Below are 115343 nucleotides of genomic sequence, written 5' to 3'. Positions count from 1 at the left end.
CAGCATCTTGTTTCTTTTGTGCTGCCAATTGTTCTTTTTTCTTTGCCTTTAGTTCATCCAGTGTTTCGACTTCTTCATCGACATCTTTGGCAAATTCATCATCAAGTTCTGGTAATTCTTTTGTTTTAATTTCATGGATTGTTACTTTAAATGTCGCATCCTTGCCAGCTAATTCCTCGGCATGATAATCTTCCGGGAAAGTTACCTTAATTTCGGTTTCCTCGCCGGACTCTTTACCGATCAGTTCATCCTCAAATCCCGGAATAAATTGTCCGGAACCGATTTCCAATGAATGATTTTCACCTTTTCCACCAGCAAATGCCTCACCATCAATAAAACCTTCAAAATCCATCACTACGGTGTCACCTTGCTCGACTTTTCCATCCTCTTTAACGATAAGCTCGGCATGGTGCTCCCTTTGATGCTCGATTTCATGGTCGACATCTTCGTCGGTAACTGTCGTATCCTGTTCTTCTACTTCAAGCCCCTTATATTCTCCGAGGGTTACTTCCGGTTTAACCGTTACGTTTGCAGTGAAAACAAGATCTTTCCCTTGTTCAATCTCTTCAATATCAATTGCCGGCTGATCAACAGGCTCAATACCCGTTTCTTCGACAGCTTTCATGTATGCATCCGGCAGCACAATGTCAACTGCATCCTGATACAAAGATTCTACACCAAAACGTTTTTCAAAGATTTTACGCGGTACCTTTCCTTTACGAAAACCAGGAATTTGTACCTTTTTTACTACTTTTTTAAACGCTTGATCCAATGCACGATCAAAATCATCTGAGCTGACGTTAAATGTCAGAACTCCTTCGTTACCTTCTTGTTTTTCCCATTTTGCTGTCATGCTATTCCCTCCAAAATCTATTAATTCCATTAAAATTAATTGTTCACAATCATTCATTTATCAGAATGCTGCACGATGTACTGCAAATTTACAACCATCTTATTATAACATAATTAACAGCCCTTTCAAGCATTTCCGGGCTTTACTCATCTATGACGGACAAATATAATGCTTCACACATTTTAATTTCTTTCTTATAATGTAAGACCTTTTCACTTTCCATTTCATTTTCAGCGGACAAATTTAAATACTCTTTTCCAACAGAAGTTAAAGCTTCAGCAATTGCCGTAACATCCTCACTTGGTGGCATGATTGGATAACGGACATATGCATATCGATAAAACACTTTTTCCAACAGCAGGTATAAGGTCGGATTTTCCTGTTCCAGATCACCAATTAATAGTTTTGTTTGTTTAACAACCCCATGTTCCGTTATTTTCGTTATTTTTGTTGGATCAGTGGTTAACCGTAAATCTAATTTATGTATAGCTACCTGTTCCGAAACATTCATCTCCTGCAGCCATTGAAAAATTGCTGTTTTTATAACTGGATGGATCAGCTCATTGTGTAAAAGCGGATCCGCAAATTTCAATGGCGGCTTGGCTTTAATCTTTCTTATTTTTTCTATCAAAAACCATTGCTTCGTATGATCCTCGGTTTCAACTGCTTTGAGTAATTCATTTATGTACTTTGTCGTCTTCTCTTCCTGCAGTTGGTCGTGCATGTTTCGGCTCATATTATACAACTGTTCAAACTGCTTCTTGTATGGACTCGGTATTTTTCCCGTTTGCAGTTCATAATCTACCTGTTCCATTAATAATTCGTATTGGCTTGTCTGGAATAGTAGCGTTAAATAAATATGTAGATATTGATAATAGTTCTGATCTTTATCAACAAGTAACGTTTCACACAAATCCTGTGCCTCGTCATGATAGCCCAATTCCATTAAGCATATTAGCTTCCCGATCATTATTTCATGATTATGAACGTGATAGCTAATTAATTTGTTTAATTTCTTCAATGCTTCTTCGTACCGTTTTTCTTTGAGAGCTGCGAGACTCTCTTCTTCGAGTACTGTTTTCCATTTAGGAAAAAGAATAATATTATGATTATCCTTCATCTCTTAACTCCTTTCATTATTTACTATGGTAATCTGTCATAAGAAATACATACCCCCAATGTAAAATAATCAAACATGTATGTAAAAAAAGAAACCTATTTCATTCGGTATAGGTTTCTTATCAGAATCTAGCGTCCCAGGCAGGATTCGAACCTGCGACCCACAGCTTAGAAGGCTGTTGCTCTATCCAGCTGAGCTACTGGGACATGCACATATATATGGAGCGGGTGAAGGGAATCGAACCCTCATCATCAGCTTGGAAGGCTGAGGTTTTACCACTAAACTACACCCGCGAGAGCAAGTCGCCATTATGTAATTCGAATATGCATTTTTTAACAGACAACAATTATTATAGTCATTAGGAATTTTTTTGTCAATACCAGAATAAAAATTATTGTACAAAGCCTGTTCTTGATGGATAAGGTCTGTACAACTTTGATCACTCAAACGGGCTGTAATACCCCCACCTCTATGTGTGAGTAAACCAAAAACTCAGAAGGTGGGGGATAAACAGCCGTAATGTCCGATTTTAGGAACAAAGACTAAAAACGCCACATCCTTATGTCATCGTCTTTGTGACACATCGTAGGGCCTCAACTAACATTAGGGAGAGGAGAAAGGGCCATCCCACTAAATGAACTTTCACTTTATAATGATGTATCGTATGTAAGTTCGTCTACCTGCTCACCATTCATCGTATAGAAAAATACATGAACATCATCTTTCGTTTTCCAGTCCATAATTGCATAAGTGCTTTCCGGCCTGTTCCTTGGCAGACGGATACTGCCAGGATTAATAAACAATAGATCGCCAATCTTCTTCGCACCCGCAATGTGTGTATGGCCAAAGCAGACAACCTGGGCATTGTTCTCCTGTGCCCGATAGGATAAAGTCATCAGATTCGCCTTCACGTTGTATAGATGACCATGCGTAATAAAGAATTTTACCCCTTCCATTTCTGCCAGCTGCTCATCAGGGAATCGGGTATCAAAATCACAATTCCCGGCTACCTTGATAAATCCCTCAAGTTCGGCTGCATCCATATCCAGCTCAGCGTCGCCACAATGGAACATGTAGTCTGTCTGGTGCTTTTCTTTAATTTGGTCCAATTCAGCTGTTAAACCATGGCTATCACTTACAATTAATACTTTAGGCAATGGAATCCCCTCTTTTGATGTTTATTCATTCATTATATCATCCGCAAAAGGGATCTCAAAAAATTAGACAACTTGACATGATAGTTTAATCTGCAAGCTGTTCCATTACATAAGGTAAATCTTTTTCCAATCGGGAAATGGCGTTTTTTCGATGGCTTATGTTATTCTTTTCAGCTGGAGCAAGTTCGGCCATTGTTTTCGTATAACCATCAGGAATAAAGACTGGATCATAACCAAAACCGTGTGTTCCTCGGGGCTGAACGACAATACTGCCTTCACAGAAACCCTTGTAATAAGTTGTTTCCTGCTCCGGTATAGCGATTGCGAGCACGCAGACAAAACGCGCATGTCGCTGTTCAGCCGGAATACCCTCCAGCTCGCCCAGCACTTTCATTATATTGGCCTCGTCACTTTTGGGTTCCCCTGCATATCGTGCGGAATAGACGCCTGGTCTTCCGTCCAATGCATCAATCATTAAACCGGAATCATCCGCTAAAACAGGTATTCTCATTCTGTTTGCGATTGTTTCAGCCTTTATCGCGGCATTTTCTTCAAAGGTTGTCCCTGTTTCTTCAATATCTGGTATCGTTTCGGATAAATCCAGTAAAGAAATGGTATTGATATGAAACTGCCCGAAAAAAACGTTGAATTCTTTTGCTTTTCCTTGGTTCTTTGTTGCAATGATCAGTTGCTTCATCCTTTTTCCTCCACAGACTTTCTGGGAATTGTTTCTCCAATCCGGTTCACTAAATCACCAAGCGATTCTTTTTGCTTGTCAATTATAGTTACGATACCTTCATTGGCAAGCTGAAGCATTGTCTGTAGCTGATTTGCTGTAAAAGTTGCCTCTTCACCGGTTCCCTGAAGTTCAACAAATTCACCGGAACCTGTCATCACAATATTCATATCAACATGTGCTTTGGAATCTTCCTCATAGTTCAAATCCAATATCTCTGTTCCATTTGGCAGGACACCAACAGATGTGGCAGCTAAAAAGTCGGTAACTGGCATTTTCGATAATACCTTTTTTTCCAAAAGTTTCCCAAAAGCGTGTACAACCGCTACAAAAGCTCCAGTTATTGATGCTGTTCTTGTCCCGCCGTCAGCTTGAATGACATCACAATCTACCCAAACGGTACGCTCGCCTATTTTGTCCAAATCAACTACGGCTCGTAATGCTCGTCCGATCAAACGCTGAATTTCCATCGTTCTTCCGCTTACTTTCCCTTTGGACGATTCACGAATATTTCGCTGCTCGGTCGCACGCGGCAACATCGCATACTCAGCTGTTATCCATCCTTTTCCCTGTCCACGCATAAATGGAGGAACTCTATCTTCAATGCTGGCATTACAAATCACTTTGGTATCCCCAACTTGAATTAACACAGATCCTTCAGGGTGTTTAACAAAATTGGGGGTAATCGTAATGGGGCGTAAACTATTTGTTGAACGTTGATCATTTCTCATTCTAAATTCCTCCTTATGTCAAACCTAATCGTAACATATTTTTCGCTATTGCAACACGTTCATACATTGAGCTCTGTATAAATCATTCTAAAAAGTCCTTCAAACAAAAAGAGGGGCTGTACAATCCAGCCGCTCTGTTTATAATTTTTCCGTGTTCGTAACCATTTCCCTAGTTACCGGTTCTGTATATTCTTTCCCATTCTCATTGAACAATTTCTCCACATTTTCTACTTTGACGTTAACAGCTTTCACATCTTTTTGTTCTGTTAATGTTCGAACCAGCGTTTCCATTACATCGTCGGAAATTGTGGTTTTATCCGCGTCTTTTAATATCTCTTTATTGAAAACTAATTCCAGCACACCACTATTTAACGTTGGTTCCGCTGCTAACGCTACATCGGAATTAAAAACTTGTTTTGCATTAACATCATATCCCGGCCCATTGACTAGCGCTTGGATAATCGAGTCATAAACTTCTTCGCCGTCGGCTTTTATGTGCTGGGTAACTGGTACAAAATAGTTTGTGTCATTGTATTCGGTTGGATAATACATTGTCACTGCTTTGCTGTCAATCAGATCTACCGTATCTGTTTCAGTTAGATTAATCCCATTCGTCCTTGAATAGCCGTTCCCGATCGGAGTGCCATTAACCGGCATTTCATCTTGTGGATACCCATTTATTTGTAATTTTATTTTGTTGACACTATCAAATTGTGTTAGTGTGTATGTCATTGCCTGCAAGATTTTCAATTCATTTTCTGCTTTGTAATTTTCAAATTCCTTTGAAACGTCCACGACCAGTGTACCATTATCTTCTAAATCAAGCCCTAAAACTTCTGTTCCAGCGGGGAGTACCGCCTGAAATCCATTTGGCAGAATATCCTGAACCGGTCCATCCTTTACTAAATATTGTAAAGCCTGGGCTGCTACTTCCATCGAGTCATCCTTTGGTATTTCTAATGTTTGCGGTGCTACCATTCCATTGGCATCAATTAAAAATAATTGCCGCTTCACCGTTTCCTCGGCCGTACCCTCTTCCTCATCAGTCTTCGCTTTTTCATTAGCAGCTTTATCCCCGGACTTTGAATTATCGAGGTTGTCTACCTCTTCCGCCCCCTGTGGTGGATCCATTTTGTCCTCTAACGATTGCTCCCCCTCAAAACACCCTGTCAATATAATGGAAATGCTCATGATCCCAGTCACAAGTAATATACCGCGCTTCTGCATGTTATTCCCTCCTACGATGGTTTGTACTACTATATATACGAGCCCATCATAAAATTAGACCAACCAATGCAGAAAAAAATATCAGGATGCTGTCATTCTGATCTAAGAGGATGTTTAAAAAATGAGCAAAAGACAAGTGGCGATTTATGAACACCTTATTAGCAAATGACTGCCTTTTCAATTGATACCGTTTGAAAATTGGCTGTAGAAGTCTTAAAAATCTCTTCGGTAATTTTACTAAATGTTGCCAGCTCGCCAGTCGCATAAAATTGATGGTTAGGTATCCGTTTTCCTTTATATAAAGCATTATGAAATTCGAGAATAGTACTCGTTTCGCGGGCAGTCTCTTCGCTTGAAGAAATCACGGTGACATGGCTGCCTATGACCTCTTGTATGGTATCTTTAATTAATGGATAATGGGTGCATCCCAGAATTAATGTGTCAAGATGATTTTTTTCTTTCATTGGCCTTAGGGTTTCTTCCACTACCTGTTTCGCCTCGTCCCCGGATAATATCCCCTGCTCCACCATTGGTACAAACATTGGACAGGCTTGGGCATTAACATGAATATCCGATCTGATATCTTTTAAAGCTTCAGGGTAGGCATTACTGCTGATCGTTCCCTCTGTTCCAATTACACCGATATGGCCATTATTCGTATTCTTTATTGCTGCCCGTGCTCCTGGCTGAATAACACCGATAACCGGAATCGTCAATTCTTCCTGTAGTTCTGTTAGCGTAAAGGCGGTAGCTGTGTTGCACGCCACAACAAGCATTTTTATCTTTTTTCGTAGTAGGTATTCCACCATTTCCCAGGTGAATTTCCTTACCTCTTCTTTTGACCGTGGTCCGTATGGGCATCTTAGTGTATCCCCAAGGTAAATCAAGTGCTCCTTTGGCAGTTGTCTAATAAGTTCATGTGCTACTGTCAGACCGCCAACCCCTGAATCAATGACCCCAATTGCTGAATCCAAAAAAATCGCCTCTTCTTTGCTGTTATTTATCATGAAAGCTCTTCATTTGCTTGTGAAGTAAAGACAATAATTCATTTAACGTACCTGTCTGCTCCAGTGAGAAGCTTTGCAATATCTCACCTAAATACTCCTGCCGTTTTGTTATTACTTCTTCAATAATACTTCGGCCTTTTTTTAATACATGGATGCGAACAACACGGCGATCGTTTACATCACGTACCCGTTCCACAAGTTTATTTTTTTCCATCCGATCGACCAAATCAGTAGTTGTACTGAATGCTAAACCATTTTTTTTGGAAAGCTCTCCGATCGTCAAATCACCTTCTTCAACTAACCACTGCAGTGCAATAAATTGTGGTGCGGTAATTGGATAATTTTCCAATATTTTACGCCCGTTTTGTTTGATTATTCCCGATATATAACGTAGTCTTTTTTCTAAATCGGCTATTGATTCTGCTGAGATTTCGTTTTCCAAGTGGGCAACCTCCCATGATATCCTCTATTCCCTCAGCTTATTTTAACACAGAATCAGTCGAGATATCTCACCTTTACTGTCAATCCTTGTCTGATTGTAACCTTTTTGTCACATTTTGCTCCTATATAGTTTCCTTTTCATAGTATATTCAGGTGTTTCTTTATTTGCCTTTGCGGTTTAGAAATGGTTTATTTCTGAACCGGCTGTCCGTAACCATATTTTTAAATGCTATGGTACTAATAGCGAACATAAAAATGACATTACAAAGTGAATCTCTGATAAATGTATTTTTTTGTAAATACAATACCAAAGTAAAATGGATATTTCATTTAAGCTTTATTGGTTATTGGCTGATCATTACTTTTGTATGCATTATTCAAATTGATCTCCTCTACTGATTTTGTACTCACCGATTTACTCTACTTTCATAAGCTATAGTGACTAAATAATTTCCCTTCGTTCTGCATCTCTATGACAGTAAGGAGGGGTTAACATTTGAAGGACAACGAGTATAAACCGAAGCAATTATTAACAAAAAGGGAAAAAGAAGTATTTGAACTCTTAGTACAAGACAAAACAACAAAAGAAATTGCCCAGGAATTGTTTATATCTGAGAAGACTGTCCGTAACCATATTTCAAATGCTATGCAAAAATTAGGAGTCAAGGGGCGATCACAAGCAGTAGTAGAGCTCCTTCGTATGGGGGAATTAAAGCTCTAACGAAAACCGACTTTCATTCCTTGAAAGTCGGTTTTCTGCTTTGTCAGACATTAACGGGCTGTAATACCTCACCTCTGAGCGCGAGTAAAAAAACGTGAAGGCCGGGAATAAACAACCATAAATTCCTGATTTTAGGAACAAAGGCGCAAGCGCCCGTTTAGCGGCGTATGTGCTGCGCCCTGCCAAGCAGGGTGGTTCGGTGTTGCTGCGCAAAGCAGCGGTTTTAACCGAACATTCCTACCGTAGGAGATAAAGGAAACATGCCCCTGCAAAAGGGGTAGACGTGAGTTGGACGCAAAGTCCGCTTTTAGTCGGCCTTCCTTCTTACCCGAGTCGATGTTGACTTATCGTACGGAGGTGAAGGAAGCACACTAGCCGCTGGGCGCTGGAGCCGGACGTGGCTTATCCGGTTATTAAGTTATCCACAGCCGCAAAATTTTATAATTTCCTAGACGAGAACAAAGACTAAAATGCCACGTCCTGTGATAACACCTGCACTAGAACTTCCTATGTGTCGGAAACCCCCACTGATGAAGTTTCACTTTATCCATTTCTGGACAATTTCTCCTTCATTGTATCCGTAAGGAGAATTGGTTTGCCAGTTGATGGATTGATATGTACTAATCTGCCACGCCCTGTTAGCGTTATGTCCCCAGCTTCATTCAAAGCCATATAATGAATGTCTACTGAAGTATTACCAACATGATTCGCCTTTACATATAATTTTAATGTATCATTAAAAAACATTTGCTTATGGTAATCACATTGCAAATCCGCAACGATTGGCATCCCATCTTCACGCTTGGCATCGGTGAATAGACCGACCGACTTCAAAAACTCGATACGTGCTTCCTCAAAGTAAATAAATGGTGAAACATTGTTTACATGGCCATACATATCCGTTTCCGAAAAACGGATTTTAATCGGGATGAAAAAGGAAAATTCCTTCTGCCATTTCTCCATATTATCGATATACGTTATTTTCTTCATGAAAATGAAATAACCTCCTTGATTAGAATAACTTAACAGAGTAAACTTCTTAAAGAGGATGTTCAAAATGTCACCAAATGATAAGCGGCGAATCGAGTCGCCCGCTTGCTTTTCCGCTCCTCATGTACCTTTTTTATGTACACTCCGGTGCTCAAAGCTACGCCGCCTCGACCTTCTTGCTTCTCATTCGGCGACTTTTTGAACACGCACTTAAAGTGAAAAATAGTCCTTGCCACAAACGGGTAAGGACCATTTATCGTTATATACAAATGTAAAAATCTATATGTGGTCACTGCCAAAGAAACTTTTAAATGCCTGTATATTTGTATCGCGATTCATTGCTGCAATTGAAGTAGTTAACGGGATTCCTTTTGGACAAACCTGAACACAGTTTTGCGCATTGCTGCATCCGGAGATTCCTCCATCCTCCATTAATGCTTCCAGACGTTCACTTTTATTCATTTCACCTGTTGGGTGCGCATTATACAACCGGGGCAGAGAAAGAGCGAATGGTCCAATGAAGTTTGACTTATCGTTTACATTTGGACATGCTTCTACACACACGCCACAAGTCATGCATTTTGACAATTCATATGCCCATTGCCGTTTTTTCTCCGGCATGCGTGGCCCAGGCCCCAGGTCATACGTACCGTCAATTGGAATCCAAGCTTTAATCCGTTTCAACGCATCAAACATTTGCTCACGATCAACAATAAGGTCGCGAACTACTGGAAAGGTACTCATTGGTGCCAGACGAATCGGCTGTTCCAGCTTATCGACCAGTGCAGCACAAGATTGCCGAGCTGTACCGTTAATCACCATCGAGCAAGCCCCGCAAACCTCTTCCAGACAGTTCATATCCCATTGCACCGGTGTTGTTTTCTCGCCTTTTGCATTAACTGGGTTTTTCCGTATTTCCATCAACCCGGATATAACGTTCATATTTGGTCTATAAGGAATAGTAAATGTTTCCTCATAAGGAGCAGAATCCGGGCTGTCTTGACGTGTTATAATAAACGTAACTGTTTTTTGTTCAGCCATTGTTATCCCCTTCTCCTCAGTGTTTTTTCGTGTAGTCACGTAATCTTGGTTTAATTAAAGAAGTATCTACCTCTTCATATGATATATCCGGTGCATCTTTCTCTGCATCAAACGTAGCAATCGTTGTTTTTAGCCATTCCTCATCATTACGATCCGGATAATCCGGTTTATAGTGGGCGCCGCGGCTTTCATTACGGTTGTATGCACCCAATGTAATGACACGGGCTAAATGCAGCATATTCTTTAATTGCCTCGTGAACATAATCCCCTGGTTACTCCAGCGTGATGTATCTTCCACATTAATATTTTCCCAGCGTTCCTGAAGCTCCTGAAGTTTCTCATCCGTTTTCTGCAACTTGTCATTGTAGCGCACGACGGTGACATTATCCGTCATCCATTCACCCAATTCCTGATGGAGCTGATAGGCATTTTCATCGCCATCCATCTTCATCATGTTCTCAAATTTTTCTTGTTCTTCTTTTTCTCTGTCATCAAACATTTTCGAGGATAAATCGGCAACATGTTTATCGAGACCATCAATATATTTAATTGCGTTTGGACCTGCTACAGAGCCACCATAAATCGCTGACAATAGCGAGTTCGCACCTAGACGGTTTCCGCCATGCTGTGTATAATCACATTCACCACATGCGAATATTCCCGGTATATTGGTCATTTGATCGTAATCAACCCACATACCGCCCATGGAATAATGTACTGCAGGGAAAATTTTCATTGGTACTTTACGCGGATCGTCGCCGACAAATTTTTCATAGATTTCAATGATACCGCCAAGCTTAACATCCAATTCTTTCGGATCTTTATGAGACAAATCAAGGTAAACCATATTTTCACCGTTGATACCAAGTTTTTGGTTCACACACACGTCAAAAATTTCACGAGTTGCGATATCTCGGGTAACCAGGTTTCCATAGGCAGGATATTTCTCCTCAAGGAAGTACCAAGGCTCACCATCTTTGTAAGTCCAAATACGGCCCCCTTCACCACGAGCGGACTCACTCATGAGACGCAGTTTATCATCCCCTGGAATTGCGGTTGGATGAATTTGGATAAACTCCCCGTTCGCATATTTTACACCTTGCTGATAAAGGATACTTGCTGCGGAACCGGTGTTAATCATGGAGTTAGTTGATTTACCAAAAATGATCCCGGGTCCACCGGTTGAGAATATGGTTGCATCAGATGGGAACGATTTGATCTCGTGTGTTTTGATATTTTGTGCAACAATACCTTTGCCTGCGCCTTCCTCATCGATAATTGCACCAACAAATTCCCAGCCTTCATATTTTGTTACTAATCCATTTACTTCAAAACGCCGAACCTGTTCATCAAGTGCATATAACAATTGTTGTCCTGTAGTTGCCCCAGCATATGCTGTACGGTGAACATCGGTACCGCCAAAGCGGCGGAAGTCAAGTAAACCTTCTGGAGTACGGTTGAACATAACCCCCATACGATCCATCAAATTTATAATACCTGGTGCTGCTTCACACATCGCTTTTACCGGCGGCTGATTAGCCAAGAAGTCACCGCCGTATACTGTATCGTCAAAGTGTTTCCAAGGTGAATCTCCTTCACCTTTCGTATTTACTGCACCATTAATACCACCTTGGGCACATACAGAGTGAGAACGTTTTACTGGCACAATTGAAAACAGGTCTACATGGACACCTGCTTCAGCTGCTTTGATTGTTGCCATCAAACCGGCAAGACCGCCGCCGACAACAATAACTTTGCGATTACTCATGATTAATGCTCACTCCCTAAATAATTATCTTAAACTCCATAAGCAAATGTAATGATTGCTCGAACTCCGATATAGCTGATTGCCAGGAACACGATTAATGTAGCATATGTAGCTATTTTCTGTGATCTTGGTGATTGTGTGAATCCCCAGGACACTAAGAAACTCCACAGGCCATTGGCAAAATGGAATGTAGTTGAAATCAGTCCTACAATATAGAACCAGAACATAAAAGGATTAGTCAGGATACCTTCCATTAGTCCAAAATCCAGCGATGCATTGCCTAACCAGATTTGAATACGAGTTTCCCATACATGCCAAGCAATAAAAACGAGCGTGATGATTCCGGATACACGCTGAAAAAAATACATCCAATTACGGAAATAACCATATTTTGTATAGTTATTTTTGGAAACAAAGACAATATACACGCCTAGAATCGCATGAAATAAAATGGGAAGATAGATGATCAATACTTCCAAAACAATCAAAAACGGCAAGCTTTCCATGAACTCTGACGCTTTATTAAAGTTCTCCTCCCCATACACAGCAAAATGATTCACTACCAAGTGTACAATTAAAAAGAGACCAATTGGAATTACCCCTAACAGCGAGTGCAGTCTGCGATACCCAAATTCGCGATGTTCCACTATGTATTACCCCCCTTAACTTATGTTGTATTATTTTGTGAGTTGCACGGGTTTCTAAACAGTAATCCATTATCCATTAGTTGTTCCCTTTACTGCCTAAAAATGTACAATTTGTGACACATTCATTGTACTTCTATCTACAATTAGCGTCAAGAAAACAAGCTAGAAATTTTTACATAGTGACACCCCTCCGTTTTTATTTCCATTATGTTAAAAGCAGAAAGGCATGGTATTTAATTTGAAATGAAATAAAAAAACCGTAAATGGGTATTGCACAACCGCTTAAGAAAATGGATAATAAAACTAACCGACTTAACCTGTCTATTAACATCCAAATGTAGTAGATTGTTTTGTTTTCTAATAGAAAGGGTGTGAATACAATGGCAAAAGAGCCGAAATTATTATCCATTTCCAAGCTGGACGAACTAAAGTCTACTGGTGCCGGTTATGATGTTCTCAGATACATAAGTTTACCTGAATTACTAGGAACAGAGGCGGACACATTATTATATTTTATCGGGAGAAATCTTGCGAGAAAACTGGATATTGCATCACTTGACGATGTATATCATACCTTTGAAAAGCTTGGATGGGGACGACTGGAATTGGTAAAGGAAAAAAGAAAGGAACTCATTTTTCACCTGATGGCTGATCCCGTAGCCAATCGAATAAATGCCCCGTTTCCAGCAGAATTCCGGATTGAAGCAGGGTTTCTGGCCGAATCCCTCCAGCTGGTAAAGGGCGTGTCCTGCGAATGTCTGGAAGAAATTCATAAAAAAATCTTCCAAGTTGAATTTTCGGTCATTTATACATAACCAGCATAAAAAGGTACTGTTCAAGAAGAGTGACAGTACCTTTTTTTAAATACGCTCAATCGGGAGATTCCCCAATTTCTTCATCTTTGTCCTCGTTTAAATAAGTAATTACCTGTTCTGCGATATTTTTAGGAATGCCCAGTTTCGTTATATCCTCAATCGATGCCTGTTTAATTTCTCCGACCGATTTAAAATGAGTCAATAACAACCTTCTCCTTTTTTGACCGACGCCAGGTATTTTATCCAATTCAGATTGAAATAGATTTTTCCCGCGTAGTTGTCTGTGGAACGATATTGCAAACCGATGCACCTCATCCTGAATGCGCTGAACAAGGTAAAATTCCTGGGATTTACGTGATAAAGGAATGATAGCTGGCGGGAATCCATAAAGCAGTTCGCTTGTTTTATGCTTGTCATCCTTTGCTAATCCGCATAAGGGAATATCCAGACCCAATTCATTTTCCAGCACATCCAATGCAGCGCTCATTTGCCCCTTTCCACCATCAACGATAATTAAGTCCGGAAGTGGCAGCTGATCCTTCAATACCCGTGAATAGCGGCGGCGGATAACTTCACGCATTGTCTCATAATCATCCGGACCTTGGACATCTTTTATTTTGTACTTTCGATATTCTTTTTTATTTGCACGCCCATCAATAAAAACAACCATTGCTGAAACTGGATCCGTTCCTTGAATATTCGAATTATCAAATGCTTCAATGCGATGCGGCGTTTCTACGTTCAATACTTCCCCTAATTGTTCAACAGCCTTAATTGTCCGTGACTCGTCCTGCTCGATAAGTGAGAACTTCTCTTTCAGTGAAATAGAAGCATTTTTCATTGCCAATTCAACCAATTCCTTTTTCCGTCCTCTTAGTGGCACATGGACATCAATTTCCAAAAGCTGATGTAATAGCTCTGCATTACTGCCGACCGGAACAAGAATTTGTTTTGGCTTCGGGTGATGTTGATGCAAATAAAACCTGCCAATATAGCTAACAAATGTTTCCTCAGGCTCATCGAAAAACGGAAAGATAGCTACATCCCGTTCAATAAGTTTTCCCTGCCTGACAAAAAAGACTTGAATACACATCCAGCCCTTGTCATAGCTGTACCCGAATATATCACGGTTCACTTGATCATTTAAGGTGATCTTCTGCTGCTCCATCACCGCTTCAATATGCTGAATCTGGTCACGCATTTCTTTCGCCCGTTCAAAATTCAGCTCTGCACTGGCATCGGCCATTTTGCGTTTGAGATCGGCTTTAATTTCTTTATGTCCCCCATTTAAAAACGAAGTAATACTCTGCACAATTTCTTTATACGTTTCTTCTGACGGGGGTGTTTCCGAGCATGCCAGGCATTGATCCATATGATAATACAGACAAAAGCGGCCTGGCGGATTATTACATTTTCTTAGTGGATATAAACGATCAAGCAGTTTTTTTGTTTCTCTCGCCGCTAATACGTTCGGATATGGACCAAAATATTTACCCTTATCCTTTTTAACTTGTCTTGTAATAAGTAAACGCGGATGTCGTTCATTCGTTATTTTTAAATACGGATAGGATTTATCATCTTTTAACAATACATTGTATTTTGGGTCATATTTTTTTATTAAATTCATTTCCAAAATAAGTGCTTCGATTTCTGAAGATGTAACAATGTACTCAAAGTTTTCAATTTCTTGAACCAAACGCTGTGTCTTACGATCATTGGCACCTGTAAAATAGGATCTGACCCTGTTTTTTAACAATTTCGATTTACCAACATAAATAACCGTATTATGTTTATCTTTCATTAAATAGCAGCCTGGCAGCGCAGGGAGTACAGCTAATTTCTCTTTAATTGTCTGATTCATATTCATTCCCCCACACTAATTATAAACCAGAAATAATCCCTTGTCACAATAGTAACAAGGGATAATCTTTGATTATAAGTGTAACCTCGCTATTCGCTAATTAAGCGTGTTTATTAATTAATTCAACCAAAGCTTCTTTAGGCTGAAAACCTATAACTTGATCAACAACATTGCCATCTTTAAACAATAACAATGTCGGAATACTCATAACACCAAATTTACCTGCTGTTTCCTGGTTTTCATCCACATCCAGTTTAACGATTTGTACTTTATCGCTCATTTCTCCATCAATTTCTTCTAAAACTGGAGCAATCATTTTGCAAGGTCCACACCATGGTGCCCAAAAATCAGCTAAAACTAAACCTTCAGCAGTCTCTTTTGCAAAGTTTTGATCTGTTACATGTGCAATCGCCATTCTATTCCCTCCTCATATCCTGCTTTTAATGAGTATACCATCGTTACGTTTTCCTAGCCAATAGTCTGCTTACAAAACATGAAGCCTATTCATTACATATTGGGAACAGCCTGATCTTTTTATTGATCAGGCTGCCCTCAGACAATTATGCTTTAGTTTGGCAACAACCAGAAAACACTTTACGCTTTAACTTCTTCTTTCATTTTTTTAATCTCTTCAATTAATAGCGGAATAACTTCAAATATATCACCAACAACTCCATAATCGGCTACATTAAATATATTTGCTTCAGGATCCTTGTTAATTGCCACAATTACTTTTGAGTTGGACATTCCTGCCAGATGCTGGATTGCACCAGAAATGCCACAAGCAATATATAAATCCGGCGTTACAACTTTACCGGTTTGACCTATCTGCAAGGAGTAATCACAATACTCTGCATCACACGCACCACGTGAAGCACCGACTGCTCCGCCTAATAGGTCTGCAAGCTCATGCAGTGGTTTAAAACCATCCGCACTTTTCACGCCACGACCACCAGAGACGATGACTTTCGCTTCAGATAAATCAACACCCTCAGATGCTTTTCGGATTACTTCTTTAATAACCGTACGAATATCTGTTACATCAACGTCCATTGCGGTAATATCTCCAGTCCTGGATTCATCACGGTCAAGCGCTGGAATATTATTTGGACGAATCGTAGCAAACGTAACATCATCCGTTACGATTTTCTTTTCAAACGCCTTCCCGGAATAAATTGGTCTTGTGAATACGACTTTATCACCGTCAGCTTCAATTTCTGTCGCGTCCGAAATCAGACCAATTTCCAATTTGCTGGCAAGCTTCGGTGTTAAATCCTTTCCAATTGCCGTATGGCCCATCACAATTCCGTCTGGGGATTCTTCATTCATCACCGCCAGTACAGCCTGGCCATAGCCTTCAGATGTATACGTTTTTAAATTGTCGTGTTTAACAGTAACAACCCGGTCAGCACCAAAGTGAATCATTTCGTTCGCTTGTGATTCCAGGTCATCGTCACCACAGATTACACCAACAATTTCTCCATCAGCATTTATTTTTTTCGCCGCAGCGATTGCTTCAAATGTCACATTACGTAATGAACCATCTCTTGTTTCACCAATAACTAATAGTTTATCACTCATCAGTATTTCCCCTTTCTTTCATTAAGATGATGTTCAAAAAGTCACCAAATGATAAGCGGCTCTTTAAACACGCACATAAACGTTTACAGTACTTTTGCTTCATTTCTAAGCAAAGAAACTAGTTCCTTCACTTGGGCATCCAGTTCACCTTCAAGCACCCTTCCCGCTTCCTTTTCCGGTGGTAAGAATATCTCAATTGTTTTTGTTTTTGGTTCTAATTCGTCTTCATCCAAGTCAAGATCATCAATCTCTAATTCTTCCAGCGGTTTTTTCTTTGCTTTCATAATACCCGGAAGTGAAGGGTAACGCGGCTCATTTAATCCTTGCTGACAAGTGACAAGCACTGGTAAGGTTGTTTCCACTTTTTCAAGGTCACCTTCTACGTCTTTATCAATGTAGACGGTATTACCATCGATTTTCAGACCGGTAATGGTCGTGACGTACGGAATGTCCAGACGCTCTGCCAGTCGCGGGCCGACCTGACCACTTGCTTCATCAATCGCAACATTTCCAGCTAAAATTAAATCAACATCCTTTTCATCAAAAAATGCTTCCAGTATTTTTGCAGTAGTAAACTGGTCACCATCTTCCAAATCATCTTCTGTATTAATCAAAACTGCCTTGTCAGCCCCCATTGCAAGTGCTGTGCGCAGCTGTTTCTCTGAATCTTCATCCCCAATCGTCACTACTGTTACTTCTCCACCATGGGCATCGCGCTGGTTGATCGCTTCTTCAACTGCATATTCATCATAGGGATTAATGATATATTCTGCACCATCATCTTCAATTTGTCCGTTTGAGACAGCAATTTTTTCTTCGGTATCAAACGTCTTTTTTAGTAATACATAGATATTCATGTAAAATCCTCCTCGTCTATTTATCTTGAAAATCAGGCTTACGCTTCTCAATAAACGCCTGTACGCCTTCCTTTGCATCCTCTGAGCCAAAAACTTCGCCAAATGCAGCTGCTTCTGCTTTCACTCCGGCTGTAAACTGATCTGTAATGGCATATGGAACTAAATTCATTACACGGGTAATCGATGGTTTACTTTTAGCAGCAATTTTTTCTGCTAGTTTAGTAGCTTCTGATAAAACGTCAGCCTCCGCGACCGCCTGATTAGCAAGCCCTAAACCGCTTGCCTCTTTTCCACTGATCGGTTCACCACTTAGTATCATCTCGTAAGCCTTTGCAGTACCGACATAACGTGGCAGGCGCTGGGTTCCTGCAAATCCTGGAATAATTCCCAGTGTTAATTCCGGCAAACCCAGTTTAGCGTTTTCAGCGACGATACGGATATGGCATGACATTGCCAGTTCCAATCCGCCGCCCAGTGCAGCACCATGGATTGCAGCAATTACCGGTATAGGAAAATGTTCAACACGCGCAAATAATTGCTGTCCTTTTTCCGAAAGCGATTGATAATCGGAAGCCTTTTGCAAGGATGTAAACTCTTTGATGTCAGCACCAGCTGAGAAGAACCTTCCCTCTCCTTTTAAAATGACAGCTTTGATTGTTTCATTCTTTTCAATCTCATCCAATTTTTCGGATAAATCTTGTAATAACGCACTGGATAGAGCATTTGCCGGCGGACTTTGAATAGTCAGAGTCGCAACATGATTTGCCGCCTCATACGATAACGTTCCCACAATTTATTACCCCCTCTATATCAATATAATAGCAGAAAATGGAACAGGTAACTAGAAAAACGTGTAAGCGCTTTTCCTATTTCATACTTAATCCATTAACTAGTAATGTGTGTACTTGTGAAGCCTGATCCAATAAATCATACTTCTGATCTTTCATTACCCAATTTGTCACAATTTCATCCAAAGTTCCGAAAATCATTTGCCGCACCAGCGGAAGATTTAAGTCCTCACGGAAGAGTTTTTCCTCAATCCCCTCTAAAATGAGGTGATCAATAACAGCTAAGTAAGGCTTAAGGACATTATTAATCTTTAAACGCAAATCCTTGTTTGACTGGCGCAATTCGAGTTGAGTCACAATTGCCAAATGATGATCATCTGCCAGTTGACGAAAGTGCATTTCAATTAATGTAAACAATTTTTCACTGGCATTTTGTTTCTTGTGAATGCTATTTGCAATTTGATCGATAAACTGTCCCATTTTCTCCTCGAATAACGAGACAAGAATATCTTCCTTATTGGTAAAATATAAGTAGATTGTTCCGTCAGCGACACCAGCTTTTTTGGCAATTTTAGAGACCTGTGAAGCATGATAGCCGTTTTCTGCAATCACTTCAACAGCTGCTTCAATAATTTGTTTGAATTTCGGTTTATTTTTGTTCATGTCTATCCCCTTAGTGCTACCCATTAATAAAATGAATGAATAATCATTCATATTTATTGTACCGGGACAAATGGATTCTGTCAATATTGTACTTGTCCACTAAGCAGGTAAAAGAGAGCGAGCTGCTCAAACGGTTTTGCTGTTATCCGTGTTTTTCTCTTTTTCTTCTTCAACTAATTTTCTTCTTAAGATTTTCCCAACTGCTGTCTTTGGCAATTCATCACGGAATTCATATATGCGTGGTACCTTATATGCCGCCAGATGTTTCCGGCAATATTTGTTTAATTCTTTTTCATCTGGCTGATAGCCGGATTTTAATACAATATAAGCCTTTACCGTTTCCCCGCGATATGCATCCGGTATGCCGGCAACAACAGCTTCTTGCACGCCTTCATGTTCATAAAGGACTTCTTCAACCTCACGAGGATAAATGTTATATCCTCCGGCAATGATCATATCCTTTTTCCGGTCAACAATATAAAAATAGCCTTGTTCATCCATATACCCCAGATCACCTGTTAGTAACCAGCCATCCTTCAGTACACTCTCCGTCTCATCCGGCTTATTCCAGTAGCCCTTCATCACTTGCGGCCCTTTAACTGCAAGTTCGCCAACCTCACCTATATCTGCTTCCTCTAAGGAATCGGGCGAGAGAATTTTAGCATCTGTATCCGGCCACGGAACTCCAATACTTCCATTCACCCGTTTTTCCCAAACGAAATTGGCATGGGTTACCGGAGATGATTCGGTTAAACCGTATCCTTCCACCAAACGGCCATTTGTTACTTTTTCAAACTGCTCTTGTACCTCAACTGGCAAAGGAGCAGAGCCGCTGATACATGCCTCAATTGAAGCTAGATCATATTTTTTTAAGTTGGGATGGTTTAATAGACCAACATAGATTGTTGGTGCTCCCGGAAATAACGTTGCTTTTTGTTTTTGAATCGTTTTTAATACCTCTTCTGCATCAAATTTTGGCAGCAGCACCATTTTTGCTCCAAACATAATGGACATATTCATGACGGTTGTCATCCCGTAAACGTGGAAAAACGGCAATACACCTAAGACAACCTCTTTGCCTCGTTCTGCTTTATACAGCCAGGCCTGAGACATTTGTACATTGGCGACAAGATTGTAATGGGTCAGCATTACGCCTTTTGGAAATCCTGTAGTGCCGCCGGTGTATTGTAATAATGCCAGATCTTCCTTGGGATTAACGTCAATTTCGGTGTAGTTATCTGACGTATTTGCCATAATCCGGGACCATATATGGGTATCATCCGTTTGTTCAGGTTTAACAACCATTTTATATTGTTTCTTTTGAATAAACGGGTAAATAAGGTTTTTGGGAAATGGCAAGTAATCTTTAATACCGGTAACAATAGTGTGTCTGACAGCTGTCGATTCCCGTACATTTGTTACTGTTGGCAAAAGAATATCCAGACAGACGATGAACGTTGCACCGGAATCATTCAGCTGATATTCCAATTCACGCTCTTTGTACAAGGGATTTGTTTGTACAACTGTCGCACCTGCCATTAGGGCACCATAATAGCTGATAACGGATTGTGGACTGTTGGGTAACATAACAGCAACACGATCCCCTTTTTTCAGCCCTAATGCTTGCATGTAGCAGGCCATTTTTTTTGCCTGCACACATACTTCTTCAAATGACAGTTCCTTCCCCATGAAGTGAAGCGCTTTCTTTTCCTTGTAACGTTTGGCACCCTCCATCAAAAAAGCATGTAATGGCTTTTCATCATAGGCTATGCTTGCAGGTATTTCTTTTGGATAATGAGCATGCCACCGTTTTTCTTCCCCCATCTAATCTCCTCCTCACTACCTTGTTACTTCCCATTATAAGGTTTATTTTTATTTTTTGAAATATTTATGATTAAATCAGGGGAGAAATTGATAATTAAATTAGATAAACAATGCCAACAATGACAAAAATGATTGCGACAACAATTAGTACTTTCGCTAGCGTTTCCACTCTTGTTCTCCCCTTATCTTATACTTGCCCCAATTACAAAAGATAATCCTACTGATATCAGCATGGAAATAAATCCAACCGCTTTATTTCCACTACCGATTTCTTTATCAATTTTTATTGTTGGTGTTAAAAACTCGAAAATAAAATAGCCTGCTAATAGCAAAACAAAACCAAACACGCCCCAGCCGATACTCTGCAGCAATGTATCATTGTGTTCGATGGAATAGCGGAAAATCGTAGCAATTCCAAAGATTTTCCCTCCTGTAGCCATTGCCACTGCAAAATTTCCCTTTTTAATCTCCTCCCAGTTTTTATACGATGTGACTAGCTCAAAAATGGCTAAGAATACGATCGTACATAAGATAACTACACTATAATGTGCGGCTGTTTCGACAAAGATATTTTCCCAAAAAGCTCCCATTTTCATGACACCCCATCTCCCAAGCTTTCAGTTCTTATGGATCTAATACAGAAAACCGGCTCTTTCGTCCAACCGCTAACCGCTCTTTTGGAAATACACGTTTGCATTTCCTTACTGCAGCTCAATTATTGTTACGCCTCTTCCACCTTCACCCATTGCACCTTGATGACTGTCTTTAATCCGCGGATGTTTCTTGACAAATTCTTTTACACCTGATCTTAACGCTCCGGTTCCTTTCCCATGAATGATCGATACTTTCGGATAACCAGCCAGTAATGCATCGTCAATATATTTTTCCAAGCAAAGTAACGCATCCTCATAACGCTCCCCGCGCAAATCAAGCTCAGGACTGACATGATAGCTTGATCCTTTGACCATTGCTAATGGCTTGTCTGTTACTTGTTTTTGCTTTTTAAGTGCCATTAGGTCACCACGCTTTACTTTCACTTTCATTATGCCAACCTGGACAAGGTATTCCTCTTCGCTTATTTTTTCTAAAACAGTTCCTTGCTGGTTTACAGTTAATAATTTTATTTCATCACCCGGATGAAGTTCTTTTTTCGCTTGTTTCGCTTCATGTGGATATTCCTTATTTTTTTTGGAAGACAGATTCGGCTTCGCCTCCTCCAGCATTTTCTTTGCCTTAATCCACTCATGTTCTTTCAGATTGTCGGCAGATTTCATTGAACGGATTTCATCAATGATTTTTTCTGCTTCATCGCGCGCTCTTTCTAATGCCTTTTCCGCCTTTTCTTCAGCCTTTTTGTATAATGTTTCCCGTTTCTCTGCAAACTGCCGCCATTCTTTTTGCAGGTCATCGCGCAACTTTTCACTTGCAAGTAAAATCTGATGCGCTTCTTCATAATCCTTTTCTGCCTGAACTTGTGATTGCTCCAAGGAGGCGATCATGTTCTCAACACTTTTAGAATCTACCCCAATGTGGTCTTTCGCATGTTCGATGATGGACTCGTTCAACCCTAGCCGTTTTGAAATCTCAAAGGCATTGCTCCGCCCTGGCACACCAATCAATAATCTGTATGTCGGCTGTAATGTTTCAACATTAAATTCGACAGAGGCGTTGATCACATTTTTCCGGTTATAGCCATATGCCTTTAATTCCGGATAGTGTGTTGTTGCAATAACCCGTGCATTTCGGGAAACAACCTCATCCAAAATCGCCATGGCCAGTGCTGCACCCTCTTGTGGATCGGTTCCTGCCCCAAGCTCGTCAAATAGTACTAATGTTTTATCATCGACGTGTTTCATAATGTTGACGATATTTGTCATATGTGATGAAAAGGTACTTAAATTTTGTTCGATCGATTGTTCATCACCAATATCGGCAAAAACCTGTTCAAAAACAGCCAGTTCACAGCCATCAAATGCTGGTATTTGCAGACCGGATTGTGCCATTAAGGTGCATAAACCAACCATCTTCAATGTCACAGTTTTGCCCCCGGTATTCGGTCCGGTGATGACGATGGATGTAAATGATTCCCCAATTTCGATATCATTCGCAACAACTTCATCTTCCGGTATTAGTGGATGGCGTGCCTGCTTCATTTTGATCAGACCTTGATCATTCATTTTTGGCATCGCTGCTTTCATTTGTTTGCCTAATTTGGCACGGGCAAACATAAAATCGATTTTTGCTAAAACGGTCGTATTTTCAAGTAAAAAGGTTTCAGCACCGGCTATTTGTGCACTTAAATCCCGTAAAATACGTTCGATTTCCTGGGTTTCACTTGCTCTTGCTTCCTGTAGCTGATTGTTGACGTCAACTACTGCTTTCGGTTCCATGAATAATGTTTGCCCTGAAGCAGATTGGTCATGAACAATTCCGCCAACTGATCCGCGATACTCCTGCTTTACTGGCAGAACGTACCGGTCATTCCGGATCGTAATAAGTGCATCGGAAAGCATATTACTTTTTGTTTTAAGGTAATCGTCCAGTTTATCACGGACTCTTGATTCACATGTACGGATCCGGGACCTGATCCCCCGCAATTTTTCAGATGCACTGTCCATCACATGTCCGTGATCATCGATACAGCTTTTAACTCGGCGTTCCAATTCACGGAGTGGTGTAATCCGCTGCACAAGTGCTCTTAGTATCGGAACATCTTCTTCCAGCTTCTCAATAAAATCTTTTACTTGTCTGCCGCCATATATAGTATTGGCAATATCAAGGCATTCACTGGTGTTTAAAACTCCGCCAATTACACTTCGCTTTACACTTGCCCTAATATCGGAAATGCCGCCGAGCGGGATGGATAAATTTAGCCGTTCTACCAGTCCCGCTTCGTCAGTCTCCTGTTGAAGTACCTTTACCGTCGCTAAATCAGTAGCTGGATTTAAGAAAGAGGCAAGCTCCTTACCCAAGGATGTTGCTGCCTGTTTCGTTAATTGTTCCACTATTTTATTGTATTCCAGTACACGAAGAATCCGTTCATTCATACCTTCTTGCTCCTTTATCATTAAATGGAACTTCTCTTATTTGCTGCAATGATTTACGAAGTTCCGGGGATATAGATGGCAGTAAACCCGTATTACTACCTTTTACGGTTGATAAACTCAATAAGTTTCGCTTTTTCCCATGTATTTAAAATCGTTTCTTTCCTTAGCCAGCCTCTTCTAGCGGTACCTACTCCATAAACCATATGTTCAAGCATTTGGAAGCTGTGGGCATCTGTATTGATGACAATGGCGACTCCTGCATCTTGTGCTTTTCGAACCCATTCTGCTGATAAATCCAGCCGGTTGGGATTCGCATTTATTTCTAAAGCTGTTCCCGTTTCACCAGCTCGCTCAATTAATTGATCAACATCGATTGCATAACCATCGCGCCGTCCGATCAACCTGCCTGTTGGATGGGCAATAAGCGTTACGTATGGACACTCCAATGCAGTGTACAATCGTTTCATTATTTTATCTTTTGACTGGCTGAAACTGGAATGAATCGCGCCAATTACAAAATCCATCTCCTGTAAAAATTCATGATTAAAATCAAGTGTTGCATCTGGTAAAATATCCATTTCCACACCAGCAAAAATATGAATATCCGAATACTTTTCATTCAATCTGGCAATTTCTTCACGCTGCTTCCTCAGTCTTGTTTCATTTAACCCGTTGGCAACACGTAAAAATTTGGAATGATCGGTAATGGCAATATACTCATACCCTTTACCCCGAGCCTGTTTTATCATCTCTTCAATGGACTGTGCCCCATCACTCCATGTTGTATGCATGTGCAAATCGCCACGGATATCCTGTAATTGCACAAGCTCGGTTGCACTTTTAAATGCCTCTACTTCACCGGTATTTTCCCTTACTTCCGGGGGAATGTAAGTTAAACCGAAATGCTTAAAAAACTTCTCCTCATTATCAAACGTTAGTGTTTCACCTGTTTCGTCGATTTCAATTCCGTATTCATTAATCTTCTCACCCTGGGTTTTGGCAAGCTGCCTCATCGCAACATTATGTTCCTTTGACCCTGTGAAATGATGTAAGGCTACAGCAAACTCCTCTGGTTTGACAATCCGGAAATCGACATTGATAGCGAAAATATCATCCAGAGTCACCGATACTTTTGTTTCTCCGCTGGCAATCACTTCTTTAATATGCTCCAGTTGTAAAAGCGCATCCCGAACTTCAACGGGGGCTTCCGTTGCGATAATAAAGTCCAAATCTTTGATTGTTTCACGCATTCGCCGTAAGCTCCCAGCACGTGAAAAGGATTTAATTGCAGGGATTTCCGCTAATGATGCCTCTATTTTTTCGGCCAACGGTAACATGGTGGCGATCGGTAATCGCTCCGGCCGTTTATTTGCGTCGTTTATGGCCTTTACTATTTTCTCAGCTGATTTTTTCCCAAAGCCAGCCAGATTTTCAACTGCCCCGCTATTACATGCAGTTTGTAACGAAGCGGCATCCGTTACACCTAGTTCCTGGTATAACTTCGCCAGTTTTTTTCCACCAAGTCCCGGAAGATTTAGTAACGGAATCAAACCTGGAGGAACTTCCTTTTCCAATTGCTTTAGTGTATCCGACTCACCATTTTGCAAAAATTCATTAATAACTGCTCCCGTGCCCTTGCCAATCCCTTTTATTTTCGTAAAATCGTCCATCTCGGATAATGAGCGGTCATCACGTTCAAGTGCTTGTGCAGCTTTACGATAAGCAGAAACTTTGAAGGGGTTTTCCCCTTTTAATTCCAAATAAACTGCAATTTTTTCCAGTAATGTTAAAACATCTTTTTTATTTATTGTCATCATCGACTCACTCGACTTTCCTTAACCTATTCAAGAACAAAGGCGTAAGCGCCCGGTTAGTGGCGTATGGACTGCGCCCTGCCATGCAGGGTGGTTCGGTGTTGCTGCGCAAAGCAGCAGTCTTAACCGAACATTCCTGCCGTAGGAGATAAAGGAAACATGCCACTAAAAAAGGGGTAGACGTGAGTTGGACGCAAAGTCTGTTCTTAGTCGGCCTTCCTCCTTCCCCGAACCGATGTTGACTTATCGTACGGAGGCGGGTGTTGCACACTAGCCGCTGGGCGCTGGAGCCGGACGTGGCCTACTCTACTGTAATTATAATAGCGCCTCAAACTTTTTACTTTACTTAATAAAAAGACTGATTCGTGCAAGCTGATACCTATTGTACACGAGATACAAGGTATACTCTACTCGTTTGAATCAGTCAGACACTACATATCAAGTAAACTTTCCGGATTTGTAAACCATAAATCTTTCAACTTGGCAGACAATATTGGTGTATGTTCAATGATCAGCTGGGCAAAGGATGAATCACCTATCCATGTCTGTACATTGCCTAAAGGTGTCAGCGCTAAAATATACAAAATCACGAACAGGAGCAGATAAACTTCAACGAACCCCAATACTGCGCCCAAAATACGATTAACTGAATGCAAAATTGGTAATTCAGCTACAAAGTCCAGCATCGATGCAATGATTTGTAAAATAATTTTCGTTGCGAAAAAGATAATCGCAAAGGCAATGGCATTATAAAAAGCCGTCTCAAGCGGAAGTGATTGCAGAAAAACGGCCCATGAGCTGTCACCTGACAAGTCCGGGTATGGGATCCAAAGTGCTAATTTTGCTGCCAGATTGTCGTAGTAAATGACAGCAACAATAAATGCTGCAATAAAACCAATTAAATGAAATACCTGCAGGATAAACCCTCTCTTTAACCCCATTAAAAAACCAAAAAGCAATAAAACAATGATAATTAAATCAACCATACGTTATTTGTCCTCTTTCTTATTTATTGAACCTAGCAATTTTGCGTAGTCTTCTTTTAATTTTAAATAATCATTCATCGAATTTACGGCTGTTAAAACCGCTAATTTTGTTGTATCCAGGTCTTTATTTGCTTCCTGGATTTCATGCATTTTCTGATCAACCAGACTTGCAACGAGACGAACGTGATGAGCTGGTTCCGTTCCAACAATTGTATAGGATTTATTATGTATTTCAACCGTTATTCGTGTTTTACCATTCTGGGTCACACGGCTACCCCCTCAAAAAATTGTTATCTAGGAAAGTATCAATATTTGAAACCTAAGGATAACTGAACATCTGCATCAGCAATGTCCAGCTCCAGCCCCCCAGTAGCTCCGCTAACCGGACGCTTCCGCTTTTGCTCTTCCCTTTATCTTAACATGAAGATGTTAATTAGGAAACTGTAATTATTAACCTTTTTAAATGGTAAATCCTTTGCTATAGTAGAAATAACGAATGATAGGAGAGATACTAATGCCACAGCGTGTTCATGTTATACCGGCTTCGATAATAAAGGAAATGCACCAATATTATGCAGATTTTACAACGCCCACCCCACAGGGCGCAATTTTTCGAGCAAAAACAGCCGATGCCGTGATAACAGCATACCGTTCGGGAAAAGTGCTATTTCAAGGAAAGTCACCTGAAAAAGAAGCAGCAAAATGGTTAAAAGAAAATACCGGTGAACAGCCCCTATTAAAAAAGAAGCCGGTCACAAATGCTAAGCACCAGTACACGCCGCCAGCCAATTTATTTAATAATTCACATCTAGGCTCGGATGAGGCGGGAACTGGAGATTACTTTGGACCGGTTACTGTCGCCTGTGCATATGTAAAAGCAGAACAAATACAAACATTGAAGCAAATAGGTGTTCAGGATTCTAAAAATCTTACAGATACTACAATCCGGCATCTATCTAAAAAAATAGCAGATTTTGATATTACCTATTCGCTATTAGTATTACGTAATGAAAAATATAATGTACTGAAAAATCAAGGCTGGTCGCAAGGGAAAATGAAGGCGATGCTGCACCATCACGCAATTAACAACGTCTTGAAAAAGCTTGATCCGAAAGCAATTGAAGGGATTATAGTGGACCAGTTTTGTGAACCAGGATTGTATAACAAATATCTGGCCAGTGAGCAGGAAAAGATCGCGGAAAAGACTTATTTCATGACAAAAGCTGAAAGCTATTCCATCGCTGTTGCTGCGGCATCTATACTTGCCCGGACAAGTTTTTTAAACGAAATGGATCTGCTTTCTGATCGGCTGGGAATAACCCTGCCAAAAGGAGCTTCCAACTTGGTTGATCAAGCAATCGCTAAAATAATCAACATGAAGGGGAAAACAATATTAAATACCTGTGCAAAAACACATTTTGTTAATACGAAGAAGGCGGAGAAATATTTATAAAGTGAAACTTCATTCAGTAGGGGGATTCCGACGCACAGGACGTGTTAGTACAGGCGAAGGCATGCGGACGTGACAGTTTTAGTCTTTATTCCTAAAATCAGGAATCTACTGGCTGTTTATTCCCCACCTGCACGCTTGTTGTTTACTCTCGCATAGAGGTGGCCCGTTAATACGTGATAAACGTTTATGGAGGCGAGCGTTTTCCGTTTCTAGACGATGCTTGCGAATTTTGGAAGATGTCTTGCTGTTCCCGCTCTAAGGTCGATGTTATTGCTCACCGGGGGATGTTTCTATTTTCGAGCCGATATTCCTCTCGCTACGGCCGATGTTCCAGCTCTCGGGCCGATGTTCCAACTCTCCGGCCGATACTCCAGCCCTCGGGGCGATGTTATCGTTCCCCGGGGGATGTTTCTATTTTCGAGCCGATATTCTTCACTCTCCGGTTGATATAATGGTTCCCGTTCTCCCTACTGGCGCGCCCGATACACTAGAACAAAGGCGCAAGCGCCCGTTTAGCGACGTATGGACTGGACTGAGCCGTAGGAGATAAAGGAAACACGGTGAGTTGGAAGCGAACCGATGTTGACTTATCGTACGGAGGCGAAGGAAGTCCACTAGTCGCTGGGCGCTGGAGCCGGACGTGGCCTACTCTGCTGAGAGCAGAATAGAGCCTAAATTTATATACTTTCTTATCTTTTAAAAAAATCCCTGTTCCAGGAAACACTCCTGGGGAACAGGGATTTCAATTATGACCTTACATATGCATGAAACGTTTCATTTACGGCTGAAATGATCGCTTGATACGACTCCTCCACCTCTTCGTCCTGTAACGTTCGCGAAGGATCCTGATAAAGCAGTCTATATGCAACTGATTTCTTTCCTTCAGGTAAATGGTCACCTATATAAACATCAAAAATTTGAATATCCTTAACAAGGTCTTCTCCAGTTTGCTGGATAACTCGCTTGACATCCCCTGCTTGCACGTGTTCATCCAGAACAAACGCGATATCACGTACAATCGATGGGTATTTCGGAATTTGCTTGTAGCTTGGAACATTTTTGTGTGCAGCAAATACTTTTTCCATGTTGATATCAAAGATATATGTCTCGTTCAAGTCAAGCTGCTTTGCAAGTAATGGGTGAACCTGTCCGGTAAACCCAATGATCTCCCCATCAATCGAAATGGTGGCACATCTGCCCGGATGCATGTCAGGTAGTACCGCTTGCTTAAATGTAACAGGAATTTCCAAAAGATCAAATAACCCTTCAACAATTCCTTTTGCAACATAAAAGTCAACAGCTTTCTTTTCCTGCTGCCATTCATGTACCAGCCAGTTTCCTGATAATACACCAGCCAAGCGTAATCGCTCATCAGGCTGCTTTGTTAATTGTTTTTCATGGGAAACGAATATGGAGCCTAGCTCATAATAAGCAATATCCTCCTGATTTCGAGCCTGGTTATACGATGCAACATGCAGCAATTCTGGAAGGATGCTTAATCGTAAATATTTATGATCTTCACTCATAGGCATAAAAAGCTTTACCGGCGACAAATTATCACACTTTACCTCTGGACTGATCAGCTTTGCAATATAAGCTTCACGCGTCAGAGAATAAGTGATCGTTTCCAAAAGTCCAGCTCCCTGCATAAAGCTTTTAACTTCACGCTTTAGTAATTGTCGCTCTGTAAGGGCACCAGCTTGCGAGGCTCCTGCTGGCAGCGTATATGGTAAATTGTCATAACCATATATTCGCGCCACTTCCTCCAGCATATCTTCAAAAATGGCAATATCGCCACGCCTCGTTGGAACTTGTACATGGAATTTATCATCCGTTTCTTCGTATTGAAAACGTAATTTTGTTAAAATATCGGCAATCTCTGCTGTTGTGATTTCCGTGCCAAGCCGTTTGTTAATCTCGTCTCGATTAACGGTAACTTCTCTTTCCGTATAATTGAGTACATCCACAACAACCGGGTTAGTTAAAACTTTTCCATTGGCATATTTCTCAAGTAGCTGACATGCTCTTTCTCCGGCATGCTTTACACGATTTGGGTCAATGCCCTTTTCAAATCGCGTGCTTGACTCGCTACGCAATCCGGTATCTTTTACCGTTCTTCTGACGGAGGACGGATCAAAATAAGCAGCTTCAAGCATAATTGTACGTGTTCCGTCATGAACTTCTGTATTGGCACCACCCATTACACCGGCAAGTGCAACCGGTTCTTCTCCATTTGTAATAACCAGATTGTGGTTTGACAATTGACGTTCCTGGCCATCCAAAGTGACAATTGTTTCGTTCTCATCAGCACGACGCGTAACAATTTCCTTTGATTGCAGGCGATCATAATCAAACGCATGTAATGGCTGACCATATTCAAGCAACACGTAATTGGTAATATCAACCACATTATTAATTGGGCGAATTCCTGCTGCCATCAAATAATTGCGCATCCACAATGGTGATGGCCCAACTTGTATATCTTTTACGATAAAAGCACCGTAAAATGGATTTAAATTCTTGTCCTCTACTTGAACAGATATATAATCAGCAGTATTTTCACTGGCTGGTGTAACCTTTTCTTCTGGTAAATTTAGTGCTTGATCAAGGATTGCTGCCACCTCGTAAGCAACTCCTAACATACTTAAACAATCAGCCCTGTTAGGTGTCAGGTCAAATTCCAAAATGGCATCATCGAGGTTCAGGAGTGGTGTCACATCCTGACCAACTTCAACATCATCCGGGAAAACGAATATTCCATCCGCTACATCTTTTGGCACATACTTATCTTGAATCCCCAATTCCTGAAGCGAACAGATCATGCCATTCGATTCGATTCCCCGTAATTTTACCTTTTTTATTTTAAAATTCCCCGGTAATACTGCACCTGGCTTGGCAACAGCTACTTTTTGCCCCTGTTTAATATTCGGTGCTCCGCAAATAATTTGCAACGTCTCATCTTCACCAATGGCCACCTGGCAAAGATTTAATTTGTCGGCATTCGGATGTTTGTCACATTCTGTAACAAGCCCGACAACGACATCCTTACTCTGTTCCGCAATATATTCAATTCCATCCACCTCAATACCGCTCTTCGTTATTTTCTCAGCAAGTGCTTCAGGTGAAATATTTCCAAGATCAACATAGTTTTTTAGCCAATTTAAAGAAACTAACACTGTTTCTATACCCCCTTAACTTAAATCGTATGAAATTGCTTCAAAAACCGCTTATCATTTGTGTAAAATTGACGAATATCATCAACACCGTATTTCAGCATCGCAATCCGTTCGGGACCCATGCCAAAAGCAAATCCCGTGTACACTTCCGGGTCGTAACCTGCCATGGACAATACATTGGGATGTACCATACCGGCACCAAGAATTTCGATCCAGCCTGTTCCCTTACATACCGAGCATCCCTTTCCATGACAAACCTTGCACGAAATATCCATTTCAACTGACGGTTCAGTAAACGGGAAAAAGCTTGGTCGCAGACGAATTTCCCGATCAATACCGAACAATTTTTTCGCAAATACGTCCAATATTCCTTTTAAATCACTCATGCGCACATCTTTATCGACATATAGACCTTCAATTTGTGTAAATTGATGGGAATGGGTTGCATCATCTGTATCACGGCGGTAAACCTTCCCTGGACAGATCATCTTTACACTCTTGTTTCCTTCATACTCTCGCATTGTTCGGGCCTGAACCGGGGATGTGTGTGTCCGTAATAACAGTTCATTTGTAATATAAAATGTGTCCTGCATATCCCGTGCAGGGTGATGTTTCGGTAAATTTAATGCCTCAAAGTTGTAATAGTCTGTTTCGACCTCTGGGCCTTCTCTTACTTCAAACCCCATGCCGATAAACAGGTCTTCAATTTCTTTCACGATCTTCGTTAATAAATGCGCTCCTCCCTTTGGAACAGGGCGTCCTGGCAATGTCACATCGATCGTTTCGTTCATGAGCTGCTGTTCCAATGCCTGTTGTTCAAGTGTTTCATTTTTTTGTTCGATTGCTTCGGTAATCGATTCTCTGACATGGTTGGCAACCTCACCTATTACTGGTCGTTCTTCCTTGGGCAGCTTTCCCATACCTTTTAAAATCCCGGTAATCGATCCTTTTTTCCCTAAATAGGCAACACGGATCGTCTGCAGCTCTTTTCTGTCATTTGTTTCGGCAATACGTGCTAACGCTTCTGCTTTTAGTGCCTCCAATTGCTTCTTCATTAATAAACCTCCTTTATGAAATACAAAAAAAGCCTTATCCCCTAAATAAGGGACGAGGCTTTCGAGTCGCGGTACCACCCTTGTTGACACAATTATTCTGTGTCCTGCTTAAACTTGATAACGGAAAAATCCGGAACACCTTTACTTGCAATAGCAGAAGAATTCAACATCATACATTTCTGTTACCCAAGGTCCAAGTGTCGGCTCCAGAGTGAAAAATTAACAATGACGTGGCAGAAATGCTTTCAGTCCAGGACATTTCCTCCCTTGACCACTTTTTATTGATAATTGTCTCTTTCATAGCATATTATAAAAAATTTACTTTCTATTATAGATAAAATCGTGACATGTTGCAATAGTTAGCCCTTCAAGAAAGAAATCAAAAAAATTCTAGCTCTATTTAACTTACACCAGGATTGGCCACGTCCGGCTCCAGCGCCCAGCGGCTAATGGACAACACCCGCCTCCGTACGATAAGTCAACATCGGTTCGGGGAAGGAGGAAGGCCGACTAAGAACAGACTTTGCGTCCAACTCACGTCTACCCCTTTTGCAGGGGCATGTTTCCTTTATCTCCTACGGCAGGAATGTTCGGTTAAGACCGCTGCTCCCGGCAGCAACACCGAACCACCCTGCATGGCAGGGCGCAGTCCATACGCCGCTAACCGGGCACTTACGCCTTTGCTTTGATATAATACATTAATATTCCGGCGGCAACACTGGCGTTTAATGATTCTGCCTTTCCATAAATCGGGATCTTTACACAATGGTCTGCTAAATGGATGATTTCTTCCGTAATACCTGCACCTTCATTCCCGATAATTAATGCTACCTTTCTGTCAGGGGTAATTGCCGTAAAAGGGACTGAATTCATTAATGCTGATGCCCAAACGGTGAATCCTTCATCCTTTAACACAGGAATTTTTGCCAATAAGCTTTCCTGAAAAACCGGAATATGAAAAAGGGATCCCTGTGTAGAACGAACTACCTTATTATTGTACATATCGACCGTATTCTCCCCAAGAATGACGGCATCAAACCCAGCAGCATCAGCCGTTCGGATCATTGTTCCCAAATTACCCGGATCCTGCACGGCATCGACAAGCAGCACTTTTTCGAATGATTCCCACACAGAAGCCTTCATACGGACAACTGCTGCAATTCCCTGTGGTGTTTTCGTTTCGGATATATGATTAAAAACGGAGGGGGAAACGATAAAAACCGGATAATCCGTTGAAAAACCAGGTGCATCGGTTCCTTCCAGCAAAATGAACTCTTCAATTTTCCAATTACTTGCGTGTGCCTCCTCAATTAAGTGAAAGCCTTCTATTAAAAAGGTTTTTGATCGTACGCGTTCTTTTTTCTTTTTTAGTTTATGCCATTGTTTTGCTTTATCATTTTGAATAGAAGTAATCATAAGCACACATCCTCGGGTTCATTTTATCTTGTTCCATCATACATATTTCCCCCTGTTCCGGTCAAACTAACGTTAATCCTACTATATACGAAGAGGTGATCTGCTTGGATTTAAATTTGCGGAAAGCTATAGTAACGAATATTGCAGCAAATGATCAGGAGCAATTGGAAGCAACGATTGTCGATGCTATTCAAAATGGCGAAGAAAAAATGCTGCCCGGGTTAGGGGTGCTTTTTGAATTAATCTGGAAACAGTCCGATGAACAGGAAAAACAGGAAATGGTCAATAGTCTGGAGCAAGGGGTAAAAAAAGCAACAACCTCACTATAACAAGCCCGAAGCATTACGAAGGATAGATGCATAAACAAGCATCTATCTTTTTTATGCAATAAAATAATTAATAAGTCCTGTATAATTCACTCACACGTTGCTTTTCTCGCTTTAAATCGAAATATACATAAACCATAAACCATTTTTTGCCTTATTTAAATGTATATATACCCATTAATCTATTTTTAATTAAGAATAAATATAGGTATATAGAATTAAATAAATTTTAAAGTTCTTATAACCATTTGACTATTTTTTCTGTGGATGATATATAATTATTCGTGACATTGTTGTTATTAAGCTTGTTTCTTAATAATACATATCTTTTAAAAAGACTTAGACTGAGAGGAGATTTGCAAGATGGATGAAACGCAAAACGGAGAGCAGACAAAAAAAGGCTTATCCAAAAAGCTTATTGCCATTATCGTAGTTGCTGTATTGCTTGTAGGTGGTGGTGTTGCAGCATACGTAACGGTAACAGGTTCCGATAAGGCGCAATATTTCAAAGCAGAGAAAAACACAATTGATTTTATGAAGGATAAAATCACAGAGCGCTATGAACCTGAGTTGGCATGGCGGGAACAAACGGAAGAGAATCCAATTGAAACTACTTTTAAATTATCGGGGGAATACAATGATCCCTATGGTGGTGGATACGGGATGATGGACCCGCAGGAAATCATCAATAACGCAACACTTACATTAACATCACAAACCGATCTGAAGGAAAAACAGCTTGTAACAGACATCCAAGCGAACTTTGGAGAAATGGAAATGAAAGATATGAAATTTTACATTGATGCTGATAAATTATTACTTGGACTTCCATTTCTGAAAGAATCCTTACAAATAAAAGATAAGGACATTGGAAAACTGTTGCATGAAGCAGATCCATCTTTTCCTGAAGGAGAAACAATTGATTTCAATACATTCTTTGAGCTTGTAAAAGGGCTGCCGGAAGAAGATCTAAACTACTTAAAAGAAGAATATGCAACGAAAATTTTCGATGAAATTCCTGGTGATGCCTTTGATTCAGCAAAAGAAACAATCAAGGTTGATAACAAAAATTTTGATACAGAAAAAATAACCATGCATCTCTCAGAGCAGGAGACGAAGGATTTATTCGTATCTATTCTGGAGAAAATGCAAGATGATAAGAAATTGCAAAAGCTTTTCAAGGAACAAATGGAACTTCGCCTATTTGGAATTAGCCCAGAAGCAATGGATCTCAATTTTAACGAAGATATCGATAAACTATTTGGAGAGGATCTTGATAAACTGATTAAGGACATAAAAGATTCGCATATTCCAAACGGTTTAACATCCATTATTTGGGTGAAAAACAACTTGATTGTACAACGCGATTTCTCGATTGGTGCAGGCGGAAGCAAAGATGAGATTAATACACTTACAATAAAGGGTACCCACCTATTGAATGACACAACTCAAAAATTCGATTACGAGATAACCGCTGATGATTCTATCAACAAAGGAACCGTGACATTCACAGGTGATTTATCATGGAAAGATAATAAAGCAAATGACTCTATTAAACTTGCAATTGAAGATGTCGAGTATTCATATGAAGGTACCGAGACATTAAAGGATGACAGACGTGATTATGAACGAGTATTTTCCGTATCGGAACCAGGTGGAGACATTAGCTTCAATTGGTCAGGCAAAGCATCCTATGACAAAGATAAAATGAATTCGGAAAATACATTTGCAATTGATGCACCTGCTCTTAATGTTACCCAAGATATGGCCAGCCTTCACGTTAAGAAAGACGCCAAAACAATTAAAAAGGTTAACACACCTGATGATTCTAACGTAAAAGATATTGGCAGCATGTCTGTAAATGAGATTATGAATTATTTTGAAACAGATGTAGCGCCCCAATATCAGCAATGGTTAATGGGCATTCTTGGAGCTGGCGGCGGTGGAGATCTGAACGGCCTATAAAGAATACGATATGATTTGGCCAATTTTCCTAGCTACAAGGAAGTGACAGCATGTCTTTTATGAAACACATCATTCTATTTATCCGAAATGATGCGAAGAAACTTTGGAGGAAGTGGCCATCACTTCCTCTTCTTTTGCTTTTTCCAATTATCATTATTGCATTAAGCGCCATACTTATGATTACATTTACAGGTCAAGATGAACACGAAGCGATTCAAGTAGGATTAGTCGATTTAGATCAATCGAAAGAAACACAGCTGGTCGTGAAATTAATTGAGGAGTCATCCCAATTGGGCAGCTATATAACGATCCATGCATTACCCGAGGACAAGGCCCTTGAGCAGCTGAAGCAGAGTAAGATTAGTGGGTATATAACCTTTCCAGCAGGATTTACCAGTGATTTATATAATGGAAATTCAGTTACATTACATATTGCCGGAAATCCGGCAAAGCAAACGGAAAGCTATCTCATCAAAGAACTATTGGACAGCATTTCCCGGCATATCCGGGCAGCACAAGCAAATATTTTAACGATTAATTACTTTGCCAAGCAATTACCGATTGCAACTGATGAAAGAAATGACCTGTTATTTGACCAATTTACCAGCTTTATCTTTTATACAATTGGCAAGGACAAAATCCTGGATGAGGAAACGATAATGAACAATGCTACAAGTTCACCGATCCACTATTATACACTTGCAGCTTGGTTTATTATCGTCACCATTTGGCTGATTGCTTTCTATTCATTATTAACAAACGATGAACATCAACGGATGGAGCAGCGGATGCGGCTTTACGGTGTTATCGAGCTCCAGCAAATCCTGGCAAAAATAATAGTGTCTCTTTCCGTTACCATGTTTCTTTCTGGATTTGCCTTGGTTCTATTTCAAAAAATTACAGCTATACCACTGTATGGGGAGGACTATGGGCGGATTGCGATCATTACGTTATTATACGGGTTTAGCTTTTTGGGAGTGTTAGCCATTATCGAAACGATTTTCCGATCGCAAAAATTGCGCTTACTTATTCAATCGCTATTTACCCTGCTCCTATTGTTGATAAGTGGAGCAATTATACCAGTATTATATTTTCCGATGTATGTGCAGGCATTTTTGCCTTACAGTTTTGCCAATCAAGCATTCCATTGGCTGCAGGAGATCATTTTAAATGAACGGTTTTATGCGGACTACCTGCCACTTATCCTGCTTTCTAGTGCTATATTTTTTATCTTTGCGGGTTTTTCATTGTGGAAGGAGCGTGCCCGATCGTGAAATATATTATAGAAACACGATTTCTCCATTGGAAAAGACACTGGCCAAGTCTCCTGTTCTGGCTGTTGATTCCATTGATCGCAACAATCGGGATTGCAAAAGCAGCCAATGCCGTTACCGATGATAGCAAAGTACCTGTTGGTATTGTTATGGAAGACGAATCAGATGCAGCAAGCGAATTGCGAAACGAGATCAAGTCAACACCATTCATTCGGGTCTACCAGCTTGAAGAGGATGTTGCTTTATATCGGTTAAAGAAGCATCAACTGGATAGTGTCTTTGTTATCCATGATGGCTATGAGGAAGAAATTCGTGAAGGCAGCCGTAACCGATTACTCACAAGTTATCGATCAGACCTTTCATTCGCGTATACACCGGTAAAAGAAATGATATTATCCTATATCCAGCAAGAAACTGGGCGGTCGAAAGCGGCATATACCGTTCAGGAGCTAATCGGCCACTACCAGTCAACTAAACAATGGACATGGGATGAAATCGTTGCAAAATCGAAGGAGATTCAATCGGAGCAAGATTTGCTGAAAACATCTTTTTCTTTCGGTGATACAGAAAATTCGTCACAGAATAATGACGCGCAATTGTTCCATATATGGGGGTTGTGGGCGATCTTCTCCCTTTTATCAACCCTGCTGCTGTTTGACTGGATAATTCATGAAAAACACGCCAGTGTCAACGTGCGATTTGCTTTTATGCGCTATTCGTTCAAACACTATCTCGTTTTTAATTTTATTATTTATACTGTTTTGTGCTTTATAGTGGATTTACTGAGTGTTAGTATATTTTCAATTATTTTCCAGGAGCAAATATCCATCTGGAGTCTAACAAGTTTTCGGCTAACCCTAAGCATAGCGGCTTTTTTAATGGCAAACCTGTTTAGAAGGCAATTTCTTTACTATACCACTGCATTCGCCATCGCCTTAATTATGGCGGTTGCCAGCGGGGCAATTATCCCAAATACTGGGATGATACAAAAATGGCCTTGGGTGGATATGCTTAATCCGCTTCAGCCATTTCTGTCAGGTGGAAGCGCAAACCTGGCCACATGCATCATTATGCTGTTTTCCATAATTTGGTATTTCAGGAAGGAGGAGATCCATGCTTAACATCAATTCTCTATCAAGACATTATGGCAAAAAAGAAATCTTAAAGGACATTTCATTTTCCGTAAAACCGGGTGAAATTGTTGGGCTCGTGGGGGAAAATGGCGCAGGTAAATCAACTATGCTGAAAATACTGGCAACCCTATTACATCCAACAGATGGATCCATTGCATTAAATAATCTGACATATAAAGAAAATCGGAAAAAGGTTCGCAAACTGGTCGGATTTGTCCCCCAGGATATCGCATTATGGGATGAATTCACCGTAGAGGAGAACATGGTCTTCTTTGAAAAGCTGGCATGGAAGAAAAAAAGCAAAGAAGAATTAAAACAGCTTTGCCTGGATATGAAATTGGAAATTTGGCAGGACTCGGTAAAAACCTTATCAGGGGGAATGAAACGAAAATTAAATTTGGCGATCACGCTTATCCATGACCCCCTGCTATTATTACTGGACGAGCCGACTGTTGGCATCGATTTAAAGTCGCGGAAAGAAATTGGTTCCTATTTATACAGGCGAGCAAAAAAAGAAGGCATGATGATTCTTTATACTTCGCATGATATGGATGAAATTATCAGTTTATGTGACCGTGTTTTCTGTATTGGTAATGACCCGTTTTATCAGGAGGTATTACAGGAATCCGGAAAAGAAGTATTCAAACTCTAGGAAGCTATTGCCATAACAGCCATTTACGGGTAAACTAATACTGGAGAGAGAAGGGGGAGATTTCCAATGGAGATAAAAGATTTACAAACGATGATCCAATATCAGGCAATGTCGATTTTAACGTCAACGGATAATTCATTTTCTGATAACTCCCCTATCGTTGATTTAGCATTCAAGCAAATGCTGCAGGAAAAAATAAATCAAGCAGCATCATTAAACAACGAGGGACAGCTATCCAGTAAGCCGGCTGGTCATCCCGCACCAGACATGCATACGAATACAGCAAACACACGTAAAAAAATGGATGAAGGTTTTACAGCAATCATCTCCAATGCTGCGGAAAAATTTGGTATTGATCCAAGGCTTATTCATTCGGTTATCAAAGCAGAATCAAATTACAATACGAATGCTAAAAGTTATGCTGGCGCACTGGGGCTGATGCAACTGATGCCAGCAACTGCCCGTGGTCTAGGAGTGACAAATCCATATGACCCACAACAAAATATTGAAGGCGGTACAAAATACTTAAGTCAAATGCTTAACCGCTATGATGGCAATTTGGAATTAGCGATTGCTGCCTATAATGCAGGACCCGGAAATGTTGATAAATATCAAGGAATCCCGCCATTTGCCGAAACAAAACAGTATGTACAGAAAGTGATGAATACATATTTAGCCTAGAAAAGTTGCATGTGGTTAATCATACAAAACAAATAAATTAAAAAGCGGCAGCAGTATTGTAACTGCTGCCGCTTTTTACTTATTCAAGCAAAAATAATCTCATTCGCTTTATCCCGATCTAATTTTTTAACTGCTTCTACAATTAATTTTACAGCGTTTTCGAAATCATCCCGGTGTAAAATAGCTGCATGGGAATGGATATACCGGGTTGCAATCGTAATGGAAAGGGATGGCACACCACTCGCGGTCAGATGAATGGAACCCGAGTCTGTCCCGCCACCTGGTATAGTAGTGAACTGATATGGAATATGGTGTTCTTCCGCTGTATCAACAATAAAATCACGAACTCCTTTATGTGAAACCATTGATGCATCATATAAAACAATTTGCGGACCATCTCCAAGCTTGCTGTCTGCTTCCTTATCCGAAATACCTGGCATATCTCCAGCAATACCAACATCCACACCGAAACCAATATCAGGCTTGATTTTATGTGCTGCTGTACGTGCACCACGCAGGCCAACCTCTTCCTGAATCGTACCGACCCCGTATACAACATTTGGATGATCGACATCTTTTAACTGCTTAAGTACTTCAATGGCAATTGCACAACCAATCCTGTTGTCCCAGGCCTTCGCTAACAGCATTTTTTCATTTTTTAATGGGGTAAATTCAAAGTAAGGTACAATCGAATTACCTGGACGAACACCAAAATCAGTCGCCTCCTCTTTGCTCTTTGCACCAATATCAATGAACATATCTTTTATTTCCACCGGCTTTTTTCGTGCTTCGGCAGATAAAATATGTGGTGGTTTTGAACCAATGATTCCGGTAACATCGCCTTTTGCCGTCATAATGGTAACACGTTGAGCAAGCATAACTTGGCTCCACCAGCCGCCAGTAGTTTGAAAATAAACATAGCCATTGTCGTCGATTCGGGTTACCATAAAGCCAACTTCATCCAAATGACCCGCAATCATGATTTTCGGTCCGTTTTCGTCCCCCGTTTTTTTCGCAATTAGACTTCCCAGATTATCTGTGAAAACCTCATCGGCAAACGGCTTAATATACCCTTCCATCACGTCTCGCACTTCTTTTTCGTTGCCTGGAATTCCCCTGGCATCAGTTAAATCTTTTAGCATTGTTAATGTTTCATCCAACTTTGCCATATGTATGAATGCCTCCTTCTATTTATCTCACTATTATTATAACTTTTTCACAAGCATGAAGGAAAGTTTTAGCCTCTAATAACACACACTGGTAATACTCCTTTTTGTTTTACTACGATTGTACCATGAAAAAATGAAATATAGTGAAACCTAAATGAATTGTAATACGTATAAGGGAATAACAAGTTTCGGGGAGACGGTTTAACATGATTGTATTATTGTTTCGTGTGCTGATTTTCATTGCGCTTGCCTGCATTCTATATACAATATTTCAATACTTTCGGAATCCGCGGCGAAAATTACAGATTGCCAAGGAACAAATGGAATTCTTCTTACTGGATGAGGAACAAAATAGTAAGAAGAATTTACAATTTGTTTATAAAGGATGTTTATTTGAAGGAGAAAAATATTTGGGAACAACTGAGCAGTCATTTGAAGTAGTTACCATTCAAATCACTGCTCCAGAGCCACTTGATTTGCGTGGATTGACACGAGATGATTTATATTTTCTGGAAAAAGAACTATTAATTCGCTACCCGTATGCGCAAATCGAATGGAAACACCCGATTAACAAGTTGTTGATAACGCCTGTTAAGTGAAAACGCTCACCTTCATTTAAGATGAGCGTCTTTTCCGTCCAATAGTGCTTTTGTTCCACGTCCAGCTCCAGCGCCCAGCAGCTAGTGGACAACACCCGCCTCCGTACGATAAGTCGGGCCTACAGGATGTAGGTCAGTTCGGCGTTGCCACAGGACGTGGCGTTCTTAGTCGAACATCCCCTCGTTCGAGGAAGGAGGAAGGCCGACTAAAAACGGACTTTGCGTCCAACTCACGTCTACCCCTATGAAGGGGCATGTTTCCTTTATCTCCTACGTAGGAATGTTCGGTTAAAACCGCTGCTTTGCGCAGCAACACCGAACCACCCTGCTTGGCAGGGCGAGAGTCCTCTAGCCGCTAACCGGGCACTTCCGCTTTTGTTCCACGTCCAACTCCAGCGCCCAGCGGCTAGTGGACAACACCCGCCTCCGTACGATAAGTCAACATCGGTTCGCTTCCAGCTCACCGTGTTTCCTTTATCTCCTACGGCTCAGTCCAGTCCATACGCCGCTAACCGGGCACTTCCGCTTTTGTTCATGTACTTGCCTGGAAAAAGTCATGCCATTTAATAATAATTTCTTTTCTCCTAAGCAGATAGATAAGCGGCAATAATGCGATTAAAAACATGGAGATATAGATAGGGGACAAGCTTGCAATCCATTGACCGATGGACGTGTAGACAAACGCCAATGGAATGTTTGAGAATAATGATGACTTCGCATAATCTTTAAAACCTGCAGTTATTTGGATTAAACATAACGATAACAGATGAAAATGAATAAATGGCACAAGTCTTAATACGGCGATTTGTGAGGTCGTAAAATCGGTTTGTTTCCCAATAATCTTCTGCTTCATGCTGACAAGTCGGTTGTACGTTTTTGGCATCCAGCGAATAATTCCATAAAACAGTACACTGGATAATGTAATACCAATAAGGGAATACAAGGTACCAGCCACTGTCCCAAATAAAATACCTCCGGATACACAAATAAATACAACAGGAAGAAAGAATAATGGGCGTAATAAATGAAAGCTAATAAATAAAATTGGTGCAAATAATCCACCTGTTTCGATAATCGTCATGAGATAATTACCAAACAGTTCCATGATATTCCTCCTTCTTAGCTAGTGTCTGTGGGCAAACTCTTTCCATTGTAAAGAAAGTATATAATTTATAGTTATATGAAGTCTTTACCAGAAAATGCCACGTCCGGCTCCAGCGCCCAGAGGCTAGTGTGCTTCCTTCACCTCCGTACGATAAGTCAACATCGGTTCGCTTCCAGCTCACCGTGTTTCCTTTATCTCCTACGGTTCAATCCAGCACATACGCCTCTAAACGGGCGCTTCCGCCTTTGTTCATAACGATTAGTACATGTATATGACAAGAGACGAGCCTTTATGACACTGTAAGAAAGATAAATAGTACTGCCTGAAGGGACAAAATCAATGGCATACCTATTTGAAACGTCCGGTGTTTTGTTTTGTGATGAAACGTCTTCATTCCGGCATATGAACCGAGAGCTCCACCAATAATCGCGGTAATCCACAATGTTTTTTCAGAAATCCGCCATTTATGCTTTATCGCCCTTTGCTTATCGGTTCCCATCAGTACAAACCCGATTACATTTATTAGGGTTAAACACAAAATAGATATATGCATTGCATTTCCTCCAGTACGTAATAAGAAAAGCGCAAGCGCCCGTTTAGCAACGTACAAACTGGAGCACTCCGCAATGAGATAAAGGAAACACGGTGAGCTGGAAGCGAACCGATGTTGACTTATCGTAGTGAAGGAGTGTGAAGTTTGCTAGTTGCTGGGCGCTGGAGCTGGACATGGCCTTTCTTGATCGTGAATTAATATCGCTAAAATTATATACTTTCTTTACTTTAAATAAATGACCAAACCCGTTTTGGATTTGGCCATCATTTTCCAATCTATTTTAATGCTGCTTTTGCTTTATCAGCAAGTTGTGTAAATGCTTGTTCATCATTGATAGCAAGATCTGACAGCATTTTACGGTTTACTTCAATACCAGCTACTTTTAGACCATGCATTAGTTTGCTGTATGAAATGTCATTCATACGTGCTGCAGCATTAATACGTGCAATCCAAAGCTTGCGGAATTCACGTTTCTTTTGTCTGCGGTCACGATATGCATATTGACCTGATTTGATTACTTGCTGTTTTGCTGTTTTAAATAACGTTCTTTTTGAACCATAATAACCTTTAGCTAATTTTAATACGCGTTTACGACGTTTGCGCGTAACCGTTCCACCTTTTACACGTGGCATAATAATTCCCTCCTAATACAAGTACCTGTATCTCAAATAGTTTAATTGCACGCTTTTCACAAGCTAAGAAAATATACAAATTTAGGCTGTATTCTGCTCTCGGCAGAGTAGGCCACGTCCGGCTCCCTTATTTATACGGAAGCATTGATTTAATCCGCTTATAGTCTCCAGAGGATACAAGTGCAGATTTACGTAATTTGCGTTTTTGTTTTTGTGATTTATGGACAAACATATGACTTGTATATGCATGTGAACGTTTCAGTTTTCCAGAACCTGTTCGTTTAAAGCGTTTTTGTGAACCTTTGTGGGTTTTCATTTTAGGCATGTAAATTTCCTCCCAGAATTATTTATCGTTAATTGGAGCAAGCATGATAAACATGTTACGGCCTTCCATTTTAGCCTTGGATTCCACTGTTGAAATATCTTTCACCTCTTCAGCTAAACGATCTAAAACCTCTTGGCCAAGCTCCTTGTGCGTAATGGCACGACCGCGAAAGCGAACCGAAGCCTTTACTTTGTCGCCTTTTTCAAGGAATTTACGAGCATTTTTTAATTTGGTATTAAAATCATGATCACCGATTCCTGGTGTAAAGCGAACTTCTTTTACGTTAATAATTTTTTGTTTTTTACGTGCTTCTTTGTCTTTCTTCTGTTGTTCATAGCGGTATTTCCCGTAATCCATGATTCGGCACACTGGTGGTTTCGCATTTGGAGCAACCAGAACTAAATCCAAATTCCGTTTTGCAGCAATATCCAATGCTTCATTACGTGATTTCACTCCAAGTTGATCACCATTCGAATCAATTAATCGCACTTCCCGAGCACGAATTTTCTCATTAACGTTCATATCTTTGCTAATAGCCAGCCACCTCCAAAATTTTTTAACTATAATCGTTGACAAGTTGATTCATTTACATAAAAAATGTGTCGGTACACAGATGCACCCACACGTTCCCAATAGTCTATTTGAAAATTATCGGACCAGTCAACAGCATAAAGCGTCGAACAGGTGAGAAGCGGGTGCTTCTACTTGTCTATCGATCATTAAGTTTTGATTCAGCTTTTATAGAATAACATCGAATAATGTATATGTCAATACATAGCTTCCCCCTTCCAAGTAAATACGCTAACCTATTCACTTGGAAAGAGGGTATCATTATTATTTCCGCAATTTCTTCTCGGTAATTTCTTCCGTTATAATTTGTTCAAACGCTTCATAAGACATCGTCTCGGACTGTTTTTCCCCATATCTCCTTACATTAACAGCGTCATCATTCATTTCCTTATCACCTAATACTAAGGAAAATGGAATCTTTTGTGTTTGGGCTTCACGGATTTTGTAGCCAATCTTCTCATCGCGCTCGTCTACTTCAACCCGGACACCGCTAAGTCTCAGCTTATCCGCAACCCTTTTCGCATAGTCCAAATGTGCCTGTGGAGAAACTGGAATAACTTTTGCCTGTACTGGTGCCAGCCATGTTGGAAAGGCACCTTTGTATTCCTCAAGAAGAAAGGCAACAAATCGTTCCATTGTGGAAACGACACCACGATGGATGACAACTGGGCGATGTTCTTTTCCATCCTCACCAATATAGGTCAAGTCAAAGCGTTCCGGTAGCTGATAATCAATCTGAACAGTCGACAATGTTTCGTCTTTACCAATGGCTGTTTTTACCTGTACGTCAAGCTTTGGACCATAAAAAGCTGCCTCTCCAATTGCTTCCACATAGTCGACGCCCATCTCCTCCATCGTTTCCTTCAGCATGGATTGGGCTTTTTCCCACATCTCATCATTATCGATATACTTTTCTTTATCTTCCGGATCACGGTATGAGAGGCGGAAGTAATAGTCTTCAATACCGAAATCTTGATACACTTTTTGAACAAGTTCAACTACACGAATAAATTCGTCCTTTAACTGATCTGGACGGGCAAAGATATGGGCATCATTCAGCGTCATTGCCCGCACACGTTGCAGACCGGCCAAAGCCCCGGACATTTCATACCGATGCATTGTACCAAGCTCCGCAATCCTGACTGGCAAATTCCGATAGCTGTACAACTGATTTTTATATACCATCATATGGTGCGGGCAGTTCATTGGACGGAGAACCAAATCTTCGTTGTCCATTTCCATTACCGGAAACATGTCGTCATCATAATGATCCAGATGTCCACTCGTTTTATATAAATCGATACTGCCCAATACCGGTGTATATACATGGTTATAGCCCAACCGCTCTTCCAAATCAACGATATAACGCTCAATTTGGCGGCGAATCGTCGCGCCTTTTGGCAGCCATAACGGCAGTCCTTGACCAACCTTTTGGGAAACGGTAAAAATCCCTAATTCTTTTCCAAGTTTACGATGATCGCGTTCTTTTCGCTCTTCCAATATCCGCAAATAGTCGTCCACCTGGCTTTGTTTTTCAAAAGCAGTTCCATAAATCCGCTGCAGTTGCTGATTATTGCTGTCTCCACGCCAATACGCTCCCGAGATACTCAATAATTTAAATGCCTTGATTTTGCTTGTCGATGGAACATGTACACCCCGGCAAAGATCAAAAAACTCTCCTTGCTTGTAGATCGTTACCTGTTCATCTTCCGGAATGGCATCAATCAATTCGAGCTTCAGCTCATCACCAATTCCCCGGAACATATCCTTCGCTTCTTGACGGGTAACCTCGATTCGCTCAATTTCCAGGTTCTCATCGACAATCTTGCGCATTTCTTTTTCAATTTTTGGCAGGTCTTCTGGGGTAATCGTATGCTCCATGTCCATGTCGTAATAAAACCCTTCTTCGATGACCGGGCCAACACCAAATTGAACCTTTCCGTACAAACGTTTAATCGCCTGTGCCATTAAGTGCGCTGCGGAATGCCGTTCAATGTCAATGCCTTCTTTGTTTTTATACGTAATAATTTCAATTGCCCCACCATGAGGTAATTCTCGCTTTAAATCGTACAGCTTGCCATCAAGCTTAATGGCAAGTGCCTGCTTTTTTAATCCGGGGGAAATAGTTGCTGCTATATCCTCTCCAGTTGTCCCAAAAGGAAATCCTTTTTCAGCACCGTCAGGGAAAATAATTGCAATGTCTGCTGCCATGATTATCGCTCCTTATCATTTATTAAAACGATTTTTAAAAAAATTAAAAACGCCCACCCCTCTGCATCTATGCAAAGGGACGAGCGCTTAACACGTGGTTCCACCCTAATTCCCGTAAATCATTATTACGGCTCATCATCTTTAACGCAGATGGTACGCTACTGTCTACTGGATCTGTTCGACAGCAGAGTTCAAAGGTGGTAATCATCCGGTTGTATATTGGAAGCTTTCAGCCAGCGGGCTCCCATCTCTTGTTTATACAATAGGCAAATGATCTTGTCCTTATCCTTACTTATTATCCTAATAAATAATAATATAAGTCGTATTATAGCCTCTCACGATATGAAAATCAAGCCTTTTCTCATGGATTTTTCAAATAATAAGTAAATGGAAAATTTTTATAGGCTTCGAACTCCACTTTTTCCTCGAAAACATTAATCACGGTTAACGTTTTCGGTTCTGACGGATGGTCACCATAAATTTTTATTTTCTTCGGTGCCATCGCGACTAAAGGTGCCAAATTTAATTCATCTTTATCCAGTCCGACAATATATAACGGTTCTTTCTGCATCAGCATCCGTAATTCCATTTTTGAAAACGGCTTGCCATTTTCTTTAAAAAATGAAAATGTACTTCCTTGCAATACATGAATCAGATTATAGGTTGGTTCTTTTTTTGCAATGTATTCACGCAACATGTTTACAAATGCCTGATGATCCTCTTCCCGTTTAAATTCGTCGATTGCCAGTCCAACGTAATGGATTAATTGATCTTTAAAAACCTTCAGGCGAAACTTAACGATTGAATCATAATGGATCGTTGTTGTGTTTTTAATATTAGCAATGAACAAGGACTGCAATAATTGATTGGGATCCTTGTTTTTTCTTACTTGGAGGCTGTCATCATCCTCACCAGAAAAAATCCAATGCGTTAAATCCAGGATGCGTTCCATCTCATCCGTATTCGTATAGTAATAGTATTCTTCCATAATATGTTTGATCATATTGGTTAATCGATGATTGATAAACACATCGGTCATCGCCTTTGCAATTGAATCCATCGTCTTGTTGCCTGGCAGTTGGTATTGCAGTTGTAGTAGATTCCCCCAATCCTCATCTGTTTTCCAATGCAATTCAATTTGCTTGTTATAACGAAATAAATACTCACAAAAACTGATCACTTCTTTGTCAGAACTAAAATAAACTTCCAGCAACAAATATCACCCTCATCCAGAACCAAACTGTTACATTATATGGACAAAAGGGTGAAAAAATGTATGATCCGGATAAACTACCAACAATAGTAAAACCGACACTTCCGAAAGTTTAAAAAGAAGCTAACAGAATAGCACTAATCCTGTTAGCTTCCTTATTTAGTTGCGTCGGTTCTCCCCATACATGAGAAACTCTTTACTTACTTGTTTAATTCGCTCAATAATTCTGCCGGCTTTTACTTTTTCAACGCCACCGCGATTTGATATAGCTAACTGCTCCTCCAATTGCTCCAAACTATAATTGGAAGTAAAAAAGACAGGCAATCGTTCCATCATGCGGTACTGCAAAATTGATCCGAGGATTTCATCACGGAACCAGGCAGACTGTGTTTCTGCACCAATATCATCCAACATCAGAACTTCTGTTTTCTTAAAATAATCTATTTTCCTGTTGATAGAATCATCCTTGATTGACCCTTTCATTTCACGGACAAATTCCGGCATATAAATAAGCATGGATGAAATGTGCAATTTCTTTAGTTCATTGGCGATCGCCCCAAGAAGATAGGTTTTCCCAACACCAAAGGGGCCGGAAAAATAAAACCCTTTCGCTGGTAATTCGGTTTGTGCCTGTTTTAAAAAAAGCATCAATTCCCGGACAATTTGCCTTCTCGTATCATCTATATCCAAACTGTCCAGATTCGCATGTAATATATCCTTGGGCATGTACAGGCTGTTAATCAAATTTTCCTGTTCTTTCTGTTTTTCATATGCTACACGACTATGGCATTTTTCATATGTTAAATGTAATTCATTATTATCTGCTTTTAATATTGGAGAATATCCTTGAATCATATTGATGCACTTGCCAAATGAGGCGCATTTTTCGCATTGCTTTGATTGGGTTGTATACTCGTATAACTTTATCAGATTCTTATCGATTTCGTTTTCTGTTAATTGCGGATGCAAGGCAAGAAATTCAGCTATCTCGGGATCGTGAAGAACCTGCTGTTTGATAGACAGGTAATTTTCCTTGAAATTCTTATTATCCTGCATCCATTTTTTTAATGTCGATTTGATTGGTTCCATCAAAAATCATCCTTGCAAATGATTATTTTTACTTGTAAATTCACGTAAAAGTGCTTCAAATTCCGCTTTTTCCTCTTCTGTTTCTGTGTGATTTATTGTTGTTGCCGGTTGTGCCGGCTTCTTTTTCCGATCTTTAAACCAATCAGGTACTACTTCATTGGCAGCAGGCTTCCGGTAATTTTGTTTTTTTACATATCCTGCTTGCGACTTCGCTTTCTCTTTTTTGGCAAATTCCATCGCTTCTTTTGCCGTTTGTAAATTGGCTCGTGACCAATGACTGGCGATTTTCTCTAAATAAGCTTTAGACAGTTTCATATTCGATTGCAGCAATACATAATGAATCAGTACATTCATAACCGGAGATGGCAGCCCTTGTGTTGTCATAACATCCCGGATGATTTTCATATCCTGTTCAGACGCATGGTTTCCACTTGACAGATCCTCCAGCAGTTGTTTTGGCGAAATTGTTTCCAGTTCATAAATCAACTGCTCTTCTTTCGTAGCTGGTTTTGTTTTCACTTGAGTTTTACCCTGCTTGGCTATTATATCAGTTAACTTAATGACTGACTGCTGGTGAGTGGACTTGAATAGATCATGGCAGGCTACTTTAAATTCATCTGTATCCAGCTTGTTTTCCGCAGTAAGTGCCCACATTACCGCTTTTTCGATTTCATGTTCCGCTAAATCATATAAGACCATCATTTGTGAAATTAATTTACGGTTGTCGGCGGTTAAAATATATTTTTCTGGGATCATTCGTTGTTTTAGCATTTGTTTCATCCAGGTAAAATCAATCTGTACATTACTTTCCTCATGTGATGCTTTAACAGGATCAGATGGTTCCATTTGCGGTTGAAATGTTTGGAAAACATCATGGAATGCAGCAGTTACGTTGTTCCCGCCATGCAGCCGAGGTTTAGTTACGTAATGATTCTTTAAAACAGTAAACTTCTCATCGCCTACATGATGGTACAATAACTGTGTAAGCATCGCATCCTCAAAAAAATCTCCAGGGGCAAATGGTTCCAATAATTCGTACGTATAATAATCGTTTTTATCTGTCTGATGTTTGTATGTATTCAACAGACCGATTCCTTCCAGCTTAAGTCTTGCCCGGTAAATATCATCCAGGGGCAAATTCAAATAGTTCATTAACGTATGATGGGTCTGTGGTTCATTAGCTTGCTGCAATTCAATTTCATGCAATAGCGTCTGGTATAACATAACAGCAGTTATCCCGATTAACGGCTGGTACAAATGAGTTAATGACCGCATATACCCTTCTGGCAGATTACCCTTCTGCACGACCATATACCCCTCTACAGGCAAAAGCTTTCCTATAAAATTCATTCGTTTCACCTCAAATTACGCATGAAAACACTATAAGAGGGTGTTCAAAACGTCACCAAATGATAAGCACGACTTTTTGAACACGCACTATAAGTTCCTGTTATTATTTCTTATCTGTATTGATTAGCTCCTTTAACTCGTCCAGGAAAACACTAATATCCTTAAATTGGCGGTAAACTGATGCAAATCGGACATAGGCAACCTCATCGACATCTGATAGTCGATCCATCACCATTTCACCGATTTCGTTACTAGGGATTTCCGAGACGCCGCCATTACGCAGTTCTTTTTCAACATCCGCAGCAATTCCTTCGATTTTCTCCAGTGGCACCGGTCGCTTCTCACATGCCTTTATTAAACCGCGAATCAGTTTTTCTCTGCTGAATTCCTGTCTCGCTCCATCTTTTTTTACAACGATTAGTGGAACCTCTTCAATCCGTTCAAATGTAGTAAACCTGAACCCGCATTGTTCACATTCCCTGCGCCGGCGGATCGTGCGTCCTTCCTCAATTGGTCTTGAATCCAGAACCTTCGTATTTTTACTTGGACAATTTGAACACCGCATGTATTCAACTCCGTTCATTTTGATTAGTATGTTTGGCCTAATCAATTAATGGAAATGTTTTGTTGAATTCGTTATACAAGCGCTGAATTAACTTCGTGCTGTATCCAAAGTCAAATGGCAATAATGACTCTGTTGTTACCGAAAAATCAATCGCCGTTTGATAAGGTCTTACCATGATAATCGTTACGATTATAAATGCTTTTCTTCCCTTTTTTACATAAGCACTTATTTCTCCGTGTTCTTTGGAAACCGAATTCACCTGATAAGCACCAGATTTACTGAAGTACTCCTCAACCATCTGCAATCCTTTATCCTTTGTTGTTTTATAATAATGGGTTTGTAATGTTGTATCATGATGATTTTCGCTTGTTTCCGCATGATTGTTAAAATACTTTACGATTATATTTTTTAATGACATCCATTTCCCCACCCGAAAAATCATTTATGTATTAAATACGCAAAAATATTATATCTTTCATTTTAACATGTTTTTAGTAATTCCACTAATGCTACAAACAAATTTAATTCATGGCCGGCTCTTCTGAAAATCAACACAAAAACTGATCATACATCTATCATGATCAGTTTTAGTGGGGGAAAGTATTAGAGAATGTGAATAAAGGTGCAAGCGCCTTTGTTCTACGTATGTAAAGAAAGTATAGAATTTGAGGCGCTATTATGCGTGCAGCAGAGCAGGCCACGTCCGGCTCCAGCACCCAGCGACTAGTAAACTTCCTTCACCTCCGTACGATAAGTCAACATCGGCTCGGGTAGGAAGGAAGGCCGACTAAAAGCGGGCTTTGCGCCCAACGTCGGCATACCCCTTTTGCAGGGGCATGTTTCCTTTATCTCCTGCGGTTCAGTCCAGTTTATACGTCGCTAACCGGGCGCTTGCGCCTTTGTGCACAAATACCATCAGGATATTTTCATTTGCTTTTGATGCATGTAGCTTCCGGCGTATTTTGCCAGATCCACTACCCGATGTGAATAACCCCATTCATTATCATACCAGGCTAATACTTTTACCTTATTATCATCCATCACCATCGTTGAAAGTCCGTCAATAATGGCAGAATAATCTGTTGTCGTATAATCAACCGAAACAAGTGGTTCTCTGCTGTATTTAATAATTCCGGCAAGCTCCTGATCTGCTGCATTTATAAATACACTATTGACTTTATCTACTGTAACCGCTTGCTGCAAATCGACCACTAAATCTACCAAAGAGACGTCTGGTGTTGGGACCCTTAATGCCATCCCATGCAATTTTCCGTTTAAATGTGGCAGCACCTCACCCAGAGCTTTCGCTGCACCTGTCGAAGTTGGAATAATTGACTGTGTGCAGCCCCTGGCTCTGCGTAAATCTTTATGCGGATTGTCAATATTCTTCTGATCATTTGTAAAGGCGTGAACGGTTGTCATTAGACCATTTTGTATGCCAAACTGATCGTCCAGTACTTTTACAACCGGTGCTAAACAATTTGTTGTACAGGAGGCATTCGAAATAACATGATCTCTATCAGGGTCATAGGTGTCGTGGTTTACCCCCATGACAATCGTTTTATCGACTTGTTTGCCCGGTGCAGTGATGACGACTTTTCTAGCCCCTGCCAAAAGATGCAATCCTGCTCCTTCTTTTGAGTTAAACTTGCCAGTTGCTTCAATAACAATATCAATGTTCAATTCATGCCATGGAAGCTTTTCCGGTTCACGGGAATTGACCAGCAATACCTTTTTCCCATCTACTTCAAGCTTGTCATGAAACGCTTTCACTTCCCCGTCAAAAATTCCATGAACACTATCATATTTAATTAAATGCGCAAGTGTTTCTGGAGGATAATTTGCATTGATCGCAACAACATCTAATTGTTCATCCTTAATCGCCTGACGGAATACCATCCGTCCAATACGACCAAATCCGTTAATAGCAATTCGGGTTTTGTCCATTTGTAGTCCTCCCAATATGTTATACTCATTAACTTAATTGTTGTAAATAGTATAACACATTTATGCAGAAATGTGATTATTTATTACATAAAAAAACCTTTGGGCGAGTACCCAAGGCTATTATATCGCATTCCATTCTTTAAGTATTTTCTCCAATTGCGCATACGACTGATATTTTGTCCCATTGTTATTAATAACGGCATCAGCCATTGCTGCCTTCTTCTTAACTGGAATCTGGGCTGCGATCCGCTGTTTTGCTTCTTCCTCTGAATAATTATCTCGTTTCATGAGCCGTTCCAATTGTACCTCTTCATCAACAAATACAACCAGTGTCTTATCCACAAAATGAGTTAGTTTACTTTCAAAAAGCAACGGTATATCCAATACAACACAGGTAGCTCCTGCTTCTTGTAATGCATCCCTTTGCTTAAGCATTTTTTCCCGAACAGCCGGATGGACAATCCCGTTTAATTGATCCCGCTTCGCTTCATCAGCAAAAATAATGGTTCCCAATTTTTTGCGGTCAATTGTTTGGTTATCCCGTAAGACATCCTGACCGAATGCTTCAATTATTTTTTCATACGCCTTCTCCCCTGGACGTACAACCTCACGTGCCAGCTTGTCTGCATCAACTACCGGGATCTGATAATCATCAAACATTAAGGAAACGGTACTCTTTCCACTTGCAATGCTCCCGGTCAGACCAATGATTAATGCCATATTAGCAGCATCTCCTTTCATAGGGCTGTTCCATTAGCCACTAAATGATAAAGTGAAACTTCATTCAGTAGAGGGTATTACAGCCCGTTAATGCGTGATAACTCAGGCGCCTGCTTATTTTCAATTTGATAAATTCTATTTCTGGCAAGAGACACAAAGGTGTGTACCTCTTCCGCCGACTTTCATTTTCACAATCGGTTTGCCGCAATTTTTACATGCCTTGTTTTCCTGTCCGTAAACAAACAGTTCTTGCTGAAACATCCCCATTTCCCCTTGTCCGTTTACATAAGAGCGGATAGTTGTTCCACCTTGGGCAACGGCTTCTTTTAATGTCGTAATCGACGCCTTTTGAATCGCTTTAATCTCTTTTTTCGTTAGTTTACTGGCTTTCTTTAGCGGATGGACACCCGACTTAAATAACGTTTCATCAACATATATATTACCCAAACCGGCAACGATTGTCTGATCAAGCAATGCAGCCTTTATACTGCGCTCCGTTTTCTTTAATTTTTTATAAAAATAATCAAATGTAAAGCTTTTATCAAATGGATCAGGGCCTAGTTGATCAAGTGGCTTCTGTTCAAATTCTTCTCCTTTTTTAAACACATGCATCGTCCCAAATTTGCGAACATCATTGTAGCGCAGTTCTTCCCCATCAGAAAAAGTAAAGATGACATGTGTATGTTTTTTGCGGGGCTCCGAGTGATGGTGTACACTGTATTTCCCTTCCATCCGCAAATGAGAAACAAGTACATATTCGTCAAGCTGGAATAATAAAAATTTCCCTTTCCGTGTTATATCATGAATCGTTTGACCAGCTAAAATATGTTTAAACTGTTCGACATCATCTGGCAGTTTAATAATATTTGGCCAAAAAACATCGATATGCTCAATTGTTTTTTCCATTACAAAACGTTTTAAGGTATTTTTTACGGTTTCTACTTCTGGTAATTCTGGCATTTTTTCTTTTCTCCTTACAGATAGGGGCACTTCTGTTTTTGATCAGCTAGCTCCGGCACCTGAAGGACAGCATCAGCATCCATATATCAGGTACATCGGAACTAGCCGTGTTGCACGGGTACAGTCCATCTACCGCTTCCAGGTTTTTGATCTTATTTTGCATCAAACCAGCTTTTTCCATATTGATACTCCACCCTGAGTGGTACGTCAAGCTCGACAGTGTGCTCCATTGTGGCTGGTACAATTTCCTTCAGCTTTTCCACTTCTTCTTTTGGCGCTTCAAGTATAAGTTCATCGTGTACTTGCAGCAGCATTCTTGCCTCCAGATTTTCATCGATTAATGTTTGATGAAGATCGATCATTGCCTTTTTAATAATATCCGCTGCACTTCCCTGAATTGGTGTATTCATAGCCGTTCGTTCGGCAAAGCTTCGTTTATTAAAATTTCTACTTGTAATATCGGGCAAATACCTCCGGCGATTCATCAACGTTGTTACAAAGCCCTTATGTTTTGCATCCTGAACAATTTCCTCCATGTAATTTTTTACACCCGGGTAGCTTTCCAAATAACGGTCGATAAATTGCTGTGCTTCTTTTCGAGTGATCCCCAGGCTTTGCGAAAGTCCATAGTCACTTATGCCATAAACAATGCCAAAGTTAACAGCTTTCGCATGCCGCCGCATATTTGCGGTAATAACATCCTTTCCAGTATGAAATACTTCCATTGCCGTTTGCGTATGGATGTCCGTGTCATGCTGAAATGCATCGATCAATTTATCGTCCTTCGCAATATGGGCCAGGACGCGCAGTTCGATTTGCGAATAATCAGCAGCAAACATAATCCAATCTTCTTTCGCTGGCACAAAAGCCTGACGAATTTTTCTTCCTTCTTCCAAGCGAATCGGGATATTTTGCAGATTTGGATCAATCGAGCTTAACCGGCCTGTTTGCGTAAGAGCCTGATTAAACCGTGTATGAATTTTATGAGTGTCCTGATCGACTACCTTTAATAGCCCTTCCACATAGGTGGATTGCAGCTTGCCTAATTGCCGGTATAACAGTAGTTTGGGTATGATTTCGTGTTCATCGCGAAGCTGTTCCAAAACATCTGCTGCAGTGGAGTAACCTGTCTTGGTTTTCTTAATGACAGGCAGTCCTAGCTTCTCGAACAGAACCGGGCCCAATTGTTTTGGTGAATTTAAATTAAACGTTTCACCGGCCAGTGTGTACACTTCATTCTCAATTTCAGCTAACCGTTGTTTTAACTCGGCCCCCATATCCTCCAAGCGTCTGATATCGACCTGGACCCCGGTATGCTCCATTTCGCCAAGAATAAGCGCAAGCGGCATTTCCAGTTCTTTCAGTAATTCGTATTGCTCGTTTTGCTTTAGTTCGTCTTCCATCTTTTCTTTCACTTGAAATAATAGACTCGTTTTACGAACAACATGGTTTGCTACTTTCTCTTGTTCGGGTACTTTTATTTTTGCACCTTTTCCATATACTTCTTCATCAAATAAAATAGCTGTATGTCCCATTCGATGTCCAATTGCCGGTATATCGTGATGATTTTCGGCAGGATTAAGCAAATAGGAAGCAAGGAGCATATCAAATACGATCCCGTTTACCTTTATATCATGGTTCAATAAAGCAACTAATGTTTTCTTTGCATCAAACACATACTTTTTCTTCAAGCTGTCCTCTGCCCATTCTTTAAAAATTTCCGATTGGACAGCGATATCGGTCGGAATAAAATAGTTATTTTCTTCGTTAACGATGCCAATTCCCTCAATTGGTGCCTGATGATAGTTATCACTGAGCATCTCTACAACAATTGCCTCATTTCCCGTAAACATGTCCGGGTTTATTTCGTTGACTATTGAATAATCAATCGCCGAAAGCTCTGCCGTTTCTGCCGCTTCATCTGATTCACCGGCCAGTTTATTTAATAAGGATTGGAATCCAAGATCCTTAAAAATGGCACTTACCTTACTCTGTTCATAACCATCATACGTAATATCATGAACCGTGACTTCAATTGGTGAATCACAATTTATCGTAACAAGCTCTTTACTCATAAAGGCGTCTTTTTTATGGTTTGCTAGATTTTCCTTTAGCTTTTTTCCACTGATCTCATCGATATGCGCATATACTTCTTCTATTGTCTTATATTGCTTGATTAATTTTGTTGCAGTTTTTTGCCCTACACCAGGGACACCTGGAACATTATCGGAACTGTCGCCCATTAGCGCCTTTAAATCAATAATCTGTTCCGGATTGATTTCCATTTTTTCCATCATAAAAGCTGGGGTATAGGAGTCCACATCACTAATCCCCTTCTTCGTCAAATTTACGGTAACGTTATCGGAAACAAGCTGTAACAAATCCTTATCTCCAGAAATAACAGTAACATCCCAATTTTCCTCATTGCCTTTTTTCGATAATGTACCAATAATATCATCCGCTTCATATTGGTCAAGCTGGTAATGGGGAATATGAAATGCATCAAGCAATTCTTTTAAAACAGGAAACTGTTCAGACAGCTCGGGCGGGGTCTTTTGCCTGCCGCCTTTATACTCCTGATAGGTCTGATGGCGAAAAGTAGTTTTCCCTGCATCAAACGCCACCAGCATATGGGTAGGTTTTTCATCTTCTAAAATTTTTAATAACATCGTTGTAAATCCATATACTGCGTTTGTATATACACCTTTATCATTATTTAGTAATGGTAAAGCAAAGAAAGCACGATAAATAATACTGTTACCATCAATTAATACTAGTTTTTTGGACACGGATAATGCCTCCCTTATTTTTATTTACTATTGTTCGATTACAAGCGCTACTATAATTTATTCACACGGTACGGACGGATACACTTTTACAAATTAATATAATCGGTAACTATACAATGAAGATAATAATGATTCCTAACCCATCCATTACAATAATGGAACAGTTCCCATCAACAACAGTTAGTTTTATTATACCAGTTTCGTTTAGCTTTTTAATATAAAAAGGCTATCTTCTATAAAGATAGCCCAGATTTAAGCTTTTGGGAAATAAACATGAAAAGTTGTACCTTTGTTCAGCTCACTGTCAACCGTGATTTTCCCGCCGTGTACTTCCATAATATGTTTGACAATTGCCAGTCCCAAACCGGTTCCGCCTGTATTTCTGCTCCGGGTCTTGTCAACCCGGTAAAAACGTTCAAATATTCTAGGCAATGCATCCTGTGGAATTCCGATCCCGGTATCTGCAACCGAAACATGGATAGATTGGTCTGTTTCGTCCATCGTTACCGTTATTTCGCCATGTTCGGGTGTATAACTGATTGCATTTGCCAGTAAATTAATGATTACTTGTTTGAAACGATCGGCATCCACCTTCATCGATAATCCTTGTTCTACATTTACGGATAATTGAATTTGCTTATTTTCCGCGCGCTGTTTAAACATAGGAATAATATCACGAAGCAATTCCGCAGCATTTACTTCGGTTACATGCAGGCGAAACTCATCCTTTTCCAATTTCGATAACGTCAATAAATCATCTATCAATAAATTTAATCGCTTACTTTCTTCAAAAATAATCGCTAAAAATTTTTCTCTTGTTTCCTGTTCCTTTGCAGCACCATCCAATAACGTTTCGGCAAACCCTTTAATTGATGTTATCGGTGTCTTCAGCTCATGGGAAACATTAGCAACGAAATCTTTCCGCATGATCTCCAATTTCTTTAATTCTGTAATATCATAAAACACGAGTACGGCGCCCTTAAGCATTTTTTTTTCATTAAAAATAGGTGCACCAACAATTTCAATATATTTTTTTTCAAGCTCTTTCGTTTGCGTTATCGATGTTTTAACTGTTTTTTCATAAAGAAATGTTTGTTGTACGGTCTGATGAATTCTCTCGTTTTCTAAAACGTCATAATAGAGATAACCGACATAGTCTCGCGGATTTTTGCCAAACATGGAGATGAATTTCCGGTTTACCAGGTGTACATATCCCTTTTCATCGATTAGTACCAAACCGCTCTGCGTATTATCAATTACGGTAACCAGCTGTTTCTCCTGCATCTCTTCCTGAAACGACAACTCACTTAGGTTACGGGCCAATATATTTATTTTTCTGCTTAATTCTCCAACACTGCCAATTTCCGGGTGGTGAATACGTGCCCGGTAATTCCCTTTCACAAGCTTATCGACCGTCTTCGTAGCCGCTTTAATTGGCTTCACGTATTTCTCAAAAACATGCAGCAGCATAATTATTAACACAATAAATTCAATGATAAGCACAGAAAACAGGATAATATACTCTGATGTTAATTGACTAATCACAGCACCGGTTGCAAAGATGATTAAAAAAATTCCGATTATGTACGAAATCAGCGGTTTGGAAAAAAGCGATTTTTTCACTGTGGCTCCTCCATTTTATATCCCAGGCCTCTTATCGTTTTGATATAGATTGGACGTTTGGAATCCGGTTCAATTTTTTCACGTAAATGGCTGACATGGACATCAACAATTCGTGTATCCCCAACAAAATCATAGTTCCAGACCGCACTTAACAGCTGATCCCTCGATAGTACTTTTCCTTTATGACTGGCTAAATAGTGCAGGAGCTCAAATTCTTTGCGAGTAAATGTTAAAGTCTCCTGATTCATTTCGGCTTCATATCGTTCTGGAAAAATAAGCAGATCCCCCACTTTGATAAAGGATTGATAGGAATTGTTGTCTTTTGCCGTCCTCCTGAGTATCGCCTTAATCCTTGCTACTACTTCTTTGGGGCTGAATGGTTTTGTTAAATAATCATCTGCGCCGGATTCAAGGCCAGATATTTTATCTACTTCATCATCTCTTGCTGTTAACATTAAAATCGGGGTGTCCACTTGATTTTCCCGTAAAAATGCGCAGACTTCCATTCCGTCCATTCCAGGCAGCATTAGATCAAGCACGATAAGATCAAATGCATTCTTTCCTGCCTTTTGGACAGCTGTAACACCATCATAAGCAACCTCCGTTTGAAACCCTGCCTGTTCAATATTAAATTTTAGTAACGTGACAATCGATTGTTCATCATCGACAATCAAAATTCTTTTTGCCATTAAACAGTCTCCATTCCGGTGAATAACCTGTGATAAGTTTATCTTATCGTGAAGTGCTCGAAATGTGAACAGGTGGAAACGTAAAGATTTTTTTACAAAGTGAATGTAAGCTGGTATTCTTGTTCCCCAAGTGAATATTTTCTCCCTTGGGGAAATGTCTCACCGTCTATAACGGCACTAATCAATTAGAAAAAATTCTCAAGCGAACTTGCGGTAATTGATTTTGGTTTATAGGCAGGGCAGACAAGTAATTTACCGTTAAGCACTTGATCGCCATCAACATCATAACCGATTACGGATAATGTTATATGATGGTTGTCATAATCGATTGCAATAACTTCAGTTGTAAATTTCACTTCTGAATGATGATAAACAGGTTTCGGAAAGGCCATTTCGTGTTGAACGATATGGCTGCCGGGGCCAGGCAAATGCATGGAAATAATTGAAGAAACCATGCCAAATAACATAACAGATGGAACGATTGGCCGCTTATATGGTGTTTGCGTTGCATAATCATGTTGAATGTACAATGGATTAGCGTCGTCCGTTAACCCTAAATATAACAATAAATCACGATCTTCTACTATATGTTCAGCTGTATAGGAATCGCCAATTTGCAACTCGTTAATTCTTTTGCCCAGACGCCTCTTTTTATCAATCACCTTCCCCACCTCCAATGTATATGTAAGCGTTTACTATTATAACAGATCTTATCCTATTTTTCTATAGTAAGCATAACCGATGACATGGGAGAAAGCCCACTCAAACACATTGACGATACGGAAAAGGCTCCTGTTTACCATTCCTTCCGTAAACAGGAGCCTTTGCTATAAGATAAGAAGGTATATAATTTAGGCGCTATTCTGCTCTAAGCAGGGTAAGCCACGTCCGGCTCCAGCGCTAAAGCTGTAGTGGACTTCCCTCACCTCCGTACGATAAGTCAACATCGGTTCGGGTAAGAAGGAAGGCCGACTAAGAACGGGCTTTGCGCCCAACTCACGTCTACCCCTTTTGCAGGGGCATGTTTCCTTTATCTCCTACGGTAGGAATGTTCGGTTAAAACCGCCGCTTTGCGCGGCAACACCGAACCACCCGCATTGCGCGGGCGCAGTCCATACGTCGCTAAACGGGTGCTTGCGCCTTTGTTAAAATCCTTATTGCAAAACTTTCAATACGTTCTTCACTGAATCTGCTGATTTATCTAATGCAGCTTTTTCTTCGTCTGTTAAATCTAATTCAATGATTTCTTCGATACCGTTCGCACCAAGAATCGTTGGTACTCCAAGATAAATATCAGAATAGCCGTATTCCCCTTCAAGATATGCAATTGCAGGGATCACACGACGTTGATCTTTTAGAATTGCTTCAGCCATGACCGTAAGCGATGCTGCTGGAGCGTAGTAGGCACTGCCATTGCCCAAAAGGCTGACGATTTCTCCTCCGCCTGTGCGAGTACGCGCAACAATTTCGTCTAAGCGGTCCTTGGAAATTAATTTTTCTAATGGAATACCACCAGCATATGAATAACGGATTAACGGAACCATGTTATCCCCATGGCCACCTAGAACGAATCCGGTAATATCCTTGACAGACAGGTTCAATTCCTCAGCGATAAATGAGCGGAACCGTGCTGTATCAAGCACACCGGATTGCCCAATAACCCGTTCTTTCGGAAATCCTGATTCCTTGAATGCTGTGTACGTCATCGCATCAACCGGATTTGATAATACAACGATCAGACAGTGTGGTGAATATTTTGCAACATCTTTTGCAACAGTTTTCATGATTTTTGCATTTGTATTTACCAAGTCATCACGACTCATACCCGGTTTACGTGCCACACCAGCTGTAATAATAACCAAATCTGAATCTTTTGTATCCTCGTAGTTTGAAGTACCGGTGATTTTCGCATCGAAGCCTTGTACAGGGCTCGCTTCAAACATGTCCAATGCTTTTCCCTTTGTCGGATCTTCCATGTTTGGAATGTCTACAAGCACAACATCCCCAAGTTCCTTTTGGGCAAGCATCAGTGCAGTTGTAGCACCAGTGAAACCAGAACCGATCACAGAAATTTTATTACGTTTAATAGCCATTATAATCCCCTTCCTTACATCTGACAGAATGAAAACAATTCCTATCTGAATAGCAGAATGGAGCCACGTCCAGCTCCAGGGTATAGCCCATACGCAGCATGCATATGCACCTGGCACAGGACGTGTTGGTTTTAACAAGTCTCCCTGAAAACGGGGCTCCCGTTTTTGTACTTATTCCATATTTTTAATTAGCTCTTCGCCAAATTCGGAGCATTTTACTTCTTTTGCTCCGTCCATTAAGCGGGCAAAGTCATAGGTTACTACTTTAGACGCAATTGTTTTATCCATTGCCTTGGCGATTAAATCTGCAGCTTCTCTCCATTCCAAGTGTTCCAGCATTAATACAGCTGAGAGAATAACTGATGATGGATTCACTTTATCAAGTCCGGCATACTTTGGTGCAGTACCGTGTGTCGCTTCAAAAATGGCATGGCCGGTATCATAGTTAATATTAGCTCCAGGTGCAATACCAATTCCGCCAACCTGTGCTGCAAGTGCATCAGAAATGTAGTCCCCATTCAGGTTCATTGTTGCCACAACATCAAACTCACTAGGTCGAGTCAGGATTTGTTGCAGGAAGATATCGGCAATCGCATCTTTCACGATGATTTTGCCAGCAGCAACTGCTGCATCTTGAGCTTGGTTAGCTGCTTCCTTTCCATCTTTTTCGACAAGACGGTCATATTCAGCCCATGTAAATACCTTGTCACCAAATTCTTGTTCTGCAACCTCATAACCCCAAGCCTTAAAAGCACCTTCAGTGAATTTCATGATGTTTCCTTTATGAACAAGTGTGACACTTTTACGCCCTTCATTTAGCGCATATTGAATGCTTGCACGGACAAGGCGTTTTGTACCTTCCTCAGAAATTGGTTTAATACCGATACCGGAAGTTTCCGGAAAGCGGATATTATGTACATCCATTTCTTTTTTAAGAAATTCAATCACTTTTTTCACTTCTGGAGTACCTTTTTGCCATTCAATTCCTGCATAGATATCTTCTGTGTTTTCACGGAAAATAACCATATCCACTTCTTCCGGGCGTTTTACCGGCGATGGTACGCCATTAAAATAGCGGACCGGACGAAGGCATGTGAATAGATCCAGTTGTTGACGCAATGCTACATTTAGTGAACGGATGCCGCCGCCAATTGGTGTTGTAAGTGGTCCTTTAATTGCGATTTTATATTCGTCAATTGTTTTAAGTGTTTCGTCCGGCAGCCATTCCCCCGTTTTATCGAATGCTTTTTGACCTGCATATACTTCTTTCCATTCAATGGATTTTTTACCATTGTATGCCTTTTCTACTGCCGCTTCGATCACTTTACTTGCGGCAGACCAAATATCCGGCCCAATTCCGTCTCCTTCAATAAATGGAATAATCGGACGATCCGGTACGTTCATTCTCCCATTTTCGACAGTAATTTTTTCTCCCTGTGACATAAAAAAACCTCCTAGTTCATCTTCATACATTTCTATTCTATCATATTTAAATCTAAACGTGATAATAGCCGGCAGAAACCGGCTACATTCAGGATTTCCGATAAGATTAGGGTAGCAGGATTTTTAGAAAAACTTCATTCTCAACGTGCAAAAAAGCGCATGATAATTGCCCCCTAAGTTACACAGCTTAGCGATTTTCAATTGCAACGTATTCCTGTGTTTTAGGTCCGATATATTCCGCGCGTGGGCGAATCAGCCGGTTGTTGTCGTATTGCTCAAGAATATGTGCTAACCATCCGGAAACACGGCTAGTTGCAAAAATCGGTGTGAAAAGATCATGATCAATACCCAGGCTGTGATAAACCGATGCAGAATAGAAATCCACATTTGCTGGAAGGCCTTTATTTTCTTTAATATAATCTTCAATTTTCACCGACATGTTATACCACTTTGCCTGACCAGTAATTTTTGTCAATTCTTTTGACATCCGTTTTAAATGTTTTGCACGTGGATCGCCATTACGGTATACTCGGTGTCCCATCCCCATAATTTTTTCTTTGTTGGCAATCTTTTCTTTAATGTACGGAATAGCATTTTCTTCTTCGCCAATTTCCGTTAGCATTTTCATCACACGTTCATTCGCACCACCATGAAGTGGCCCTTTTAAAGCGCCGATCGCAGCGGTCACACCAGAATAAATATCGGACAATGTTGCAACGCAAACGCGGGCAGTGAATGTGGATGCATTTAACTCATGGTCTGCATGTAATACAAGTGCTTTGTTGATGGCCTCCACTTCGATATCGTTTGCTTCTTCCCCATTCAGCATATAGAGGAAATTGGCGGCGAATCCTAATTCCTTCTTCGGTCCAACCGGATTCTTCCCTTGGCGAATCCGGGCCAAGGCCGTCACAATTGTAGCCATTTTCGCCTGCAGACGAACTGCTTTACGCTTGTTTGCAGCTTCTTCCATTACATCTGCTTCATCGTCATATAATCCTAATAAAGATACAGCCGTCCGTAGTGCAGCCATTGGATGGACAGTAGATAAATCATATGAGCGCAAATGGGCAATAACTGCTTCCGGAAGTTCCATATTTGCTGCAAGGTCTGCTTTGAATGCGTCCAATTCCGATTTTGTCGGGAGTTTTAAATTCCATAACAAATAAACTACCTCTTCAAAACTGGAATGCTCGGCTAGATCATCAATTCTATAACCAACATATGTAAGTTGATCATCTATAATGGAACTAATTGACGATTGAGTTGCTACAACCCCTTCAAGACCTTTCGTTGTTGTCATAACAAACCCTCTCCTTTTCTATAATTTGCTGCTTATGACAAATAGTTATGAAATATTTTTGACAGCATCCCTTATAAAAATACAACATTGTTATCCCCCATGCACAATTATAAAGTATTCCGAAACTATTGTGAATCGAAAGCGATTGAAATCCGCAAAATTTTTCACAAAACGTTCATTTTAATGTGTGTTCAAAAGTCGCCGAATCTGTGCTTGAAGGTTGAGGTGGCGTAGATCCCGAGCGCCTTGCCTGCACGTTGCACAAGACGTGGGCCAATTCCAGCGTTCGCCGCTTATCAGTTGGTCTTCTTTTACACAAAATTACGGTTGGCAAACCATTTGTTAACAACTTTTTGGAATTACTTGTACATTTCCAGTCTATTTTTTGTTCCCGACACATAAATAAATAAGTACAGGTGGTAATCGATTGTAATGAGGTGAAAAAGTGTACAAGCAGCGAATCTTTCAGGTAATGCGGCTTTTCCTTGTTGTTGCGGTGATTCTTTCTGCATATTTCTTTTTAAAATACACAATGGTGTATCTGTATCCAATTATTGTTGCCATCATTCTTTCATTTATGTTTAATCCGGTTGTTACCTTTATGGAAAAAAAGGGGAGGCTTCCACGGGCAATTGCTGTGGCTGCAGTGATGATTGGATTTTTTACGGTTATTATTAGTAGTATTATTCTTATCATTACCGAAATTATCCAAGGGACTACCTATTTGGCAGAAATTATTCCTGCCCACTTTATAACATTCATTACTTATATAGAGAATTTTTTAGAAACCGAAGTTCTGCCACTTTATCATAAAATTGCATCCTTTTTTCATACATTGGATCCAGATCAGCAACAGGCAATCCAGCAAAACATCCAGCAACTAGCAAGCGAAATTGCTTCATCCGGCACTGCCATACTCCAGCATTTACTGCTAAAAATACCAGCCGCTTTACGGATGCTGCCAACATCATTTGCCATATTAACATTTATTGTATTAGCAACATTTTTTATTACAAAGGATTGGTTTTCTTTAAAGCAAACATTCCAGAAATTAATTCCGTTAAATGCACGTGACTCAGGCAGGGAAGTATGGAATCATTTAAAACATGCACTTTCCGGTTTTTTCAAGGCACAAATCATTCTTATCACGATCACGGGAATCACCATTTTCGTTGGTCTGCAATTGATACGTATTGACCATGCCTTGACGATTGCCTTCATCGCTGCTGCTGTAGATTTATTTCCATACATTGGAACTGGTATCATATTTATTCCATGGATTATTTATCTATTTTTAACTGAAAATTATTCGATGACTATCAGTTTATCGATACTTTATATGGTTATTATCGTTGGTCGCCAATTTCTGGAGCCTAAATTATTATCTGCTTCTATAGGCGTTAATCCGTTAGCAGTACTTATTGCAGTTTTTCTTGGAATGCAGGTATGGGGGGTATTTGGACTTATCATTGCCCCAATCGTGTTAGTATTATTGAATGCACTTCAGCAATCAGGGGTTTTCCGGCAATTAGGCTTGTTTATTAAAGGGTAACTTTTACCACTTGCGATAGATAATCGTGCCTTTGTTCATTTTGTCCTTAATGAAACGTTGCAGCCAGTTCCTGAATGGGGTTCTGGTCCACGGCAGCACCAGCAGGAAACCAATTGTATCCGTAATAAAACCGGGAGTAAACAAAAACACTGCCCCAATAAAAATGCAAATTCCGTCAACAATTTCTGAGGTAGGTGCTTGCCCCTGACTCACTAACTTCCGGGCGCGTCTCCATGTTTCCATCCCTTGTTGTTTAGCGATCGTAACTCCAACAATCCCGGTTACTAAGATGATAAAAACAACCCACCATGGTCCAATGATACCGCCTGCCCAGACGAATACACCTATTTCCATTGCGGGGATAATTAATAATGCAAGTAATATCCAGCGCAAGATCGTTCACCCTTTCCAAACTTTTGTAAAAAAATGAAGGGAATTCCCCTCCATTTTTACAATACACTTGCATGTCCTCTATATATGTCACCTTTCGCAGCATCGATTGTAATATCTTCCCCATCTTTTAGTAAATCAAATACATTTTTCACACCGACGATAACTGGGATACCGAGACTAAGCCCAACCACTGCAGCATGTGAGGTTAACCCACCTTCTTCGGTAATGATCCCACCGGCTTTTTCAATTGCAGGCATCATATCTCGATCCGTACCATAAGTTACAATTATATCATCCTCATCAACCTTTTCTAAAGCTTCTTTGGCATTTTTAGCTACCACAACTTTTCCATATGCACTGCGGCGGCCAAGGCCTTGTCCTTTGGCAACCACATCACCAATTACATGCACTTTCATCAAATTCGTCGTACCGGATTCTCCGACGGGAACACCTGCCGTAATAATTACCCTGCTGCCGCGCTTAAACAAATTGGTACTTAAGCCACGATCAATTGCAACATCAAGCATTTCATCAGTAGAGTGCGCCTTTCCACCCATAACGGCATAAACACCCCATACTAATGCTAACTGGCGGTTCACCCGTTCTGCGAATGTAACAGCAACAATTGGAGCTTTCGGACGGTATTTTGAGATCATCCTTGCTGTATGACCGCTTTCTGTCGGAGTAATAATCGCACTAACGGACAAATTCATTGCTGTATGTGTTACCGATTGGCTGATTGCATCCGTAATCGTCATATCAACCGATTTCGAGCGATTTGTTAAAATCATCTTGTGATCTAATGCGGTCTCTGCCTTTAATGCGATACAGCTCATCGTTGCTACCGATTCAACCGGATAATGACCCGCTGCTGTTTCACCAGATAACATAATCGCGTCCGTACCATCGAATATCGCATTCGCCACATCTGATGATTCTGCCCGTGTCGGACGTGGATTACGCTGCATCGAATCAAGCATTTGTGTTGCCGTAATAACTGGTTTACCTGCAGTGTTACATTTATGAATCAATTCTTTTTGTACAAGTGGAACATCTTCAGCAGGTATTTCGACACCTAAATCACCGCGTGCAACCATGATACCATCAGATACCTCCAGGATACCGTCAATATTGTCAACACCTTCCTGGTTTTCGATTTTAGGAATGATTTGAATGTGGGTTGCATTATGCTTCTCCAGCAATTCCCTTATTTCAAATACATCTGACGGTCTGCGGACAAATGATGCGGCAATAAAATCAATACCCTCCTGAATGCCAAATTCAATATCTTTCGCATCCTTTTCTGTTATCCCAGGCAAATTCACCTTAACATTCGGCACATTAACGCCTTTTTTATTTTTGATTGTACCGGAATTTAATGCCTTCGTTTTCAGTTCATTTTGCTCTTTGTCAATTTCTGTTACTTCCAATTCAATTAGCCCGTCATCAAGTAAAATCTTTGATCCTTTATGCACATCGTCAATTAAACCGGGGTATGTAATAGAAAAACGTTCAGCAGTACCCTCCACTTCTTCCATTGACACATATACAGTGTTCCCTTCGAGTAGTTCTGCTTCACCATTTTCAAACGTACCAGTCCTAATTTCCGGCCCTTTTGTATCCAAAAGAATGGCAACCGTCTGTCCCTTTTTCTCCGCAGCTTCTCTAATGTTTTTAATCCGGCTGCCATGTTCGGCAAAATCACCGTGAGAAAAATTCAAGCGGGCAACATTCATACCTGATTCAATCAATTGTTCCAACGTTTCAACCGATTCGGAAGCAGGTCCAATTGTACATATGATTTTTGTTTTTCTCATAAAAAAGCTCCTCCATTATTCATTTCAATTTAAATTGATAGCTCTTTTGATAGTTTGTACATATCAAAATTAATGTGGTGCTTGCTTGATAGCACTTCCTGTATATCGTGGTCAACCAGCATATTATTTTCTATACCAACCATACGGCCTGCTTTCTCTGATAGCAATATATCTACCGCCTGGGCTCCTAATCGACTAGCCAGAACACGATCTTGAGCGGTTGGTGATCCGCCGCGCTGGATATGCCCTAAAACAGTAACACGTGTTTCCAGATTCGTCGCTTCCTGAATACGTTGACCATAAGAAAAGCCGCTGCCAACACCTTCAGCTAAAACGATAATACTGTGTTTTTTCCCACGTTCATGGCCACGCGTCAGCCGGTCAATAACCTCTGAAAAGTCATCGGACTTCTCAGGGATCAATATGCTTTCCGCTCCATCAGCAAGACCTGCCCATAAAGCCAAATCCCCGGCATCTCTGCCCATTACCTCAATAACATACGTGCGTTCATGCGATGTTGCTGTATCCCTGATTTTATCAATTGCTTCAATAATGGTATTTAGCGCGGTATCAAAGCCAATCGTAAAATCTGTGCCAGAAATATCATTATCAATTGTACCTGGAACCCCAACACACGGATACCCTTTTTCCGTCAGTTTTTGAGCCCCACGAAAGCTGCCATCTCCGCCAATAACGATCAGCCCATCAATACCAAATTTTTTCAATTGAGCGATCCCTTTTTCCTGGCCCTCATCTGTTTTAAATTCATCACATCTGGCAGAGCGTAATATGGTACCTCCCCGTTGAATGATATCGCCAACAGAGCCAATTTCCATCTTTTCCATATTGCCATCAATTAACCCTTGATAACCATTTTTTATTCCATAGACGTCGACACCATGGTAAATAGCCTTTCTAACCACTGCGCGAATTGCTGCGTTCATGCCTGGTGCGTCGCCGCCACTTGTTAATACTCCTATCTTTTCCATTTCTTCACCTCAGGATGTACAAAATTAATATTATTACTGTCATTCCTACTATAAAGATAATCCTAATAACCCAAAATATCAATTATTAGATTTTATCATGCATTAACGGGCTGTAATATCCCGCCACTATACGTGAGTAACCAAAAACGGGAAGGAGGGGAGAAGGGCAGGCTAAAACCGTCACGTCCTGTGATAACGCCTGCAATAGCATGTCCTGTATGTTGAAGTTCACGGCGGTACAGTTGGAACACAAAGGAAAGCATCTCTGGATATGCATCGTACAGAGGAAACGTGATAATACTCGTCAGGAGTTTAGAAACAGGGCCAATAGAACATCAATGTCTGACTTTTATCGAACTTCTTTTATGCTAATCATTCCCCAAAAACGATCTTGAGATTGACAACAGTCAATCTCAAGATTAGTAATACGTCTATTCCATCTTTGTGTAGTCACCGATACGTTTATATTTTTCCCATCTTTTTTCTAATAAATCATCAACAGACAGGCTTGTCAGACGATCCAATGAAGCCTTTAGAACCTTATCAATATTAACTGCCTGCTGTTTAATATCCCGGTGTGCACCACCTCTAGGTTCCGGAATAATATTGTCCACTACACCAAGCTGTTTTAAATCGTATGAAGTAATTTTCATTGTTTCTGCTGCTTTTTGAGCAAGGTTAGCGTCTTTCCATAGTAATGCCGCTGCCCCTTCAGGCGAGATAACCGAATAGGTTGCGTTTTCGAGCATATGTATATGATCGCCAACGCCTAATGCCAATGCACCGCCACTTCCACCTTCCCCAATAACAATACAAACGATTGGTACGGTCAAACCTGCCATTTCCATTAGATTTTTGGCAATTGCTTCACTTTGTCCACGTTCTTCTGCTGCTTTACCAGGGTAAGCACCCTTTGTATCAATTAAACAAATAATCGGCCGATTAAATTTCTCTGCCTGCTTCATATGCCTTAGTGCCTTGCGGTAACCCTCCGGATGCGGCATGCCAAAGTTTCTGCGAATATTTTCTTTCGTATCTTTCCCACGCTGATGGCCGATGACGGTAACGGGTTTATCCTTGTAGTACGCAATACCGGCTACAATTGCCTCATCATCACCATAATAGCGGTCACCATGAAATTCGATAAAGTTTGTGAATAGTTCATCAATATAATCGAGTGACGTCGGACGTTCCCGATGGCGTGCCATTTGCACACGATCCCACGGTTGCAGGTTAGCATATATATCTTCTTCCAACGTTGCCAGCCTTTGTTCCAGTGTCCTGATTTCCTCTGATAAATCTATTTCACTATCCTTTGTGAAATTTTTAAGTTCCGCTATTTTTTCTTTTAGATTTACAATTGGTTTTTCAAATTCCAGCACCTGTTTCACGTGTTATTCCCACCTTTTTGATGCATCATCAGCAATGCTGCCAGCAATTGTTTCAAATCGTGCCGATGAACAACCTGATCCAATTGCCCATGCTTGAATAGAAACTCGGCCGTTTGGAAATCATCCGGCAGTTTCTCACGGATGGTCTGTTCAATAATGCGTCTTCCAGCAAATCCGATTAAGGCACCTGGTTCGGCAAAAGTATAATCTCCGATTGATGCAAAACTGGCCGAGACACCACCAGTTGTTGGATGCGTCATAATGGAAATCATCAGCCCTCCCGCATCACTGAATCGTTTGATCGCAACAGATGTTTTGGCCATTTGCATTAAGCTTAATACGCCTTCTTGCATTCTGGCACCACCAGAAGCGGTGAAAATGATAAATGGCAATGCTTCCTGCTGGGCGTTTTCAATCGCTCGGGTAATTTTTTCTCCCATCACAGATCCCATACTACCCATTCTAAAACTTGAATCCATGACACTAAACGCAGTACCTTGTCCGTCTATCATGCCCTTTCCGGTTACGACACCCTCATTCAATCCTGTTTTAATACGATCCTTTTCCAGCTTTTCTTCGTAACCTGGAAATTCTAGCGGATTGCCTGAAGTCAGCTGCTTGTCCCATTCCTGAAAGGTTCCCTCATCAAACAAACTGTCGATCCGTTCCCATGCAGTTAACGGGTGATGATATCCGCAATTCGGACAAACATTATTATTTTTTTTCATCTCTTTGCGGTAATAAATTTTATGACAGCTATCACATTTTTTCATTAAACCTTCTGGAACATCCAGTTTTCCTTGTTCACTTGGAATGGTTGCATATTTCTTTTTCTTGCCAAAAAAATCTTTAAGCAAGGTTTATTCCCCCTTTTGACACCAAAAGCGCCCTTTTCCTAACCATTGGTAGTTTTGTTACCAATCTAATATAGTATAATAACGTTGAAATAAAAAAGGTGTCATAAGTCGTCGATTTCAATTATTTACTATTTCCAAAATTAGATACCTGAGCAAATAAAGTGAAACTTCATTCAGTGTAGGACCCCCCACTAAATCTTAGTTGAAGCCTACACGATGTGCGTCACAAAGACGAAGACATAAGGACGTGGCGTTTTTAGTCTTTGTTCCTAGGTAAGAAAGTATAAGAATCCAGGCTCTATTCCGCTCATGTGAGGGTAGGCCACGTCCGGCTCCAGCGCCTTTGTTCCTAAAACGGGCTGTTATCCCCTACTTTCATGTTTTCGGTATACTTACGCTTAGAGGCTAGGGTATTACCGTACGTTGATGCGAAATAAACCTGCCAATTTCCTGCAATACACTTGATATGCTTTTTGTATTCGTGATTCTTACACAACCCTGTTATACTCCTATAGGATCAAAAACAATATACCAGACCTTTTCAATATCCTTTCTACCATCAATCAGCATCAATTTTTGTCAGTTTTCTTGTTCTTTCGGCAACCGCTTCCGGGTCAACCTGGATTCTGGCAACACCGGATTCCATTGCAGCTTTAGCAACACTGGACGCCACTAACGGTGCAACACGACCGTCGAACGGGGCTGGAATAACATAATCAGCATTTAATTCATCACCTGTAATTAAGGATGCAATTGCCTCCGCTGCTGCTACTTTCATCTTTTCGTTTATTCTGGTAGCTCGTACATCAAGTGCGCCACGGAAAATACCAGGGAAAGCCAAAACATTATTCACTTGGTTGGGGAAATCAGATCTTCCCGTACCAATCACTTTTGCACCAGCCGCTTTTGCATCTTCCGGCATTATTTCCGGTTCCGGGTTAGCCATCGCAAAAATAATTGGATCCTCATTCATCTTCGCTACCATTTCTTTTGATAATAGACCACCAACGGAAACACCAATAAAGACGTCTGCACCTTCCAGCACTTCTTCCAATTTTCCTTCTTTTTTATCTTTATTTGTCATTTTTGCAACTCGATCTTTCACTTCATTCATCCCGTATGATCGTCCTTCAAAAATAGCACCTTTCGAGTCGCACATGATCATTTCTCGCACACCAAAATGATACAGCAGTTTTATAATCGCAATACCCGCTGCACCTGCACCATTTGCCACAACTCTAATTTCCGAAAATGATTTCCCTACCAATTTTAAAGCATTAATCAACCCGGCAACGGTGACAATCGCTGTGCCGTGCTGATCATCATGAAAAATTGGGATACTCGTTTCTTTTTTCAGCTTTTCTTCAATAATAAAGCAATTCGGGGCAGCAATATCTTCTAAATTAACGCCGCCAAATGTTGGTTCCATCAGTTTTACTGTTTGTACAATTTCGTCAATTTTATTCGTATCCAAACAAATTGGAAATGAATCAACACCGGCGAATGTTTTAAACAAAACAGATTTTCCTTCCATAACAGGCAATGCTGCCTCGGGTCCAATATTGCCAAGCCCTAACACAGCCGAGCCATCACTAACAACTGCAACCATATTCCCCTTCATCGTATAATCATAGACTGACTCTTTCCGGTCATGTATTTCTTTACAAGGTTCGGCAACCCATGGTGAATACGCCAAGCTTAAATCTCTTGCATTACGCACCGGTACCTTGGATTGCGTGGACAATTTCCCCTTATTTTTTTTATGCATATGTAATGCTTCTTCTCTCAAATTCGCCACAGATCATCCGCTCCCTTAGCACAAGTATTGTAAATCATTTCAACACACAGTGGTCTGACCATTCGATTATTTTATTATAACAGATGGCAATATGGTGTAAAGTAAAGCAAGTTAATTTTGCTCTTCTAAGATTACATTCGTATTCCCGAAATAAGATTTTAAAACATTGATACATTCAGGTTCGGGATGGACATTATACGTGCTTGCCAACTGATATGTTTTCTTTGTCTCAACCGTATACATGATGATTGGCGTGCCGCCCGGAAATGTATGGGCAGTATCTTTAATCTTTTTTAATGCCTCGCCACTATTTTGCTCGCTTACCTTTATAAATAATCGTTCCGGCCGGTTTAGCTTTATTTTATCCTCGGCAAATGGCTGCACTTCTGACACAAGCAATTGGACCCGGTTGTTTCTTGATTCCATTTTCCCCTTGACAACAATGGGTTTTTCTTCTTCAAGCAGTGACCGAGCCTGGCGGAAAACGTCAGGAAAAACAACCGCCTCCAGATCATCCGTTTCATCCCCAATTGTGATAAATGCCATCGGGTCACCACGTTTGGTGCGGATTGTTTTGATCGACTGAACAATTACAGCACTTTTTACATTACGCTTCCCGATCATTTGTTTCGCATTAGTCATTGTCATATAATGATGGTGCTGGAGCGCTGTACGATAGGCGGTTAATGGATGGCTCGTAACATAAATCCCCAGCAACTCCTTTTCATCTGCCAATTTCCTCATGACAGTGAAATCTTCCATTTCTACATAGTTTGCTTCAAGTTCAATTTTGTCATGGAACAGCGAGGGCTGGTCACGAAATTCACGAAACAGCTCCCCTTGCTCCAATGCCTGATCGATTGATGCCAAAAGACTTGCCCGGTTGGCGTACGTGTCATCAAATGCCCCTGCCAGTATAAGCAGCTCCAGTGCTTGCCGATTAACAATACGTAGCGAGATACGCATGCAAAAATCAAATAGGTTTTTAAACATGCCTTGCTTCCTGACCCGCACAATTTCCTTGACAACTTGATTGCCAATCCCTTTGATCGATAGCAGTCCCATACGGATGTTGTTATTTTCTACAGAATATTTTCCAAAGCTTCGATTAATCGAAGGGGCTAATACGGTCAGTTGAAACGTTTTTGCCTCTTTCATATAGGCTAGTACTTTATCCTGCTGATTTGCAACCGAACTTAATATTTCTGCAAAAAAACTAACCGGATAGTGCGCTTTTAAATAGGCAAGCTGATATGCGATCATACTGTAGGCTACAGCATGGCTCCGGTTAAATCCGTAGTTAGAGAACTTAACGATCCAGGCAAAGATTTCTTCAGCAACTGATTGCTCATACCCGTTTGCCAAGCATCCTTTTAAGAATGCTTCCTTCTGTTCAGCCATGACCGAATCCAGCTTTTTACTGACTGCTCTCCGCAAAATATCTGCCTGACCTAGTGAGAACCCGGCTATCTTATGAGCAATTTGCATAATTTGTTCCTGGTAAACAAGGACGCCATACGTATTTTCCATAATCGATGCTAAATCCGGGTGTGGATAGACCACTCTCTCCTGCTTGTGCTTCCGGGCAATGTAGACAGGAATGTATTCCATTGGACCTGGACGGTACAGGGCATTAACTGCAACAATATCCTCAAACGATGTCGGTTTTAATCTTGTCAGAACTTCCTTCATACCCTGTGATTCCAACTGGAAAACACCATTTGTCATCCCTTTTTGCAATAACGAAAAAGTAGCAGCATCATTTTCCGGTAATTTATCCAGCTCAATCGTCTCTTTTGCTGTATAATGAATCGTTTGAACAATCCGCTCCAGAAGGGTCAGGTTACGTAAACCTAAAAAGTCGATTTTTAATAACCCGATTGCCTCCAAATTGTTCATCGAATATTGGGTTAACCTTGTATCATTTGCGCCAACCGTTAATGGAACATGCTCCATTAGCGGCTTTTCACTAATAACAACCCCGGCTGCATGTGTTGAGATGTGCCGTGGCAGGCCTTCCAGTACGGCTGCAATCGCAAATAAAGCCTTAAGTTTATTCGATTGCTTAATATATTGCTTTAAATCGGCTGATTCCCGAACATAGTCCACAATAGATTTATGGGTATTGACAGGGATTTCCCGCAATATAAATTGGGCATCCTGCTGATCAATTCCGATCGTTTTAATTAATTCCCTTACAAGTGAACGGGCAGCAAACGTGCCAAACGTAATGATTTGTGCCACGTGTTCTGTACCATACTTATCGCGAACATAGTCAATTACCTCATCACGCCTGTGATCGGAAAAATCAACATCGATATCCGGCATGGTAACTCGTTCCGGGTTAAGAAACCGTTCAAACAACAAATTATATTTAAGCGGATCAACCTCCGTAATCCCTAAAACATAGGCAACCAGTGATCCGGCAGCAGATCCCCTTCCCGGTCCCACCATAATATGATTGTTCTTGGCAAAGGCAATAAAATCGGCGACAATCAAAAAGTAATCACTAAATTGCATGGATTTAATGACCTGTAGTTCATATGCCAGCCGACCGGCAATATCCTCTGTTATTTCCTTATATTTATGTTCCAGCTTATTCCAGCACTGTTTTTCTAAATACGTATGTGCATCCATTTGTTCTGGAACGGGGAATGAGGGGAGCATGCGCGCATGAAAATCAAAGGTAACTGTACATGCTTCGGTTATCTGTTCTGTCTCCTTTAAAACCTCCGGCCAGTCTTGAAAAACGACTTCCATTTCTGTCTCTGAACGTAAATGATGTTGCTTTATAGAGGGATCGGTTATTCGCTGTTCCCACTGCTTGCCAACTTTCATCGCTTGTAAGCAGTCATAGGCGATAGCATCTTTTGCATCCAGATACCGTACATCATTTATCGCAACGACTGGTAACGGACCTTGGTTCTGAAAAGCTTTAAGCGATGCATTTATTTCTTTTTCTTCCCTCCCACCGTGATCTGCAACGCCCAGGTAAAAATCATTAGCAGCAAAACAGTTTTTCCATGTATCTATATATGCGCTTATTTCTTCATGTGATTCAGACCGAATTAATGATTTCAGTTTTGCATTTGTAGCTGGAAAAATACCAATTATTCCCGTTGTAAACTTTTGCAGGTTCTCTTTTTCAATTGCATTAAACTGATTTGTTTGAATATAAGATGATAGCTTAACAAGCTGCTGATAGCCTTGATTATTTTTAGCTAGTAAAATACACGTATCTTCCCGTTGCTCATCGCTTTTGACATAGACCGTCATTCCAATTATCGGCTTTATCCCTTCTTGCCTGCATTTCTTGTAGAAGGGGATTACACCCGATAACACCTGCTCATCTGTTAGCGCAAGCGCCTGAAAGTCCAGCTCTTTTGCTTTATTTACTAATTTATCTACGGTTATCGTACTATTCATCAAACTATATCCGCTCAGCACCTGTAAATGTGTAAAAGCTGCCATAGGATCCCGCCTTTTCTTTCTCCATATTTTATTATAACTGACAGAAAGTAAAACTTCATTTATTGGGGTTTTCTCCCCCCGAATGAATGTTAGTGTGGCCCCCTTGACGCCGATCAAAAAAAGGCGTGGCGTTATTAGTCTTTGATCCTTTAATCGGGCTGTTACCCCCCACCTAAAATCTATATAAACCGCTCTACTTTTGGGGTGGGGTTTTACCGGACGTTAATACGGGATAAACACAACTACCACGCAGGAAACATATCTTGTCCCAGTCAAACATATAATGTGAGAAGTATGCCATAAAGGAGAGCGTATTGATGGAAGAACGATTTATTGCTTCATTCATACATTGTTATTTCATTGCCTTTGGTGTCCTGATTGGCGGGGCGATTATCGGCAGTATTGGCTCATTTGCAACAGGTGAAGCCCCGTTTTCTGCAATGGGACAAATTGCGAAACGTTTACGTGTTTGGGCGATCGTTGCAGCGATTGGCGGTACGTTCGATGCAATTGCCAACTTTGAAAAAGGACTGGACGGACAGGCAATCGATGTATTCAAGCAAATTTTACTCATTTTATCTGCAATGGGCGGTGTCAAAACAGCAATTATTTTAATCAGCTGGTTTATTCAGGAGGATGTAACCTGATGCATATTCCTCCCTATCATAAAAAAGCAATCTGGCAGCGTTTTTTCGTGGGGGCACTAATTGGGGCTGTTATCGCCTACTGTGTTTTTGCCTATATGTATAACAGCATGTACGAACGGTTGCTGGAGAATAACCTGGAATTAAAGTCACAAGTAACGGATTTAAAAAATCAAAACGATGCACTGTTAAAGGATAAAAAAGACTTGGACGAAAAAAACAAAAAGGAATTAACTGTTGAATCAATTGAAGTAACTGTTACAAATGCTAAGAATTTAAAACTGGATCATCTGACAGCCCATCAAATGGAAGACATCATTAAGGCGGAAATAAACCAAATTATCGGGCAGGAGGTCCGTATTATTGATGAAAGTAGTGAGCTGTTAACTTCCACCATTGAAAATAAGGAATTTGCCATTAATGACTTCACTTATTCTTTTACGGTAACAAAAATAGCAATTACGCAAACGGTAAAAATAGAGGTTGAAGCAAAAACCTCCAGCTAAACATGGCTATTTTGTGAAATTTTCCAAAAATCTATAGTAGGAATTGCTGCTTTTTAATATAATATATATATAGAGTGTGTTCAAAAAGGAGGATGAAAAGGACCGAGAAGTTCGAGGCGGCGTAGTTTCGAGTAGCGGAATGTATGCAATTAGATACATGAGCAGCGGAGAAACAAGCCAACGAAGAAATTCGAAGTGTCATTTTCACCGGACTTTTTGAACATCCTCATATAGAAAAGTAGTCGATCAAAGGTTCACTTACAGTTGTTTCTTTCATATACTAATTCATTGGAAGGAGTGGGTTTGCATGCTTATCATGCCACAAAGCCGAATTAGAGACGAAAAAATCAATCAGCTAAAATCCGGTCAAACGGTATATGCCGAATCGAGTGAGCTTATACGCTTAATTAAACGCGATATTGCGAAATACCATTTACATGTACATTGTGATCAAACAAATACCGGATGCTGGTTCATGCCACTTCAGGAAAAGATTAGCAGCTAGCCAACCGTGCAAGTGTTGTATTTGAATGTGCTGTTTTCCTCTCCACCGGAAAACAGCACATTATTATTTTCCTTGATAATTCCTGCATGCCTCATCAAGATCTTGAATGACCTGTTCCGTATCCTCCCACTTTGCAACGGATGCGCCTGCCGCCATCGGGTGTCCGCCACCATCATACTTAGCCGCGATCGTATTCACAATAGGCCCTTTTGAACGAAGACGGACACGGATTAAATCGTCTTCTTCAATAAAAATAACCCATGCTTTAATTCCTGCAATATCACCTAATACACCAACTATTTGGCTTGTTTCTATCGGCTTCATATGATATTCATTTAATAATTCCTTTGATAATTTTATGGTGCTCATACCGGATGGTGTCAAGGTAAAGTTTTGCAGGATATAACCTTTTAACCTGGCAACATTATCATCAATACGATAGATTCCATCATACAGCGCTGTACGGTCGAAGTTATATGTTACAAGCTCTGCTGCATATTGAAACGTCTTTTTGGTTGCACTTGGAAATAGAAACCTCCCCGTATCCCCGACAATCCCTCCATAAAGAAGTCTTGCTGCTTCATCATTCAGCTGATAGCCTTTTTCTTTCGCATATAAATAAAAATCGTAAACAATTTCACTTGTTGAGCTTGCACCGGTATCCACCCACATAACATCACCATACGGGTCAACATTTGGATGATGGTCAATTTTAATCAGCAGCTCGCCTTTTTTATACCGTTCATTATCAATTCGCTCCGTATTCGCTGTATCACATACAATCACAAGTGCCCCATGGTATACACTGTCATCAATCGTATCCATTCGAGCTAAAAAACGTAAAGATGGATCCTCTTCGCCAACAACATATACATGCTTGTCAGGGTAAGTTTGTTTGATTAATTCACACAGTCCTACCTGTGACCCGTATGCATCAGGGTCTGGTCTTACATGCCGGTGAATGATAATCGTATTATGGTCATTTATGGCTTGGATTATTTTATCGAAAGTCATTGTTTATCTCCTATCTGTATAAATGGTTTCTTCTAGCTTAATTCATTTAAACGAGTTACAATAGATAATGTCTCATTATAACATATGAAATCTATACAGGAGAGAGAATTTATGGTTATTTTCCCGATTATTATTGTGCTCTCGTTTGTTTTATTTGTTTACTACTGGGTAGCCATTTCAAGAAGCAAAGACAAATTAACGCAACACTATTTTCACGCCAAGTCAAGAATATGTCTTGGTATATTTGTGCTTGTTTTTGGAATCAATCAGTATTTATACTATGAAACAAGACTTTCATTATTTATTGGAATTGTATTTGTCATACTTGGCGGTATGCAATTAATCCGTGGTATCAAAGAAACGAAACATTATCGAAATGAATGGAGACGTTTATATCCGAAAGAAAACTAGGCTGGCTACCTGGGAACAGCCAGCTTTTCTTGGTTAAAACCCATCAACGATCAATTAATTGCGCCATCAGCAGTCCTTTGCCAACTAATTTCTGCTCATTATACACTTCAACATCTATTTTTGCGTAAATCCTTCCCACATCCAGTAAAGTTGGTTTGATGATTAATTTGCTGTCAATCTGAACCGGTTTTAAAAAATATACTGTAATATTTTCAACGACCAGATCCCCTTTTTTAGCATGCAGAAGCAATCGGCTGCTTGCTTCGGTCATTAACGTGGTAAAAACACCATTAGATAACGTTCCCAGCTGATTTGTCATTTGCGGAGTCACATCAGCTTGGAAAATCGTATGATCACCCTCCACAGTGTTAATATTTGAAGAGACAATATCATCAATCGTTTCCCCGATTTGCGGCTGTCGCTGAATTTGCTGTAATGCCTTCAACACATCCTGCCTGGAAACGATTCCTTGCAGCTCATAAGATTGGTTAACAACTGGAACCAACTCGATTCCTTCCCAAACCATCATATGGGCAACAGAAGCTAAAGACGTTTTCGCCTGAACAACTGTTGGATTCTTTGTCATTACTTTTTCGATCAGCATCACACGTTTTTTTCCGATAATATCTCTGGACGTTACCATTCCGATCACCCGATTCTTTTCATCTACAACCGGAAACCTTGTATGGGTTGACATCTCATTAAGCTCATACCATCGTTCCAGTGGATCCTTCGCGTATAAAAAGAAAGAATGGTCAAGCGACGTAGAAATATCTTCAACAAAAACTATTTCCTTTTTAATTAGCTGATCATATATCGCTCTGTTAATCATTGCCGCAACGGTAAACGTATCATAGCTTGTTGACATGATTGGAATTTGTTTCTCATCGGCCAGACGTTTAATATGATCGGCTGTATCAAACCCCCCCGTAATCAGTACGGACGCACCTTCCTTTATCGCCAATTCATGTGCTTTCACCCGGTTCCCGACGATCAGGAGTGAATCGGCTTCCGTATAACGCATCATAGCATCGAGCTGCATGGCACCGATAAGAAATTTGTTCAACGTTTTGTGTAACCCCTCGCGCCCTCCCAGAACTTGTCCATCAACAATGTTAATAACCTCGGCAAATGTTAACCGTTCAAAGTTTTCTTTCTTCTTCCGTTCAATTCTTATCGTACCGACACGTTCAATTGTACTGACCAATCCTTGGCTTTCCGCTTCTTTTATTGCACGGTATGCCGTACCCTCACTTACATTTAAGTCCTTGGCAATTTGCCGTACGGAGATTTTTTTACCAATACCTAAAGACATAATGTGCTGTAATATTTGCTCATGCTTTGTTGCCAACTCACTCACCGACTTTCAACTGTACTAGTCTTTTATTATTGACTTTATTATACAGATGATTGCCGATTACCTCAATGATTAACCGTTTCCCGGCTTCTAACGCGTTCCTGTTCCATAACCGGTGGGCTGGTCATTCGTAAAAGTGTAGCAAGATTTGCACCAACTACAAGTAGAAGAAAGATCAGCCAGATGCCCCAGAAAACAATTTCCAATTGAGATGCTGCCTGGGGAATAAGCGGCCAAGCAAAATAAAGAAAAAAGCAAGCTAATAATAAACGTAATACAGTATAGTGCCGCATCTTATCACCTCCATTATTCAGCTTATGATGCGAAAAAAAATTCATGCTTAATGGAGTGGGAATCAGAAAACAAGATAACCATTCTTTGGATTTTAATAGAAGGCAGACGACAAGAATAGACGCTCAAATTCTATTAATTACAGAAGTCACTACTATTTTCACTCCCGTACACGCCCTGTTTAAAAGAGTACGTTATTTACGATCGCTCTCTGCCCATACTTCCCGAGCTATCGCGGTCAACCGCCTACAAAAGAAAATTGAAGTACCAGTTTAATAGGGAATCCCCATAAAAATAAGTAATAACAGCCGCTACGACAATAAATGGCCCGAATGGCACCAGCTGTTGCCGACTAATTCGTTTAAACAGGATAAGTGCCATACCAATAGTTGCCCCGGTTATACACGATAGGAAGAATGCCAGGATTACCTTATTTGTCCCTAAAATGACCCCCAGAACTCCAAACAACTTCATATCCCCTGCTCCCATGCCACCACGACTTGCGATGATAACAGTGGTAATCATAACCACCGCCACGATTGTACCGACTATTGGTGACCACCATGGATCAAGCGGCTGGATTATACGGATGATGATAAATATTGGCAGAAAGAATAGCAAAACTTTATCGGGGATCAGCAGATAAGTAATATCGGAAACTAAAATAATTACGAGCATGGAGATCAACAGAATTGCAACGATTAGTTCCAGATTGAAACCAATCAAGTCGTAACTAAAGGCAAACAAGCCCCCAGTTAATAATTCAGTTACAGGATAAATTAGTGATATTTCACCGTTACAATACCGGCATTTACCAGTTTGCAATATGTATGATAAAACTGGAATGAGCTCGTACCAGGATAATGTGTGGTTACATTGCGGGCAAACGGATCGGTCATTAGAAAAAGGTATTTTTTGTGGCAGACGCAGACCAACAACATTAAAGAATGAACCGAAGATGAGGCCAAGCAAGAAGAATAAAGTGGTCATTTTTTTACTCCTTGGGGAATATACAAACTACGCTAAACTTGTTTCGATATCGGGAAAGGTTAGTTGGTTATACTACTCCTAACTTTACAAGCGTTAAATTATAATCACACTTTGTCCTATTATAGTATAAAGATTAATAAAAATCTACTAGTTTTATCTGAATTTTCAACAGAAAAATAGGAGCATACCTTTAGCAGAATACAACCTCCAAATGAGGTGCATTCTGCTAAGGTTAATTACAATTCCATCTCTCCGCCAATCTCCATCACTATACCTTTTCCGGTTTTCACTTCACGAGCGAAAGCATACGGATCCTGTTCAATAACCGGAAATGTATTATAATGAATCGGAACGACTGTTTTTGCCTGGATCCAATCTGCTGCAACTAACGCATCTTCCGGTCCCATTGTAAAATTGTCACCGATTGGAACAAAGGCAACATCAATGTCATTTCTGTTGCCAATTAATTTCAGATCCGAAAATAACCCTGTATCTCCAACATGATAGATCGTTTTTCCTTCCACAGTCAGTAATATCCCCGCAGGCATACCAGTATAAATAATCGTTCCATCTTCCTCCGTATAAGATGATCCATGAAATGCCTGAGTGAACTTCACCTTACCAAAATCAAATTCATGTGCACCACCAATATGCATTGGATGTGTATTCAGCCCCTTGGAAGCTAAATAATTCGCCAGCTCATTCGGCGCAACAACTAACGCATCGTTCCGCTTGGCGATTTCCACCGTGTCACCAACATGGTCATTGTGCCCGTGGGTCAGCAAAATGACGTCCGCCTTAACTGTGTCAGCGTTCAAATCGCACTTCTCATTGCCTGAGATAAACGGATCAAACAAAATGGTATGATCCGCAGTCTCAACCTTTACAACTGCTTGTCCATGGAATGATAATTTCATCCTTCTCGCCCCTTTCAAAATTCTTCTACACTATTAGATTCGATAAAACTTACCTATATCCTCTACCCGTTTAGTAGTTTTTCCATGCATTTTCATATATTTGGATAAGATTTGGATCGATTAACGTATTTGGCTGTAATTCAACCATGTTCCCATCGGCATTTATAATTTCATTATCTTCATCCTTGCCAAAATCAGTCAAGCTTAACAGCATATCCGTTGTTAAAAACCGGGTTGAAACGGGGATCTCAATCTTATCCAAATGAATTTCCTTTCTGCTAGCCATCACGAAGCCCCAATTGCCAAAGCTTGGTACATCAACATGCAAGTTTTTGACATGTAAACCAGTTGATTCTACTGTCTTTGATATGGTCCAGTATACTTCGGTTGCAAATACCGGACTTGTGGATTGAATCATAGCTGTCCCGTCCGGTTTTAAATGGTTCCGTATAAGTGAATAGAATTCTTCCGTATATAGTTTATTTAAACTTTCATTATTCGGATCAGGCAGATCAACAATGATAACATCATACCATGCATCTGAACCCTCTAAAAATTGGAATGCATCCCGATTGATAACCTCCACTTTGTCATTTGATAATGATCCTTCATTCAGCTTCAGCAATTGCCGATTTGTTTTTGCCAGTTCAATTACCGCCGGATCAAGGTCAACCAGGGTAATTTTCCCTACATCCTTATATTTTAAAATTTCCTTGGCAGCAATTCCGTCCCCGCCACCCAAAATTAAAATATTTTCGTGCGATTTGGCAAAGCCCATTGCAGGGTGAATCAGCACTTCGTGGTAACGATACTCATCAGCTGAACTGAATTGCAAGGAGCCATCCAAATACAACCTTGTGTCTCCCTGATCATGGGTTAGAATAATTTTTTGATAGTTGCTTTCTTCCATATGAATGATCGGATCCTGGTAAAGCTTTTGCTCAAATGTAAATGCCATTTCTTCCCCGAAAAACAAACCGGCGATCAATAAAATACCAATTGCTCCCCCAACTATCGCATGCAGTAAAAAGGACCGGATTTCTTTCCTGAACAGCCATAAAACAATTAAGGCTACAATCAGATTTACACAACCGACTAAAAATGCTGATTTGACCATGCCAAATTGTGGACGTAAGAGAAATACGAATAATAATCCGCCGACAAGTCCGCCAGCATAGTCGGAAAATAGCACACGTGCAGTACTTTTATTTAATGTTACTCCAATCTCATTTGCCTTCCGGATAAGAATTGGCAATTCAACACCTGTCAAAGCACCAACTAAAAACGTAATCAAATACAAATAAAAGGCATCTGTTCCGTCTGGGGCAAAAGCTGTGATCCCAAACATAGTAAAGCTTGAGAAACCGCCAATGATCGCTACCCCAAACTCAATCCAAATAAAGGTAATAATTAAATTTTTCATTACCCGTTCACTTAAGCTTGCTCCAATTCCCATTCCGGTTAAGAACAACGAGATCGTTAATGTGTATTGTTTTACCCCGTCACCTAATATGTAAGAACCTAATGCCCCGAACAATACTTCAAAAATGATCCCGCAAATCGATACGATCCCCGACGACCAATAAATTAGCTTGCTTTTCCTGATGGCTTGTTCATTCATCTGTTCCACTCCACACTTTATAAATAACGATGCGGTCATGCACATGGCAGACCGCAATTTTATCTCTATATTTTATCTAGCATCTTGGTAATAATACCTCCACCTATGAAGTTTCATTATTATGTAATTGATGCCCCGATAACAAAGCCCAGTCCGATAGAAACACTCATGGAAATAATCCCGACCGCAACATTATTTTTCAGCAATTGCTCCTCAACCGAGAATTTCCTCGTAAACAAATCATACAACAAATAAGCAATCATTTGCAGGAGAATACCGTATGCACCCCAAATAAGTGTTTCATAAATCGCGGTGCTATGATAAATCGCGAATGCTAAAATGATACAAATACCAATGATTTTGCCGGCAATTGATAATGCTACTGCCTGATTTCCTTTAAGTACTTCATCCATATCTTTATATTTTCTCGTTAAGATTTCAAAAATCACTAAACCAATTAACACAATAACAACTGAGATTACAAAATAAATAAATGTCGCAATAAATGGTCCCATTCCACCAACTCCTTTTATTTTCCTGCTCCAGGTCCGCCGCCTCTAAATGTTTTATTTCCCCGTTTTGGTTTTCCGTCCGGATAATAGCCTTTCCCGGTATATCCTCCGTAACAGTCACCCGCTCGACACGTTTCTGCCCTTCTATTACTCCAATTATTACCAAACAAACTATCTAGTAGCCTAAATGTAAAATATGTACCTAAAAAGCTTGGTGAATAATTTCTCCGGACAAATTCATCCTCCGCAACTTCAATCAGTAAAACATTGTCATCCTCTTCACTTTCCTTTAAAGTAACAAAGTGATCCGGATAAATAAAAATCTGCTGATTATCCTTTACCTCACTAGCCTTTTCCGGCTCTATCGCGTCAGTAAGGACATTTGCAAGTTCCGATAATGCAAAACGTTTCGTTGCGTAAATTTCTGCATGCTGATTCCCTTCCCCGGAAACAACATCCATTAACGAAAAGTTTGCCTCAATCACATCATCTATTTGTTCACTTGTATTTCCTTTAATTTTAGATATAAGTTCTTGTTTATCCGGCTCTTCTGGAATATCATCAGTTGTTATCGTTACTTCTTCCTCCGACATGCCTCGGTTAGAAAACTCTTGGAAAGGGGATGAGCAAGAAGTGGCTATTAGCATAATCAATAATAATCCAACAAAAACACTCAACTTCTTTCGCAAACAGATTCCCCCTTCATCTCAAGAATGAGGGACAGGCCATTATTCAGATATCCCTGTCCCTGTTTGTTCTGTGTCTAGGAATTTTTAAAATTTTTATGCTGTGAATAACTGGGCGGCCGAATCGGCCACGTCCAGCTCCAGCGCCCAGTGGCTAATGGACTTCCTTCACCTCCGTACGATAAGTCAACATCGGTTCGCTTCCAGCTCACCGTGTTTCCTTTATCTCCTACGGCTCAGTCCAGTCCATACGCCGCTAACCGGGCGCTTACGCTTTTGTTCTATTACGTCAAATTACGCTTTACCCATTTTCTTTTTAAGCGTAGCTAATTCATCATCAACATTATTGTTTTCCAATTCTTCAAATTCGTCGTCCAATGTACGGCTGGCACGTGATAAGTCCTCACTTGTTTCAGCCTCTGCTTCAAACTGGAGTACCTTTTCTTCCATTCGCTCAAAGCCTTGTCTTGACTCATCACCGCCAATGGAAGACATGGTACGGTTCATTTTTGTCCGTGTTTTGGCTGATTCTGCCCGTGCTTGCAGGGAATCCTTTTTCAGTTTCATTTCCTGGTACTCTTTTTTCATCTCATCCAGCTTATTCCGGGAAATTTCCGCATCACTTTTCGCACGTTCCCAAGATTCTTTTAAAGTTTGCGCTTGGCTTTCATGTTCATTTTTATCCTGTAATGCACGGCGGGCGAGATCATCATTACCTGCTTCAATTGCTTGTTCCGCTTGCTTTTGGCGTTTTTCAACAAGTGCTTGTGCATCATCGGCTTTCCGCTTCAGCATTTTTTCATTGGCAATTTGTTTTGCTACTGCTGCCTCCACTTCACGGATATCTTCTGCCATATCCCGCATGAATTGGTCCAGCATTTTCACCGGGTCTTCTGCCTTGTCAAGTAACGCATTTAACTCTGAACTTACTACGGTTGATACACGTTTAAAAAATTTAAACATTTTTACTCCTCCTCTATTTTGATCCTGCTAAAATTTTTAATTCATATGCTTCGATTGGGTAACCATAGCTTGCTTCAATTTCTGTTCCCCAGGATTCAAGACTTAAAAAGTGTTTTTCATCCTCATCACTGTAATCTGCATAATCCGTTTCGATTCCTTGAAGATTGGCACTCCGACCTTCACCGGTAACCATTGCTGTGCCACGTTCTTCCAAGTAGTATCGCTTGTTTTCATACGTTAATTCATTTGGATATGGCTTCGTAACCGGCAGCTTGATCTTTTTGTAAATACCTAACTCCAATTCTTCATCCATTTCTGCAGATAACCATATTGTATCATGGCCTTCCACCAATTGATAACCAAACCATTCATAACCGCCGTCACGATACGTAATTTTGCCAACTACTTCATAATCCCTCAAATCAAAGGTCACAATATCGCCAACTTTAATGGTTAACGGTGTTCGTTCTTTTGGTGCCGTTTTAGCTTGTTGCGTTTTTGAAAACAGATTACCAAATAGCCCCATCATCTCACCTCTTATCTCTAAAGAATCCTGTTTGTTAGGTATTACGAACCAGGATTGCATAGGTTTCAATTTTTTTATCAAAATCCTAAACATTTATGAATCAAAATGAATTTTGGTATACTTACATTATAATGGAAGTTCAAAAAGTCCAGCAAATAAGAACATCCCTTTTGTTGACGATAGCAATCGTAATCTCCAACTGACACCGTTCACTCATCGTCTAACGAAGCTGTTCTTGTTATCCTCCTTTTGAACACTATTTATATATTACGTATTTGAGGTGAAATCATGACTAATCGAATCGAGACACTTTTAGCAAAAATGAAAGATCAGGATTTAGACGGGATGTTTGTCACATCTGCTGCCAATTTTTATTACCTAAGTAACTATTATACGGATCCTCACGAACGGGTCATTGGTGTTTATGTAAGCAGCTTTCATGACCCTTTGTTAATTGTGCCGGCAATGGAAAAACCGGACGCCAAACGGGCAGGATGGGAGTTTGAAATTTTAGGATACAACGATGATGAGAATCCATGGGAGCTATTGCGAAATTTCATTGACGATGCCGGAAACGCTCCACAATCAATCGGAATTGAATATGATCAGATTACCCTGGAGCGATTTCAAGAATTGCAACGGATCCTGCCGCAGACAAGTCTGGTTGATGCAAAGGAAATTCTGGCCGATTCACGTGTGATCAAGAGCAAAAAAGAATACACGTTATTGAAACAGGCAGCACAGCTTGCAGATTTTGGTATTGAAACAGGGATTAATGCTATCCAGGAAGGTGTTAGTGAATTAGCCATTATCGCCAAAATTGAATACGAACTGAAAAAGCAGGGCATTCAAGGGATGTCCTTCTCCACAATGGCGTTGTCCGGCGCACAAACCGCTTCCCCACATGGCAATCCTGGAATGAAAACGATCGAAAAAGGCGATCTGGTTTTGTTTGACCTTGGTGTTATTTTTGAAGGGTACTGTTCTGATATTACCAGAACCGTTGCATATAAATCGATCACGGATGAACAGAAAACCATCTACAATACGGTACTTCAGGCTGAACAAAAAGCAATCGAAGCATCTCGTATAGGAACACCCGTCGGAAAAATTGATTTAACTGCACGTGAACATATTGAACAAGCCGGTTATGGGGCATATTTTACCCATCGAATTGGACACGGATTAGGGATCGAAACCCATGAATACCCATCGATGCATAGTAAAAACGAGTTGGCTCTAAAAGAGGGTATGTGTTTCACAATTGAACCGGGAATTTATGTTCCAAATACTGGGGGCGTACGAATTGAGGATATGATCTTCATGACAGCTAAGGGACCGGAACAGTTAACCAAGTCACCTAAGGAACTGCAAATAATAGAGTAATTGAAAAGAGGTTGTATCCTGAGATGGATTCGCCTCTTTTTTATGTCGTGGCAGGTTTTGCTCAAGGGGTTCAGCGAATTTCTGGCTTGGTTCAGCACTTTCCAAGAATCTTCATCATTTTTCAGTCCCAGTTCATTAACTTCGGCCAAACTTCAGCACATTTCCCAAAACTTCAGCATTCCTCCAAAAACCCAAGAACAAAGGCGCAAGCGCCCGATTAGCGGCGTATATGCTGGACTGAGCCGTAGGAGATAAAGGAAACACGACGACCAAAGGGAGTCGATGTTGACTTATCGTACGAAGGTGAAGGAAGCATACTAGCCGCTGGGCGCTGGAGCTGGACGTGGCCGATTCGGCCGCACAGTTATTCACAGCATAAAAATTTTATAATTTCCTAGACATATTAAAAAACAGCAAATTTTCCACAATGCAAAATTTGCTGCAACAGTTATCATCTCAAGCCAAGCTTATTTTTCTGTACACATAATTCCCTCATGCTGGAATTACATTTCGTAATATTCGTTATTCCTTTTCCAATAATGCATCGACAGAATCATAATGCAGGCCATGCGATTCTGCAACCGCCTGATATGTCACGTACCCGTCTAACGTATTAATTCCTTTGCGCAATGCCTGATTACCCAGACACGCCTGCCTGTAGCCTTTATTAGCTAACTGTAATGCATAAGGAACAGTGACATTTGTCAGGCCAATTGTTGATGTGCGCGGAACAGCTCCAGGCATATTTGCTACCGCATAATGTAGAACACCATGCTTCGTATATGTTGGGTTATCGTGCGTTGTTACATGGTCACTTGTTTCGAAAATCCCGCCCTGATCAATGGCAACGTCAACGATAACGGATCCGTTTGGCATCGCCTGTACCATATCTTCTGTCACTAACTTTGGTGCTTTTGCGCCAGGAATCAAGACAGCCCCAATAACGAGATCCGATTCGGCAACCGCTTCACTAATATTCATCGGATTGGACATCACCGTATTAACGGACGAACCAAATAAATCATCAAGCTCCCGCAAACGCTCCGGATTCAAATCAATAATCGTAACATCCGCGCCAAGACCAATTGCTATTTTAGCTGCATTTGTTCCAACCGCACCACCACCGATCACCGTTACCTTTCCGCGCTTTACCCCGGGAATCCCTGCAAGTAAAATACCTTTGCCACCCTTGGATTTTTCCAAAAATTGCGCACCAATTTGCGCTGCCATTCGGCCGGCAACTTCACTCATCGGTGTTAGCAATGGTAGCGACCGGTTTGGCAATTGCACGGTCTCATAAGCGATTCCAACGATCTTTTTATCAATCATTGCTTTTGTCAACGCTGGTTCATTTGCTAAATGTAAATATGTAAACAAAATAAGTCCTTCATAAAAATATTCATATTCCTCAGGAAGCGGTTCTTTTACTTTCATGACCATTTCCTGTGCCCAAGCCTCTTTTGCTGTTGGCGTAATAATAGCACCTGCAGCCGCATATTGTTCATCGGTAAAGCTGGAGCCTGACCCTGCTCCCGTTTCCACATATACCTCATGGCCAGCATTTTTTAATGTGACAACGCCAGCTGGTGTCATGGCAACCCGGTTTTCATTGTTTTTAATTTCCTTTGGTACCCCTATTTTCATTGTAAAAGCCTCCCCTAAAAATAGTAATATTTCCTATCTGTTTTACAACTAACATGAAAGCACTTCCATTGTATCAAAGTCTTTCGGATATTGCATCATTTTAACGATACCGGTGGATGACATCAAGACCTCCTGTGATTTCAAAAACAGACCCGGTAATCATGTCAGAATCTTGATCACATAAAAATAAAATGGTCCTTGCAATATCTTCCCCTGTCCCGGATCTTCCAATTGGTGTCGTATCATCATATTTTTTACGACTTTCCATAATAGTTGATTCCTTCATTTCTCCGACAATATTGCCTGGACACACCATATTGGATGTGATATGATACTCCGCCTCTTCAAAGGCAACCGTTTTCGTCAATGAGACAAGCCCGCTTTTTGCCGCGGCAAAAGCAGAACGATACAACCAGCCTGATGCACTATTTGCACCCTGGAATCCATAATTGATAATTCGGCCAAATTTTTGCTCACGCATAAAGGGAATCGTTAATTTTAACAAATAAAAAATCGCGTCCAGGTTTCCATGAATCATTTCATGCCATTCAGCTTCCGTATAATCAACTAATTTTTTTCGTTCGAATATAAACGGACCGGCATTATTGATTAAGTAGTCGATCCCACCATGGTTTTCTCTTGCAGCTTCCACCAGGGTTTCAATATCACTTTTATTTGTGACATCGGCTTGAACAATATGTAATGCATCATGATAAGCTGCCAGTTCCTGCTTTACCTTCATTGCTTTATCATAATTACTGCGATATGTTGTGGTAACATGGTGTCCTGCCGAGAGAAATGCTTCCGTAACCATTCTTCCCAGTCCAGATGTTCCTGCCGTTATAAGAGCGTGCCCCAAATTAATTACCTCCTTTTGCTTAAAAGAAGTGAACCCTTATCATGAATGGAATTATAACATAATATAATAGCTAAAAGAAGCAAAGTGAAAAGACGAAACCAGCATATTGTTCCAATTTATATGTAACGAATCCACCCCCAGCTGCCCGGGATGGATTGATGAATACTATTTCTTTTGGTTATTGAACGTGTGGATGCTCCGATTGTTTGACAAGTTTTCCTTATCTTCAATGACACCGCTTTGATAGCTTTCCATTAACTGATTTTGTACTGTTGCAATCCCTTTTTTGTCTTCATGAAGTTTATTATGATCAGCCAAAAAATCACCTCCATGATTAGTATGTGCACAAAATAGCAACAAAAATTAAGATTTCTATTTCCAGTTTCAACAAAAGCGGTGTCGAACTTTATAATAAACATTTACTGGTGATTATCATTATTGAAAAAGGGGTATAGATTAGTAAGAAAAAAAAAGGGGAGATGCGAAATGGACTTTGCATACAAAAATATTGTTGTCGCTGTTGACGGATCAGAAGCTTCAGAGGTAGCATTTCAAAAGTCATTAAATATTGCAAAACGTAATAAGGCAAGACTTATTCTCACCCACATTGTTGATTCTCGTACATTTGCAACGGCCGAAGCATATGACCGTACCCTTGCAGAACGCGCAGAGGATTATGCAAAAGAACTACTGGATAATTACACGGATAAGGCAAAGGCAGCCGGTATTGAAAATTTAGTACGCTGTGTCGAATACGGTTCACCAAAAGTGAAAATTGCCAAGGATGTGGCAAGTGACTTTAAGGCAGATTTGATCATCTGCGGTGCAACCGGAATGAATGCTGTTGAACGATTTTTAATTGGCAGCGTATCCGAAAGCATTACCCGTTATGCTAATTGTGATGTATTAGTCGTCAGATAAAAAGCCTAAAACAGCCCGCATTTTCATTATGAACAAAGGCGCAAGCGTCCGTTTAGCGGCGTATGTGCTTGCGCCCGCGCAACGCGGGTGGTTCGGTGTTGCTGCGCAAAGCAGCGGTTTTAACCGAACATTCCTACGTAGGAGATAAAGGAAACATGCCCCTGCAAAAGGGGGGAGACGTGAGTTGGGCGCAAAGCCCGTTCTTAGTCGGCCTTCCTTCTTACCCGAGCCGATGTTGACTTATCGTACGGAGGCGGGTGTTGTCCACTAGCCGCTGGGCGCTGGAGCTGGACGTGGCCCACCTTGGTGCAAGCTGAATAGAGCTATAATTTTATACTTTCCTATCCCCTTAAATACACTAACAGCACCGCCTTCCATGTGAAGGCGGTGCTGTTATTCTTTATCTTTGTTAATTTCATGAACGACGTGTGATAGTTCAGGAAGAATTAATTTATTCATCGCCAGCTTTACTGCACCAGTTGATCCAGGCGTCGCAAAAATTGCTGTACGATTGATTACACCGGCAATAGCTCGAGAAAGAATGGCTGCCGAGCCTATGTCTTCCTGATAGCTTAACATCCGGAAAATTTCGCCGAAGCCAGTCATTTCTTTATCCAGCATGTCTTTTATCGTTTCAATTGTTACATCACGAAAGGATATACCTGTACCACCATTTGTCAAAATCACGTCCACATTTGGGTTTTCGGCTCCAGCTTTCACCTTGTTTTCAATAGCCGATGTTTCATCCGGAACAATTTCTGCCGATTGAACCTGATGTCCAGCCTGTTTAAGCAATTCAGTCATTAACCTTCCACTTTTATCCGTTTCCTTTGTTCTTGTGTCACTAATTGTAATAATCATGCAGTTTAACGATTTATACGCTATTTGATGTGGCATCGTCCTATCCCCTCTCCAATAAGAAAAGCGCAAGCGCCCGTTTAGCAACGTACAAACTGGAGCACTCCGCAATGAGATAAAGGAAACACGGTGAGCTGAGGCCTACAGGACGTAGGTCAGTTCGGTGTTGCGACAGGACGTCGCGGTTTTAACCGAACTTCCCCTTTTACCGATGTTGACTTATCGTAGTGAAGGAGTGTGAAGTTTGCTAGTTGCTGGGCGCTGGAGCTGGACATGGCCAACTCTGACGTAAGCAGAATAGAGCCTAAATTTATATACTTTCTTTACTTTTAAAAAGAAACTATCCATCAGCTGAGGAAAATATCAAGGCGTCAAGCGTACTGTATCGCGGGCAATCATGACTTCTTCGTTAGTTGGGATCACCAATACTTTTACCGGTGAGTGCGGATAATTGATAAATACCTCTTTACCATGAATATTATTTAGCGATGGATCCCAGTAAACACCCATAAATTCCAGCCCGGTTAACACCTTCTCCCGGATTGTCACACTATTTTCTCCTACACCTGCTGTGAAAATAATCGCATCTACACCAGACATTCTGGCAGCATACGACCCTAAATATTTATGAATTCGTGCTGCAAAGACCTCCAAAGCAAGCTCCGCCCGATCATTAACACCTGCCTGTTCTTCAATATCACGTAAATCACTCGAAAACCCTGATAATGCCAGCATACCACTTTGTTTATTTAACACGTTGATTACTTCATCAGCCGATTGTCCTGTTTTTTCCATGATATATGGAATTAAAGCAGGATCGATATTTCCGGAGCGAGTTCCCATTGTAACGCCTGCAAGTGGGGTAAATCCCATTGATGTATCAATCGACTTTCCTTTTTCTATTGCAGCGATACTTGCACCGTTTCCTAAATGACATGAAATGAGCCGTAATTGATCTAACGGAATTCCAAGTAATTCAGATGCCCGCTGTGACACATATTTATGAGAGGTGCCGTGAAATCCATATTTTCGAATACCGTATTTTTTATAGTACTCATACGGCAAACTATATAAATACGATTTTTCCGGCATAGTTTGGTGGAATGCTGTATCAAACACCGCAACCATTGGAACGTTTGGCAAAACTTCTTGAAACGCTCGAATTCCAGTCAAATTCGCCGGGTTATGAAGAGGAGCCAATTCTGATACTTCTTCAATCTCCTGGATAACTTCATCCGTTATTTTTACAGAATCAGTAAAACGTTCTCCACCATGCACAACCCGGTGACCAATTGCACTTATTTCATCCAGTGCGTTAATAACACCTGATGTTTTTAATCTTTCCAATAGCCATTTTACTGCTGCTTCATGATCCGGTATGTCCGCTATTACGCTATCTTTTTTCCCATTGATGGTAATGGTGAAGATCGGATCCGTTAACCCGATCCGCTCGAAAACACCCTTTGCCAGTACCTTCTCCTCCGGCATTTCAATCAATTGATATTTCAATGAAGAGCTTCCGGCATTTATCGCTAAAATATTACGCATCTAACTTCATCCCCCTTAGCTTAAATAGTTGGCAAACCAACCATTGATTTGATCTAGAATATCATCCATTGCTTTGGCATTTTTAAAAGATGGCAGCTTTACGAGCAATGGCTGTTTTGGTCCACTCGTATGGTCGCCTTTTTTTTGCAATACCAGGATGCTTTTCCCGTTTTTCTCAGACTTGAATGCACTTTCCGGCAAGCTTAAAACCCCAATAATGTGCGCATTTTTTTGTAAGAAGGCCTGCAGCTTGTCCGCCTGATCACTATCAAATAAAAAATCTGGAATGACAAAAATTACATATCCTGCTTCTTTCGTATAATGCATGCTTTGTTCGATAAATAGATGGTGGGCGTATGAATGACCTTCAGCCGCTTGCAATTCATAGTCACTTGCCCGAACATCATCCGGATAATACCCGACAGGTAAATCAGCGACAACCAAATCAACCGGGTCCAATAGAAACGGCCGTAAGCTGTCCTGATGAAAAAATTCAACATTTTGTTTTTGCAAATTGGCATTTAATAAAGCAAGTTTAATTAACGTGGAGTCAACTTCACTACCAAACACCTCTGTTTGCTGTTTCAATTGTTTAATTACTGTAGTCAACAGGTTTCCCGTCCCGCAGGCAGGATCAAATACCCTAAGCTTTTCTTTTTTCTTGTTCAGTTTCTCAGCCAGATACCCAACTAGTAACGCCACTGTGTCAGGCGTCATCAAGTGCTGTGGCTGTGTCGAGTCCTTCATTCCTTTTAAAATAGCAAACTGTACGGCCTTTTGAATGTCTTCAGTTGTATATTGATCAAGTTTGATATCCTTTAGTGCTTTCTGTATTTTTTGTCTTGCAATATCATCATCCATCTCGGAAGTTTCCTCATAAAAAAGCCATTCAAGGGCAATTGCTAAACTGTCCAAATAAGGTTCATCAGCATGCTGTTGAATAGTCTCTGTAGTATGATCAATCCACGTAAAAAGTATTTCAACGTTTGATTTTTCCATTTGCTGTTCCTCCGTTCCTTCCCGCTAGGCGTACTTATTGTAACAAAAGAAAGGGGCTCATGTACAAAGATTTAGAAGGAGAGATCTGTTTTAAGAGGTATTGGTTCAGTGCATAAAAAGTCCCTCTTACTCCGATAGCAAGAGAGACAATCTGTCATTACTTTGCAGTTTTAGCTGCTTCCAATGCTTTTTCATAATCGGGATGGTTTGTTACTTCATCTACATATTCGACATATGTAACCTTATTATTGGAATCCACCACAAAAACAGCCCGGGCGAGTAGCCGTAGTTCCTTAATCAGGACACCATATTTTTCAGCAAAATCGGCATTACGATGATCCGATAGAGTGTCAAGATTTTTAATACCATTAGCAGCACACCAACGTGTCTGAGCGAAAGGTAAATCCATACTGATCGTCAATACCTGTACACCCGGAATTTTTTCAGCTTCTTCATTGAAGCGCCTCGTCTCTTCCGAACATACTCCGGTATCAACGGATGGTACAGCTGCAATAAGCTTCACCTTGCCCTGATAATCGGTTAATGAAACTTCTTTCAGATCATTGGACAATACAGTAAAGTCGGGTGCACTATCCCCCACTTTTATTTCTGTACCAAGAAGTGTGACAGGATCTTGATGGAATGTAACATTTGCCATATGAATCATTCCCTTCTTATTTGCATTTATTCTCACTTCTTATTATGAATAAGTTGGCATGTAGTGTCCAATATCATGTACTTAAAAATAGGAACAACTTTGTGAACGGCACGTTAAATATCATAAATGGAGTGCTGCTTATCTTCTTCTTCCTTATCCTTATCCTTGTTTTGATTCTTTGGTTTCTTAGATCTTCCTGATTCCTTCAGCAGCTGCTGTATTTTCTCGACTACCTGCGGGGCAAAATCCAGCATCTTTTCTATTAAATGGGTATTCCCGTCCAGATGAACCATTTTGATACCTTTAGCGTTGACAATTAAAAATGCGACGGGTGTGATTGATACACCACCACCACTACCACCACCGAACGGCATCTCTTTCTGTCCGCCACCACTATCTCCTTGATCCGAGTCCGAGCCTTTCTTTTTCCCACTGAATTCACTGCCACCGGCCGCAAAACCAAATCCAACCTTTGAAACCGGTATAATCACACTTCCATCAGGCGATTCAACTGGATCACCAATAATCGTATTAACTTCAACCATATCTTTCAAATTTTCCATTGCCGTTGTCATTAAACCTTGAATTGGATGTTCACTCATTTCGGGATCCTCCTTTTTGAATAGTAAAGAAAATATAAAATTTGAGGCGTTATTATGCTTACAGCAAAGTAGGCCACGTCAGGCTCCAGCGCCTTTGTTCATATCCTCTTTTATATCAATACTTCTCTTTTACGAAACGACGACTTCCGTATCACTTTAATAAGTGCGTGTATAGCTTGTCCTATTCTGATCGATACCATACAATCAAATTTTGAATAAATGTATTTGCGCTGGAAATCTGGTTGAACATCAATATTTGGTAAACAATGTACATGACTGAGATGATCTACTAAACCGATCAGCGCCCCTTTTATTGTCCATAATCCCCCGGCTGCTAATCCCGTTGTGCTGGCCTCCCCAGTACCAAACCGGGAGTACCATTCAATTTTATGAATAGATAATTTATCTAAAAATATTCGCATAGCCATCATCGTATCACTAACAATGTCAAAAAAGCTTTGCATCACCTGATGAATTACTTCCAGTTTTTCCTTAAAGCTTTTATTAGCCAATTGATCTTTCCATACATCTGCAGTTCCCAGTTCGGACAGGTCAATTTTTCTTTTTAAAAAACGGATCCCGTACAACCGGACATAGACAATTGAAATCGGCTTATCATCGCTATACTCCAATGAAAATGATATATAGACACGCGAAAATAATAGCAGAATTCCGCTACCGAAAATGAATAGGAACAGAATAATCCAAAACAAAGTTCTCAACTCCTGATATAGGAAAAAAATTCATTCACTACTATTTTGTATCAGTTCAACAATTTTTAACCAAAAAATCGCATGTATGATAAAGTGAAACCTCATTCAGCGGTGGGTTCCTTCGCACAAGATGTACTAGAAAGGCGAAGGCATGCGGACGTGACGGTTCCAGCTTGCCCTTACTCTGCCACTGAATTAGCCTGAGGCCTGTGCAATGCGGTCACAAAGACGTCATCAGTGCACGTGGGTTTTTAGTCCTTGTTCCTAAAATCGGATATTTACGGGCTATTTATCTCCCCTTCACGTTTTTGGTTTACACTCGCTTAAAGATGGGGATATTATAGCCCTATAGCCCGTTAATGCGTGAAAAAATGGCACTAACGTGATAAACTTAATAAACAGCAGACTTGAAAATGGAGGCAATCAAAAAATGCCAAACCGTAAAAATATCTATTTTTATTACAGACGGGAAAATGACTTGGATAGTACATTAAAGCCGTTATTTGATTTAGCTCAAGGAAATGGTTTTTCCATTGTTACCGATCCAGAAGATGCAAGTATCATTATCAGTGTTGGCGGAGATGGCGCGTTTTTGCAGGCAGTTCGCAAAACGGGATTTCGTCAGGATTGTTTATACGCTGGAATAACAAGGTCAGATGAATCGGGATTGTACTGTGATTTCAATATGGATAATTTTGAAGCGATGCTTGATACAATGGTGAATGAAGAAATGGAGGTACGCAAATTCCCGGTTATAACGGTTCAGGTTAATGACGGAACATCTTTTTACTGTCTAAACGAGATTAGTATTCGTTCTACCATTATTAAAACAATCGTCATTGATGTTCGGATCGATGATATGTATTTTGAAACATTCCGTGGTGATGGGTTAATCGTGGCAACCCCGACCGGGTCAACTGGCTACAACAAATCAACCCGTGGTGCAGTAATTGATCCAAAGATACCTTGTTTCCAAGTTTCGGAACTTGCTTCACTTAACAATAATCGTTATCGCACGCTCGGTTCCTCATTTGTATTGAATAAAGACCGGAAACTGGGGCTTGATGTTATTCAGGATGGTAATGATCATCCAATTATTGGGTTGGACAATGAAGCATTCCCGATAAAGAACATTAAAAACATCACGGTTACCCTCAGTGATAAAGTAATAAAGACTGTCAAATTAAAAAATAACTCTTACTGGGATCGTGTGAAGAGAACATTCTTGTAAACAAAAGACATTATAGTAAGTTAAAATAGAAGGCTACCTCGACCCGAGGTAGCCTTCTTAGCCATTTCATTTAAAATTGTTGACGTCCGCTAAATTGTTGTTCAGCCATTGTTACCAAACGTTTTGTGATTTCTCCACCAACAGAACCGTTAGCACGAGAGGTAGTATCGGCACCAAGTTGTACGCCGAATTCTTGAGCAATCTCAGTCTTCATCTGATCCAATGCTTGTTGTACACCAGGTACAACTAATTGGTTTGAATTATTATTAGAAGCCATGTTCCTCACCTCCTTGGTACTTATATAATGTGTAACAAGGGGGACAAACATGCAATTTTTCTATTGGTAGTTCCTGTTAGAATTGCCAACTTGTTTTTACACCTTTATGAGATTATAAACATATTCAGCATAATCTCAAAAAACCGGAAGTAACTAAAATAAATCATCGAATTCTCCAACAGTATCACTCTTATTTGTTACCTTTACTGTTTCAATCCCTCGAACAGCTTCTTCAAGCATTTCCGTAATATTCATTTGCCCTTCAAAATAATTTACCTTTTCCCTTCCAGGCCTGGTCTTAGGTGATTTCGGGACAAAGATCGTACAGCAGTCTTCATACGGTCTAATAGAGATATCATACGTATGAATAGTTCGGGATACCTTAATGATGTCATTTTTATCCATAGCAATTAGCGGCCGGAGAATCGGCATAGTTGTCACTTCATTAATGGCATTCATACTTTCCATTGTTTGACTGGCTACCTGACCGAGACTTTCACCAGTTGTAATCGATAAAATATGTTCCTTTTCACAAAGTATTTCGCTTATTCTGAACATCATTCGCCGCATAATCGTCATAGCATATCCATCGGGCATTTCGCGAAAGATGGACTGCTGTACTTTGGTGAATGGGACAATATGCACCTTAACCGTATTTCCATATTCCGTTAGCTTACGGGCTAAATCAAGCACCTTTTGTTTGGCACGCTCACTGGTAAATGGCGGGGAGTGAAAATGAATTGCTTCAATTTCGACACCACGTTTCATTGCCAGGAATCCTGCAACGGGACTGTCGATTCCACCAGAAAGCATGAGTAATGTCTTTCCGGAAGTTCCGACCGGCAATCCTCCTAATCCAGGAATGATGCTTGCTGTAATATATGTTGCTTCCGTACGAATTTCAACTTTTACTTCCAGGTCCGGATTGTGTACATCGACTTTATATCTGGTAGTATTGACTAGTAAATGGGTTCCGATTACCTGGTTCATTTCCTGTGAATGAATCGGAAAGTTTTTATCGATTCGTTTGACAGAAACCTTGAATGTCTTCACATTTTCACTGGTGGTTAATGCATATAGTGCCGCATCTTTTATCTTTGTTTCATCATTTTCCACTTTGATTGCCAAGCTCAGACTATGAATCCCAAACACTTCTTTACATTTGGCAACAATCGGGACAGGATCCTCTCCATTCAACAGGACAAACATTCTTCCCTGTGTCCTTGTTACTTTTACGTCAGGGAAATCGGCTAATTTCCGCTGGATATTTTCTTGTAATTTAACGATAAATTTTTTTCTGTTTTTTCCTTTTAAGGCCATTTCACCATACCGGATTAATATATGATCGAATTCCATGCTATCTACTCCATTACCTCTTTTAATTGATCAACTGCTTTTTTCAGTGCCTGTAAAAAGGCTGTAACCTCTTGTCTTGTTGAATCATACGACAAACTTACCCGCAGTGCTGACGTTGTCCGTACTTTGTCCAACGCGCAGGCAGCTAAAATCCTGCTCTCATCCGTTAGTTTTGATGAGCATGCCGATTTTGTTGAGATATAAATTTGCTGCTCGCCAAGCATATGAATAATAACTTCCGGCTTCAAGCCTGGAACAGAAAAATTGATGATATGCGGTGCCGCATTTTCTGGTGTATTAATCACAACCCCATGAATCTTTTCCAATTCAGTGCGCAGATAATCCCGTAATTTGGTCATTTCCCCATTATTATTTTTCTGTTTATCGGAAATTAAACGTAATGCCTTTGCCATAGCGACTGCACCGGGCAAATTTTCGGTTCCGGATCTGATATTCCGTTCCTGGTGACCACCATGGAATAATGGAAATAATTTCGTGCGTTTGTTAACATATAAAATACCTGTACCCTTCAGACCATGAATTTTATGACCGGACATCGTACATAGATCAATCCCGCTATTTTTCAGTTTTAATGGGAGTTTTCCCAATCCTTGTACATCATCAACATGGAAAAACAATTTCGGATTGTTTTTTGCAATAGAACCGATTTCTTCGATCGGCTGAACTGACCCGAGTTCATTATTAACATGCATAATACTAATCAAAATCGTATCGTTTCGAATAGCTTGTTTCACATCCGCTATGGATACGAGACCATTTTGGTTAACAGGTAAATATGTCACCGCAAATCCTAATGTTTCCAAAGCGTGACATGCTTCTAATACCGATGGATGCTCAATTTCTGACGTAATAATATGTTTTCCCCGCGTCTGATGTTCGAGTGCAATTCCTTTAATCGCTGTATTATTACCTTCCGTGCCTCCAGAGGTGAAAATTATTTCGTCCGGTTCAACCCGTAAAATCTTTGCTGTTTGTTCTTTCGCCTTCAGCAGCAGTTTTTCCGCTTCTCCACCAAACTGGTGAATCGAAGAAGGATTTGCAAAATAGCTTTCCGATACTTGTTGAAAACTTTTTATTACCTCAGGATATGGTTTCGTTGTAGCACTATTATCTAGATAGATCATTTATCCAACCTCTTTTGTAAAAAATAGACAAGGCTGGCTCAGGGAAACGGATTTCATCATTTCCATAAGACAGCCTTCCGTGTAACTAATTCATAACCTCTTCTTGAAATGCCTCAATTCGTTTTAAGGCACCTGGCTCAATTTCTTCCAGCGCCTTTGCAGCTTGTTCCAGTGATAATTCGTATTCATATGATCTGAATAATCGTTCGGATTCAGCCAATTTTGCTGCCAGGAGTGGATATTTGCTGCGATACCGGTTCGCATATTGAATTACCTGCTCCGTTAGATACGCCTGGTCAAGCATTATATCGGTTTGTTCCATTAGTGAATCAACTTTCCTTTGCGCTTCCGCCAATGTTTGTTGAACTTCTGTAATATCTAATGGCTGTTTTTCCAACGCCTTCAAAACCTGCATATTTTTTTCGCTTGCCGCCTCCGACAAGTTCCAAATAAATGTGGGAACCCCCGGGATATTACTTTTATTTAATTTACGCATGGTGTTGCTAAGCTGATTTTTCATTTCGGAAAGCTTTTCTTTCGCCTCCAGTTCATCTTTTCGCAAATTCCGAATCCGGTTTTTAAATTCTTCATGCTCCGCTTGCAGTGTTTCAATCTGTTGAAAACCGGCTTCCAAGCTGTCGCGCAGCTCTGAATGTGACTTTTTTTCGTTTTCCATATTTGCGGACAGGTCTTCCAGTTGTTTGTTGAGTTGGGAGATAGCTTTATCCAGCGTTAAATATTTTTCCATATCTCCATCTTCAAAATAATAGGCCCTTTTTAATGATTCCACTTCTGCTTTTGTCTCATGAAAAGAGGTACCTAATTCATTCAGTAAATGCTGATAGTTTGGAATTTGTGTTTCCATATAATTTTTGGCAATTGCCTCTTTTTCCAGCAGCACATACATTTCTTTTATTCGCTCATCCATCTCGGGAATAATCAATTTTGCATCCTCGGAATTGCCTTTATCCAATGAGCGGACGCAATCCAGTAAACGGCGCTGATAGCTATGTATTTCCTTCTCAAATCCCAGATGTTCCACACGGTAGCCATCCTCCTTCATGCCCTTCAATCCAGTATATAAATCATCTAGTTGTGCAGGCAACTCCTGGGTACAGGCTTTGTAAATGGACGGAAACTCTGCCATTTGCTGCTGAAGTGATTCAAGCTCCACTTTTAATTCATCAACAATTTGCTGTGCTTCGTAATAATCACCGGATTTGGTGAGGCCATGGTACTTTGCCAGTTTTTCTTCGAGCTCATCCATTGCCACATCAAAGCGAACCTCTGCCTTGCCATATAAATACCGCTGCTGTGACAATTTTTTTCGCAATGCTTTTATTTCTGGTTCGATATGTTCAATTTCCAGCCGGCTGTTTTCCTCTGATTCAAGCAATTCGTCCAATTCCTGTAATATCTTTTCAATATTTTCTTCAATCGATTGCAATGTTTGCCCTGACTTGCGCAAAATTTTTCTGGCAGTTGGAAAACGGTATTTATCAGCAGCTTCCTCCGCTTCGAACAAAAGCTCCTCAACATCAGTCAACTCACGCGTTACGATATATTCCCAACGTTCTTTCCATGCTTCAAACTTTTCCTGTGTTTCCCCGGATAAATTTAAACTTTTAATGCGCTGCAATTCAGAAGCAATATTCCGGTTCATAATATCCAGTTTCCAGCTTTCCTGCCGATCTACAACATCATATACCCGTTTTCGTAAAATAAGGCCAACAATAATTAATGCAATAATAACTAATATCGTTCCGATGATATATGCCATACAAATCCTCCTAATATTCCTTCCTGCATAAGAGGGTAACTCCCTAAATCTCTTGAAAAACAGGTATGTTCAAAACGTCCGGTAAAATGACACCTTGGTGTACTTTTCAATCCTTTTTTATCCTACTTTTGAACCCACGCTCAAAAATTAAATATGTAAACTCAGACTTTATTATTAATATGATACCACGTAAACAGCAATTTTGGCTAAAAAAAACCAAATAAATTCACGATTTGACAAATTTTTTATTTAAAAAGACGGAACAAAGGCGGAAGCGCCCGGTTAGCGGCGTATATGCTGCGCCCTGCCAAGCGGGGTGGTTCGGTGTTGCCGCGCAAAGCGGCGGTTTTAACCGAACATTCCTACCGTAGGAGATAAAGGAAACATGCCCCTGCAAAAGGGGTATGCCGACGTTGGCCGCAAAGGCCGTTCTTAGTCGGCCTTCCTCCTTCCCCGAACCGATGTTGACTTATCGTACGGAGGTGAAGGAAGCATACTAGCCGCTGGGCGCTGGAGCCGGACGTGGACTACCCTGACATGAGCGGAATAGAGCCCGGATTCTTATTACTTTCTTACCTATAAAAAAAGAAATAGGTCGCCCATTTCCTTAATCTGCAACAATAAAATCCAGCCATTCATGAATCGTTTGCACATATTTACGGACAAACATCTGGTGAGAGTGCTCGCCAATCACTTGATTTTTCCATTCGTTCTGCAGTATATATGGGGTAATTAACATCCCTTTCAATTGCATTAACAAAAACTGCCTGTCCAATTCCTGTTTTTTATGTTTGCCCAATATCGCGAAAAATGCATTGCTTATATAATAATTTTCCTTTGCTATGTATGTAACGGCCATTTCCCTGACAAACACGGAATCAAGAGAAAGCTCACGCAGAATAAAACAAGAAAATTGATGATTATTTTGTCTGTACTGTATAATAGTTTCAATTAACTTTTTCAATCGGCTTAATTCCGTGTCATGTTCAGACTGTTGCAGTGTGTCCTCGATTGTCTTAAGGTATGTCTCATAATATTGTGTTACACCGTGCTCCAATAGTCCTTGCTTACTTTTAAAATAATAACTAATCAGCGAAACGTTAACACAAGCCTTATCAGCAATGTCACGTACCGATGTGCCGTGAAACCCTTTTTGAAAAAACAGGGAAGAGGCTGCATCGATAACCTTTTGTTTTGAGGGGTTATTTTTCAATGTTTTCATCTCCTTACTTCATATTTACGACAAAGTGGACGATAATCCTGCAATTTCTTCTCGACATTTCCTGCAAACCAATGTCGAAATTCACCAGCAGAAAGGAAAATGAAGAATGTTTCAAGCACAAGTGTATTCCGGTGATAAAGTGAAAGATTTCGAACTGCTTCTTAAACAGCTAAAAGCCCTATCGGAAGGTGAAACAGATCCAATTGCGATAATGGCTAATGCATCTGCATTATTAAATCAGTTTTTACCTGACATAAACTGGGTTGGTTTTTACCTTTGGAAAGATGACGAACTCGTTCTGGGCCCCTTTCAGGGATTGCCTGCTTGTATCCGCATTCCATTTGGAAAAGGTGTGTGCGGAACCGCGATAAAAGAGCGAAAAACCAAACGGGTAGCGGACGTCAACCAATTTCCTGGACATATTGCCTGTGACAGTGCGAGCCGTTCCGAAGTTGTTGTACCTTTAATCATAAATAATGAGATTTACGGTGTATTGGATATTGACAGTCCAAGCACAAACCGGTTTGATAAGACAGATGAAGTATATATTGAAAAATTTGCCAAGATCGTCGAAGGATTTTTAAGTTAAGCCTAAACCTTAAAGCTGCGGTCAGCCATACTGGAACCGCAGCTTTTAAATTCTCATTCATTCCCCTCTTCTTCACTTGATACTGTTTTTTCGTTCATTTTCTTTGACAACGCAATTTTTACCAACACTTTTTGCTTCATACAATGCTTTGTCAGCCCGGATAAACAATTCCTTCACAGAATCATTGGTATTATTGGTCCATGTTGACACCCCACAGGAGAGTGTAATTAACGGATTGGTAGTAGTTTCTGCCTGCTTTCTGATTTGAGTCGCCAGTTGTACGCCGTCATCCACTGTTGCATCAGGCAAATAGATAGCCAGTTCTTCCCCGCCCCACCGTGCAGGTATATCATCATTACCTAAATTTATTTTTATAATTTCAGCAACTTGTTTAATGACGTCATCACCAGTGTTATGTCCATATGTGTCGTTAACCATCTTAAAATCATCGATATCAAATAATATTAATGCACCACGATCAGCAGTTGCCATATGAAGCTGAATTTTCTCATCCAAATAATTTCTTGAATATAATGTTGTCAGATAATCTGTAATAACTGCATTCTCTAATCGATCTTTCAAAATTGCGTTTGCCAATGCTAATGTGGAATGCTGAATCAATGATTGCATTAATTTAAAGCTTTCAAAAGAAAAATAGTATGCCTCTTCATGCATAATCGTAACCATGCCATGAATTTTCCCGGAATTGAGCATTGGAATCACCATTACGGAACAAAATGGAAGCTTGAGCATCTCTTTAAAATCACCGCTGAAAATGGCTTCCTTTTTCCATTCCAATTCATCAAGCATGTGCTTTGTAAACTGGCGACCTTGTTTTGAATAATGATAGTCGGTACTTCCAGGTAAAATATCAAATTTTCCCTCTTCTTCAAGATAATAAATAAACCCGACCTGCGATGTACGACATGTATCAATGATTTGCTGTTTAACGATTGCTGTTATCTCTGAAAGTTTTAGATTTGAATTTAATTGATGTGTGGCATCATTAATCATCTTTAGATCCGATATCAGTCGTTTCGAATAGGAGTAAAGGGTTACGTTTTCAATTGCTTTCCCTGCAGCATTTGCAAATTGCCTCATAAATTCAATTTCTTCATCAGGAAAGTTAACCACTCTTGGCGTAACGATTTGCAGAACGCCGTAAACACCTTGACTGCCTTTTAACGGCGCATATAAGCAAGTATTTTTTTCCCGCACACGATCTTCCAATTGCACCTCACCGGATATAAATGCCTGGGTGCTAACCCGTTTTGTCTCATCATCACTATATTCAATCGTTTTAACAGGAAGCGAATGATCCACCTGGTAATCCTGTGATAATAAGAGATAGTATGTAAATTTTGGATATCTTATTTTTAACGAATTGATAATTTCGATTAATATATCGTTTTTATTTGTTAACGAATAAAAGCGGGTTGTTAAGTAAAACAAAAATTCATTCCTGCTCTCGCTGTCTCTCCTCCCCCGAAAATAGTTCACAATACCCATAAAATGCTCTAACTCGTTTTTCAGTAACAAGAGTAATTTATCTGCTCCCGGGTCACAGCTTGCCGGAATGGACAATCCAACGAAGCTCGACGGCTTATATTCGGGTGTAATCGGGATTATAAATGCTTCCTTTGTACCCGGGGGGTTAAACGCTTCTTGAACACGGACAATTTTATTCTGATGAATAGCCAAGTTGCCGTCTCGTAAAAGACATTGCTCGTTAAGCTGCAACATTTGACTAGTAATTTGCTTAAACGTATTATTCCAGTCATCATGTTCATAAATCACTATAACGGAAACCTTTAGACTATCCTGCAGTTTCATAATAAGCCGGGAAAGAAGTTCATCATACGAACAGGTTGGCACTTCCTTTATCAGTTCAAAAAATATACTTCTTAATTTTTCTTGCCATTGTATGCTCACACTCATCATATTACCACCTGTCATGAGGATAATTGGGTTTGAATATTAAATTATTTTGAAATGGGTCTTTATACATAAAGTATAAACTATATAGTTATTTTTTCCTATAAAATAATATAAGAAAACTTTATTTCTATTGTGTATTTTGCTAAAATCATTGACTTTCCTTGATAAAACTTATATACTGTTCCTTGTGTAAAATAAAAGCGGCCTATGTGAACCACGTATGTCATCATTTTGTTCCTTTTGAAACAAGTTCAGAAGGTGTATCGTGTAACTCTCTGCTGCTGGAGCGATGGTACATGAAAACAAAATGAGCAGCGCCGGAACACGCACTTTTTTTTATGCAAATATACTATAAAGGAGGAAATGTCTAATGGCACGATATACTGGATCCGTATGGAAAAAATCACGTCGTCTTGGCATTTCATTAACTGGAACTGGTAAGGAATTAGATAAACGTCCTTACGCTCCTGGGCAGCATGGCCCGAACCAACGCAAGAAGGTTTCGGAATATGGCTTGCAACAGCAAGAGAAACAAAAACTGCGCTTCATGTACGGCTTGAATGAACGTCAATTTAAAAATACGTTTAATGAAGCTGGTAAAATGAAAGGTATCCATGGTGAAAACTTCATGGTGTTACTAGAGTCCCGCTTGGATAACATCGTATTTCGCCTTGGCTTAGCACGTACACGCAGACAAGCTCGTCAACTGGTAAACCATGGTCACGTTACGGTAGATGGTAAACGTGTAGATATCCCATCTTACCGTTTAAAACCTGGTCAAGTTATTGGTTTGCGCGAACGTTCACGCAACCTTGATATCGTGAAAGAAGCAATTGACGTAAATAACTTCGTACCAGAATATCTATCATTTGATGAGGATAAATTGGAAGGTACGTATACACGTTACCCAGAACGTTCAGAGCTTCCAGCAGAAATAAATGAAGCACTGATTGTTGAATTCTATTCACGTTAATTGAAATGTCGGGAAATCGATAGTATTTTAAACCCTGGAAAACGTTGCATCAACGTTTTCCAGGGTTTTTTTGATGGTTTTTGAAAAAAGATTGTTTAAAACGGATTAGTCCTCATGAATTGGTACATTTTTCAGCAAAAACACCCGTTTACTGAACAAATGATTTATACTAGCTGTTGTTAAATTAATGCCAGTTTGAAGAAGACAAAAAATTCCTAATTAATTACAGTATAAATGATAGCTATATGTTATAATAAAACACAATAGACTGGCTTCGCATGAGGGGTTTGGCAGCACTGTCGATCTGCCGTTAGTCAACGCTTAGAGACTTCCCAGGGAGGGAGGTGCTTGCCAATGGACATTGTTAGTGCACTAACGCTGATGATATCCTTCGGGATGTTGGTGGCGTTTATTATGTCTGACAAAAACCATAAAAAATAACCCCTCATATGCGTTTGACCAGCGCTGAGGGATTATTTTTTCCTTAAGCTGCCTAGCCCCTCTTGATGGGGTTCGGTCTATTGCGACCGCTCCATGTAACAGCATGGGCGGTCTTTATTAGTGTATGCACTTATCATCTTTCTATGTTAATTATACCACGAAATCAATGTTTATACACATTTATTTTTTTACTTTTTGTTCCTTCAGTATCATTTTTAAACTGACATCGGACGCAATCTGTTTTTTGGATAAATTCTTACACCACCAGTACTACAAACAGGGTAATCCTATGTAGATATAGAAAGTAACAGTTATATTAATGTCTCTACTCGTTCTGGGTAGTTGCAAATTGGGTAATTATCCTCTTACAAAAGACACATTCTTATTTAACAAGCGTTCCCGTTAGTTGTATAGCTCAAATTACAACTCTAACTCGTCTTTGGTTCCTTTGCTAATGAACGCATTATAATTGTTGTACCTGTTTTGTTAGCAAAAATACTTACACCTAGAGGGACACCCCACTAAATTGTTGCAGTTGTCGTCGCAAACGACACCATTAGAAGTGTAATACTCATCATAATAATTCTTATTCCAGATCCACGTCCGATTGTGGAAAGAATTTTAAACTATAAATTGTGTGAACCAAGCAATATATTTTGCACCAGGGATAAAGAACAATTGTGCCAGCAATGTACCTAATAGTCTTGATGTAACCATCATCAAGGAAATGTTTTTAAGTGTTTGATAACTACCTCTCTGATTAACAACATCATCAGCAACCACGGAAACTTTTGGATCAACAAAAATAACTAACAGTATTGTTGCCATACCATTTATTAAACCGGATGCCATAATAGCTGTTGAGGCACGCTCAGGTGTTAGTAATGCTGCATATAATGCAGATAACACACCAATTGTATATATTGCGGTTATTACCATATTTACCAAAAACAATCTTATTGGAATATCTTTGATTTTAGTATCTTTTAGGTATGAAAATTTTGGTAAAGTAAAATGTGTTATACCGCGTTTTATGTACTGTAAGGAAAATAGTCTTTTAAATAAAGAAGGAACAGAGCCCTTTTCTTCAGATAAATGAATGATTGCCCTTGAAAATAGAGCTATAAAAGTAGGAAGTAAAAGTATCCCAAAAATTGTTCCAACTGTGGATGCCCCTATGAGAAAACGAAATTGAGTAGCTACAAACTCTTGTGCATTATTACTTGGCGCAGTATCGATTAAACTCCCCGTAAAAGGTTGCTGCATCATATTTGCCAATCTTGAAACCATCACCATTATATTAAAAAGGGATAAAGCAGAAGCGATCATCTTTACCCTTGCACCCGATAACCTCACAGCATAAGCGAGCGTTTCAATAGAATGAATGATAAAAATAAATAAAGCTATGTATATTAATTTATCAGTAACAATCTCCAAGATAGTACCTTCTTTTTAATCAGTTTTGTTATTATCATTGTATATAAATATATGAAAAGGTCCCTCGACAAAATGGCCATAAAAAGGGATACAGGCGCTAATCCTTTATTCAAGTCAAGCGCCCTTTTCTGGAATCAACTTTTGTTATCTTCCTTTTTTATTTTTCTATCTCGGAAGGATGGCTGGTGGCAACAATGGACACCACAATCATGGCAAGCAATATAACTACTAAAATTACTTGAGTTGCTCTTAATATCTTTTCAATACTCCTCAAACCCCTTGTTATTCTTTAACAATATGCCCTGTTTGTTGAATTGTAACAATCCATCTTGGCAACGTTATTGTATTAAACATTTTTATAAATTATCAAACTTTATTTCAAAGCTACAACCAACACCCAAAGTCACACAAACTTCCTATATAAAGCGAGTATCCGATAACTAAGATACTCGCTTTAATTTTATTGATACTTGATCAAAAAGTACTTCTTCTTCCCTCTCCGAATAACGGTAAACTTATCCCCGATTCGATCACCAGAAGAAATCGTGTATTGCACATCCTGGTTTCGTTCACCATTGATATAAATTGCGCCATTGTTGACATCTTCTCTTGCCTGTCGTTTGGACGGGGAAATGGAAGCGTTCACCAAAAGATCGATGATGCCAATTTCCTGTTTTTCCATATCATATGTTGGAACGTCTTTGAAACCTTGCTCAATATCATCTGCAGACAACTGCTTTATGTTACCACTAAATAACGCTGCAGATATTTTTTGGGCCTGGTCAAGTGCTTCCTGACTGTGAACCATTCGGGTAACTTCCTCTGCCAATCGTTTTTGTGCCAGCCGCTTTTCTGGATGTTGTTCCACTTCCCGCTGCAGTTGTTCCATTTCATCCTGCTCCAAAAACGTAAAGTATTGTAGAAATTTAATCACATCACGATCATCCGTATTAATCCAGAACTGGTAAAATTCATATGGTGTCGTTTTTTTCGGATCGAGCCAGATAGCCCCGCCAGCAGTTTTGCCAAATTTTGTGCCATCGGCTTTGGTAATAAGCGGAACAGTCAACCCATAAACTTTAATTTCCTCATCCGGTTGCGTATTTGTTCGACGAATTAATTCCATGCCAGCTGTAATATTGCCCCATTGATCACTACCGCCGATTTGTAATGTACAATGCTCCTGCTCATATAACTTAAGGAAATCAAGCGACTGCAAAATCATATAACTGAATTCAGTAAATGAAATTCCTTGCTCAATTCGTGCTGAAACCGATTCTTTTGCAAGCATGTAGTTAATCCCAAAGTGTTTCCCGGCATCACGCAGAAAATCGATTATCGTCATGCTCGCCAACCAATCATGATTGTTACGGGCAACTGCTGCATTCTCCCCATGATTAAAGTCAAGCAGATGTGCTAATTGTTGTTTGATTTTGTCACTGTATCCTTTGACGACCGCAGCCTCATTTAACGATCGTTCGGTTGATCGCCCGCTCGGATCCCCAATCATCCCTGTTCCGCCGCCAATCAAAGCTATTGGCTTGTGCCCTGCCCGCTGAAACCGTTTCAGCATTAATACAGGAACTAGATGACCAATATGCAGACTGTCAGCCGTTGGATCAAATCCGGCATATAACGTCACCTGGTTGTTCTGCAAATATTCGTCCAATCCCTGTAAATCTGTAGTTTGGTGAATTAATCCCCGATTTTGTAAATCACTCAAAATATTCATCTTGCTCATTCTCCTTTAAACTGTTCTAGAAAATAAATAAAAAAATCCCATCCCTAACGGTAAAGGGACGAGATTTTGCTCGCGGTACCACCCTTGTTGCACATACATGCCACTTTGGGGTTGTTAACGATGCACTCACCGTTTTTCTTTGCGAAAGAAAAAAGCTCCGGATTGTAATTCGTTCAGCAAATATATACTAGTTCCCACCACCACTAGCTCGCTTCAACAGGGATTTGCTTCACTACTTCGATCCTTCCATGCCTTTTATATAAATAGTATTATCTATTTTTATCACACTTCCAATTAAAATGCAATTAATATTTCAAGCACTTTTCGCCTCAGCAGGATATTCGCCCGTATTAATCGATTTCTAAGCAAAATTCCAATCCAGCTGGCCAAAACAGCTTTCATTAAACCAACTACAATGAAAGGATAAACGCCTGATGCTAAAGCGAGTGACCAGTTCAAATCAAGGACGAATTTCAATTGAATTGTACCGCATAGCAATGTGATGATCATTCCTGCTATATTAGCAACAATAGCCATGGAAAAAGTGAAACTTGTCCTTTCCAAAATAAGTCCAGTGACAAAAGCTGTTAGAATAAATCCAAAAATGTAGCCGCCTGTTGGTCCTATCAATACCTGGGCACCTCCACTAAAACCGGCAAATACCGGGGCCCCGACTACTCCCAAAGCAGCATAGCATATCATTGCAATAGCCCCTAGCTTACTGCCAATAATGGTCGCGGTTAAGCCAACTCCCAATGTTTGCCCACTTATTGGCACAAGCGGGAGCGGTAACTTCAACTTGTGCTAACACGGCCGTAATAGCTGCAAACAGCGCACATATGATGACTTTTCGTAAATTTGACTGACTTTGATTCATTCGGCACCTCCATATATGTAAACTAATTATTAATAAGGTTAACATAAATATTGTCAAATTACTATACCTTTTCAAACAAAGGGACACCAATCGCTCTTATCAGGATAATCTGAAAATCTCATATTCTATGTACTACTGAAAAAGCGCATATGCTATAATATAATATGGAATTTTAGGAGGTTTTTATCGTGGATAATTTCAAGCAAATACTTCATAAATATAACAAAAAAGTGAAAGAGATGTGGAAAGCCGGAAAAATCCAGCGTTCCTCCCGTGTAACGTATGATATTGTTTGGAATATTATCCTGATTTTCATCGTTGTCGGTGTAGTCGGAGCCGTCTTTGCATTTGGTGTTGGTGCAGGTTATTTCGCTTCACTTGTTAAAGATGAACCAATCCGAAGTTATGACGAAATGGAAAAAGATATCTATAATTATGAAGAAACGTCAGAGCTCTATTTTGCCGACAATAACTATATCGGTGATGTTCAATCAGACATACATAGAGAAGAAGTTTCACTAAAAAATGTCTCTGATACACTGCTGAATGCAGTCGTCGCCACAGAGGATGAAAATTTTCGGGAGCACAAAGGTGTTGTACCAAAGGCAATCGTTCGTGCCGTTGTTCAAGAAGCCACCAATGCTGATGTTAAAACAGGCGGAAGTACATTAACACAGCAGCTAATCAAAAATCAGATACTGACGAATGAAGTATCTTTTGAACGGAAAGCAAAGGAAATATTATTATCACTTCGCTTGGAACGCTTCTTCAGTAAAGACCAAATCCTGGAAGCCTATTTGAATATTATTCCATATGGTCGTGATGCTTCAGGGCAAAATATTGCCGGAATTCAAACGGCCGCGCAAGGTGTATTTGGCGTTGATGCAAAAGATTTAAATCTTCCGCAATCAGCTTATCTTGCCGGATTGCCGCAGAGTCCTTCTTACTATACACCATTTGCCAATAAGGGCGAATTAAAGAAAAAAGAGGATTTGAAACCCGGTATAAATCGGATGAAGTCGGTACTAAAACGAATGTATGAAGAAAAATATATTACAAAAAAAGAATATGACAAGGCACTAAATTACGATATTGCAGCTGATTTTACAAAGGCTTCGAAATCTGCCATTGAGAAATATCCATACCTGACCTATGAACTTGAAAAACGTGCAAAAGAAATTCTTGCCAAGAAGTTGGCAAAAGATGATGGGTATACAGCAGAAGACCTGAAAAATGATAAAAAATTACGTGAAGAATATATGATTCTGGCGGACCGTGATATGCGGCAAAAAGGCTATGAAATACATTCAACAATTAACAAAAAGACCTATGAAGCATTTCAGAAAATAGCAAAGGAATATGACAACTATGGGCCTGACAAACCGGAAACAGTGGAAAATAAAAAAGGTGAAAAAGTGGAAGTCATGGATCCTGTACAGGTCGGCGGTATTCTAATAGAGAATAAAACTGGAAAGATTCTTAGCTTTGTCGGTGGACGCGGTTATAGTGCCGAGAGTCAACTAAACCATGCAACAGATGCTAAGCGCCCTAATGGCAGTACGATGAAACCGCTGCTTGTGTATGCACCAGCAATGGAGGCAGGTGTTATTCAGCCAGGTACACCGATCTTGGACTACAAGATTGACGCTAAATATAGCCCTAATAACTATGCCGGTGGTTACCATGGTATCGTGTCTGCCCGCCAAGCATTGGCTCAATCGTACAACATTCCGACAGTAAAAATATACAAACAGATCATGGATTCTGACCCGGTCAGCAAGTATTTGGAAAAGATGGGGATTACCTCATTAAACGAAGAGGAACATTACCATGAATCCTTGGCGCTTGGACAGCCGACACACGGGATAACAATTGAAGAAAATGTAAATGCCTTTACAACATTTGGCAATAACGGCAATTTTGTTGATGCCTATATGATTGAGAAAATCACTACAAAAGATGGTGACGTTATTTACCAACATAAAGGGAAGCCGGTCGAAGTTTTCACACCGCAAACAAACTATTTAACCATCGATTTAATGCGTGACGTTATTAGCAGCGGTACAGCAGCATATCTGAATTCTCAGTTACATCAACCCGGAGTCGACTGGGCAGGAAAAACCGGAACCTCAGAAGACTGGAAAGATGCATGGTTTGTTGCCACAAATCCAAATGTAACATTT

104 protein-coding genes, 2 tRNA genes, 1 pseudogene and 2 other annotated features (2 of these 109 only partly in view) are annotated in these 115343 nt (G+C 40.3%); of the genes and pseudogenes, 21 read left to right on the top strand and 86 right to left on the bottom strand.

Annotated elements, in window-relative coordinates; translation table 11 throughout:
- The 10 genes from tig to IEX12_RS00825 form a co-directional block, all read right to left on the bottom strand.
- Window positions 1–853 carry the 5' portion of a trigger factor gene (gene tig, locus IEX12_RS00870; RefSeq protein WP_088050792.1) on the bottom strand. The gene continues 434 nt to the left of window position 1, outside the view, so 853 of the gene's 1287 nt are visible here — the first part of the coding sequence; the start codon lies at window positions 851–853; its stop codon lies beyond the left edge, outside the window.
- Between the two features lie 142 nt (window positions 854–995).
- On the bottom strand, window positions 996–1973 hold the full coding sequence (locus IEX12_RS00865; RefSeq protein WP_088050793.1) for a tetratricopeptide repeat protein: 978 nt from the start codon (window positions 1971–1973) through the stop codon (window positions 996–998).
- A gap of 132 nt (window positions 1974–2105) precedes the next feature.
- A tRNA-Arg gene (locus IEX12_RS00860) sits at window positions 2106–2179 on the bottom strand.
- 13 nt (window positions 2180–2192) lie between these two features.
- Window positions 2193–2266, bottom strand: a tRNA-Gly gene (locus IEX12_RS00855).
- Window positions 2267–2620: 354 nt separating this feature from the next.
- A complete protein-coding gene (locus tag IEX12_RS00850) occupies window positions 2621–3130 on the bottom strand; it encodes a metallophosphoesterase family protein (RefSeq protein WP_088050794.1) in 510 nt (169 codons plus the stop codon).
- An 85-nt stretch (window positions 3131–3215) separates the two neighbouring features.
- Complete coding sequence (locus tag IEX12_RS00845; RefSeq protein WP_188724558.1) at window positions 3216–3827, bottom strand: XTP/dITP diphosphatase; 612 nt, start codon at window positions 3825–3827, stop codon at window positions 3216–3218.
- A complete protein-coding gene (rph, locus tag IEX12_RS00840; RefSeq protein WP_188724557.1) occupies window positions 3824–4597 on the bottom strand; it encodes a ribonuclease PH in 774 nt (257 codons plus the stop codon). The genes IEX12_RS00845 and rph overlap by 4 nt, the downstream gene beginning before the upstream one ends.
- 138 nt (window positions 4598–4735) lie before the next feature.
- On the bottom strand, window positions 4736–5824 hold the full coding sequence (locus IEX12_RS00835; protein WP_188724556.1) for a GerMN domain-containing protein: 1089 nt from the start codon (window positions 5822–5824) through the stop codon (window positions 4736–4738).
- A gap of 158 nt (window positions 5825–5982) precedes the next feature.
- A complete protein-coding gene (racE, locus tag IEX12_RS00830) occupies window positions 5983–6798 on the bottom strand; it encodes a glutamate racemase (RefSeq protein ID WP_088051018.1) in 816 nt (271 codons plus the stop codon).
- Between the two features lie 22 nt (window positions 6799–6820).
- Entirely contained in the window at window positions 6821–7273 is a 453-nt protein-coding gene (locus IEX12_RS00825; protein WP_155554146.1) for a MarR family winged helix-turn-helix transcriptional regulator, read from the bottom strand.
- Between the two features lie 495 nt (window positions 7274–7768).
- On the opposite strand from IEX12_RS00825, the gene IEX12_RS00820 reads away from it, so the two are divergent.
- Window positions 7769–7993, top strand: a complete 225-nt coding sequence (locus tag IEX12_RS00820; protein WP_010651078.1) for a helix-turn-helix domain-containing protein — start codon at window positions 7769–7771, stop codon at window positions 7991–7993.
- A gap of 543 nt (window positions 7994–8536) precedes the next feature.
- Here IEX12_RS00820 and IEX12_RS00815 read toward each other — a convergent pair.
- From IEX12_RS00815 to IEX12_RS00800, 4 genes are all read right to left on the bottom strand, one after another.
- Window positions 8537–8983 carry an acyl-CoA thioesterase gene (locus IEX12_RS00815; RefSeq protein WP_088050799.1) on the bottom strand — a complete coding sequence of 149 codons (447 nt, stop codon included), beginning with the start codon at window positions 8981–8983 and terminating at the stop codon, window positions 8537–8539.
- Window positions 8984–9262: 279 nt separating this feature from the next.
- Window positions 9263–10024, bottom strand: coding sequence for a succinate dehydrogenase iron-sulfur subunit (gene sdhB, locus IEX12_RS00810; protein WP_088050800.1), 762 nt, complete (start codon window positions 10022–10024; stop codon window positions 9263–9265).
- Window positions 10025–10040: 16 nt separating this feature from the next.
- The gene (gene sdhA / locus IEX12_RS00805; protein ID WP_088050801.1) at window positions 10041–11792 is read right to left on the bottom strand and encodes a succinate dehydrogenase flavoprotein subunit; all 1752 of its coding nucleotides are present in this window, start codon (window positions 11790–11792) and stop codon (window positions 10041–10043) included.
- Window positions 11793–11821: 29 nt separating this feature from the next.
- A complete protein-coding gene (locus IEX12_RS00800) occupies window positions 11822–12442 on the bottom strand; it encodes a succinate dehydrogenase cytochrome b558 subunit (protein WP_286170819.1) in 621 nt (206 codons plus the stop codon).
- Between the two features lie 377 nt (window positions 12443–12819).
- Between IEX12_RS00800 and IEX12_RS00795 the strand changes: the two genes are divergently transcribed.
- Entirely contained in the window at window positions 12820–13254 is a 435-nt protein-coding gene (locus IEX12_RS00795) for a YslB family protein (RefSeq protein ID WP_088050803.1), read from the top strand.
- Between the two features lie 55 nt (window positions 13255–13309).
- On the opposite strand, the gene uvrC is transcribed toward IEX12_RS00795, so the two are convergent.
- The 12 genes from uvrC to zapA form a co-directional block, all read right to left on the bottom strand.
- Window positions 13310–15115 carry an excinuclease ABC subunit UvrC gene (gene uvrC / locus IEX12_RS00790; protein ID WP_088050804.1) on the bottom strand — a complete coding sequence of 602 codons (1806 nt, stop codon included), beginning with the start codon at window positions 15113–15115 and terminating at the stop codon, window positions 13310–13312.
- A gap of 100 nt (window positions 15116–15215) precedes the next feature.
- Window positions 15216–15530, bottom strand: a complete 315-nt coding sequence (trxA, locus tag IEX12_RS00785) for a thioredoxin (protein WP_088050805.1) — start codon at window positions 15528–15530, stop codon at window positions 15216–15218.
- A 179-nt stretch (window positions 15531–15709) separates the two neighbouring features.
- The gene (locus IEX12_RS00780; RefSeq protein WP_088050806.1) at window positions 15710–16696 is read right to left on the bottom strand and encodes an electron transfer flavoprotein subunit alpha/FixB family protein; all 987 of its coding nucleotides are present in this window, start codon (window positions 16694–16696) and stop codon (window positions 15710–15712) included.
- Window positions 16697–16779: 83 nt separating this feature from the next.
- Window positions 16780–17553 carry an electron transfer flavoprotein subunit beta/FixA family protein gene (locus IEX12_RS00775; protein WP_188724555.1) on the bottom strand — a complete coding sequence of 258 codons (774 nt, stop codon included), beginning with the start codon at window positions 17551–17553 and terminating at the stop codon, window positions 16780–16782.
- Window positions 17554–17569: 16 nt separating this feature from the next.
- Window positions 17570–18343: an enoyl-CoA hydratase gene (locus tag IEX12_RS00770; protein ID WP_088050808.1), complete on the bottom strand. Its 774-nt coding sequence runs from the start codon at window positions 18341–18343 to the stop codon at window positions 17570–17572.
- Window positions 18344–18419: 76 nt separating this feature from the next.
- Window positions 18420–19004 carry a fatty acid metabolism transcriptional regulator FadR gene (gene fadR, locus IEX12_RS00765; RefSeq protein ID WP_088050809.1) on the bottom strand — a complete coding sequence of 195 codons (585 nt, stop codon included), beginning with the start codon at window positions 19002–19004 and terminating at the stop codon, window positions 18420–18422.
- A gap of 126 nt (window positions 19005–19130) precedes the next feature.
- Window positions 19131–20828 carry a long-chain-fatty-acid--CoA ligase gene (locus tag IEX12_RS00760; RefSeq protein WP_088050810.1) on the bottom strand — a complete coding sequence of 566 codons (1698 nt, stop codon included), beginning with the start codon at window positions 20826–20828 and terminating at the stop codon, window positions 19131–19133.
- A 182-nt stretch (window positions 20829–21010) separates the two neighbouring features.
- Window positions 21011–21418 carry a DUF350 domain-containing protein gene (locus IEX12_RS00755; protein WP_088051019.1) on the bottom strand — a complete coding sequence of 136 codons (408 nt, stop codon included), beginning with the start codon at window positions 21416–21418 and terminating at the stop codon, window positions 21011–21013.
- A 111-nt stretch (window positions 21419–21529) separates the two neighbouring features.
- On the bottom strand, window positions 21530–23875 hold the full coding sequence (locus IEX12_RS00750; protein WP_188724554.1) for an endonuclease MutS2: 2346 nt from the start codon (window positions 23873–23875) through the stop codon (window positions 21530–21532).
- A 95-nt stretch (window positions 23876–23970) separates the two neighbouring features.
- The gene (gene polX / locus IEX12_RS00745) at window positions 23971–25689 is read right to left on the bottom strand and encodes a DNA polymerase/3'-5' exonuclease PolX (protein ID WP_188724553.1); all 1719 of its coding nucleotides are present in this window, start codon (window positions 25687–25689) and stop codon (window positions 23971–23973) included.
- A gap of 431 nt (window positions 25690–26120) precedes the next feature.
- On the bottom strand, window positions 26121–26675 hold the full coding sequence (locus IEX12_RS00740) for a CvpA family protein (protein ID WP_088050812.1): 555 nt from the start codon (window positions 26673–26675) through the stop codon (window positions 26121–26123).
- A gap of 3 nt (window positions 26676–26678) precedes the next feature.
- The gene (zapA, locus tag IEX12_RS00735; protein ID WP_088050813.1) at window positions 26679–26942 is read right to left on the bottom strand and encodes a cell division protein ZapA; all 264 of its coding nucleotides are present in this window, start codon (window positions 26940–26942) and stop codon (window positions 26679–26681) included.
- A gap of 247 nt (window positions 26943–27189) precedes the next feature.
- Between zapA and rnhC the strand changes: the two genes are divergently transcribed.
- A complete protein-coding gene (rnhC, locus tag IEX12_RS00730; protein WP_102415052.1) occupies window positions 27190–28128 on the top strand; it encodes a ribonuclease HIII in 939 nt (312 codons plus the stop codon).
- A gap of 746 nt (window positions 28129–28874) precedes the next feature.
- Here rnhC and pheT read toward each other — a convergent pair.
- The 3 genes from pheT to IEX12_RS00715 form a co-directional block, all read right to left on the bottom strand.
- Window positions 28875–31304 carry a phenylalanine--tRNA ligase subunit beta gene (gene pheT / locus IEX12_RS00725; protein WP_088050815.1) on the bottom strand — a complete coding sequence of 810 codons (2430 nt, stop codon included), beginning with the start codon at window positions 31302–31304 and terminating at the stop codon, window positions 28875–28877.
- A 20-nt stretch (window positions 31305–31324) separates the two neighbouring features.
- Complete coding sequence (gene pheS / locus IEX12_RS00720; protein ID WP_188724552.1) at window positions 31325–32359, bottom strand: phenylalanine--tRNA ligase subunit alpha; 1035 nt, start codon at window positions 32357–32359, stop codon at window positions 31325–31327.
- A gap of 672 nt (window positions 32360–33031) precedes the next feature.
- On the bottom strand, window positions 33032–33775 hold the full coding sequence (locus tag IEX12_RS00715; protein ID WP_102415049.1) for a TrmH family RNA methyltransferase: 744 nt from the start codon (window positions 33773–33775) through the stop codon (window positions 33032–33034).
- A gap of 104 nt (window positions 33776–33879) precedes the next feature.
- Here IEX12_RS00715 and sspI point away from each other — a divergent pair, with 104 nt between their 5' ends.
- The 6 genes from sspI to IEX12_RS00685 all read left to right on the top strand — a co-directional run bounded on the left by sspI (window position 33880) and on the right by IEX12_RS00685 (window position 39806).
- Window positions 33880–34104, top strand: a complete 225-nt coding sequence (gene sspI / locus IEX12_RS00710; RefSeq protein WP_088050818.1) for a small acid-soluble spore protein SspI — start codon at window positions 33880–33882, stop codon at window positions 34102–34104.
- Window positions 34105–34464: 360 nt separating this feature from the next.
- Window positions 34465–36066, top strand: a complete 1602-nt coding sequence (locus IEX12_RS00705; RefSeq protein ID WP_088050819.1) for a flagellar basal body-associated FliL family protein — start codon at window positions 34465–34467, stop codon at window positions 36064–36066.
- Window positions 36067–36116: 50 nt separating this feature from the next.
- Window positions 36117–37340 carry an ABC transporter permease gene (locus IEX12_RS00700; protein ID WP_188724551.1) on the top strand — a complete coding sequence of 408 codons (1224 nt, stop codon included), beginning with the start codon at window positions 36117–36119 and terminating at the stop codon, window positions 37338–37340.
- Window positions 37337–38461 (top strand): ABC transporter permease, encoded by a 1125-nt coding sequence (locus IEX12_RS00695; protein ID WP_159457780.1) that lies wholly within the window; start codon window positions 37337–37339, stop codon window positions 38459–38461. The genes IEX12_RS00700 and IEX12_RS00695 overlap by 4 nt, the downstream gene beginning before the upstream one ends.
- Complete coding sequence (locus IEX12_RS00690; RefSeq protein ID WP_088050822.1) at window positions 38454–39125, top strand: ABC transporter ATP-binding protein; 672 nt, start codon at window positions 38454–38456, stop codon at window positions 39123–39125. The genes IEX12_RS00695 and IEX12_RS00690 overlap by 8 nt, the downstream gene beginning before the upstream one ends.
- A 66-nt stretch (window positions 39126–39191) precedes the next feature.
- Window positions 39192–39806, top strand: a complete 615-nt coding sequence (locus IEX12_RS00685) for a lytic transglycosylase domain-containing protein (RefSeq protein ID WP_188724550.1) — start codon at window positions 39192–39194, stop codon at window positions 39804–39806.
- An 83-nt stretch (window positions 39807–39889) separates the two neighbouring features.
- On the opposite strand, the gene IEX12_RS00680 is transcribed toward IEX12_RS00685, so the two are convergent.
- On the bottom strand, window positions 39890–40975 hold the full coding sequence (locus IEX12_RS00680) for a M42 family metallopeptidase (protein WP_088050824.1): 1086 nt from the start codon (window positions 40973–40975) through the stop codon (window positions 39890–39892).
- 206 nt (window positions 40976–41181) lie between these two features.
- Here IEX12_RS00680 and IEX12_RS00675 point away from each other — a divergent pair, with 206 nt between their 5' ends.
- Window positions 41182–41574, top strand: a complete 393-nt coding sequence (locus IEX12_RS00675) for a sigma-w pathway protein ysdB (RefSeq protein WP_088050825.1) — start codon at window positions 41182–41184, stop codon at window positions 41572–41574.
- Between the two features lie 532 nt (window positions 41575–42106).
- Here IEX12_RS00675 and IEX12_RS00670 read toward each other — a convergent pair.
- From IEX12_RS00670 to citZ, 21 genes are all read right to left on the bottom strand, one after another.
- A complete protein-coding gene (locus IEX12_RS00670) occupies window positions 42107–42679 on the bottom strand; it encodes a TVP38/TMEM64 family protein (protein WP_155554152.1) in 573 nt (190 codons plus the stop codon).
- 289 nt (window positions 42680–42968) lie between these two features.
- Window positions 42969–43232 (bottom strand): DUF1294 domain-containing protein, encoded by a 264-nt coding sequence (locus IEX12_RS00665; RefSeq protein WP_155554153.1) that lies wholly within the window; start codon window positions 43230–43232, stop codon window positions 42969–42971.
- 275 nt (window positions 43233–43507) lie between these two features.
- Window positions 43508–43864 carry a 50S ribosomal protein L20 gene (gene rplT / locus IEX12_RS00660; RefSeq protein WP_088050828.1) on the bottom strand — a complete coding sequence of 119 codons (357 nt, stop codon included), beginning with the start codon at window positions 43862–43864 and terminating at the stop codon, window positions 43508–43510.
- A 127-nt stretch (window positions 43865–43991) separates the two neighbouring features.
- Complete coding sequence (gene rpmI / locus IEX12_RS00655; protein WP_188724549.1) at window positions 43992–44189, bottom strand: 50S ribosomal protein L35; 198 nt, start codon at window positions 44187–44189, stop codon at window positions 43992–43994.
- An 18-nt stretch (window positions 44190–44207) separates the two neighbouring features.
- Window positions 44208–44711, bottom strand: coding sequence for a translation initiation factor IF-3 (gene infC / locus IEX12_RS00650; protein ID WP_106427348.1), 504 nt, complete (start codon window positions 44709–44711; stop codon window positions 44208–44210).
- A gap of 65 nt (window positions 44712–44776) precedes the next feature.
- Window positions 44777–44902, bottom strand: a sequence feature (ribosomal protein L20 leader region).
- Between the two features lie 121 nt (window positions 44903–45023).
- Entirely contained in the window at window positions 45024–46970 is a 1947-nt protein-coding gene (gene thrS / locus IEX12_RS00645) for a threonine--tRNA ligase (RefSeq protein WP_188724548.1), read from the bottom strand.
- 361 nt (window positions 46971–47331) lie between these two features.
- On the bottom strand, window positions 47332–48183 hold the full coding sequence (ytxC, locus tag IEX12_RS00640; protein WP_188724547.1) for a putative sporulation protein YtxC: 852 nt from the start codon (window positions 48181–48183) through the stop codon (window positions 47332–47334).
- Between the two features lie 159 nt (window positions 48184–48342).
- Window positions 48343–49272 (bottom strand): primosomal protein DnaI, encoded by a 930-nt coding sequence (gene dnaI / locus IEX12_RS00635; protein WP_088050831.1) that lies wholly within the window; start codon window positions 49270–49272, stop codon window positions 48343–48345.
- Between the two features lie 6 nt (window positions 49273–49278).
- Window positions 49279–50622 (bottom strand): replication initiation and membrane attachment family protein, encoded by a 1344-nt coding sequence (locus tag IEX12_RS00630; protein ID WP_088050832.1) that lies wholly within the window; start codon window positions 50620–50622, stop codon window positions 49279–49281.
- Between the two features lie 103 nt (window positions 50623–50725).
- Complete coding sequence (gene nrdR, locus IEX12_RS00625) at window positions 50726–51187, bottom strand: transcriptional regulator NrdR (protein ID WP_088050833.1); 462 nt, start codon at window positions 51185–51187, stop codon at window positions 50726–50728.
- A 37-nt stretch (window positions 51188–51224) separates the two neighbouring features.
- Window positions 51225–51605, bottom strand: a complete 381-nt coding sequence (locus tag IEX12_RS00620; protein ID WP_088050834.1) for a cytosolic protein — start codon at window positions 51603–51605, stop codon at window positions 51225–51227.
- Between the two features lie 497 nt (window positions 51606–52102).
- Window positions 52103–53134 (bottom strand): glyceraldehyde-3-phosphate dehydrogenase, encoded by a 1032-nt coding sequence (locus tag IEX12_RS00615; protein WP_088050835.1) that lies wholly within the window; start codon window positions 53132–53134, stop codon window positions 52103–52105.
- 120 nt (window positions 53135–53254) lie between these two features.
- Window positions 53255–53854: a dephospho-CoA kinase gene (coaE, locus tag IEX12_RS00610; protein WP_088050836.1), complete on the bottom strand. Its 600-nt coding sequence runs from the start codon at window positions 53852–53854 to the stop codon at window positions 53255–53257.
- Window positions 53855–53989: 135 nt separating this feature from the next.
- A complete protein-coding gene (mutM, locus tag IEX12_RS00605) occupies window positions 53990–54814 on the bottom strand; it encodes a DNA-formamidopyrimidine glycosylase (RefSeq protein ID WP_088050837.1) in 825 nt (274 codons plus the stop codon).
- A 152-nt stretch (window positions 54815–54966) separates the two neighbouring features.
- Window positions 54967–57603, bottom strand: coding sequence for a DNA polymerase I (polA, locus tag IEX12_RS00600; protein ID WP_088050838.1), 2637 nt, complete (start codon window positions 57601–57603; stop codon window positions 54967–54969).
- A 252-nt stretch (window positions 57604–57855) separates the two neighbouring features.
- Window positions 57856–59226 carry a two-component system histidine kinase PnpS gene (gene pnpS / locus IEX12_RS00595; RefSeq protein ID WP_088050839.1) on the bottom strand — a complete coding sequence of 457 codons (1371 nt, stop codon included), beginning with the start codon at window positions 59224–59226 and terminating at the stop codon, window positions 57856–57858.
- Window positions 59223–59915, bottom strand: coding sequence for a response regulator transcription factor (locus tag IEX12_RS00590; protein WP_088050840.1), 693 nt, complete (start codon window positions 59913–59915; stop codon window positions 59223–59225). The genes pnpS and IEX12_RS00590 overlap by 4 nt, the downstream gene beginning before the upstream one ends.
- A 185-nt stretch (window positions 59916–60100) precedes the next feature.
- Window positions 60101–60577 (bottom strand): MaoC/PaaZ C-terminal domain-containing protein, encoded by a 477-nt coding sequence (locus IEX12_RS00585; RefSeq protein ID WP_088050841.1) that lies wholly within the window; start codon window positions 60575–60577, stop codon window positions 60101–60103.
- Between the two features lie 492 nt (window positions 60578–61069).
- Window positions 61070–62008 carry a malate dehydrogenase gene (mdh, locus tag IEX12_RS00580; protein ID WP_088050842.1) on the bottom strand — a complete coding sequence of 313 codons (939 nt, stop codon included), beginning with the start codon at window positions 62006–62008 and terminating at the stop codon, window positions 61070–61072.
- A 171-nt stretch (window positions 62009–62179) separates the two neighbouring features.
- Window positions 62180–63451, bottom strand: coding sequence for an NADP-dependent isocitrate dehydrogenase (gene icd, locus IEX12_RS00575; protein WP_088050843.1), 1272 nt, complete (start codon window positions 63449–63451; stop codon window positions 62180–62182).
- A gap of 187 nt (window positions 63452–63638) precedes the next feature.
- A complete protein-coding gene (gene citZ, locus IEX12_RS00570) occupies window positions 63639–64754 on the bottom strand; it encodes a citrate synthase (RefSeq protein WP_088050844.1) in 1116 nt (371 codons plus the stop codon).
- 445 nt (window positions 64755–65199) lie between these two features.
- On the opposite strand from citZ, the gene ytvI reads away from it, so the two are divergent.
- Window positions 65200–66306, top strand: coding sequence for a sporulation integral membrane protein YtvI (gene ytvI, locus IEX12_RS00565; protein ID WP_088050845.1), 1107 nt, complete (start codon window positions 65200–65202; stop codon window positions 66304–66306).
- Between the two features lie 3 nt (window positions 66307–66309).
- On the opposite strand, the gene IEX12_RS00560 is transcribed toward ytvI, so the two are convergent.
- From IEX12_RS00560 to dnaE, 7 genes are all read right to left on the bottom strand, one after another.
- A complete protein-coding gene (locus IEX12_RS00560; RefSeq protein WP_088050846.1) occupies window positions 66310–66699 on the bottom strand; it encodes an FxsA family protein in 390 nt (129 codons plus the stop codon).
- A 56-nt stretch (window positions 66700–66755) separates the two neighbouring features.
- Window positions 66756–68516, bottom strand: a complete 1761-nt coding sequence (gene pyk, locus IEX12_RS00555) for a pyruvate kinase (protein ID WP_088050847.1) — start codon at window positions 68514–68516, stop codon at window positions 66756–66758.
- 29 nt (window positions 68517–68545) lie between these two features.
- Window positions 68546–69505 carry a 6-phosphofructokinase gene (gene pfkA / locus IEX12_RS00550; protein ID WP_088050848.1) on the bottom strand — a complete coding sequence of 320 codons (960 nt, stop codon included), beginning with the start codon at window positions 69503–69505 and terminating at the stop codon, window positions 68546–68548.
- 431 nt (window positions 69506–69936) lie between these two features.
- Window positions 69937–70896, bottom strand: coding sequence for an acetyl-CoA carboxylase carboxyl transferase subunit alpha (accA, locus tag IEX12_RS00545; RefSeq protein WP_102415043.1), 960 nt, complete (start codon window positions 70894–70896; stop codon window positions 69937–69939).
- A complete protein-coding gene (gene accD, locus IEX12_RS00540; RefSeq protein ID WP_088050850.1) occupies window positions 70893–71753 on the bottom strand; it encodes an acetyl-CoA carboxylase, carboxyltransferase subunit beta in 861 nt (286 codons plus the stop codon). The genes accA and accD overlap by 4 nt, the downstream gene beginning before the upstream one ends.
- 559 nt (window positions 71754–72312) lie before the next feature.
- The gene (ystJ, locus tag IEX12_RS00535) at window positions 72313–73521 is read right to left on the bottom strand and encodes an NADP-dependent malic enzyme (RefSeq protein WP_088051023.1); all 1209 of its coding nucleotides are present in this window, start codon (window positions 73519–73521) and stop codon (window positions 72313–72315) included.
- A 141-nt stretch (window positions 73522–73662) separates the two neighbouring features.
- On the bottom strand, window positions 73663–77022 hold the full coding sequence (dnaE, locus tag IEX12_RS00530; protein ID WP_188724546.1) for a DNA polymerase III subunit alpha: 3360 nt from the start codon (window positions 77020–77022) through the stop codon (window positions 73663–73665).
- A 317-nt stretch (window positions 77023–77339) separates the two neighbouring features.
- Here dnaE and ytrH point away from each other — a divergent pair, with 317 nt between their 5' ends.
- From ytrH to IEX12_RS00515, 3 genes are all read left to right on the top strand, one after another.
- The gene (ytrH, locus tag IEX12_RS00525) at window positions 77340–77669 is read left to right on the top strand and encodes a sporulation membrane protein YtrH (protein WP_088050852.1); all 330 of its coding nucleotides are present in this window, start codon (window positions 77340–77342) and stop codon (window positions 77667–77669) included.
- A complete protein-coding gene (gene ytrI / locus IEX12_RS00520) occupies window positions 77669–78172 on the top strand; it encodes a sporulation membrane protein YtrI (RefSeq protein ID WP_155554156.1) in 504 nt (167 codons plus the stop codon). The genes ytrH and ytrI overlap by 1 nt, the downstream gene beginning before the upstream one ends.
- A 307-nt stretch (window positions 78173–78479) precedes the next feature.
- Window positions 78480–78677: a YtzJ family protein gene (locus tag IEX12_RS00515; RefSeq protein WP_088050854.1), complete on the top strand. Its 198-nt coding sequence runs from the start codon at window positions 78480–78482 to the stop codon at window positions 78675–78677.
- A gap of 63 nt (window positions 78678–78740) precedes the next feature.
- On the opposite strand, the gene IEX12_RS00510 is transcribed toward IEX12_RS00515, so the two are convergent.
- Complete coding sequence (locus IEX12_RS00510) at window positions 78741–79691, bottom strand: DHH family phosphoesterase (protein ID WP_088050855.1); 951 nt, start codon at window positions 79689–79691, stop codon at window positions 78741–78743.
- A 111-nt stretch (window positions 79692–79802) separates the two neighbouring features.
- On the opposite strand from IEX12_RS00510, the gene IEX12_RS00505 reads away from it, so the two are divergent.
- Window positions 79803–80102, top strand: a complete 300-nt coding sequence (locus IEX12_RS00505; RefSeq protein ID WP_088050856.1) for a YtpI family protein — start codon at window positions 79803–79805, stop codon at window positions 80100–80102.
- 43 nt (window positions 80103–80145) lie between these two features.
- Here the strand turns inward: IEX12_RS00505 and IEX12_RS00500 are convergent, their stop codons facing one another.
- From IEX12_RS00500 to IEX12_RS00460, 9 genes are all read right to left on the bottom strand, one after another.
- Window positions 80146–81453, bottom strand: a complete 1308-nt coding sequence (locus IEX12_RS00500) for a DRTGG domain-containing protein (RefSeq protein ID WP_088050857.1) — start codon at window positions 81451–81453, stop codon at window positions 80146–80148.
- Between the two features lie 71 nt (window positions 81454–81524).
- Window positions 81525–81752 (bottom strand): hypothetical protein, encoded by a 228-nt coding sequence (locus IEX12_RS00495; RefSeq protein WP_088050858.1) that lies wholly within the window; start codon window positions 81750–81752, stop codon window positions 81525–81527.
- A gap of 244 nt (window positions 81753–81996) precedes the next feature.
- The gene (locus IEX12_RS00490; RefSeq protein WP_155554157.1) at window positions 81997–82740 is read right to left on the bottom strand and encodes a prepilin peptidase; all 744 of its coding nucleotides are present in this window, start codon (window positions 82738–82740) and stop codon (window positions 81997–81999) included.
- 236 nt (window positions 82741–82976) lie between these two features.
- Window positions 82977–83657, bottom strand: coding sequence for a metal-dependent hydrolase (locus tag IEX12_RS00485; RefSeq protein ID WP_155554158.1), 681 nt, complete (start codon window positions 83655–83657; stop codon window positions 82977–82979).
- 70 nt (window positions 83658–83727) lie between these two features.
- Entirely contained in the window at window positions 83728–85278 is a 1551-nt protein-coding gene (locus IEX12_RS00480; protein ID WP_155554159.1) for a polyamine aminopropyltransferase, read from the bottom strand.
- 119 nt (window positions 85279–85397) lie between these two features.
- On the bottom strand, window positions 85398–85793 hold the full coding sequence (locus IEX12_RS00475) for a DUF350 domain-containing protein (protein WP_155554160.1): 396 nt from the start codon (window positions 85791–85793) through the stop codon (window positions 85398–85400).
- Window positions 85794–85807: 14 nt separating this feature from the next.
- Entirely contained in the window at window positions 85808–86479 is a 672-nt protein-coding gene (locus IEX12_RS00470; protein WP_188724545.1) for a DUF4247 domain-containing protein, read from the bottom strand.
- A 291-nt stretch (window positions 86480–86770) separates the two neighbouring features.
- A complete protein-coding gene (locus tag IEX12_RS00465) occupies window positions 86771–87439 on the bottom strand; it encodes a PspA/IM30 family protein (RefSeq protein ID WP_088050864.1) in 669 nt (222 codons plus the stop codon).
- Window positions 87440–87452: 13 nt separating this feature from the next.
- Window positions 87453–87965: a DUF4178 domain-containing protein gene (locus IEX12_RS00460; protein WP_188724544.1), complete on the bottom strand. Its 513-nt coding sequence runs from the start codon at window positions 87963–87965 to the stop codon at window positions 87453–87455.
- A gap of 288 nt (window positions 87966–88253) precedes the next feature.
- Between IEX12_RS00460 and IEX12_RS00455 the strand changes: the two genes are divergently transcribed.
- A complete protein-coding gene (locus IEX12_RS00455; RefSeq protein WP_188724543.1) occupies window positions 88254–89351 on the top strand; it encodes a M24 family metallopeptidase in 1098 nt (365 codons plus the stop codon).
- 522 nt (window positions 89352–89873) lie between these two features.
- Here the strand turns inward: IEX12_RS00455 and ald are convergent.
- The 3 genes from ald to IEX12_RS00440 all read right to left on the bottom strand — a co-directional run bounded on the left by ald (window position 89874) and on the right by IEX12_RS00440 (window position 92172).
- Entirely contained in the window at window positions 89874–90995 is a 1122-nt protein-coding gene (gene ald, locus IEX12_RS00450; protein ID WP_088050868.1) for an alanine dehydrogenase, read from the bottom strand.
- A 100-nt stretch (window positions 90996–91095) separates the two neighbouring features.
- On the bottom strand, window positions 91096–91854 hold the full coding sequence (locus IEX12_RS00445; RefSeq protein ID WP_088050869.1) for an SDR family oxidoreductase: 759 nt from the start codon (window positions 91852–91854) through the stop codon (window positions 91096–91098).
- A 165-nt stretch (window positions 91855–92019) separates the two neighbouring features.
- Window positions 92020–92172, bottom strand: coding sequence for a hypothetical protein (locus IEX12_RS00440; RefSeq protein ID WP_188724542.1), 153 nt, complete (start codon window positions 92170–92172; stop codon window positions 92020–92022).
- A gap of 168 nt (window positions 92173–92340) precedes the next feature.
- On the opposite strand from IEX12_RS00440, the gene IEX12_RS00435 reads away from it, so the two are divergent.
- Window positions 92341–92775 carry a universal stress protein gene (locus IEX12_RS00435; protein ID WP_088050870.1) on the top strand — a complete coding sequence of 145 codons (435 nt, stop codon included), beginning with the start codon at window positions 92341–92343 and terminating at the stop codon, window positions 92773–92775.
- Window positions 92776–93168: 393 nt separating this feature from the next.
- Here the strand turns inward: IEX12_RS00435 and IEX12_RS00430 are convergent, their stop codons facing one another.
- The 6 genes from IEX12_RS00430 to IEX12_RS00405 form a co-directional block, all read right to left on the bottom strand.
- Window positions 93169–93672: a MogA/MoaB family molybdenum cofactor biosynthesis protein gene (locus tag IEX12_RS00430; RefSeq protein ID WP_088050871.1), complete on the bottom strand. Its 504-nt coding sequence runs from the start codon at window positions 93670–93672 to the stop codon at window positions 93169–93171.
- Between the two features lie 324 nt (window positions 93673–93996).
- Window positions 93997–95181, bottom strand: a complete 1185-nt coding sequence (locus IEX12_RS00425) for an acetate kinase (protein WP_188724541.1) — start codon at window positions 95179–95181, stop codon at window positions 93997–93999.
- 15 nt (window positions 95182–95196) lie between these two features.
- Complete coding sequence (locus IEX12_RS00420; protein WP_088050873.1) at window positions 95197–96180, bottom strand: class I SAM-dependent methyltransferase; 984 nt, start codon at window positions 96178–96180, stop codon at window positions 95197–95199.
- Window positions 96181–96337: 157 nt separating this feature from the next.
- On the bottom strand, window positions 96338–96838 hold the full coding sequence (gene tpx / locus IEX12_RS00415; RefSeq protein WP_088050874.1) for a thiol peroxidase: 501 nt from the start codon (window positions 96836–96838) through the stop codon (window positions 96338–96340).
- A 113-nt stretch (window positions 96839–96951) separates the two neighbouring features.
- Window positions 96952–97440: a GerW family sporulation protein gene (gene ytfJ / locus IEX12_RS00410; RefSeq protein WP_088050875.1), complete on the bottom strand. Its 489-nt coding sequence runs from the start codon at window positions 97438–97440 to the stop codon at window positions 96952–96954.
- 110 nt (window positions 97441–97550) lie between these two features.
- Window positions 97551–98153, bottom strand: coding sequence for a DUF2953 domain-containing protein (locus tag IEX12_RS00405; RefSeq protein WP_188724540.1), 603 nt, complete (start codon window positions 98151–98153; stop codon window positions 97551–97553).
- 430 nt (window positions 98154–98583) lie between these two features.
- On the opposite strand from IEX12_RS00405, the gene IEX12_RS00400 reads away from it, so the two are divergent.
- On the top strand, window positions 98584–99384 hold the full coding sequence (locus IEX12_RS00400) for an NAD kinase (RefSeq protein ID WP_088050877.1): 801 nt from the start codon (window positions 98584–98586) through the stop codon (window positions 99382–99384).
- Between the two features lie 70 nt (window positions 99385–99454).
- Here the strand turns inward: IEX12_RS00400 and IEX12_RS00395 are convergent, their stop codons facing one another.
- The 5 genes from IEX12_RS00395 to refZ form a co-directional block, all read right to left on the bottom strand.
- Entirely contained in the window at window positions 99455–99661 is a 207-nt protein-coding gene (locus tag IEX12_RS00395; protein ID WP_088050878.1) for an alpha/beta-type small acid-soluble spore protein, read from the bottom strand.
- A 153-nt stretch (window positions 99662–99814) separates the two neighbouring features.
- The gene (thiI, locus tag IEX12_RS00390) at window positions 99815–101017 is read right to left on the bottom strand and encodes a tRNA uracil 4-sulfurtransferase ThiI (RefSeq protein ID WP_088050879.1); all 1203 of its coding nucleotides are present in this window, start codon (window positions 101015–101017) and stop codon (window positions 99815–99817) included.
- A 5-nt stretch (window positions 101018–101022) separates the two neighbouring features.
- Window positions 101023–102162 (bottom strand): cysteine desulfurase family protein, encoded by a 1140-nt coding sequence (locus IEX12_RS00385; protein WP_102415037.1) that lies wholly within the window; start codon window positions 102160–102162, stop codon window positions 101023–101025.
- An 85-nt stretch (window positions 102163–102247) separates the two neighbouring features.
- Window positions 102248–103942: a septation ring formation regulator EzrA gene (ezrA, locus tag IEX12_RS00380; protein WP_088050881.1), complete on the bottom strand. Its 1695-nt coding sequence runs from the start codon at window positions 103940–103942 to the stop codon at window positions 102248–102250.
- A 607-nt stretch (window positions 103943–104549) separates the two neighbouring features.
- Window positions 104550–105155, bottom strand: coding sequence for a forespore capture DNA-binding protein RefZ (gene refZ, locus IEX12_RS00375; RefSeq protein WP_088050882.1), 606 nt, complete (start codon window positions 105153–105155; stop codon window positions 104550–104552).
- 115 nt (window positions 105156–105270) lie between these two features.
- On the opposite strand from refZ, the gene msrC reads away from it, so the two are divergent.
- On the top strand, window positions 105271–105753 hold the full coding sequence (msrC, locus tag IEX12_RS00370; RefSeq protein ID WP_088050883.1) for a free L-methionine (R)-S-oxide reductase MsrC: 483 nt from the start codon (window positions 105271–105273) through the stop codon (window positions 105751–105753).
- Window positions 105754–105825: 72 nt separating this feature from the next.
- Here the strand turns inward: msrC and IEX12_RS00365 are convergent, their stop codons facing one another.
- Window positions 105826–107691, bottom strand: a complete 1866-nt coding sequence (locus IEX12_RS00365; protein WP_188724539.1) for a sensor domain-containing diguanylate cyclase — start codon at window positions 107689–107691, stop codon at window positions 105826–105828.
- Between the two features lie 370 nt (window positions 107692–108061).
- Here IEX12_RS00365 and rpsD point away from each other — a divergent pair, with 370 nt between their 5' ends.
- The gene (gene rpsD / locus IEX12_RS00360) at window positions 108062–108664 is read left to right on the top strand and encodes a 30S ribosomal protein S4 (RefSeq protein WP_088050885.1); all 603 of its coding nucleotides are present in this window, start codon (window positions 108062–108064) and stop codon (window positions 108662–108664) included.
- Window positions 108665–109726: 1062 nt separating this feature from the next.
- On the opposite strand, the gene IEX12_RS00355 is transcribed toward rpsD, so the two are convergent.
- From IEX12_RS00355 to IEX12_RS00345, 3 genes and pseudogenes are all read right to left on the bottom strand, one after another.
- Window positions 109727–110542 (bottom strand): lipid II flippase Amj family protein, encoded by an 816-nt coding sequence (locus IEX12_RS00355; protein ID WP_088050886.1) that lies wholly within the window; start codon window positions 110540–110542, stop codon window positions 109727–109729.
- A 460-nt stretch (window positions 110543–111002) separates the two neighbouring features.
- The gene (gene tyrS, locus IEX12_RS00350; protein WP_088050887.1) at window positions 111003–112274 is read right to left on the bottom strand and encodes a tyrosine--tRNA ligase; all 1272 of its coding nucleotides are present in this window, start codon (window positions 112272–112274) and stop codon (window positions 111003–111005) included.
- Window positions 112275–112334: 60 nt separating this feature from the next.
- Window positions 112335–112541: a binding site (T-box leader), on the bottom strand.
- Between the two features lie 36 nt (window positions 112542–112577).
- Window positions 112578–113160, bottom strand: a pseudogene (locus tag IEX12_RS00345) (biotin transporter BioY).
- Between the two features lie 188 nt (window positions 113161–113348).
- On the opposite strand from IEX12_RS00345, the gene IEX12_RS00340 reads away from it, so the two are divergent.
- On the top strand, window positions 113349–115343 hold the 5' portion of the coding sequence (locus tag IEX12_RS00340) for a transglycosylase domain-containing protein (protein ID WP_308777083.1). 924 nt of this gene lie beyond the right edge of the window; only the first 1995 of its 2919 coding nucleotides appear in the window; the start codon lies at window positions 113349–113351; its stop codon lies beyond the right edge, outside the window.

Source organism: Lentibacillus populi (assembly GCA_014642895.1).
Taxonomy (GTDB): Bacteria; Bacillota; Bacilli; order Bacillales; family Amphibacillaceae; genus Lentibacillus_C; species Lentibacillus_C populi.
Note: the sequence above shows the minus strand (reverse complement) of the source record. Positions and strands in the feature narration are given on the sequence as shown.

Coding starts and splice junctions, on each gene's coding strand:
- IEX12_RS00865 (WP_088050793.1), bottom strand. CDS start 1,973: ATGAAGGATAATCATAATATTATTCTTTTTCCTAAATGGAAAACAGTA.
- IEX12_RS00845 (WP_188724558.1), bottom strand. CDS start 3,827: ATGAAGCAACTGATCATTGCAACAAAGAACCAAGGAAAAGCAAAAGAA.
- rph (WP_188724557.1), bottom strand. CDS start 4,597: ATGAGAAATGATCAACGTTCAACAAATAGTTTACGCCCCATTACGATT.
- IEX12_RS00835 (WP_188724556.1), bottom strand. CDS start 5,824: ATGCAGAAGCGCGGTATATTACTTGTGACTGGGATCATGAGCATTTCC.
- IEX12_RS00815 (WP_088050799.1), bottom strand. CDS start 8,983: ATGAAGAAAATAACGTATATCGATAATATGGAGAAATGGCAGAAGGAA.
- sdhB (WP_088050800.1), bottom strand. CDS start 10,024: ATGGCTGAACAAAAAACAGTTACGTTTATTATAACACGTCAAGACAGC.
- sdhA (WP_088050801.1), bottom strand. CDS start 11,792: ATGAGTAATCGCAAAGTTATTGTTGTCGGCGGCGGTCTTGCCGGTTTG.
- IEX12_RS00795 (WP_088050803.1), top strand. CDS start 12,820: ATGGCAAAAGAGCCGAAATTATTATCCATTTCCAAGCTGGACGAACTA.
- uvrC (WP_088050804.1), bottom strand. CDS start 15,115: ATGAATCAGACAATTAAAGAGAAATTAGCTGTACTCCCTGCGCTGCCA.
- trxA (WP_088050805.1), bottom strand. CDS start 15,530: ATGGCGATTGCACATGTAACAGATCAAAACTTTGCAAAAGAGACTGCT.
- IEX12_RS00780 (WP_088050806.1), bottom strand. CDS start 16,696: ATGAGTGATAAACTATTAGTTATTGGTGAAACAAGAGATGGTTCATTA.
- IEX12_RS00775 (WP_188724555.1), bottom strand. CDS start 17,553: ATGAATATCTATGTATTACTAAAAAAGACGTTTGATACCGAAGAAAAA.
- fadR (WP_088050809.1), bottom strand. CDS start 19,004: ATGAACAAAAATAAACCGAAATTCAAACAAATTATTGAAGCAGCTGTT.
- IEX12_RS00760 (WP_088050810.1), bottom strand. CDS start 20,828: ATGGGGGAAGAAAAACGGTGGCATGCTCATTATCCAAAAGAAATACCT.
- IEX12_RS00755 (WP_088051019.1), bottom strand. CDS start 21,418: ATGGGAGCTTTTTGGGAAAATATCTTTGTCGAAACAGCCGCACATTAT.
- IEX12_RS00750 (WP_188724554.1), bottom strand. CDS start 23,875: ATGAATGAACGGATTCTTCGTGTACTGGAATACAATAAAATAGTGGAA.
- polX (WP_188724553.1), bottom strand. CDS start 25,689: ATGACAATAAATAAAAAAGATGTTTTAACATTACTGGAAAAAATTGCA.
- IEX12_RS00740 (WP_088050812.1), bottom strand. CDS start 26,675: ATGGTTGATTTAATTATCATTGTTTTATTGCTTTTTGGTTTTTTAATG.
- rnhC (WP_102415052.1), top strand. CDS start 27,190: ATGCCACAGCGTGTTCATGTTATACCGGCTTCGATAATAAAGGAAATG.
- pheS (WP_188724552.1), bottom strand. CDS start 32,359: ATGAAGAAGCAATTGGAGGCACTAAAAGCAGAAGCGTTAGCACGTATT.
- IEX12_RS00715 (WP_102415049.1), bottom strand. CDS start 33,775: ATGATTACTTCTATTCAAAATGATAAAGCAAAACAATGGCATAAACTA.
- IEX12_RS00705 (WP_088050819.1), top strand. CDS start 34,465: ATGGATGAAACGCAAAACGGAGAGCAGACAAAAAAAGGCTTATCCAAA.
- IEX12_RS00700 (WP_188724551.1), top strand. CDS start 36,117: ATGTCTTTTATGAAACACATCATTCTATTTATCCGAAATGATGCGAAG.
- IEX12_RS00690 (WP_088050822.1), top strand. CDS start 38,454: ATGCTTAACATCAATTCTCTATCAAGACATTATGGCAAAAAAGAAATC.
- IEX12_RS00685 (WP_188724550.1), top strand. CDS start 39,192: ATGGAGATAAAAGATTTACAAACGATGATCCAATATCAGGCAATGTCG.
- IEX12_RS00680 (WP_088050824.1), bottom strand. CDS start 40,975: ATGGCAAAGTTGGATGAAACATTAACAATGCTAAAAGATTTAACTGAT.
- IEX12_RS00675 (WP_088050825.1), top strand. CDS start 41,182: ATGATTGTATTATTGTTTCGTGTGCTGATTTTCATTGCGCTTGCCTGC.
- IEX12_RS00670 (WP_155554152.1), bottom strand. CDS start 42,679: ATGGAACTGTTTGGTAATTATCTCATGACGATTATCGAAACAGGTGGA.
- IEX12_RS00665 (WP_155554153.1), bottom strand. CDS start 43,232: ATGCATATATCTATTTTGTGTTTAACCCTAATAAATGTAATCGGGTTT.
- rplT (WP_088050828.1), bottom strand. CDS start 43,864: ATGCCACGTGTAAAAGGTGGAACGGTTACGCGCAAACGTCGTAAACGC.
- rpmI (WP_188724549.1), bottom strand. CDS start 44,189: ATGCCTAAAATGAAAACCCACAAAGGTTCACAAAAACGCTTTAAACGA.
- infC (WP_106427348.1), bottom strand. CDS start 44,711: ATGAACGTTAATGAGAAAATTCGTGCTCGGGAAGTGCGATTAATTGAT.
- thrS (WP_188724548.1), bottom strand. CDS start 46,970: ATGGCAGCAGACATTGCAATTATTTTCCCTGACGGTGCTGAAAAAGGA.
- dnaI (WP_088050831.1), bottom strand. CDS start 49,272: ATGGAACCAATCAAATCGACATTAAAAAAATGGATGCAGGATAATAAG.
- IEX12_RS00630 (WP_088050832.1), bottom strand. CDS start 50,622: ATGAATTTTATAGGAAAGCTTTTGCCTGTAGAGGGGTATATGGTCGTG.
- nrdR (WP_088050833.1), bottom strand. CDS start 51,187: ATGCGGTGTTCAAATTGTCCAAGTAAAAATACGAAGGTTCTGGATTCA.
- IEX12_RS00620 (WP_088050834.1), bottom strand. CDS start 51,605: ATGTCATTAAAAAATATAATCGTAAAGTATTTTAACAATCATGCGGAA.
- IEX12_RS00615 (WP_088050835.1), bottom strand. CDS start 53,134: ATGGACAAAACCCGAATTGCTATTAACGGATTTGGTCGTATTGGACGG.
- coaE (WP_088050836.1), bottom strand. CDS start 53,854: ATGGCATTAATCATTGGTCTGACCGGGAGCATTGCAAGTGGAAAGAGT.
- mutM (WP_088050837.1), bottom strand. CDS start 54,814: ATGCCAGAATTACCAGAAGTAGAAACCGTAAAAAATACCTTAAAACGT.
- IEX12_RS00590 (WP_088050840.1), bottom strand. CDS start 59,915: ATGGCAAAAAGAATTTTGATTGTCGATGATGAACAATCGATTGTCACG.
- mdh (WP_088050842.1), bottom strand. CDS start 62,008: ATGGCTATTAAACGTAATAAAATTTCTGTGATCGGTTCTGGTTTCACT.
- icd (WP_088050843.1), bottom strand. CDS start 63,451: ATGTCACAGGGAGAAAAAATTACTGTCGAAAATGGGAGAATGAACGTA.
- citZ (WP_088050844.1), bottom strand. CDS start 64,754: ATGACAACAACGAAAGGTCTTGAAGGGGTTGTAGCAACTCAATCGTCA.
- pyk (WP_088050847.1), bottom strand. CDS start 68,516: ATGAGAAAAACAAAAATCATATGTACAATTGGACCTGCTTCCGAATCG.
- pfkA (WP_088050848.1), bottom strand. CDS start 69,505: ATGGAAAAGATAGGAGTATTAACAAGTGGCGGCGACGCACCAGGCATG.
- ystJ (WP_088051023.1), bottom strand. CDS start 73,521: ATGCATAAAAAAAATAAGGGGAAATTGTCCACGCAATCCAAGGTACCG.
- dnaE (WP_188724546.1), bottom strand. CDS start 77,022: ATGGCAGCTTTTACACATTTACAGGTGCTGAGCGGATATAGTTTGATG.
- ytrH (WP_088050852.1), top strand. CDS start 77,340: ATGGAAGAACGATTTATTGCTTCATTCATACATTGTTATTTCATTGCC.
- ytrI (WP_155554156.1), top strand. CDS start 77,669: ATGCATATTCCTCCCTATCATAAAAAAGCAATCTGGCAGCGTTTTTTC.
- IEX12_RS00515 (WP_088050854.1), top strand. CDS start 78,480: ATGCTTATCATGCCACAAAGCCGAATTAGAGACGAAAAAATCAATCAG.
- IEX12_RS00510 (WP_088050855.1), bottom strand. CDS start 79,691: ATGACTTTCGATAAAATAATCCAAGCCATAAATGACCATAATACGATT.
- IEX12_RS00505 (WP_088050856.1), top strand. CDS start 79,803: ATGGTTATTTTCCCGATTATTATTGTGCTCTCGTTTGTTTTATTTGTT.
- IEX12_RS00495 (WP_088050858.1), bottom strand. CDS start 81,752: ATGCGGCACTATACTGTATTACGTTTATTATTAGCTTGCTTTTTTCTT.
- IEX12_RS00490 (WP_155554157.1), bottom strand. CDS start 82,740: ATGACCACTTTATTCTTCTTGCTTGGCCTCATCTTCGGTTCATTCTTT.
- IEX12_RS00485 (WP_155554158.1), bottom strand. CDS start 83,657: ATGAAATTATCATTCCATGGACAAGCAGTTGTAAAGGTTGAGACTGCG.
- IEX12_RS00480 (WP_155554159.1), bottom strand. CDS start 85,278: ATGAATGAACAAGCCATCAGGAAAAGCAAGCTAATTTATTGGTCGTCG.
- IEX12_RS00475 (WP_155554160.1), bottom strand. CDS start 85,793: ATGGGACCATTTATTGCGACATTTATTTATTTTGTAATCTCAGTTGTT.
- IEX12_RS00465 (WP_088050864.1), bottom strand. CDS start 87,439: ATGTTTAAATTTTTTAAACGTGTATCAACCGTAGTAAGTTCAGAGTTA.
- IEX12_RS00460 (WP_188724544.1), bottom strand. CDS start 87,965: ATGGGGCTATTTGGTAATCTGTTTTCAAAAACGCAACAAGCTAAAACG.
- IEX12_RS00455 (WP_188724543.1), top strand. CDS start 88,254: ATGACTAATCGAATCGAGACACTTTTAGCAAAAATGAAAGATCAGGAT.
- ald (WP_088050868.1), bottom strand. CDS start 90,995: ATGAAAATAGGGGTACCAAAGGAAATTAAAAACAATGAAAACCGGGTT.
- IEX12_RS00435 (WP_088050870.1), top strand. CDS start 92,341: ATGGACTTTGCATACAAAAATATTGTTGTCGCTGTTGACGGATCAGAA.
- IEX12_RS00430 (WP_088050871.1), bottom strand. CDS start 93,672: ATGCCACATCAAATAGCGTATAAATCGTTAAACTGCATGATTATTACA.
- IEX12_RS00425 (WP_188724541.1), bottom strand. CDS start 95,181: ATGCGTAATATTTTAGCGATAAATGCCGGAAGCTCTTCATTGAAATAT.
- IEX12_RS00420 (WP_088050873.1), bottom strand. CDS start 96,180: ATGGAAAAATCAAACGTTGAAATACTTTTTACGTGGATTGATCATACT.
- tpx (WP_088050874.1), bottom strand. CDS start 96,838: ATGGCAAATGTTACATTCCATCAAGATCCTGTCACACTTCTTGGTACA.
- ytfJ (WP_088050875.1), bottom strand. CDS start 97,440: ATGAGTGAACATCCAATTCAAGGTTTAATGACAACGGCAATGGAAAAT.
- IEX12_RS00400 (WP_088050877.1), top strand. CDS start 98,584: ATGCCAAACCGTAAAAATATCTATTTTTATTACAGACGGGAAAATGAC.
- IEX12_RS00395 (WP_088050878.1), bottom strand. CDS start 99,661: ATGGCTTCTAATAATAATTCAAACCAATTAGTTGTACCTGGTGTACAA.
- thiI (WP_088050879.1), bottom strand. CDS start 101,017: ATGGAATTCGATCATATATTAATCCGGTATGGTGAAATGGCCTTAAAA.
- IEX12_RS00385 (WP_102415037.1), bottom strand. CDS start 102,162: ATGATCTATCTAGATAATAGTGCTACAACGAAACCATATCCTGAGGTA.
- ezrA (WP_088050881.1), bottom strand. CDS start 103,942: ATGGCATATATCATCGGAACGATATTAGTTATTATTGCATTAATTATT.
- msrC (WP_088050883.1), top strand. CDS start 105,271: ATGTTTCAAGCACAAGTGTATTCCGGTGATAAAGTGAAAGATTTCGAA.
- IEX12_RS00365 (WP_188724539.1), bottom strand. CDS start 107,691: ATGAGTGTGAGCATACAATGGCAAGAAAAATTAAGAAGTATATTTTTT.
- rpsD (WP_088050885.1), top strand. CDS start 108,062: ATGGCACGATATACTGGATCCGTATGGAAAAAATCACGTCGTCTTGGC.
- tyrS (WP_088050887.1), bottom strand. CDS start 112,274: ATGAATATTTTGAGTGATTTACAAAATCGGGGATTAATTCACCAAACT.